The sequence below is a fragment of the Pseudomonas sp. D1HM genome (genome assembly GCF_019266105.1).
Taxonomy (GTDB): domain Bacteria; phylum Pseudomonadota; class Gammaproteobacteria; order Pseudomonadales; family Pseudomonadaceae; genus Aquipseudomonas; species Aquipseudomonas taetrolens.
Genome location: NZ_LRMN01000020.1, coordinates 56,947 through 170,381, shown reverse-complemented (window position 1 = coordinate 170,381; position 113,435 = coordinate 56,947). Strand labels below are relative to the sequence as shown.

Annotated in this window: 118 protein-coding genes and 1 pseudogene (2 of these 119 only partly in view); 36 read left to right on the top strand and 83 right to left on the bottom strand. The window is 59.9% G+C overall.

Annotation, left to right across the window (positions count from 1 at the left end):
- From AWM69_RS19645 to AWM69_RS19635, 3 genes are all read left to right on the top strand, one after another.
- On the top strand, nt 1-15 hold the 3' end of the coding sequence (locus AWM69_RS19645) for a nucleobase:cation symporter-2 family protein (RefSeq protein ID WP_131654461.1). Its footprint begins 1,350 nt before the window's first position; only the last 15 of its 1,365 coding nucleotides appear in the window; its start codon lies off the left edge, out of view; the stop codon is at nt 13-15.
- A 116-nt stretch (nt 16-131) separates the two neighbouring features.
- Entirely contained in the window at nt 132-917 is a 786-nt protein-coding gene (locus AWM69_RS19640) for an outer membrane protein OmpK (RefSeq protein ID WP_218728053.1), read from the top strand.
- Between the two features lie 362 nt (nt 918-1,279).
- Complete coding sequence (locus AWM69_RS19635; protein WP_131654463.1) at nt 1,280-2,065, top strand: outer membrane protein OmpK; 786 nt, start codon at nt 1,280-1,282, stop codon at nt 2,063-2,065.
- Between the two features lie 10 nt (nt 2,066-2,075).
- On the opposite strand, the gene AWM69_RS19630 is transcribed toward AWM69_RS19635, so the two are convergent.
- Nucleotides 2,076-2,687, bottom strand: a complete 612-nt coding sequence (locus AWM69_RS19630; RefSeq protein ID WP_218728051.1) for a TetR/AcrR family transcriptional regulator — start codon at nt 2,685-2,687, stop codon at nt 2,076-2,078.
- Nucleotides 2,688-2,893: 206 nt separating this feature from the next.
- Here AWM69_RS19630 and AWM69_RS19625 point away from each other — a divergent pair, with 206 nt between their 5' ends.
- Nucleotides 2,894-4,099 (top strand): MFS transporter, encoded by a 1,206-nt coding sequence (locus AWM69_RS19625; protein WP_131654465.1) that lies wholly within the window; start codon nt 2,894-2,896, stop codon nt 4,097-4,099.
- Here the strand turns inward: AWM69_RS19625 and AWM69_RS19620 are convergent.
- A complete protein-coding gene (locus AWM69_RS19620; RefSeq protein WP_048383069.1) occupies nt 4,096-5,037 on the bottom strand; it encodes a DUF808 domain-containing protein in 942 nt (313 codons plus the stop codon). The two genes, AWM69_RS19625 and AWM69_RS19620, sit on opposite strands and share 4 nt — an antisense overlap.
- 132 nt (nt 5,038-5,169) lie before the next feature.
- On the opposite strand from AWM69_RS19620, the gene AWM69_RS19615 reads away from it, so the two are divergent.
- The gene (locus AWM69_RS19615; protein ID WP_048383068.1) at nt 5,170-5,775 is read left to right on the top strand and encodes a TetR/AcrR family transcriptional regulator; all 606 of its coding nucleotides are present in this window, start codon (nt 5,170-5,172) and stop codon (nt 5,773-5,775) included.
- A gap of 238 nt (nt 5,776-6,013) precedes the next feature.
- On the opposite strand, the gene AWM69_RS19610 is transcribed toward AWM69_RS19615, so the two are convergent.
- Nucleotides 6,014-6,454: a heme-binding protein gene (locus AWM69_RS19610; RefSeq protein WP_218728050.1), complete on the bottom strand. Its 441-nt coding sequence runs from the start codon at nt 6,452-6,454 to the stop codon at nt 6,014-6,016.
- A 266-nt stretch (nt 6,455-6,720) separates the two neighbouring features.
- Here AWM69_RS19610 and gcl point away from each other — a divergent pair, with 266 nt between their 5' ends.
- The 7 genes from gcl to AWM69_RS19575 all read left to right on the top strand — a co-directional run bounded on the left by gcl (nt 6,721) and on the right by AWM69_RS19575 (nt 15,613).
- Nucleotides 6,721-8,496, top strand: coding sequence for a glyoxylate carboligase (gene gcl / locus AWM69_RS19605; RefSeq protein ID WP_131654468.1), 1,776 nt, complete (start codon nt 6,721-6,723; stop codon nt 8,494-8,496).
- Nucleotides 8,497-8,585: 89 nt separating this feature from the next.
- On the top strand, nt 8,586-9,368 hold the full coding sequence (hyi, locus tag AWM69_RS19600; protein ID WP_218728048.1) for a hydroxypyruvate isomerase: 783 nt from the start codon (nt 8,586-8,588) through the stop codon (nt 9,366-9,368).
- 83 nt (nt 9,369-9,451) lie between these two features.
- The gene (locus AWM69_RS19595) at nt 9,452-10,339 is read left to right on the top strand and encodes a 2-hydroxy-3-oxopropionate reductase (protein WP_218728046.1); all 888 of its coding nucleotides are present in this window, start codon (nt 9,452-9,454) and stop codon (nt 10,337-10,339) included.
- 109 nt (nt 10,340-10,448) lie between these two features.
- Nucleotides 10,449-11,360, top strand: a complete 912-nt coding sequence (locus tag AWM69_RS19590) for an urea transporter (RefSeq protein WP_218728045.1) — start codon at nt 10,449-10,451, stop codon at nt 11,358-11,360.
- A gap of 39 nt (nt 11,361-11,399) precedes the next feature.
- The gene (locus AWM69_RS19585; RefSeq protein ID WP_131654472.1) at nt 11,400-12,221 is read left to right on the top strand and encodes an ion transporter; all 822 of its coding nucleotides are present in this window, start codon (nt 11,400-11,402) and stop codon (nt 12,219-12,221) included.
- 95 nt (nt 12,222-12,316) lie between these two features.
- A complete protein-coding gene (locus AWM69_RS19580) occupies nt 12,317-13,318 on the top strand; it encodes a sulfate ABC transporter substrate-binding protein (protein WP_218728044.1) in 1,002 nt (333 codons plus the stop codon).
- 351 nt (nt 13,319-13,669) lie between these two features.
- The gene (locus AWM69_RS19575; protein WP_218728043.1) at nt 13,670-15,613 is read left to right on the top strand and encodes a DNA topoisomerase III; all 1,944 of its coding nucleotides are present in this window, start codon (nt 13,670-13,672) and stop codon (nt 15,611-15,613) included.
- Here AWM69_RS19575 and AWM69_RS19570 read toward each other — a convergent pair.
- Nucleotides 15,610-15,759: a hypothetical protein gene (locus AWM69_RS19570; RefSeq protein WP_373274341.1), complete on the bottom strand. Its 150-nt coding sequence runs from the start codon at nt 15,757-15,759 to the stop codon at nt 15,610-15,612. The two genes, AWM69_RS19575 and AWM69_RS19570, sit on opposite strands and share 4 nt — an antisense overlap.
- 39 nt (nt 15,760-15,798) lie before the next feature.
- On the opposite strand from AWM69_RS19570, the gene AWM69_RS19565 reads away from it, so the two are divergent.
- Complete coding sequence (locus AWM69_RS19565; RefSeq protein ID WP_218728042.1) at nt 15,799-16,521, top strand: SDR family oxidoreductase; 723 nt, start codon at nt 15,799-15,801, stop codon at nt 16,519-16,521.
- A gap of 43 nt (nt 16,522-16,564) precedes the next feature.
- Here AWM69_RS19565 and AWM69_RS19560 read toward each other — a convergent pair whose 3' ends face one another.
- The 12 genes from AWM69_RS19560 to ccmA form a co-directional block, all read right to left on the bottom strand.
- Complete coding sequence (locus AWM69_RS19560; protein ID WP_218017838.1) at nt 16,565-16,696, bottom strand: putative transporter small subunit; 132 nt, start codon at nt 16,694-16,696, stop codon at nt 16,565-16,567.
- Nucleotides 16,678-18,363 (bottom strand): sodium:solute symporter family protein, encoded by a 1,686-nt coding sequence (locus AWM69_RS19555; RefSeq protein ID WP_218728041.1) that lies wholly within the window; start codon nt 18,361-18,363, stop codon nt 16,678-16,680. Before AWM69_RS19555 ends, AWM69_RS19560 begins: the two co-directional genes overlap by 19 nt.
- Nucleotides 18,364-18,728: 365 nt before the next feature.
- The gene (locus AWM69_RS19550) at nt 18,729-19,136 is read right to left on the bottom strand and encodes a hypothetical protein (protein WP_218728040.1); all 408 of its coding nucleotides are present in this window, start codon (nt 19,134-19,136) and stop codon (nt 18,729-18,731) included.
- A gap of 11 nt (nt 19,137-19,147) precedes the next feature.
- Nucleotides 19,148-20,347 (bottom strand): c-type cytochrome biogenesis protein CcmI, encoded by a 1,200-nt coding sequence (ccmI, locus tag AWM69_RS19545; RefSeq protein WP_218728039.1) that lies wholly within the window; start codon nt 20,345-20,347, stop codon nt 19,148-19,150.
- Nucleotides 20,340-20,816 (bottom strand): cytochrome c-type biogenesis protein, encoded by a 477-nt coding sequence (locus tag AWM69_RS19540; RefSeq protein ID WP_048383054.1) that lies wholly within the window; start codon nt 20,814-20,816, stop codon nt 20,340-20,342. Before AWM69_RS19540 ends, ccmI begins: the two co-directional genes overlap by 8 nt.
- Nucleotides 20,813-21,349 (bottom strand): DsbE family thiol:disulfide interchange protein, encoded by a 537-nt coding sequence (locus AWM69_RS19535; protein ID WP_048383053.1) that lies wholly within the window; start codon nt 21,347-21,349, stop codon nt 20,813-20,815. The genes AWM69_RS19540 and AWM69_RS19535 overlap by 4 nt, the downstream gene beginning before the upstream one ends.
- Entirely contained in the window at nt 21,346-23,334 is a 1,989-nt protein-coding gene (locus tag AWM69_RS19530) for a heme lyase CcmF/NrfE family subunit (protein ID WP_131654479.1), read from the bottom strand. Before AWM69_RS19530 ends, AWM69_RS19535 begins: the two co-directional genes overlap by 4 nt.
- Nucleotides 23,334-23,786 (bottom strand): cytochrome c maturation protein CcmE, encoded by a 453-nt coding sequence (gene ccmE, locus AWM69_RS19525; RefSeq protein ID WP_131654480.1) that lies wholly within the window; start codon nt 23,784-23,786, stop codon nt 23,334-23,336. The genes AWM69_RS19530 and ccmE overlap by 1 nt, the downstream gene beginning before the upstream one ends.
- Entirely contained in the window at nt 23,783-23,959 is a 177-nt protein-coding gene (ccmD, locus tag AWM69_RS19520; RefSeq protein WP_048383050.1) for a heme exporter protein CcmD, read from the bottom strand. The genes ccmE and ccmD overlap by 4 nt, the downstream gene beginning before the upstream one ends.
- Nucleotides 23,956-24,714, bottom strand: a complete 759-nt coding sequence (locus AWM69_RS19515; RefSeq protein WP_218728038.1) for a heme ABC transporter permease — start codon at nt 24,712-24,714, stop codon at nt 23,956-23,958. The genes ccmD and AWM69_RS19515 overlap by 4 nt, the downstream gene beginning before the upstream one ends.
- An 86-nt stretch (nt 24,715-24,800) precedes the next feature.
- Nucleotides 24,801-25,469 (bottom strand): heme exporter protein CcmB, encoded by a 669-nt coding sequence (gene ccmB, locus AWM69_RS19510; protein WP_048383225.1) that lies wholly within the window; start codon nt 25,467-25,469, stop codon nt 24,801-24,803.
- The gene (gene ccmA / locus AWM69_RS19505; RefSeq protein ID WP_131654555.1) at nt 25,466-26,101 is read right to left on the bottom strand and encodes a cytochrome c biogenesis heme-transporting ATPase CcmA; all 636 of its coding nucleotides are present in this window, start codon (nt 26,099-26,101) and stop codon (nt 25,466-25,468) included. Before ccmA ends, ccmB begins: the two co-directional genes overlap by 4 nt.
- 191 nt (nt 26,102-26,292) lie before the next feature.
- Between ccmA and AWM69_RS19500 the strand changes: the two genes are divergently transcribed.
- Together AWM69_RS19500 and AWM69_RS19495 are read left to right on the top strand one after the other, a co-directional pair.
- Nucleotides 26,293-27,864 carry a flagellar hook-length control protein FliK gene (locus tag AWM69_RS19500; RefSeq protein ID WP_218728037.1) on the top strand — a complete coding sequence of 524 codons (1,572 nt, stop codon included), beginning with the start codon at nt 26,293-26,295 and terminating at the stop codon, nt 27,862-27,864.
- Nucleotides 27,861-28,184 carry an EscU/YscU/HrcU family type III secretion system export apparatus switch protein gene (locus AWM69_RS19495; RefSeq protein ID WP_218728036.1) on the top strand — a complete coding sequence of 108 codons (324 nt, stop codon included), beginning with the start codon at nt 27,861-27,863 and terminating at the stop codon, nt 28,182-28,184. The genes AWM69_RS19500 and AWM69_RS19495 overlap by 4 nt, the downstream gene beginning before the upstream one ends.
- A 57-nt stretch (nt 28,185-28,241) precedes the next feature.
- On the opposite strand, the gene AWM69_RS19490 is transcribed toward AWM69_RS19495, so the two are convergent.
- The 47 genes from AWM69_RS19490 to AWM69_RS19260 form a co-directional block, all read right to left on the bottom strand.
- Nucleotides 28,242-28,664 carry a DUF2802 domain-containing protein gene (locus AWM69_RS19490; RefSeq protein WP_218728035.1) on the bottom strand — a complete coding sequence of 141 codons (423 nt, stop codon included), beginning with the start codon at nt 28,662-28,664 and terminating at the stop codon, nt 28,242-28,244.
- The gene (locus tag AWM69_RS19485) at nt 28,665-29,144 is read right to left on the bottom strand and encodes a chemotaxis protein CheW (protein WP_048383045.1); all 480 of its coding nucleotides are present in this window, start codon (nt 29,142-29,144) and stop codon (nt 28,665-28,667) included. It lies immediately after the preceding gene.
- 68 nt (nt 29,145-29,212) lie between these two features.
- Nucleotides 29,213-29,962 (bottom strand): chemotaxis protein CheW, encoded by a 750-nt coding sequence (locus AWM69_RS19480; protein ID WP_218728165.1) that lies wholly within the window; start codon nt 29,960-29,962, stop codon nt 29,213-29,215.
- An 84-nt stretch (nt 29,963-30,046) separates the two neighbouring features.
- Entirely contained in the window at nt 30,047-30,835 is a 789-nt protein-coding gene (locus AWM69_RS19475) for a ParA family protein (protein WP_048383044.1), read from the bottom strand.
- A gap of 50 nt (nt 30,836-30,885) precedes the next feature.
- On the bottom strand, nt 30,886-31,776 hold the full coding sequence (gene motD / locus AWM69_RS19470; RefSeq protein ID WP_218728033.1) for a flagellar motor protein MotD: 891 nt from the start codon (nt 31,774-31,776) through the stop codon (nt 30,886-30,888).
- A gap of 2 nt (nt 31,777-31,778) precedes the next feature.
- Entirely contained in the window at nt 31,779-32,519 is a 741-nt protein-coding gene (locus AWM69_RS19465) for a flagellar motor protein (RefSeq protein WP_218728032.1), read from the bottom strand.
- Nucleotides 32,519-33,637 (bottom strand): chemotaxis response regulator protein-glutamate methylesterase, encoded by a 1,119-nt coding sequence (locus tag AWM69_RS19460; RefSeq protein WP_218728031.1) that lies wholly within the window; start codon nt 33,635-33,637, stop codon nt 32,519-32,521. Before AWM69_RS19460 ends, AWM69_RS19465 begins: the two co-directional genes overlap by 1 nt.
- Nucleotides 33,638-33,686: 49 nt before the next feature.
- Nucleotides 33,687-35,876, bottom strand: a complete 2,190-nt coding sequence (locus AWM69_RS19455) for a chemotaxis protein CheA (RefSeq protein ID WP_218728030.1) — start codon at nt 35,874-35,876, stop codon at nt 33,687-33,689.
- A gap of 65 nt (nt 35,877-35,941) precedes the next feature.
- The gene (locus AWM69_RS19450; RefSeq protein WP_131654487.1) at nt 35,942-36,730 is read right to left on the bottom strand and encodes a protein phosphatase CheZ; all 789 of its coding nucleotides are present in this window, start codon (nt 36,728-36,730) and stop codon (nt 35,942-35,944) included.
- Between the two features lie 21 nt (nt 36,731-36,751).
- A complete protein-coding gene (locus tag AWM69_RS19445; protein ID WP_162199358.1) occupies nt 36,752-37,123 on the bottom strand; it encodes a chemotaxis response regulator CheY in 372 nt (123 codons plus the stop codon).
- Nucleotides 37,124-37,293: 170 nt separating this feature from the next.
- Complete coding sequence (gene fliA / locus AWM69_RS19440; protein WP_256930455.1) at nt 37,294-38,037, bottom strand: RNA polymerase sigma factor FliA; 744 nt, start codon at nt 38,035-38,037, stop codon at nt 37,294-37,296.
- A complete protein-coding gene (gene fleN, locus AWM69_RS19435) occupies nt 38,034-38,861 on the bottom strand; it encodes a flagellar synthesis regulator FleN (protein ID WP_131654489.1) in 828 nt (275 codons plus the stop codon). Before fleN ends, fliA begins: the two co-directional genes overlap by 4 nt.
- Nucleotides 38,862-38,980: 119 nt before the next feature.
- A complete protein-coding gene (gene flhF, locus AWM69_RS19430) occupies nt 38,981-40,294 on the bottom strand; it encodes a flagellar biosynthesis protein FlhF (protein WP_218728029.1) in 1,314 nt (437 codons plus the stop codon).
- An 11-nt stretch (nt 40,295-40,305) separates the two neighbouring features.
- Nucleotides 40,306-42,435: a flagellar biosynthesis protein FlhA gene (gene flhA, locus AWM69_RS19425; protein WP_048383222.1), complete on the bottom strand. Its 2,130-nt coding sequence runs from the start codon at nt 42,433-42,435 to the stop codon at nt 40,306-40,308.
- A gap of 396 nt (nt 42,436-42,831) precedes the next feature.
- Complete coding sequence (locus AWM69_RS19420; RefSeq protein WP_131654490.1) at nt 42,832-43,401, bottom strand: hypothetical protein; 570 nt, start codon at nt 43,399-43,401, stop codon at nt 42,832-42,834.
- A gap of 103 nt (nt 43,402-43,504) precedes the next feature.
- Nucleotides 43,505-44,641: a flagellar biosynthesis protein FlhB gene (gene flhB / locus AWM69_RS19415; RefSeq protein ID WP_048383033.1), complete on the bottom strand. Its 1,137-nt coding sequence runs from the start codon at nt 44,639-44,641 to the stop codon at nt 43,505-43,507.
- 2 nt (nt 44,642-44,643) lie between these two features.
- A complete protein-coding gene (gene fliR, locus AWM69_RS19410; RefSeq protein ID WP_048383032.1) occupies nt 44,644-45,426 on the bottom strand; it encodes a flagellar biosynthetic protein FliR in 783 nt (260 codons plus the stop codon).
- Nucleotides 45,427-45,696 (bottom strand): flagellar biosynthesis protein FliQ, encoded by a 270-nt coding sequence (gene fliQ / locus AWM69_RS19405; protein WP_048383031.1) that lies wholly within the window; start codon nt 45,694-45,696, stop codon nt 45,427-45,429.
- Between the two features lie 24 nt (nt 45,697-45,720).
- On the bottom strand, nt 45,721-46,464 hold the full coding sequence (gene fliP / locus AWM69_RS19400) for a flagellar type III secretion system pore protein FliP (RefSeq protein ID WP_048383030.1): 744 nt from the start codon (nt 46,462-46,464) through the stop codon (nt 45,721-45,723).
- Complete coding sequence (gene fliO / locus AWM69_RS19395) at nt 46,464-46,913, bottom strand: flagellar biosynthetic protein FliO (RefSeq protein WP_131654491.1); 450 nt, start codon at nt 46,911-46,913, stop codon at nt 46,464-46,466. Before fliO ends, fliP begins: the two co-directional genes overlap by 1 nt.
- Complete coding sequence (fliN, locus tag AWM69_RS19390; RefSeq protein ID WP_218728028.1) at nt 46,914-47,381, bottom strand: flagellar motor switch protein FliN; 468 nt, start codon at nt 47,379-47,381, stop codon at nt 46,914-46,916.
- A gap of 59 nt (nt 47,382-47,440) precedes the next feature.
- Nucleotides 47,441-48,409, bottom strand: coding sequence for a flagellar motor switch protein FliM (gene fliM / locus AWM69_RS19385; protein WP_048383027.1), 969 nt, complete (start codon nt 48,407-48,409; stop codon nt 47,441-47,443).
- Between the two features lie 9 nt (nt 48,410-48,418).
- Nucleotides 48,419-48,910, bottom strand: coding sequence for a flagellar basal body-associated protein FliL (gene fliL, locus AWM69_RS19380; protein WP_131654493.1), 492 nt, complete (start codon nt 48,908-48,910; stop codon nt 48,419-48,421).
- A 182-nt stretch (nt 48,911-49,092) separates the two neighbouring features.
- Entirely contained in the window at nt 49,093-50,325 is a 1,233-nt protein-coding gene (locus tag AWM69_RS19375) for a flagellar hook-length control protein FliK (protein ID WP_218728027.1), read from the bottom strand.
- A 76-nt stretch (nt 50,326-50,401) separates the two neighbouring features.
- Nucleotides 50,402-50,764, bottom strand: coding sequence for an Hpt domain-containing protein (locus tag AWM69_RS19370; RefSeq protein WP_218728026.1), 363 nt, complete (start codon nt 50,762-50,764; stop codon nt 50,402-50,404).
- A 138-nt stretch (nt 50,765-50,902) separates the two neighbouring features.
- Nucleotides 50,903-51,355: a flagellar export protein FliJ gene (gene fliJ / locus AWM69_RS19365; RefSeq protein ID WP_131654496.1), complete on the bottom strand. Its 453-nt coding sequence runs from the start codon at nt 51,353-51,355 to the stop codon at nt 50,903-50,905.
- Nucleotides 51,356-51,361: 6 nt separating this feature from the next.
- Entirely contained in the window at nt 51,362-52,720 is a 1,359-nt protein-coding gene (fliI, locus tag AWM69_RS19360; protein ID WP_048383022.1) for a flagellar protein export ATPase FliI, read from the bottom strand.
- Nucleotides 52,710-53,489 (bottom strand): flagellar assembly protein FliH, encoded by a 780-nt coding sequence (fliH, locus tag AWM69_RS19355; RefSeq protein ID WP_218728025.1) that lies wholly within the window; start codon nt 53,487-53,489, stop codon nt 52,710-52,712. The genes fliI and fliH overlap by 11 nt, the downstream gene beginning before the upstream one ends.
- A complete protein-coding gene (gene fliG, locus AWM69_RS19350; RefSeq protein ID WP_048383020.1) occupies nt 53,490-54,512 on the bottom strand; it encodes a flagellar motor switch protein FliG in 1,023 nt (340 codons plus the stop codon).
- Nucleotides 54,505-56,286 carry a flagellar basal-body MS-ring/collar protein FliF gene (gene fliF / locus AWM69_RS19345; RefSeq protein ID WP_131654499.1) on the bottom strand — a complete coding sequence of 594 codons (1,782 nt, stop codon included), beginning with the start codon at nt 56,284-56,286 and terminating at the stop codon, nt 54,505-54,507. Before fliF ends, fliG begins: the two co-directional genes overlap by 8 nt.
- 15 nt (nt 56,287-56,301) lie before the next feature.
- On the bottom strand, nt 56,302-56,631 hold the full coding sequence (fliE, locus tag AWM69_RS19340; protein ID WP_048383018.1) for a flagellar hook-basal body complex protein FliE: 330 nt from the start codon (nt 56,629-56,631) through the stop codon (nt 56,302-56,304).
- Nucleotides 56,632-56,878: 247 nt separating this feature from the next.
- The gene (locus AWM69_RS19335; RefSeq protein WP_218728163.1) at nt 56,879-58,249 is read right to left on the bottom strand and encodes a sigma-54 dependent transcriptional regulator; all 1,371 of its coding nucleotides are present in this window, start codon (nt 58,247-58,249) and stop codon (nt 56,879-56,881) included.
- 5 nt (nt 58,250-58,254) lie between these two features.
- Nucleotides 58,255-59,472, bottom strand: coding sequence for a PAS domain-containing sensor histidine kinase (locus AWM69_RS19330; RefSeq protein ID WP_256930436.1), 1,218 nt, complete (start codon nt 59,470-59,472; stop codon nt 58,255-58,257).
- 256 nt (nt 59,473-59,728) lie between these two features.
- Complete coding sequence (locus AWM69_RS19325) at nt 59,729-61,201, bottom strand: sigma-54 dependent transcriptional regulator (RefSeq protein ID WP_218728024.1); 1,473 nt, start codon at nt 61,199-61,201, stop codon at nt 59,729-59,731.
- 178 nt (nt 61,202-61,379) lie between these two features.
- Nucleotides 61,380-61,673 (bottom strand): hypothetical protein, encoded by a 294-nt coding sequence (locus AWM69_RS19320; RefSeq protein ID WP_048383015.1) that lies wholly within the window; start codon nt 61,671-61,673, stop codon nt 61,380-61,382.
- A 25-nt stretch (nt 61,674-61,698) separates the two neighbouring features.
- Nucleotides 61,699-62,088, bottom strand: coding sequence for a flagellar export chaperone FliS (gene fliS / locus AWM69_RS19315; RefSeq protein ID WP_131654501.1), 390 nt, complete (start codon nt 62,086-62,088; stop codon nt 61,699-61,701).
- 96 nt (nt 62,089-62,184) lie between these two features.
- Entirely contained in the window at nt 62,185-63,546 is a 1,362-nt protein-coding gene (gene fliD, locus AWM69_RS19310) for a flagellar filament capping protein FliD (RefSeq protein ID WP_218728023.1), read from the bottom strand.
- A gap of 153 nt (nt 63,547-63,699) precedes the next feature.
- Nucleotides 63,700-65,160 (bottom strand): flagellin, encoded by a 1,461-nt coding sequence (locus AWM69_RS19305; RefSeq protein ID WP_218728022.1) that lies wholly within the window; start codon nt 65,158-65,160, stop codon nt 63,700-63,702.
- A 351-nt stretch (nt 65,161-65,511) separates the two neighbouring features.
- Entirely contained in the window at nt 65,512-66,438 is a 927-nt protein-coding gene (locus AWM69_RS19300; RefSeq protein WP_048383011.1) for a ketoacyl-ACP synthase III, read from the bottom strand.
- A gap of 794 nt (nt 66,439-67,232) precedes the next feature.
- Complete coding sequence (locus AWM69_RS19295) at nt 67,233-68,816, bottom strand: flagellar hook-associated protein 3 (protein WP_218728020.1); 1,584 nt, start codon at nt 68,814-68,816, stop codon at nt 67,233-67,235.
- Nucleotides 68,817-68,830: 14 nt separating this feature from the next.
- Complete coding sequence (gene flgK / locus AWM69_RS19290; protein ID WP_218728019.1) at nt 68,831-70,849, bottom strand: flagellar hook-associated protein FlgK; 2,019 nt, start codon at nt 70,847-70,849, stop codon at nt 68,831-68,833.
- A 10-nt stretch (nt 70,850-70,859) separates the two neighbouring features.
- The gene (gene flgJ / locus AWM69_RS19285; RefSeq protein WP_218728018.1) at nt 70,860-72,122 is read right to left on the bottom strand and encodes a flagellar assembly peptidoglycan hydrolase FlgJ; all 1,263 of its coding nucleotides are present in this window, start codon (nt 72,120-72,122) and stop codon (nt 70,860-70,862) included.
- Nucleotides 72,123-72,132: 10 nt separating this feature from the next.
- Complete coding sequence (locus AWM69_RS19280) at nt 72,133-73,242, bottom strand: flagellar basal body P-ring protein FlgI (RefSeq protein ID WP_048383220.1); 1,110 nt, start codon at nt 73,240-73,242, stop codon at nt 72,133-72,135.
- A gap of 12 nt (nt 73,243-73,254) precedes the next feature.
- Nucleotides 73,255-73,950: a flagellar basal body L-ring protein FlgH gene (gene flgH, locus AWM69_RS19275; protein ID WP_131654508.1), complete on the bottom strand. Its 696-nt coding sequence runs from the start codon at nt 73,948-73,950 to the stop codon at nt 73,255-73,257.
- A gap of 49 nt (nt 73,951-73,999) precedes the next feature.
- Nucleotides 74,000-74,785, bottom strand: coding sequence for a flagellar basal-body rod protein FlgG (gene flgG, locus AWM69_RS19270; protein ID WP_048383006.1), 786 nt, complete (start codon nt 74,783-74,785; stop codon nt 74,000-74,002).
- 45 nt (nt 74,786-74,830) lie between these two features.
- The gene (locus AWM69_RS19265) at nt 74,831-75,571 is read right to left on the bottom strand and encodes a flagellar basal body rod protein FlgF (RefSeq protein WP_048383005.1); all 741 of its coding nucleotides are present in this window, start codon (nt 75,569-75,571) and stop codon (nt 74,831-74,833) included.
- A 251-nt stretch (nt 75,572-75,822) separates the two neighbouring features.
- Nucleotides 75,823-77,388 (bottom strand): sigma-54-dependent transcriptional regulator, encoded by a 1,566-nt coding sequence (locus AWM69_RS19260; protein ID WP_218728017.1) that lies wholly within the window; start codon nt 77,386-77,388, stop codon nt 75,823-75,825.
- Between the two features lie 356 nt (nt 77,389-77,744).
- Here AWM69_RS19260 and phhA point away from each other — a divergent pair, with 356 nt between their 5' ends.
- The 6 genes from phhA to AWM69_RS19235 all read left to right on the top strand — a co-directional run bounded on the left by phhA (nt 77,745) and on the right by AWM69_RS19235 (nt 82,157).
- The gene (gene phhA / locus AWM69_RS19255) at nt 77,745-78,536 is read left to right on the top strand and encodes a phenylalanine 4-monooxygenase (RefSeq protein WP_048383003.1); all 792 of its coding nucleotides are present in this window, start codon (nt 77,745-77,747) and stop codon (nt 78,534-78,536) included.
- 59 nt (nt 78,537-78,595) lie between these two features.
- Nucleotides 78,596-78,952 (top strand): 4a-hydroxytetrahydrobiopterin dehydratase, encoded by a 357-nt coding sequence (locus tag AWM69_RS19250; protein WP_048383002.1) that lies wholly within the window; start codon nt 78,596-78,598, stop codon nt 78,950-78,952.
- The gene (locus AWM69_RS19245) at nt 78,952-80,148 is read left to right on the top strand and encodes an amino acid aminotransferase (protein WP_131654510.1); all 1,197 of its coding nucleotides are present in this window, start codon (nt 78,952-78,954) and stop codon (nt 80,146-80,148) included. The genes AWM69_RS19250 and AWM69_RS19245 overlap by 1 nt, the downstream gene beginning before the upstream one ends.
- Nucleotides 80,149-80,435: 287 nt before the next feature.
- On the top strand, nt 80,436-80,567 hold the full coding sequence (locus AWM69_RS22930) for a hypothetical protein (RefSeq protein WP_256930434.1): 132 nt from the start codon (nt 80,436-80,438) through the stop codon (nt 80,565-80,567).
- Between the two features lie 84 nt (nt 80,568-80,651).
- Nucleotides 80,652-80,828: a hypothetical protein gene (locus AWM69_RS19240; RefSeq protein ID WP_088500038.1), complete on the top strand. Its 177-nt coding sequence runs from the start codon at nt 80,652-80,654 to the stop codon at nt 80,826-80,828.
- 141 nt (nt 80,829-80,969) lie between these two features.
- Nucleotides 80,970-82,157: an MFS transporter gene (locus AWM69_RS19235; RefSeq protein WP_218728016.1), complete on the top strand. Its 1,188-nt coding sequence runs from the start codon at nt 80,970-80,972 to the stop codon at nt 82,155-82,157.
- On the opposite strand, the gene arfB is transcribed toward AWM69_RS19235, so the two are convergent.
- The 7 genes from arfB to AWM69_RS19200 form a co-directional block, all read right to left on the bottom strand.
- Nucleotides 82,154-82,567, bottom strand: coding sequence for an alternative ribosome rescue aminoacyl-tRNA hydrolase ArfB (gene arfB / locus AWM69_RS19230; RefSeq protein WP_131654512.1), 414 nt, complete (start codon nt 82,565-82,567; stop codon nt 82,154-82,156). The two genes, AWM69_RS19235 and arfB, sit on opposite strands and share 4 nt — an antisense overlap.
- A 110-nt stretch (nt 82,568-82,677) precedes the next feature.
- Entirely contained in the window at nt 82,678-84,102 is a 1,425-nt protein-coding gene (locus AWM69_RS19225) for an amino acid permease (RefSeq protein ID WP_131654513.1), read from the bottom strand.
- A 676-nt stretch (nt 84,103-84,778) separates the two neighbouring features.
- Nucleotides 84,779-85,975, bottom strand: coding sequence for a 23S rRNA pseudouridine(2605) synthase RluB (rluB, locus tag AWM69_RS19220; RefSeq protein WP_218728015.1), 1,197 nt, complete (start codon nt 85,973-85,975; stop codon nt 84,779-84,781).
- Between the two features lie 325 nt (nt 85,976-86,300).
- Complete coding sequence (gene scpB, locus AWM69_RS19215) at nt 86,301-87,275, bottom strand: SMC-Scp complex subunit ScpB (protein WP_218728014.1); 975 nt, start codon at nt 87,273-87,275, stop codon at nt 86,301-86,303.
- Between the two features lie 12 nt (nt 87,276-87,287).
- A complete protein-coding gene (locus AWM69_RS19210) occupies nt 87,288-87,986 on the bottom strand; it encodes a ScpA family protein (RefSeq protein WP_218728161.1) in 699 nt (232 codons plus the stop codon).
- Nucleotides 87,987-88,114: 128 nt separating this feature from the next.
- A complete protein-coding gene (locus AWM69_RS19205; RefSeq protein WP_218728013.1) occupies nt 88,115-88,744 on the bottom strand; it encodes an L-threonylcarbamoyladenylate synthase in 630 nt (209 codons plus the stop codon).
- A 13-nt stretch (nt 88,745-88,757) separates the two neighbouring features.
- Nucleotides 88,758-89,621, bottom strand: a complete 864-nt coding sequence (locus AWM69_RS19200; protein WP_218728012.1) for a PHP domain-containing protein — start codon at nt 89,619-89,621, stop codon at nt 88,758-88,760.
- Nucleotides 89,622-89,705: 84 nt separating this feature from the next.
- Here AWM69_RS19200 and AWM69_RS19195 point away from each other — a divergent pair, with 84 nt between their 5' ends.
- From AWM69_RS19195 to AWM69_RS19175, 5 genes are all read left to right on the top strand, one after another.
- Nucleotides 89,706-90,302 carry a septation protein A gene (locus AWM69_RS19195; protein ID WP_048382993.1) on the top strand — a complete coding sequence of 199 codons (597 nt, stop codon included), beginning with the start codon at nt 89,706-89,708 and terminating at the stop codon, nt 90,300-90,302.
- Nucleotide 90,303: 1 nt separating this feature from the next.
- Nucleotides 90,304-90,603, top strand: a complete 300-nt coding sequence (locus AWM69_RS19190; RefSeq protein ID WP_048382992.1) for a YciI family protein — start codon at nt 90,304-90,306, stop codon at nt 90,601-90,603.
- 91 nt (nt 90,604-90,694) lie between these two features.
- Nucleotides 90,695-91,372: a response regulator transcription factor gene (locus tag AWM69_RS19185; RefSeq protein WP_048382991.1), complete on the top strand. Its 678-nt coding sequence runs from the start codon at nt 90,695-90,697 to the stop codon at nt 91,370-91,372.
- A 209-nt stretch (nt 91,373-91,581) separates the two neighbouring features.
- Nucleotides 91,582-92,004: an LTXXQ domain protein gene (locus AWM69_RS19180; RefSeq protein ID WP_131654519.1), complete on the top strand. Its 423-nt coding sequence runs from the start codon at nt 91,582-91,584 to the stop codon at nt 92,002-92,004.
- Nucleotides 92,005-92,080: 76 nt separating this feature from the next.
- Complete coding sequence (locus AWM69_RS19175) at nt 92,081-93,415, top strand: HAMP domain-containing sensor histidine kinase (protein WP_218728011.1); 1,335 nt, start codon at nt 92,081-92,083, stop codon at nt 93,413-93,415.
- 54 nt (nt 93,416-93,469) lie between these two features.
- On the opposite strand, the gene AWM69_RS19170 is transcribed toward AWM69_RS19175, so the two are convergent.
- Nucleotides 93,470-94,030 (bottom strand): NAD(P)H nitroreductase, encoded by a 561-nt coding sequence (locus AWM69_RS19170; RefSeq protein WP_131654521.1) that lies wholly within the window; start codon nt 94,028-94,030, stop codon nt 93,470-93,472.
- 119 nt (nt 94,031-94,149) lie between these two features.
- Here AWM69_RS19170 and AWM69_RS19165 point away from each other — a divergent pair, with 119 nt between their 5' ends.
- The 3 genes from AWM69_RS19165 (at nt 94,150) to AWM69_RS19155 (ending at nt 97,449) form a co-directional block, all read left to right on the top strand.
- Nucleotides 94,150-95,604, top strand: coding sequence for a TrkH family potassium uptake protein (locus AWM69_RS19165; RefSeq protein WP_218728010.1), 1,455 nt, complete (start codon nt 94,150-94,152; stop codon nt 95,602-95,604).
- Nucleotides 95,605-95,722: 118 nt separating this feature from the next.
- A complete protein-coding gene (locus tag AWM69_RS19160) occupies nt 95,723-96,481 on the top strand; it encodes an AraC family transcriptional regulator (protein WP_218728008.1) in 759 nt (252 codons plus the stop codon).
- 77 nt (nt 96,482-96,558) lie between these two features.
- Nucleotides 96,559-97,449 carry a DMT family transporter gene (locus AWM69_RS19155; RefSeq protein ID WP_218728006.1) on the top strand — a complete coding sequence of 297 codons (891 nt, stop codon included), beginning with the start codon at nt 96,559-96,561 and terminating at the stop codon, nt 97,447-97,449.
- Here the strand turns inward: AWM69_RS19155 and AWM69_RS19150 are convergent.
- On the bottom strand, nt 97,443-97,730 hold the full coding sequence (locus AWM69_RS19150) for a SelT/SelW/SelH family protein (RefSeq protein ID WP_131654525.1): 288 nt from the start codon (nt 97,728-97,730) through the stop codon (nt 97,443-97,445). The genes AWM69_RS19155 and AWM69_RS19150 overlap by 7 nt on opposite strands.
- Before the next feature lie 71 nt (nt 97,731-97,801).
- Here AWM69_RS19150 and AWM69_RS19145 point away from each other — a divergent pair, with 71 nt between their 5' ends.
- On the top strand, nt 97,802-99,991 hold the full coding sequence (locus AWM69_RS19145; RefSeq protein WP_131654559.1) for a patatin-like phospholipase family protein: 2,190 nt from the start codon (nt 97,802-97,804) through the stop codon (nt 99,989-99,991).
- A gap of 48 nt (nt 99,992-100,039) precedes the next feature.
- Here the strand turns inward: AWM69_RS19145 and AWM69_RS19140 are convergent, their stop codons facing one another.
- Both AWM69_RS19140 and recQ read right to left on the bottom strand, forming a co-directional pair.
- Nucleotides 100,040-100,474, bottom strand: coding sequence for a MarR family transcriptional regulator (locus AWM69_RS19140; protein ID WP_131654526.1), 435 nt, complete (start codon nt 100,472-100,474; stop codon nt 100,040-100,042).
- Nucleotides 100,475-100,592: 118 nt separating this feature from the next.
- A complete protein-coding gene (recQ, locus tag AWM69_RS19135; protein WP_131654527.1) occupies nt 100,593-102,722 on the bottom strand; it encodes a DNA helicase RecQ in 2,130 nt (709 codons plus the stop codon).
- A 272-nt stretch (nt 102,723-102,994) separates the two neighbouring features.
- Here recQ and AWM69_RS19130 point away from each other — a divergent pair, with 272 nt between their 5' ends.
- Nucleotides 102,995-103,582, top strand: a complete 588-nt coding sequence (locus AWM69_RS19130) for a YecA family protein (RefSeq protein WP_131654528.1) — start codon at nt 102,995-102,997, stop codon at nt 103,580-103,582.
- A gap of 6 nt (nt 103,583-103,588) precedes the next feature.
- Nucleotides 103,589-103,987 carry a YbaN family protein gene (locus tag AWM69_RS19125; protein WP_218728004.1) on the top strand — a complete coding sequence of 133 codons (399 nt, stop codon included), beginning with the start codon at nt 103,589-103,591 and terminating at the stop codon, nt 103,985-103,987.
- A 114-nt stretch (nt 103,988-104,101) separates the two neighbouring features.
- Here AWM69_RS19125 and AWM69_RS19120 read toward each other — a convergent pair whose 3' ends face one another.
- A complete protein-coding gene (locus AWM69_RS19120; protein ID WP_218728002.1) occupies nt 104,102-104,704 on the bottom strand; it encodes a tRNA-uridine aminocarboxypropyltransferase in 603 nt (200 codons plus the stop codon).
- A gap of 17 nt (nt 104,705-104,721) precedes the next feature.
- A complete protein-coding gene (locus AWM69_RS19115) occupies nt 104,722-105,615 on the bottom strand; it encodes a LysR family transcriptional regulator (RefSeq protein WP_218728000.1) in 894 nt (297 codons plus the stop codon).
- Between the two features lie 200 nt (nt 105,616-105,815).
- Between AWM69_RS19115 and speB the strand changes: the two genes are divergently transcribed.
- The gene (speB, locus tag AWM69_RS19110; protein WP_048382977.1) at nt 105,816-106,766 is read left to right on the top strand and encodes an agmatinase; all 951 of its coding nucleotides are present in this window, start codon (nt 105,816-105,818) and stop codon (nt 106,764-106,766) included.
- A gap of 102 nt (nt 106,767-106,868) precedes the next feature.
- Nucleotides 106,869-108,248, top strand: coding sequence for a sodium:solute symporter (locus tag AWM69_RS19105; protein WP_218727998.1), 1,380 nt, complete (start codon nt 106,869-106,871; stop codon nt 108,246-108,248).
- A gap of 133 nt (nt 108,249-108,381) precedes the next feature.
- Here the strand turns inward: AWM69_RS19105 and AWM69_RS22925 are convergent, their stop codons facing one another.
- The 5 genes and pseudogenes from AWM69_RS22925 to AWM69_RS19085 form a co-directional block, all read right to left on the bottom strand.
- On the bottom strand, nt 108,382-108,507 hold the full coding sequence (locus AWM69_RS22925; RefSeq protein ID WP_003441703.1) for a PA1414 family protein: 126 nt from the start codon (nt 108,505-108,507) through the stop codon (nt 108,382-108,384).
- 127 nt (nt 108,508-108,634) lie between these two features.
- Nucleotides 108,635-108,823, bottom strand: a pseudogene (locus AWM69_RS19100) (LysR family transcriptional regulator); the annotation flags it as partial.
- A 122-nt stretch (nt 108,824-108,945) separates the two neighbouring features.
- Complete coding sequence (locus AWM69_RS19095; RefSeq protein ID WP_218727996.1) at nt 108,946-109,875, bottom strand: DMT family transporter; 930 nt, start codon at nt 109,873-109,875, stop codon at nt 108,946-108,948.
- Between the two features lie 59 nt (nt 109,876-109,934).
- Entirely contained in the window at nt 109,935-110,339 is a 405-nt protein-coding gene (locus tag AWM69_RS19090; protein ID WP_131654533.1) for a DUF2177 family protein, read from the bottom strand.
- Nucleotides 110,340-110,363: 24 nt separating this feature from the next.
- Nucleotides 110,364-111,200, bottom strand: coding sequence for a S1 RNA-binding domain-containing protein (locus tag AWM69_RS19085; RefSeq protein ID WP_218727994.1), 837 nt, complete (start codon nt 111,198-111,200; stop codon nt 110,364-110,366).
- A 357-nt stretch (nt 111,201-111,557) separates the two neighbouring features.
- Between AWM69_RS19085 and AWM69_RS19080 the strand changes: the two genes are divergently transcribed.
- Both AWM69_RS19080 and AWM69_RS19075 read left to right on the top strand, forming a co-directional pair.
- Nucleotides 111,558-111,737 (top strand): hypothetical protein, encoded by a 180-nt coding sequence (locus AWM69_RS19080; RefSeq protein ID WP_019410559.1) that lies wholly within the window; start codon nt 111,558-111,560, stop codon nt 111,735-111,737.
- 182 nt (nt 111,738-111,919) lie between these two features.
- Nucleotides 111,920-112,642 (top strand): TorF family putative porin, encoded by a 723-nt coding sequence (locus AWM69_RS19075; RefSeq protein ID WP_131654535.1) that lies wholly within the window; start codon nt 111,920-111,922, stop codon nt 112,640-112,642.
- Between the two features lie 39 nt (nt 112,643-112,681).
- Here AWM69_RS19075 and AWM69_RS19070 read toward each other — a convergent pair whose 3' ends face one another.
- Nucleotides 112,682-113,074, bottom strand: a complete 393-nt coding sequence (locus tag AWM69_RS19070) for a transcriptional regulator (RefSeq protein ID WP_131654536.1) — start codon at nt 113,072-113,074, stop codon at nt 112,682-112,684.
- Between the two features lie 166 nt (nt 113,075-113,240).
- Nucleotides 113,241-113,435: the 3' end of a DEAD/DEAH box helicase gene (locus AWM69_RS19065; RefSeq protein WP_048383217.1), read on the bottom strand. Its footprint extends 1,152 nt past the window's final position; 195 of the gene's 1,347 nt are visible here — the last part of the coding sequence; its start codon lies off the right edge, out of view; the stop codon is at nt 113,241-113,243.

Here is a 113,435-nt window from a genome sequence, read left to right as displayed (position 1 = left end):
GTGCATCAACTCTAAAACTGGCACAGCACCCGCCGGCTGAGATCACACGCTTGAAGGTCGCAACCGGCGGCATCTCCTGACGGAGCATGCACGCGCGTTTCAGTAAAACAATAATAAAAAGGGAATGACCCATGAACTGCAAACACTGGGGCGTTACGCTCGCGGGTGGGCTTTTGGCTGCCGGTCAAGCCATGGCCGGATATCTGTTTTTGTGGCAGACCAACAGCCTGACCTACCTCTACGGCAAAAACTTTGCGATCAACCCTTCGATCCAGCAAACGATGACCTTTGAACACGCCGACAAATGGAAGTACGGCGATAACTTCTTGTTCGTCGACCGCATTTTCTACAATGGCAAAGCGGATCCGAACAAGGGGCCGCACACCTACTACGGCGAGTTCAGCCCCCGGCTCTCGTTCGGCAAGATTCTCGATCAGAAGCTCGAGTTCGGGCCGATCAAGGACGTGTTGCTGGCCATGACCTACGAATACGGCGAAGGTGACAGCGAGGCTTATCTGATCGGCCCCGGCTTCGACCTGGCAGTGCCTGGCTTCAATTACTTCACCCTTAACTTCTATCGCCGCCACACCGAAGGGCCACGTCCGGGCACAGGCGTCTGGCAGATCACTCCGTCGTTTTCCTACAGCATCCCAATGGGGCGCTCCAACCTGCTGATCGACGGCTACATCGATTGGGTGGTCGACAACGATCAAAACTCACGCGGCACCTACCACGCCAACCTGCACATTAATCCGCAGATCAAATATGACCTGGGCAAAGCGCTGCGCCTGGGGGACAAGCAGTTGTATGTCGGTATTGAATACAGCTATTGGAAAGACAAATACGGCATCGAAAACAGCCACCGGCTGGACACCCACCAAAACACCGCCAGCGCCCTGATCAAAGTCCACTTCTGATTCAAACCCTGCGCCCGCCCTGTCATTGCCCACCCCGCACAATGACAGGGCGCTTGAGTGCAAGCGCCAGAGCCAGTATTCTCCGCGGCCGCTCAATAGCCGACACTGTTTTAAAGCTGACTTTAAAGCCAACTTTATATCTTTAACTCAACGAGTTACGGCCTTTTATCGCCCTGTTTCATGCCCCGGCCAAATAATGGCTGTGGGCCTTTGACAGGCATGGCCCGGTACTTGCTGTCAGCTATAAAACTGACCGTTTGGGCAAGTTTTAAAGCCGTCTATAAAACATCGGGAACCAAGATGCCTATCCAGAGCGTCGTGTTCTTTTAAGCGCAAAACCTTATTTTTTTTGGAGCAACCGAATGAACCGTACCTTGACCAGCCTGATGCTTGCGGGAGGCTTGCTGGGCGGGACTCCGGCCGTCGCCGGCGACCTGTTGCAATGGCAAACCAACAGCCTGACGTACTTGTGGGGCAAGAACTTCAAGGTGAATCCGGCGATTCAACAAACTGTGACCTTCGAGCATGCTGACAGCTGGAAGTACGGCGACAACTTCTTCTTTCTGGATCGTATTTTTTACAACGCCAAAGAAGACGGCAACCTGGGCCCTAATACTTATTACGGCGAATTCACCCCCCGCCTGTCGATGGGCAAAATCTTCGATCAGAAGTTTGAGTTTGGCCCGATCAAAGACGTCTTGCTGGCCATGACCTACGAGTTTGGTGAAGGCGACTCCGACGCTTACCTGATCGGCCCGGGTTTTGACCTCAACGTGCCGGGGTTCGATTACTTCCAGTTGAACTTCTACAAGCGCTTCCCTGAAGGCAACCGTGCCGGCAAAGGCGTTTGGCAGATCACACCGGTGTGGTCCTACACCCTGCCCGTGGGCAACTCAGATGTGCTGATTGACGGCTACATGGACTGGGTGGTCGACAACGACCAGAACTCGCGCGGCACTTACCACGCCAACCTGCACTTCAACCCACAGATCAAATATGACCTGGGCAAGGCCTTGAGCTGGGGCGATAAACAGCTGTATGTCGGTATCGAATACGACTACTGGAAAAACAAGTACGGCATTGAAGACAGCGGTGCTTTCACCACCAACCAGAACACGGCAAGCCTGCTGGTGAAATACCACTTCTGATGCGTCCGCCTCAGCCGGCCAAGTCCGGCTGAGGCGCCTGCAGTATGCCGTTCAACATCAACTCAAGACTGTCCAGCGCTGCCACCAGGCGCTGTGGCGGGTGATTGTCCCCGGCAATCCAGAAGGATGCATCCATCAGCCCGCCCTGGATCAAGCGCGCCAGCGCTTCAGGGTCGGTGCGTCGCACCACCCGGGTGTCCATCAAGTCCTGGAGCATCGCCGCCAGGGATGAACTGCACTCCGACTGACTGCTCTGCAAGTATTCCGAACCCAGCACCGACGGCGCATCGCGCAGCATGATCCGCTGCACCTCGACCTCCAGCGCCATCTCCAAAAACATCCGGCAGCGCCCCTTGAACCCCTCCCATGGGCTCAACGCTTGCTCGAACACCTGTGCCAGTTGAGCATCCAGCTCGACATCCAGTTGCTGCACCACGGCCAGCAGCAAGCCTTTTTTATCGCCAAAATGGTGGTACAACGCCCCACGGGTCAGCCCGACAGACGCCGTCAGCTCATCCATCGAGGTCTGGGCATAGCCCACTGAGCCAAACGCCTGACGCGCAGCCTCCAGCAACTTGGCACGGGTTTCTTCAATCATTTGCGAGCGAGCTTTGGGGGCCATGTTCGCCTCCTTTTTTTGGGATACGTGGCGTATGTTAATTGACATACGCCACGTATGCGTATATTTCTGCATACGCTGCGTATGTGACGTAGCTCCAATACCGTAGGCGCGAGCTTGCTGTGATGCATTCAGCCCGATTTCAATCGACGACGCGCTGATACACTCGCAGCCCCCGCGTCCACACCTTTTATTGTTGTGGAGCTTCAATGGCTAATCCTTATCGCGAGATTTTCAGCGCCCCGGGCAGCAAGGCCTTTTGTGCTGCAGGCCTGATCGCACGCATGCCGATTTCCATGACCGGGATCGGCATCATTACCCTGCTGGCTCAACTGCACGGTTCGTATTGGCTGGCCGGTGCTGTGGCGGCGACCTTTGCCCTGGCGATGGCGCTGATCGCGCCCCAGATCTCGCGCTGGGTCGACCGCTACGGACAAGGCCGGGTACTGCCGGGCGTTACCGCACTTGGGGTGGGCGGGCTGTTGGCGCTGCTGCTGTGCAGCCATTTGGGCACTCCGGACTGGACCCTGTTCGTGTGTGCAGCTTTGGCCGGTTTTATTCCCAGCATGCCGGCGATGGTGCGGGCGCGCTGGACAGAGCTGTACCGCGGCTCACCCAAACTGCACACGGCCTTTTCGCTGGAGTCGGTGCTCGATGAGGTCAGCTTTATCGTCGGACCGCCTATTTCGGTGGGGCTCAGCGTGGCGGTATTCCCTCAGGCCGGGCCCCTGGCAGCAGCGATTCTGCTGGCCATCGGCGTGACCGCCTTTGTCATGCAGCGCAAAACCGAACCCCCGGTACATCCGCGCAGCACTGAACATCAAGGCACGGTGCTGCGTCAGGGGGCGGTGGTTATCTTGCTGATGGTGCTGCTGGGCATGGGCACCATTGTCGGCACCGTGGATGTGGTCAGCGTGGCGTTTGCTCAACAGCAAGGCCAGCCCGCCGCGGCGAGCATTGTGCTGTCCGTGTACGCGCTGGGTTCGTGCATCGTCGGGCTGGTGTTTGGCACCTTGAAGCTCAACATGCCGTTGCCCAAGCTGTTCTTGCTGGGGGCATTGGCCACCGCCGTTGCCGTCGTGCCGCTGATGTGGGTCAACAGCATCACCACCCTGGCCGTGGCGATGTTTGTCGCCGGGCTATTTTTCGCGCCGACGTTGATCACGGCCATGGGCCTGGTGGAAAACATCGTGCCGGCGGCCAAACTGACCGAGGGCCTGACCTGGATGATTACCGGCCTGGGCATCGGTGTTGCCCTGGGCGCCGTTGTTGGCGGCTGGGTCATCGACGCCTATGGCGCACAGGCCGGTTTCGCCGTGTCACTGGCGGCGGGGGGCGGGATGCTGCTGTTCGCTATATCGGGTTACCGCTTGCTGCAAAACAGCACCCTGCCCCGCACCCTCGTAACGCACTAGCCTTTAACGGCACGCCAGAGTTTGCTCACCGCCATCACCCCGACCAACACCACTGCGCCGGCAATAATGCCGGCCACGGCGTTGAGCAAGGTCGGCACAATGACCGACACCACACTCAACCACTGGGCGCTGTGCTGAGCGACACCTTCGATCCAGTGGTGCACCACCGGCACACCGTGGGTCAGGATGCTGCCACCGACCATGAACATGGCCGCCGTACCGATCACCGACAGGCTTTTCATCATGTACGGCGCGGTGTTCAGCACACCCCGGCCAAAACTGCGCTGGGCCCGGGTCCAGAGGCCTTCACCGGTCTTCTGGCTCAAGTACAGGCCGCCATCATCGAGCTTGACGATGCCACCCACCAGGCCATAGACACCAATGGTCATTACGATCGCGATGCCGGACAACACGATCACTTGTTGCATCAAGGGCGCATCGGCCACCGTGCCCAGGGTGATGGCAATGATCTCGGCTGACAGAATGAAGTCGGTGCGCACAGCGCCTTTGATCTTGTCTTTTTCAAAGGCCACCAGGTCGATTTCGGGGTCGACAACCGCCTCGTGCAGGGCTTGTCGCTCACCTTGTTCTTCAGCGGCACTGTGAAGAAACTTGTGCGCGAGTTTTTCGAACCCTTCAAAGCACAGATAAGCACCGCCGACCATCAACAGCGGGATCACCGCCCAGGGTGCAAAAGCGCTGATGGCCAGCGCCGCCGGGACCAGAATCAGCTTATTGAGAAACGAACCTTTGGCCACCGCCCACACCACCGGCAATTCCCGCTCGGCCCTGACCCCCGACACCTGCTGCGCATTGAGCGCCAGGTCATCACCCAGCACCCCCGCGGTCTTTTTGGCGGCCATTTTGGTCATCAGCGCGACGTCGTCGAGTACGGCGGCGATATCGTCGAGCAACATCAGCAAACTGCTGCCTGCCATGGAGAAGATCCTTTCCTGAATGAATGGCGCTAAGCATAGCGCGTGCCAGCCTCGCAGCGACAATCTTGAGACGCTTGCAAGCCCGGTGCTACCATGGCCGACCGCCCAAACAGGCAAGGAAATATCGGGTTTATGAGCAGTATCCGCGAACGTAATAAACAACTGATTTTGCGTGCCGCCAGCGAAGAATTCGCCGACAAGGGTTTCGCGGCCAGCAAGACCAGCGACATTGCGGCCAAGGCAGGCGTGCCCAAGCCCAATGTTTATTACTACTTCAAATCCAAGGAAAACCTCTATCGCGAGGTGCTTGAAAGCATCATCGACCCGATTCTGCGAGCCTCGACGCCATTCAATGCCGACGGCGAGCCGAACGAAGTGCTGAGTGGCTACATCCGCTCCAAAATCCTCATTTCACGCGACCTGCCTTTTGCGTCCAAGGTATTCGCCAGCGAAATCATGCATGGCGCCCCGCACCTGAGCGAAAGTCAGGTGGAACTGCTCAACGCACAAGCCCGGCATAACATCGACTGCATCCAGATCTGGATCGACCGTGGCCAGATCGCCCCGATCGACCCGCATCACCTGATGTTCAGCATCTGGGCGGCCACCCAGACCTACGCCGACTTCGACTGGCAAATCTCCGCCATCACCGGCAAAGCCAAACTTGAAGACAGCGACTACGAAGCCGCGACCCAAACCATCATCCGCATGGTATTGAAAGGCTGCGCACCCGACTGACAGACCCCGCCCCTGTAGCAGCCAAGCGTGCTCGCGATAGCAGCACCGCGTTTTAGCAGGCGTACCGCATCGCTTGAATCGCGAGCAAGCTCGCTCCTACAGAAACGTAGAGCGATAGCAGCACCGCGTTTTAGCAGGCGTACCGCGTCGCTTGAATCGCGAGCAAGCTCGCTCCTACAGAAACGAGAAACACTGAGCGATGGCACCTCCCCATCCCTGCAGGCGTCGGGCTTGTTCGCTAAATCACCACTCCCGCATCCGCTCGCAGGCCTTGGGCTTCTATCGCGCTGATCGCGCATTGCTCGTCGATGTCCGAGGTGTCGCCGCTGATGCCAATCGCGCCGATTACATGACCCGCTTCGTCACGTATCAAGACCCCGCCCGGTGCCGGTACTACGTCGCTCTGCCCCATGCCATTGAGCGCGGCAAAAAATGCCGGCCGTTGCTGTGCATCCAGCGCCAGTAACCGCGAGCCCTTGCCCAGTGCAACCGCGCCCCAGGCCTTGCCGATTGCAATCGAGGGGCGCAACAGGCTGGCACCGTCTTCACGTTGCAACGCCAGTAAATGCCCACCGCTATCCAGCACCGCCACTGTTAACGGTGCCGCGTTTATCTGGCGCCCGGCGCCCAGGGCCTGGGCGGTCAGGTTTAAAGCGACTTTCAAGGTTAAAGCACTCATGGTTGCTGTCCTTATCTTGTTATGGAAAGCCTTTTGCCGGCCATTCAAGGCGCCGCAGATCGCAATAATAGATCACAATTCACAATAGTTATGTATACAATTTTCGTCATCAATTAAACAACATTTACCCTTAAGCGCTGCAATGCGGGGCTTAAAGCCTTCGCCTCATTCGACCGATAAAACCGATTGACCGATACACCGGAGCATGAATACACTCGACTCACAGCCACTTGTATACAATTACAAAACGTAAGAGGCACAAAGCAATGAGCAAAATGAGAGCAATCGAAGCCGCCGTTTTGGTGATGCGTCGCGAAGGTGTCAACACTGCATTCGGTATCCCGGGCGCCGCCATCAACCCGCTGTACTCGGCCCTGCAAAAGGTCGGGGGCATCGATCACGTCCTTGCTCGCCACGTCGAAGGCGCCTCGCACATGGCTGAGGGGTATACCCGCACCAAGGCCGGCAATATTGGGGTGTGCATCGGCACTTCCGGGCCGGCGGGCACCGACATGGTGACCGGCCTGTACAGCGCCAGCGCCGACTCCATCCCGATTCTGTGCATCACCGGCCAGGCACCCCGGGCCCGGATGCACAAGGAAGACTTCCAGGCCGTCGACATCACCAGCATCGTCAAGCCCGTGACCAAGTGGGCGACCACCGTACTGGAGCCGGGCCAGGTGCCCTACGCTTTCCAGAAAGCCTTTTACGAAATGCGTTCCGGCCGCCCCGGCCCGGTATTGATCGACCTGCCTTTTGACGTGCAAATGGCAGAAATCGAGTTCGATATCGACGCTTATGAGCCGCTACCCCTGGCCAAGCCCTCGGCGACGCGGACCCAGGTAGAAAAAGCTCTGGCCCTGCTCAATCAGGCCGAGCGGCCGCTGCTGGTCAGCGGCGGCGGCGTGATCAACGCCGATGCCAGCGAACTGCTGGTTGAGTTCGCCGAGCTGACCGGCATCCCGGTGATCCCGACGCTCATGGGCTGGGGCACCATTGCCGATGATCACCCGCTGATGGTGGGCATGGTCGGTCTGCAAACCTCCCACCGCTACGGCAACGCCACCCTGCTTGAATCCGACGTGGTGCTGGGCATCGGTAACCGCTGGGCGAACCGCCACACCGGCTCAGTCGAGGTCTACACCCAAGGCCGCACCTTTATTCACGTCGATATCGAGCCGACGCAAATCGGCCGGGTCTTCACGCCGGATCTGGGCATCGTTTCCGATGCGGGACTGGCACTGAAGGTGTTCCTCGAGGTTGCCCGCGAATGGAAAGCCGCCGGCAAGCTGAAAAACCGCAGCGCCTGGCTACAAGCTTGCCAGCAACGCAAAGCCACCCTGCACCGCAAGACTCACTTCGACAATGTGCCGGTCAAGCCACAACGCGTGTACGAAGAGATGAACCAGGTCTTCGGTAAAGACACCTGTTATGTGAGCACCATCGGTTTGTCGCAGATTGCCGGTGCGCAATTCCTGCACGTTTACAAGCCGCGTCACTGGATCAACTGCGGTCAGGCCGGCCCGCTGGGCTGGACCATTCCCGCCGCACTGGGCGTGGTCAAGGCCGACCCGAACCGCAATGTCGTGGCATTGTCGGGCGACTACGACTTCCAGTTCATGATTGAAGAGCTGGCGGTGGGCGCTCAATTCAACCTGCCGTATATCCACGTAGTGGTGAACAACTCCTACCTGGGGCTTATTCGCCAGGCGCAGCGTGGTTTCGAAATGGACTACTGCGTGCAGTTGTCTTTCGACAACCTGAATGCCCCTGAACTCAACGGCTATGGCGTCGATCACGTGGCGGTCGCACAAGGTCTGGGCTGCAAGGCGCTGCGCGTGTTCGAGCCCGGCCAGATCCAGCCTGCCCTGCGCCAGGCACAAGAGCTGATCAAAGAGTTCCGCGTGCCGGTGGTGGTGGAAATCATTCTGGAGCGCGTGACCAATATCTCGATGGGCACTGAAATCAACGCCGTGAATGAGTTTGAAGACTTGGCGCTGGTAGGTAACGATGCACCGACCGCCATTTCGATGCTGGATTAATCTCAGGTCAATCCGCCGCGCAAGCGTTGCCGAGATCTGAACAGACGCAAAGGCCCCTCCGGGGGCCAACACTTTCACAGGAGTTCACCATGCCGCGTTTTGCCGCCAACCTGTCCATGCTGTTCACCGAACAGGATTTTCTTGTCCGTTTTCAAGCGGCTGCCAACGCTGGTTTCCACGGCGTTGAATACCTGTTTCCCTACGATTACAGCTCCGCCGAGATCAAGGCCCAGCTCGAGGCCAACAAGCTGACCCAAGTCCTGTTCAACCTGCCGGCCGGGGATTGGGCCAACGGTGAACGCGGCATTGCCTGCCTCCCCGACCGTGCTGAAGAGTTTCGTGCCGGCGTGGACCTGGCCATTGCCTATGCCCAGGTGCTGGGCAATGACCAGATCAACTGCCTGGCCGGTATCAGCCCGCAGGGCATAGACCCCGCCGTGGTTGAAAAAACCTTTGTCGCCAACCTCAAGTACGCCGCCGACAAGCTGCAGGCGCACGGCATCAGGCTGGTCATGGAAGCCATCAATACCCGAGACATTCCGGGCTTCTACCTGAACAACACCCGCCAGGCCCTGGCCATCCAGGAGAAGGTCGGCAGCGCCAACCTGTTCCTGCAATACGACATCTACCACATGCAAATCATGGAGGGGGATCTGGCCCGCACGATGCAAGCGCACCTGCCGCAGATCAACCACATCCAGCTGGCCGATAACCCTGGCCGCCACGAACCGGGCACCGGTGAAATCAACTACCGCTTCCTGTTTGAACACCTCGACCGCATTGGCTATCAAGGCTGGGTCGGCTGTGAATACAAGCCCCTGACCAGCACCGAAGCCGGCCTTGGCTGGCTCAAGACCCATAACGCGGTTTAAGCAACACCGGCTTTCTCTTGCTGGAGCAAGCACCGCTCCGGCAGAAACGAATCAGGCCTCCCATAAAAACAAGAGGATTTGTCATGGCTAAGATTGGATTTATCGGCACCGGCATCATGGGTTCACCTATGGCCAGCAACCTGCAAAAGGCCGGGCACAGCCTGTTCCTGTCGACTCACCACGGCGCCGCACCCACCGAGCTACTGGCCGCAGGCGCCGTGGCGCTGGCCAACCCCAGGGAGGTTGCCCAGGAGGCCGAGTTCATCATTGTGATGGTGCCCGACACCCCCCAGGTCGAAGACGTGCTGTTCCGCGAGGACGGCATTGCCGCTGGCCTGAGCCCGAACAAGGTGGTGATCGACATGAGCTCGATCTCACCGACCGCGACCAAGGCTTTCGCTGAAAAAATCAACGCCAAGGGTGCGCAATACCTGGATGCCCCGGTTTCCGGCGGTGAGGTCGGCGCAAAAGCGGGCACCCTGAGCATCATGGTCGGCGGAGACGAAAAAACCTTCGAGCGGACCCTGTCCTTGCTGCAGAACATGGGTAAAAACATCACCCTGGTCGGCGGCAACGGCGACGGCCAGACTGCCAAGGTGGCGAACCAGATCATCGTGGCGCTGAACATTCAGGCGGTTGCCGAAGCGCTGGTTTTCGCGGCCAAAAACGGGGCAGATCCGGCCAAGGTTCGCGAAGCACTGATGGGCGGTTTTGCTTCGTCGAAAATCCTCGAAGTGCATGGCGAGCGCATGATCAAAGGCACGTTCGATCCGGGATTCCGTATCAGCCTGCACCAGAAAGACCTCAACCTGGCACTGGCCGGCGCCCGTGAACTGGGAATCAACCTGCCCAACACCGCCAGCGCACAGCAAGTGTTCAGCACCTGCGCGGCGCTGGGTGGCGGCAACTGGGATCACTCCGCGCTGATCAAAGGCCTGGAACACATGGCCAACTTCTCGATCCGCGACTGACCCTTCCCCGGCGCCTGCCCTGCAGGCGCCACGTTAATTTCTTCATGGGCTGCAGGCACCTGCCTTAGACGCGGGGGCCTCTGCACATCCCCAAAAAGCTGATCGAGCCATGAGTATGCCCCCGCTCACTCCCCAGTGCCCCGACTGGGCCACTGCGCTGTGCAATGGTTTCAGCCAGATTTTCCTGCAACGTCATCCCGTGTGCGGCGTGTTTTGCCTGCTGGCGATTCTGGTCAGCGCCCCCACCTTGCTCGCCGGAGCCTTGTTGGGCGCCGCATCGGGGCTGCTGACGGCCCAACGCCGGGGCTATGCCAAAGCCGAACGCCAGGCCGGACTTTACAGCTACAACGGTGCGCTACTGGGCCTGCTGCTGAGCCATCAACTGCCGTGGTCTGCGCTGCTGCCCCTGCTGATCATCGCCTGCGCCGGGCTCAGCTCGATCCTGATCCAGCAATGGCTCAAACGTACCCGCCATACCCCTGTACTGATGGCCTACACCGCACCTTTTGTGGGCCTGGGCTGGATCGTGCTGTACTTCACTGCCAACCCTGCTCCAGCCGCGCCTCTCGACTCAACGCTCAATAGCCTGACGCTGGTGCTGGCCCTGTTCAAAGGTGTCGGCCAGGTGATGCTGCTGCAACATCCGCTGGCGGGGCTATTGATCGTGATCGGTGTGTGGTTGAGCAACTGGCGCGCGGCATTGTGGGCACTGGCGGGCTCTTTGACCGGCCTGCTGTTCGGGCTCTGGCAGCAGGAACCGGGCGACGCGCTGAGCGGACTCACCGGCTATAACCCGGTGCTGGCCGCATTGGCCCTGAGCCATCAATCTCAGCGTCCCTGGCTGCCCGTACTCGGCATTCTCCTGACGTTGTTGCTGCTTCCGGTTTTTTCGGCACTTGGCCTGCCACCCCTGACCGCCCCGTTTATTCTCGGCTGCTGGCTGGTCCAGGCCACACTGAGGGCGCTCTGGCCCAAGCCTCTAGAAGCAAAAGAACAATGCAGGTTGCGCATTGAGCGTTAATCCTCGAACCTTCTGATATTTGGGCATCGAGCAACCTGCATGGATAACAACGATTGGCGCCAACGCTTGTATGTCATGGTCTTTCAAGCCGACACGGCAGCCGGACGGCGCTTCGACACCGCACTGCTGCTGATTATTCTGCTCAGCCTGGTGGTGGTGGTCCTCGACAGTATCGACAGCATCCACCGCGACTACGCGGCGTTGCTGGCGTACATCGAATGGGGATTCACCCTTGTGTTCGCGGTGGAATACGCCTTGCGTCTGTATTGCTCGCCCAAGCCCCTGCGTTACGCCTTCAGCTTTTACGGGCTGGTGGACTTGCTGGCGATCGTGCCGGGGATTCTGGCCATTTACTACAGCGATGCGCAGTACCTGCTGATTATCCGCATCATCCGCATGCTTCGGATTTTTCGCGTACTCAAGCTGCGCCCGTACCTGAGCCAGGCCAATTACCTGCTTTCGGCCCTGCGCGGCAGCAAACAGAAAATCATCGTGTTTCTGGTCAGCGTGTCGACGCTGGTTACGGTGTTCGGCACCTTGATGTACGTCGTCGAAGGTCCTGAAAACGGTTTTACCAGCATCCCGCTCAGTATCTATTGGGCCATCGTCACCCTGACCACCGTCGGCTTCGGTGATATCGTGCCCAAAACCGTGCTCGGCCAGATCATCTCGGCCATGGTGATGATCACCGGTTACTCGATCATTGCCGTGCCCACCGGGATTTTTACCGCCGAACTGGCCAATGCCATGCGCGGCGAGCAACTCAAGCACAACTGCCCCACCTGCAAGAAGAACACCCACGAACCGACGGCCTCATTTTGTTCGCGATGTGGCAATGCGCTTTTTAGCAAAAAAGCATAACAAAAGTACTTTTTAATCTTTTAAGGACTATGCAGCAGCGGCTATAGTCGCTCGCAAATTGCCCCTTTATTGCTCCCCATAACAAGGAATGCGCAGTGAAAAAACTCTTTAGCGTCTCAATTCTGGCCGCCGGCCTGGTGCTCGGCAGCATGGCTCATGCCGCTCAGCCACCGCTATTAAACGTGTCTTATGACGTGATGCGAGACTTCTACAAGGACTACAACACTGCCTTCCAGAAACATTGGCAAGCCGAAAACAAAGACAAGTTGAACGTTCAAATGTCTTTCGGCGGTTCAAGCAAACAGGCACGTTCGGTGATCGATGGCCTGCCGGCTGACGTCATTACCATGAACATGGCCACCGACATCAATGCCTTGGTCGACAACGGCAAGCTGGTGCCGGAAAACTGGGTCACGCGCCTGCCGAACAACAGCGCGCCGTTCACCTCGGCCACCGTGTTTATCGTGCGCAAAGGCAACCCGAAAGCCCTCAAAGACTGGCCCGACCTGCTCAAGGATGGCGTGGGTGTGATCGTCCCCAACCCGAAAACCTCGGGTAACGGCCGTTACACCTTCCTCTCGGCCTGGGGTTACGTGCTGAAAAATGGCGGCGATGAGACCAAGGCCAAAGACTTCGTGGCCAAGCTGTTCAAACAAGCCCCGGTGCTGGATACCGGTGGCCGTGCCGCGACCACCACGTTCATGACCAACCAGATCGGCGACGTGCTGGTGACCTTCGAAAATGAAGCCGAAATGATCGCCCGTGAGTTCGGCCGCGACCAGTTCGAAGTGGTTTACCCCAGCGTCTCCGCCGAAGCCGAGCCGCCAGTGACCGTGGTCGACAAAGTCGTCGACAAAAAAGGCACCCGTGCCGTTGCCGAACAGTATCTGAAGTACCTGTGGTCGCCTGAAGGCCAGGAAATCGCGGCCAAGAACTACCTGCGTCCACGGGACCCGGCAATATTGGCCAAGTACACCGACCGCTTCCCGAAGGTCGACTTCCTGTCGGTTGAAAAAACCTTCGGCGACTGGCGTGACGTGCAGAAAAAGTACTTCAACGACGGTGGCGTGTTCGATCAGATCTACAGCGGCCAGTAATCGCTTTGCACCCAAACCTGTAGCAGCTGCTGCGGGTTTGGGTGACTCCTCGCCCTTATCGCTGCCTGTAGCAGCGGTCGAGTAGCACGAGGCCGCGTCCAGCGGCGCAGCCGTCGCAAAGCCTGGAGTACCTGTCCGTTGAGTGCGCAGCGGCATTCTACGGTGTGCGCCCTGACCGCGGCTCACTGTTGTCAATCCGCCGCAAACGTCAGCAAAAAGGCCTTGCCCCTGCGCGCGGCCTTCGCTGCGCTCTCAACAAGCTGTACATAAACCCAGTAAAAACAGTTGCCCTGCCGCCAATCTCTGCCCATGCTGTGCACCTTCTGCGCGGCAAGTTCAATGAGTGGCGTTATGCGGCTGTTTCTGTGTGAAAAACCCTCCCAGGCCAAAGATATTGCCGCCGTGCTCGGTGCCAGCCGACGCGGTGACGGCTGCTGGGTGGGCCCCAATACCACGGTCACCTGGTGCATCGGCCACCTGCTGGAAACGGCCCCGCCCGACGCCTATGACGAACGCTACAAGCGCTGGGTGCTGGCCGACCTGCCGATCATCCCCGAAAAGTGGAAAATGCGCGTCAAGCCCAAGACGGCCAGCCAGTTCAAGGCGGTCAAGCGCCTGCTCGGCGAAGCCAGCGAGCTGGTGATTGCTACCGACGCCGACCGCGAAGGCGAGATGATCGCCCGCGAGCTGCTCGATCACTGCCGCTATCGCGGGCCCATCCAGCGCCTGTGGTTGTCAGCGCTGGACGACGCCTCCATTCGCAAGGCCCTGGCTAACCTCAAGCCTGGCGCCGAAACCTTCAACCTGTACCATTCAGCCCTGGGCCGTTCGCGGGCCGACTGGCTGATCGGGATGAACATGAGCCGCCTGTTCACCCTGCTCGGGCGCCAGTCCGGGTATCAGGGCGTGTTGCCCGTGGGCCGGGTGCAAACCCCGACCTTGCGCCTGGTGGTCGATCGCGACCGCAGCATCAGCGACTTTGTGCCCGTCGCGTATTGGGCCATCGACGTCCAGCTCAAGCACGACGGGCAACTGTTCACCGCACAATGGCGTGCCGATCCCGATACCTGCGACGAACACGACCGCTGCCTCAATCAGGCCCACGCCCAACAGGCGGCTACAGCAATCAACAACGCCAGCAGCGCCCGCGTCAGCACCTTGCGCACCGAGCGCGTACGCGAAGTCGCCCCGCTGCCATTCGATCTCGGTACGCTGCAAGAGGTGTGTTCGAAAAAACTCGGCCTCGGTGCCCAGGAAACCCTCGACATCGCCCAGGCACTGTACGAAACCTACAAGGTCATTACCTACCCGCGCAGCGACTGCGGCTACTTGCCACAAAGTCAGCACGGCGAGGCGGCGTCGATCCTGTCCGCCTTGCAGCGGGTTGATTCGACGCTGGCCCCGCTGAGCGGGCATCTGGACCCGCAACGGCGCTCACGCGCCTGGAATGACGCCAAGGTCAGCGCCCACCACGGCATCATTCCTACCGCTGCCGCAAAAAATCTTGAGCGCCTGACCGGCAAACATCGAGCGGTCTACACCCTGATTCGTGCACGCTATCTGGCGCAGTTCCTGCCCAACCACGAATACGATCGCACCCAGGCCGACTTCGACTGCGCCGGCCAGGCCCTGCGTGCCGTCGGCAAGCAGATCGTCGAGCCCGGCTGGAAGCGCGCGCTGCCTGAAGCCCTGGCGCCTGCCAAAGGCCGTGAAGCCCCTGCCCCGCAGCCTTTACCCGTATTGCGCGAAGGGCTCGACTGCGCCATTGCCGGCGTCCAGCTTAAAGACCTCTGGACCCAACCGCCCAAGCCCTTCACTGAAGGAGACTTGATCAAGGCCATGAAAAACGTGGCCAAGCTGGTGCAAGACCCGCTGCTCAAGCAAAAGCTCAAGGACACCACCGGCATCGGCACCGAGGCCACCCGCGCCGGGATCATTCAGGGCCTGCTCGATCGCGGCTACCTGAGTAAAAACGGCAAGGCCCTGGCCGCCACTGCGCCTGCGTTCAGCCTGATCGACGCCGTGCCGCGGGCCATCGCCGACCCCGGCACGACCGCCATCTGGGAACAGGCTCTGGACATGGTGCAAAGTGGTGAAATGACCCTGGAGACGTTCGTCGCCAAGCAGGTCGCCTGGATGAGCAAGCATATCGCCCGTTGCAGCGGCATGCGCATGACCATCAGCGGTCCGGCCAGCCCGGCCGGCGTCGCGCCGGCGTGGAAGAAAAAACGCAAGGCAACGCCCGGGAAGGCAAAGGCCAAACGGGCGGTAAAGCCCAAGAGTAAAAGTGGTTAAGGGGCGTCAACACGCAAGGTGCCGCCCCAAATATCCTCGCCCGCTTGCTCGCTCGATACCCGTCCGGCCCGGACCATCGCCGTGCCCTGACTGGCCACATAACGCGCCGGTACAAGGCCGTCGGCAATCGCACATCCACTGAGCAAATCAGTATCATCCCCACAGTTTTTACTCAGGAGCACACCATGACCGCACGTACTTTCCTCATCACCGGCGCCAGCAAAGGCATCGGTCGCGCGCTGGCAACGTATCTGGCCCAGGCGGGCCACACGGTGGTAGGCATTGCTCGTCAAGCGGATGACGCAAGCTTTCCCGGCACCTTGATTGCCCTGGATCTGGCGGATCGCCAGCGCAGTGCACAGGTGCTCAAGGAACTCAGTGAACGCTTTGCGTTTGACGGACTGGTAAACAACGTCGGGCTGGTGCGCCCGCAAGCGCTGGGCGAGATTGATCTGGAAGCATTCGATGACGTGATGCGGGTCAATCTGCATTCAGCGTTGCAAGCCACACAAGCACTGTTGCCGGGGATGCGCGCCCGAGGTTGGGGGCGGATTGTGAACATTTCGAGCCTCACCGTACTCGGCATCACTCAGCGCACGGCCTATGCCGCTGCCAAAGCGGCCCTGGTGAGTTTTACCCGTTCATGGGCACTGGAACTGGCGCAAACCGGGATCACGGTGAACGCGGTCGCGCCCGGCCCGACCGAAACCGAACTGTTCCGCGCCAATAATCCGCCAGGCTCGACCGGTGAGGCACGCTACCTGGCAGGTGTGCCGATGGCGCGCCTGGGTCAGCCCGAAGAAATCGCCTCGGCCATTGCCTTTTTACTGTCGCAGAACAGCGGTTACATCACCGGCCAGACGCTGTTTGTCGACGGCGGCGCATCGGTGGGTAAAGCGGCGTTTTAAGTCCGCCACGGGCAAGCCCACGGCTTGCCCGCTTTTCATCGACCTACAGCAAATCAGTGCCGTCGCGCTTGGCCTTGCGCATGTCGCGATACAGGCTGACGCATAAAGTAATCATCACGGCCGCCGCAATCGCCGGCCAGATCAGGACGTACAGGGTTAGAGCGAAACTGGACATGGGGAGGCTCCTTTTTCAGTGGCAGATTTGCCTTCTGGGGCAGATTCAGCGGTGCCGTGGAAGGCCACCACGCGTTCATTGATGCAGTCGAAGTCGAAGGATTCATTGGCCAGCAAGCTGACCAGCACACAGACCACGGTGCTGACTCCGTAAGCCGTCAAGGAGCTCAATAGAACCGGGTAATCGCGCAAGAAGCCAAAGGCGAACGGGGCCATGACCAAGAAGGCCAATGTGCCCAGTACAAATCCCGCACGCTTGCCGAAGAAGCCGAACACCATCAAGCCGATCACAACGCCGCCACCGATGGAAGCACACAGCTCGAACAACAACGCCACAGCGCCTTGCATTTCAAGCAATTCGAAACGCGCCACCAGAAACATCAAGAAACCGGCAATGGCTGCACTGGTAAAGGCCGCGTTGGTGATCCGCTCCCAATACAGGCTGGCAATCACCGGGAACACGATCGCGCCCCACAAGGCGCCGACAAAAATCAGCATGGTCAGAATGTCGAGCTTCATACTGGCGAACAGCATGGCCAGCATCGTCGCCACCACCATCGTCAAGCGCCCCACGAACAACATGGTTTTGGGATTGGGCTTACCTTTGGCGAGGTTTTTACCGTAGACATCGGTCATCACCAACGCCGACAGCGCCGACAAATCAGAGTCAGCGGTGGACGACAGCGAGCCGATCACCATGATGAAAAACAGGCCGACCGCAAAGGGCGGCAAATAGGTCGAAGCCATCTGCGGGATCAGGTTATTCAGGTCGCCATCCTGCGGCTCGATACCTGCGAGCAGCGCCAGAAAACCCAGCATGCCAAGGCCGATGACAATCGAGGCATAGCCGATGGTCGCGGTGACAAAGGTCGACTTCATCAAGTCTTCGCGCACGGCGAACAACCGCTGGGCGATCGTCTGATTACCAATCGCGTAGGCCAGCACGGCCACGAAGTAGGGAGCACCCTGCTCCAGGATTGCGGTTTTTGAGTAAAAACTGGCTTGCTCAGGCGTAATGTTCGGCATGCCCTGGGCGAAGATTTCCGGCCCGCCAAGCTGAAAGAAGATGATCGGGATGATCACCACCGCAGCAAAGATCATGGCAAACAACTGGCCAAAGTCTGTCAGTACCGAAGAGCGGAAACCGGACCAAATGGTGTACGTCAGGACCCCGACACCGGCAATCAATACCCCATGGGTAAAGCTCAGAGGCGAGAGAACTGCCACCAGGGCCCCGGCAGCCGTAAAGTTGACCATCAAGCTGATCAGGCTCCCGACAATGTTGGAGCCTGCCAGAATCATCTGACTGGATCGCCCGTGACGGGCATGCATGATTTCAGCGAGGGTGTGGGCTTTGGGTGCCAGTTGCCGAAAACGCCGGCCAAACGGGTAGATGAACAGAATCATCAGCGCCCCCCAGAAGCCGTAATGCAAGGCGCCTGAAAGGCCGAACTTATAACCCGCGCTGGCGGCGGCATAAAACGATGCGGCCCAGATCCAGGTGGCCGTCATGCTGGCGGCTGACATGCCAAAGCCGATCGAGTTATTGGACACCATGTAACCGTCGACGTTTTCCTCTTTGCGACCCACACGCAAAGACACCAAAAACGTCAGGCCATAGAAACAAAATAAAAGCATAAGCACAGTGGGGGTGGAAAGTTGGAACATTCCTTTCTCCTTTATGTGCGCCACAGCCGTTGCAGACGCAACGAAAGGCCAATATCGGCAGGCGCAACAACCCGGTTTTCCTGCGAGACAGGCGATAGCGGACAGCGGTCCGTGGGTTGTCGTCGTGAAGGCTGGCAAGTGACGGAACGCAAGGGGCGTCCCACGTCAAAAGGCAAAGCGTGCGCTAGCACGTTGAGCCGGGTGCTTGCAGCAAGGGCCGGCAGTTGCCGGAAGATGAGTCCTGTATCAGAGGCCAAGCCCTGACACGAACAGAGGCGGATTATACAGATTTGGCGCGGTTTTTGCGGATTGACCTGATACCGCAGGCCATAAGAAAACGGCGGCCCCAGGGCCGCCGCGATGCATCACTTGAACTGACGGCTCAACCCTGGCGGTACCCCGCTGATGTCGGTTTCTTCCCACGGGCCGTTGGGGCTGACCGAGCGGCTCCAACCGTTGTCCCAGCGGTAGTAGGCGCGCTGACGGTAGAAGGTGTTGCTCTGGTTATCCAGCACATAGACCCCAAGACGTGCGTCCCAATGGCTCGGGCCACCGGGCGGCGGCGCGAAGGTTGCCGACGTGCGCGGCAGCGGCTTCGGCGGCTTGGGAATCGGCATGTCCGGCAACGGCTTGCTGGACGGCTGCGGCGAGGGCTGCGGCTTCGGTACTGAAGGCACCGACGGCGCAGTGGGCTCCTCGTAAGGAGGATGAACCGCACAGGCGCTCAGGCCGAGGACAAGACTGAACAACGTGATGCGTGCAAGTGCGGCCATAGCGGTTTCTCTTATTTATCCGGGCTGTCGATGATCAACTGTTGCAGCGTATCGGTGCTGCTGGACAGTGGCTTGCTACGCCCTACCCACTCGCCGGCGGTTGGCTGACCGGCGCGGGAGATGCGTGCCATCAGTTGGACTTCAGGAAAGCTGGACAGTTTCAACTGCGGCATCATTGCGTCTGCATCACTCAGCTCGACGGTGATCGGCAAATCCGCCACCGTCACCCGCTTGACGGCCAAGGGTGCTGGCGGGCCGGACACGGCCCGGGCAAAGATGAACACACTGTCGCCGGGCAAGGCCTTGGCCTTGACTGCATCGGCCAGGTCAACGCTGACCTTGATCGAGGCCTGGGCCTTTGCAGGCGCAGCTTCAACCCGGCCGCCGCTGGCGAGCAACTGCTCGCGGGCCTTGTCGATGCCGCCTTGCAGCGCCACGCCGGACTGATCCCCGGCAGGCAACTCGTTCAGCAGACGCTGCCAATAGCTGATGGCTTCCTGGTAGCGCTTGGCTTCGAACGCCGAGATCCCCAACAGGCCCAGGCTGGTGACTTCTTTCGGGTCGGCCTTCAAGGCTTCATCGGTCAAGGCCTGAAGCGTGTCGCTCCATTGCTTGTTGTTGGCAAAGTACTGGGCCTGAGCCCATTGCCCCAACAGCTCAGGCTGACGGCCAGCCACTGCCACGGCGCGTTCGAACGCTTTGGCCGCGTCGGCGGCACGGTTTTGCGCCATGTAGGCACGCCCCAGGAAGTACCAGCCTTCGGCCGACTCCGGTTGCGCGGCCGCAGCACGCTCAAGGCGTGACACCATTTCTTCAAGGGACTGCGGCGGCTGGGAGAATTCGCGGGTCAGCTCGACTTTGTCGCTGGCACCAAAGTGCAGGTACAGGCCCAACCCCAGCACCGGCACCAGCACCGCGGCCAACAGCGGCAGCGCTTTGCCGAGGCTCGACACGCGTGCCGGAGCCACACCTTCGGTATCGGCCAGCAACTCGCGTGCTGCTTCGGCACGTCCGGTTTCCAGTTGCTCGGCGGTCAAGCCGCCTTCCTCGTACTGAACCTGCAACTCGGCCACGCGCTCCTGGTACAACGCCACGTTCAAGGCCGTGCGATCTTCTTCACGCTGGGCACGACGCCCACGCAATACCGGGATCAATATAAAGCTCAGGGCGATGAGCAGCAGCAAGCCTGCTGCAAGCCAGAAATCAATCATCTTGTTTTTTATCCAGCAAGGTGTCGAGGCGCTGACGCTCCTCGGCAGAAAGTGTGTCAGCGTGATCGCTCAGGGATGTACGGCGACGGCGGCCGACAATCACCCCGATCACCACCAGCCCGCCCACCAACAGCCCCAGCGGACCAAACCACAGCACCGCCGTTTTGCCGGTCAGGGCCGGGTTGTAGCGCACGAACTCGCCATAGCGGTCGACCATGAAATCAATGATCTGCTGATTGCTCTTGCCTTCGCCGAGCATGCGGAAAATCTCCCGGCGCAGGTCAGTGGCAATCGGTGCATTGGAATCGGCAATGTCCTGGTTCTGACACTTGGGGCAACGCAACTCCTTGGTCAGTTCACGAAAACGATCACGCTCGGCGTCGTTGGCGAACTCATAGGTGTCAATGGCGGCATGGGCCAGGCCGCTCAACGTCAACCCCAGGGCCACCGCAGCTAACCAGCGCTTCATGGCCGAGCCTCGTCAACCAGCGCCTGATACTTGCCGGCCAGTTGTTCGCGCCACACGGTCTCGTCGATCACGCCGACAAACTTGTGGCGGATGATGCCCTGGCTGTCGATCAGGAAAGTCTCAGGTGCGCCGTACACGCCCAGATTCAAGCCCAGCGAACCGGCTTCGTCGTTGATGTCCAACTGGTACGGATTATGGAATTCCTGCAGCCACTTCCTGGCATCGGCATTGACGTCCTTGTAGTTGACGCCATAGATCACCACACCCTGCTCGGCCAGCTTGGTCAGCACCGGGTGCTCGACCCGGCACGAAATGCACCAGGTGGCCCACACGTTGACCAGCGCCGGCTTGCCCTTGAGATCCGCTTCAGTGAGGGTCTTGTCACCTTCGACCGACGGCAGACTGAAGGCCGGGAACGGCTTGTCGATCATCGCCGAAGGCAATTCGGTCGGGTCCAGGTACAAGCCCTTATAAAGAAACCACGCCATGCCCAGAAAGACAGCCAGCGGGATCAGCATCAACCAGCGTCTCATGCGGTGGCTCCTGTCATGCCCAGTGCTTCACGCACACGGCTTTTAACCTTGGTCCGGTAGCGGCGATCCATGGCCGCCAGTAAACCGCCAAACCCTGTCAGCAAACCGCCGAACCAGATCCAGCGGACAAAGGGTTTGACGTGAACCCGCACAGCCCACGCGCCATCACCCAGCGGCTCACCCAGCGCCACATACAGGTCGCGGGTGAAACCGGCGTCGATACCGGCTTCGGTCATCATCGAGTTCTGCACGGTGTACAGGCGTTTTTCCGGGTGCAGCACGCTGACTTCCTTGCCGTTGCGAATAACCCGCACCGTGCCTTTGTCCGAGGTGAAGTTCGGCCCTTCAAAATGTTTGGCCCCTTCAAACAGGAAGTGATAACCGCCCAGCTCCATCGATTCGCCCGGGGCCAGGCGCAAGTCACGCTCGGCACTGTTCTGGCTCGACAGCACGACGCCCAGCGCGCAAATGGCGATGCCCAGGTGAGCGATCTGCATGCCCCAGTAGCTGCGGGTCAGGCTGCGTACACCCTTGACCAGGCCTTTGTGCCGGGTCTTGTCACCAATATCGCGCACACCGGCCAGCAGCACCCACGCCGCCAGGGCAAAGGTCGTGATCACGGCCCAGTTGAAGTCGCCATAGGCCACGCCGGCAATTGCCGACAACGCCGCGGTGCCCAGCAAGACCGGGGTCAGCATGCCCAGCAGCCATTTGACCGGGGTGTCTTTCCAGCGCACCAGCATGCCCACGGCCATGACCACCATCAGCAAGCCCATCAGCGGAATGAACAGCGCGTTGAAGTACGGCGGGCCAACCGACATCTTGGCGCCACTGATGGCATCCAGAATCAACGGGTACAGGGTGCCCAGCAGAATCATCGAAGCCGCTACCACCAGCACCAGGTTATTGCACAGCAACAACGTCTCGCGGGACCACAGTTTGAAGCTCACGTGGCTTTTCACCACCGGTGCGCGCAATGCAAACAGCGTCAGCGAACCGCCGACCACAAACAACAGGAAGATCAGGATAAACACGCCGCGCTCTGGGTCTGAAGCAAACGCATGGACCGAGGTCAGCACGCCGGAACGCACCAGGAAGGTCCCGAGCAGGCTCAAGGAAAATGCAGCAATCGCCAGCAGAACGGTCCAGCTCTTGAACACACCGCGTTTTTCAGTCACCGCCAGCGAGTGAATCAGCGCGGTGCCCACCAGCCAGGGCATGAACGAGGCGTTTTCCACCGGGTCCCAGAACCACCAGCCACCCCAGCCAAGTTCGTAGTAAGCCCACCAGGAGCCCAGGGTGATACCAATCCCGAGGAAAGCCCAGGCCACGATGGTCCACGGCCGTGACCAGCGGGCCCAGGCCGCATCCAGACGACCACCGAGCAAGGCCGCAATGGCAAACGCGAAGGCCACAGAGAAACCGACGTATCCCATGTACAGCATCGGCGGGTGAACGATCAGGCCGATGTCTTGCAGCAACGGGTTGAGGTCGTTGCCGTTAGCAGGAACCTGCGGCAACAGACGTGCGAACGGGTTTGAAGTCAGGATCAAAAACAGCAAAAAGCCAATGCTGATCATCCCCATGATCGACAACACCCGCGCCAGCATGACTTGCGGCAATTGGCGCGAGAAAATCGAGACTGCGAACGTCCAGCCGCCCAGAATCATCGCCCACAACAACAGCGACCCTTCGTGGGCACCCCACACGGCACTGAACTTGTAGTACCACGGCAGCGCACTGTTGGAGTTGCTGGCCACATAGGCCACCGAAAAATCATCGGCCATAAAGGCCCAGGTCAGGCAGCCGAAGGAGAACAGCAGGAAAGCGAATTGCCCCCAGGCGGCGGGTTGCGCCAGGCTCATCCACAACTTGTCGCCACGCCAGGCGCCGAGCAGCGGCACGATAGCCTGCACCACGGCAAAACACAGGGCCAGGATCATGGCCAGATGGCCAAGCTCGGGAATAAACAGTCCAGACGTCATCACTTAACCCCTTTCGCCGGCGCCGATTGACCACTTTCATTCAACGCTTTGGTCACTTCGGGCGGCATGTATTTTTCGTCGTGCTTGGCCAGTACTTCGTCGGCCACCACCACACCCGCGGCATTGAGTTTGCCCAATGCGACGATGCCCTGCCCTTCACGGAACAGGTCGGGCAGGATGCCACGGTACTGGATGGTCACGGACTTATTGAAGTCGGTGACCACGAACGCTACGTCCAGCGAATCCCCGGAGCGTTTCAGCGAGCCGGCTTCCACCATGCCCCCGGCACGGATCCGGGTGTCCAGCGGCGCTTCGCCATTGGCGATCTGGGTCGGGGTGTAGAACAGGTTGATGTTCTGCTGCAAGGCGCTCAAGGCCAGGGCCACGGCAATGCCCACCCCTACCAGAATCGCCAGGATGATGATCAAGCGTTTTTTGCGCAGCGGATTCACTTCGAATTCTCCCGGCGCAAGCGTCGCGCCTCTTGTTGCAAATAACGTCGGCGCGCCATGATCGGCAAGGCCACGTTCACTCCCAGCACCGCCAGGCAAATGCCATAGGCCGACCAGACATACACCGCGTGATGACCCATGGCGATAAAGTCGCCAAATGAAGCAAAACTCATCGCGCGCCCTCCAGAGCTTTTGAAACCTGCGCCTTGACCCAACTGCTGCGGGCCTCACGCTTCAGCACTTCCAGACGCATGCGCAGCAGAACCACGGCCCCAAAGAAGCAATAGAACCCCAGCACCGTGAGCAAGAGCGGCAGCCACATTTCTGCGGGCATCGCCGGTTTTTCGGTAAGGGTGAAGGTCGCGCCCTGGTGCAGGGTGTTCCACCACTCCACCGAGTATTTGATGATCGGGATGTTGATCACACCGACAATCGCCAGCACCGCACAGGCCTTGGCCGCGCTGTCGCGATTGGTGATGGCATTGCCCAGGGCAATCAGGCCGAAGTACAGAAACAGCAGAATCAGCATCGAGGTCAGGCGCGCATCCCAGACCCACCATGAGCCCCAGGTCGGCTTGCCCCAAATGGCCCCTGTGACCAGCGCCAGGGCTGTCATCCAGGCGCCGATCGGTGCGGCGGACTGCAGCGCGATATCGGCAATTTTCATCTTCCAGACCAGCCCCACCACACCGCAGACTGCCAGCATCACATAACAGGACTGGGCCAGCATCGCCGCCGGAACGTGGATATAAATGATCCGGAAGCTATTGCCCTGCTGGTAGTCCGGTGGCGCAAACGCCAGGCCCCAGACCACCCCGACGCTGATCAACAGCACGGAGGCAATGCTTAGCCAGGGCAGCAGGCGCCCACTGTTGGCATAAAACCATTTGGGCGAGCCCAGTTTGTGAAACCAAGTCCAGTTCATCACGCTGTTTCCATCACGGTGCCAGGACACGGCCTGTTCGGGCCGTTATCAAAGCCAGGGTCTTTACTGGTCCGTTGGACCAGACCTCATTATTCGCCGACGCTGATTTTCAGTCCGGCAGCTATTGCAAAAGGTGTCAGGGTTACGGCCAGGGCGGTCAGGCTGCCCAGCCAGAGCAGATAACCCGTCGCGGGCATTCCCTGGAGGGCGGCTTGCAGGGCGCCACTGCCAAGAATCAACACCGGGATATACAGGGGCAAAATCAACAATGCCAGTAACAGACCGCCACGCTTGAGGCCGACTGTCAGCGCCGCGCCCACGGCCCCGAGCAGGCTCAACACTGGAGTGCCAAGCAGCAACGACATCAGCAGTACCGGCAGGCAGGCTACCGGCAGTCCCAGCATCAACGCCAGCAGCGGTGACAGAATGACCAGCGCCAGGCCGGAAAACATCCAGTGTGCCAGCACTTTGGCCAGCACCAGTAGCGCCAGGGGGTGCGGCGAAAGGACCCACTGCTCCAGTGAACCGTCCTCGAAATCACTGCGAAACAGCCCGTCCAGCGAGAGCAGAACCGATAAAAGTGCTGCCACCCAGAGCAGCCCCGGAGACAAGGTTTGCAACAATTGAGTCTCAGGACCGACCGCCAGGGGAAACATGGCGATCACAATCGCGAAGAACACCAGCGGATTGGCCAACTCGGCAGGACGCCGGCACAACAGGCGCGCCTCACGCGCCAGTAATACGCCAAACACATTCATAAAGCCCATCGCCCCAGGTCGATATCGCGGTAACCGGCCGGCATCCGGGTCAACGTATGGTGAGTGGTGAGCACCACCATGCCGCCACGTTCGCAGTGGCCGGCCAGGTGTTCTTCAAGTTGCGCCACGCCGTGTTTGTCGAGCGCTGTAAACGGTTCGTCAAGGATCCACAAGGGCGGGCTGTCCAGATACAGGCGGGCCAGGGCCACCCGTCGCTGCTGGCCGGCCGACAGCGTGTGGCACGGCACATCCTCAAATCCGCTGAGACCGACGGCGGCCAGCGCTGCCCAGATCGCTTCGCGGCTGGCAGGACGGTGCAAGGCACATAACCAGGCGAGGTTTTCTTCGGCCGTGAGCAGGTCCTTGATCCCGGCAGCATGTCCGATCCACAGCAGGTTGCTGGTCAGTTGCGCACGCTGGTTGGCCAGGGCCTGGCCGTTGAGCCGGACTTCGCCCGCCGTCGGCTGCATCAGGCCCGCCAACAATCGCAGCAGGCTGGTTTTGCCACTGCCGTTGGGGCCGCTGATTTGCAACATGTCACCGCTGGACAGACGCAATTCGAGGTTCTCGAACAACATCCGCCAATCACGCTCACAGGCGAGTGCTACGGCTTCTAGAAGAGGGCTGGTCACGTAATTGAGGCCTTCACGGTTCAAGTCGGCTCAGGCTCGGCCGTTAAAGTGATGCAGGATAAATGCATTTGCGGCCCGTTTCAGGGAGCTGGATCAAACAATGGTGATGTTTTTAGGCTCCTTGAACAACGGGGCCGCATTATACATGCCATGTCCTACTCTAAAGATGGCAATTTCGACAGGTTGTAACGATGAAAGCCGACATGAATATTCCACCTCTTCCGTCAGCTGTGGCAAACGGCCCACGGCCCGCCCTGAGCGGTGGTGACGTGCTCACCTTGTTGCAACCCCTCGAAGGCCTGATCAGCCCCGGTCACCGCGCCACCGCTGAAGTGTTATCGCTCAAGCAGGGTGAGCTGGCGTTCCAGCTACTGCTTAAGTTGACCCTTGAAAGCGGGCGCCAGGCAAACGTGCACGTCAGCAGCAGCCAGCCCCTGCCGCTGGGTACGTTACTGAGCGTGAGTCAACCCACGGCAGGCAGCCTGGCCATCAGCGTACAGCAGGCATTGAGTCACCAGGCAAACGCCCTCACCCGCCTGGATACGCAACAGCTGCCACCGGGCACTTTGCTACAAGGCAAGGTGCTGAGTGCTCAAGTGCTGGCGCAGGCAAACGGCGAACCGACGATCTACCGCTCGCTGGTGACGCTGCTCAACAGCACCCTGAACACCCGCACCCTGACCCTGGAAAGCCCGCAACCCTTGCGGGTCGGCAGCTTGCTCAGCGCCCGGGTAGAAGACGCCCACACCCTGACATTCGTCTCGCTGGGCGGACGTCAGGATCAACTGGCCGTGACCCAGCAACTGGCCCGGCAACTCAGCCGCCAAGGCTCGCTGGAAGGTCTGCTGAGCGCCCTGCAAAAACTGCCCGCCCATCAAAACCTGCCGGCCGGTCTGCGCACCTCGATTGAAGCCCTGCTGGCGGGGCTGCCGACACCGCAGCAATTGGGCGACCCCAAGACCCTGAGCACCGCCTTGCTCAACAGCGGTGCCTTTCTGGAAGCCCGGCTGCTCAATGGCGAAGGTCGCGCACTGACGCCGGATCTCAAGGCCAGCGTGTTACGCCTGATCGCCCAGATCCTGCCCGGCGTCCCGGCCAACCCCGGTTTCAATCCGGCCGTCGCCGCCAGCGTCCAGGCCCAGGCCATGCCGACCTTTGTGCGCAATGCCCTGGGCATGCTCGGTCAGGTCAGCGCCAAAGCCCAGCCCGGTGGGTTTCCGCTGCCACAACGGGTGCTGCAAAATGCCGACAACCAAGACAGCCTGGAAAACCTGCTGAAACTGGCGGCAGCCGCGCTGTCCCGCCTGCAAAGCCATCAACTGTCCAGCCTGGAACAAAGCGGACGCACCCCCGACGGCAATCTGCTGACCACCTGGCAGCTGGAAATCCCGATGCGCAACGCCCACGACATCGTGCCGCTGCAGGTCAAGTTCCAGCGAGAAGAGCCCCCCGAAGATGAATCGGCACAAACCCCGCAAGCACGCGCGATCAAGGACCCTCTGTGGCGGGTCGAACTGGCCTTCGACCTCTCCCCCCTGGGCCCGCTGCATGTTCAGGCGCAATTGCTGCGCGGCAACCTCTCGGGCCAGCTCTGGGCACAACGGGCTTTTACCGCCGAACTGATTGCCAGCCAACTGGGCGACTTGCGTCAACGTTTGAACGATGCCGGGTTAAGCGTGACCGATCTCGATTGCCACCAGGGCACCCCGCCAGACAGTAGCCCCACCAAACTCGAACAACGCTGGGTCGACGAAACCGCATGAGCACACCGCCCGAACCGCGCCAGGCGATCGCCCTCAACTATGACGGCAAGCACGCCCCTACCCTCACCGCCAAAGGGGACGACGAACTGGCTGCCGCCATTCTTGAATGCGCCCGAGCGCACGAGATACCGATCTATGAAAACGCCGAGCTGGTCAAATTGCTGGCGCGCCTGGAACTGGGAGACAGCATCCCGCGGGAGCTGTACCTGACCCTGGCCGAGATCATCGCGTTTGCCTGGCAACTCAAAGGCAAGTTCCCGGTGGGATTTGATCCGGATGCGGGGACGCGGGAGCGGGACTGCACGGATCACGATCAGTAGCCGCTGCCGCAGGCCGGGCAAAGGCCCGAAGGGCCTTCAGGTTGCCTGCGCCAGCGGTTACAGGCTTTGCGACGTTGAGGATGCGCTTGAGCCTTTGTGCATTTTGCGCATCAGTTCGGCTTCGGCCTGGGTCAGGCCGCAGGAGTGAGTCAGCTCTTCGACACTGGCGCCCATGCTCACCAGGCGTGCTGCCTGGGTGAACGACAGGCTGGTGGGGTCGCGCTGTTCGAGTAGCGTCAGTTTCTCGGGCAGCGGCGCCAGCACCGCACGCAGCTGATGCAAGTCTTCACCCATTTGCACGGTGCCGTTCTGGTAGGTGTCCAGACGGCGCGCCAGCTCCCTGATACGCCGATCACGCAGCGCATCGCCCGCCGCCTGTTGCGCTGCGATCACGCGCTGACCGCGCACATGGGACACGAACACCCACAAGGTCACTGCCCATAGCAGGCCCAGGACGATTACCGCCGCCTCAAGCATCAATCAGAAGTTCTCCAGATCCGACCATTCTTCTTCGCTCATCATTTTATCCAGCTCAACCAGAATCAGCAGTTCGCCGTTCTTGTTGCACACGCCCTGGATAAACTTGGCCGACTCGTCGTTGCCCACATTCGGCGCAGTTTCAATTTCAGACTGACGCAGGTAAACCACTTCCGCCACGCTGTCGACCAGAATACCGACCACTTGCTTGTCGGCTTCAATGATCACAATGCGCGAGTTGTCGGTAATTTCGCTGTTCATCAGGCCAAAACGCTGACGCGTATCGATGACCGTCACCACGTTGCCACGCAGATTGATAATGCCCAGCACGTAGGATGGTGCACCCGGCACCGGAGCGATTTCGGTGTAGCGCAGTACTTCCTGCACCTGCATCACATTGATGCCGTAGGTTTCGTTGTCCAGCTTGAAGGTGACCCATTGCAGGATCGGATCTTCGGAACCCTGTGCGGCTGATTGTTGCATACCCAAACCTCTGACTAAAAAACCGCGGGTGCGGTGTGTACGGTCTGACCGCGGCCAAGGCCCGGTCGCTATTTGTCTGTGCCCGGCGCAGCGGCAATGTCTCTGTGCTTGAGCGCACCGCTGGCGATCAATTGCGCCAGCTGCGTTACATCCAGCAGCGCGCACATGTGCTCAATCACTGTGCCCGCCAGCCACGGACGCTGCCCGCGGCGGGTGCGCCATTTGATCTGGTCGGGGTCCAGGCGCAACGAACGGCTGACCTGATGCACCGCCAGCCCCCAGTCATGACCTTGAACCGAAATCACGTATTGCAGACCGTCGCGAAAATCCTCGCGGTAGCGCTCGGGCATCACCCAGCGCGCCGTATCCAGCACATTGAGGTTGCCGCTCTGGCTGGGCAGTATTCCCAGGAACCAGTCAGGCTGCCCGAACAACGGTGTCAGCTCGCGCCCGGTCAGGGAGTAGATCGAACCCAGGCACACCAGCGGCGCCGCCAGCGTCAGCCCGGCCACATCGAACAATAAACACTCGAAGGGCTCGGCGGCCCACGCGGGTCGACCGTCATCCGGCACCGATGCCAAAGGCCGGGGCGGCTCTGCCAAGGGCTGGGCCAGTGCCGGCAATTGCACCGGCATCGCCAGCGGTGCGACACGGGCATCGCGCACCTGCTCTTCAAGCACGGCGGCGGCAAACTCGTCCAGTAACGGGGCGTGCGGCTCAGGCAGCGGCAACGCTTCAGTCGCCTCTTGCAGCAACTCATCGAGATAGGACTGCAATGCCAACTGTGGACGGCTGGCAAGCGCGACTGGCGGCTTCATGAGGTGACCCATTCAACGGTCCTGCGAGACAGGCCTGTGGTGGTTATCGGCCGCGCAGCGCAGATACTTGAATGCACGGTCACGTCAAACGGCCTGCGGCGCGAGTTGACGGGTCAATAATTGCTTGAGCAAGGCACGATAGGCGACAACGCCACGGCTTTTGCCATCGAACTGCGAAGGCGTCTGCCCGGCCCGGCTGGCATCGCGCAGTCGGGTATCGACCGGAATGAAGCCCTGCCACAGCGTGTCCGGGTAATGATCGCGCAAATGCCGCAGCGTGCTCATCGACGCTTGGGTGCGACGGTCGAACAGGGTCGGTACCACGCAAAACGGCAGCGCCTGATTGCGTGAGCGGTTGATCATCGTCAGGGTGTGCACCATGCGTTCCAGGCCTTTGACAGCCAGGTGTTCGGTTTGCACCGGGATCACCAGTTGCTGGCTCGCCGCCAGTGCATTGACCATCAGCACGCCCAGCAACGGCGGGCTGTCGATAATGGCGTAGTCATAGTCCTGCCACAGCTGCGCCAGGCCACGGGCAATCACCAGCCCCAGGCCACTCTGCCCCGGCGACTGGCGCTCCAGCGTCGCCAGCGCGGTGCTGGAAGGCAGCAAGGCAATCTGTTCATGGCTGGTGGGCAACAGCAATTGCGCCGTCATGCCCTGCGGCACCTGCCCCTTGTGCAGGAACAAGTCGTAACTGCTCTGTTCCAGGGCGTCGGGGTCGTAACCGAAATAACTGGTCATGGAACCGTGGGGGTCGAGATCGACCACCACCACGCGCTTGCCCGCCTCAGCCAGCAAACCGGCCAGAGCGATGGATGTGGTGGTCTTGCCGACTCCACCTTTTTGATTGGCTACTGCCCAGACTCTCATTCAGTTGTTCCTCCCGGCTATGGCTGTGCCGGCCGAGAATTGACATGCACTTATAGGGTTGGCGACGGGGAATTGACGGCATTCCCACGAACCAGTGACTGTACGGGCGGCGGTGCAGTTTGTGTGCCAGCCCGCTTCAAGGCAGCATCCGGTGTGGCATTCGCCGTACCGGTTCCGGTCAGGCTGCGTCGCACTTCCAGGTTGCGCGACACCACCAGCACCACCCGGCGGTTGAGTGCGCGCCCCTGCGCCGTGGCGTTATTGGCCACCGGCTGAAACTCGCCATAGCCCACCGATGCCATGCGTCCGGGGTTCACACCCTGCATTGCCAACATGCGCACGATGCTCGCCGAGCGGGCCGACGACAGCTCCCAGTTCGTGGGATATTGCGCGGTGCGAATCGGCTGATTATCAGTAAAGCCTTCAACATGGATCGGGTTGTCGAGGGGTTTGAGAATCGCGGCCACCTTGTCGATGATGGAAAACGCCAGATCACTGGGCATCGCATCACCGCTGCCAAACAACAAACTGGAATTGAGCTCGATCTCGACCCACAGCTCATTGCCGCGCACCGTCAATTGTTTGGACGCGAGCAGGTCACCGAACGCGGTGGTGATGTCATTGGCAATGGTTTTGAGCGGGTCGTCGGGGTTTTGCCCAAGGCCTGCGTCGCTCAGTTCGCTGTCTTTGACCAGTGGCTGGGCGGGCTTCATGGTCCGGGCGCGCTCATCCCCGAGCGGGATCGGCCTGACGCTGCGCTCGGCATCATTGAACACCCCGAGCAAGGCCTCGGAGACCACCTTGTACTTGCCTTCGTTGATCGATGAAATCGAATACATGACCACAAAAAAAGCGAACAGCAAGGTGATGAAGTCAGCGTAGGACACCAGCCAGCGTTCGTGATTTACAGGCTCTTCATCCTGGCGACGACGGCGACTCATGATTACCCCATAAAGCCCTGAAGCTTGAGTTCAATGGAGCGCGGGTTTTCACCTTCGGCAATCGACAGGATGCCTTCGAGCAGCATCTCGCGGTACAACGCCTGGCGCCGGGCAATCGATTTGAGTTTGCTGGCCACCGGCAACAACACCAGGTTGGCACTGGCCACGCCATAGATGGTCGCGACAAAGGCCACCGCAATGCCGCTGCCCAGTTGACCGGGGTCCGCCAGGTTGCCCATCACGTGGATCAAGCCCATCACCGCCCCGATAATGCCAATGGTCGGCGCATAGCCGCCCATGCTTTCAAACACTTTCGCGGCTTCAATGTCGCGGCTTTCCTGGGTCAGGAAGTCGACCTCCAGAATGCTCCGGATAACCTCCGGTTCCATGCCATCGACCAGCAACTGCAAGCCTTTGCGCGCGTAGTTGTCCGGCTCGCTATCGGCCACACCTTCGAGACCCAGAAGGCCTTCCTTGCGGGCCGTCAGGCTCCAGTTGACGACACGGTCAATGCCGCCCGCCAGATCGATCGAGGGCGGGAACAGAATCCACACCACGGTTTGCATCGCCCGCTTGAACGCACTCATCGGCGACTGCAACAACGCCGCGCCCACCGTGCCACCCAGCACGATCAGCGCCGCCGGGCCATTGGCCAGGGCACCGAGGTGGCCGCCTTCGAGGTAGTTGCCGCCGATAATCGCGACAAAGGCCATGATGATGCCGATCAGGCTGAGCACATCCATCAGTGGCAGGCCTCGACCAGGTATTTGCCCATGTCGTCGAGGCTGTACACCGCATCCGCCAGACCGGCTTTAACGATGGCCATCGGCATGCCGTAAATCACGCAGCTGGCTTCGTCCTGGGCCCAGACATGGCTGCCACTTTGCTTGAGCAGGCGCGCCCCTTCCCGGCCGTCCGCGCCCATGCCGGTGAGGACCAGCGCCAAAACTTTGTCGCCATAGGACTTGGCTGCGGAACCAAAGGTAATGTCTACGCACGGCTTGTAGTTCAAACGCTCGTCACCCGGCAGGATACGCACCGTGCCACGGCCATCGATCATCATCTGCTTGCCGCCCGGGGCCAGCAGGGCCAGGCCCGGCCGCAGGACATCGCCGTCCTCGGCCTCTTTGACACTGATCCGGCAGAGCTTGTCGAGACGTTCGGCAAACGCCTTGGTGAACGCCGCGGGCATGTGCTGCACCAGCACGATGGGGGCCGGAAAGTGCCCGGGCAATTGGGTCAATACGCGCTGCAAAGCCACCGGGCCGCCGGTCGAGGTACCAATGGCTACCAGTTTGTAAGCCTTGCGCTTCGGCGCAGCAGACGTCGTCACCAGGGGCACTGCCGGGCGACTGGCAATCGGGGTCGTGCGAACGGGTGGCGGGCTGGCGGCGGGCACCCGTGGCGTTGCCAGCGGGGTCGAGAGCTGGGGGGCTGGCGCGCTGTAGCTGGACGAACGACGGTTGCTGCGGGAAATGCTGTGGACTTTCTCACACAGCAGTTGCTTGACCTTCTCCGGGTTACGCGAGATGTCCTCGAAGTTTTTCGGCAGGAAATCCACCGCCCCTGCATCCAGGGCATCCAGGGTTACCCGGGCCCCTTCGTGGGTCAGCGAGGAGAACATCAACACCGGGGTCGGACAGCGCTGCATGATATGACGCACCGCCGTGATGCCGTCCATCAATGGCATCTCGTAGTCCATGGTGATCACATCGGGCCTGAGCGCCAGAGCCTGGTCTATCGCTTCCTTGCCATTGGTGGCAGTGCCGATCACTTGAATCGTCGGATCGGCCGACAGAATTTCCGAGACGCGGCGGCGGAAAAAACCGGAATCATCCACCACCAGGACCTTGACTACCATAAACACTCCGTTAGACAGCGCACGGCGAAAATGCCCTGCGCCGCCAGAATCAAATACGCCGTGCGGCGTAGTGCTTGAGCATGCTCGGCACATCCAGGATCAAGGCAATACGGCCATCACCGGTGATGGTGGCGCCCGACATGCCCGGCGTACCCTGAAGCATTTTGCCCAACGGCTTGATGACCACCTCTTCCTGTCCGACCAACTGATCGACCACGAAACCGATGCGTTGGGTGCCCACCGACAGAATCACCACATGCCCTTCGCGCTGCTCTTCATGGGCGGCAGACGCCACCAGCCAGCGCTTGAGGTAGAACAGCGGCAATGCCTTGTCGCGCACGATCACCACTTCCTGACCGTCGACCACATTGGTACGTGACAGGTCGAGGTGGAAAATCTCGTTGACGTTGACCAGCGGGAAGGCAAACGCCTGGTTGCCCAGCATCACCATCAGGGTCGGCATGATCGCCAGGGTCAGCGGTACCTTGATCACGATTTTCGAACCCTGGCCCAGGGTCGAATGAATACTCAGCGAACCATTGAGCTGGGCGATTTTGGTTTTCACCACGTCCATGCCCACACCCCGTCCGGACACGTCGCTGATCTCGGTCTTGGTCGAGAACCCGGGGGCAAAGATCAGGTTGTAGCAATCGGACTCACTCAGGCGATCAGCCGCGTCCTTGTCCATCAGGCCTTTTTTCACCGCGATGGCCCGCAGGACATTGGCATCCATGCCTTTGCCGTCATCGGAGATCGACAACAGAATATGGTCGCCTTCCTGTTCGGCCGACAGAATCACCCGACCGCCACGCGGCTTGCCTGCGGCTTCACGCTCTTGCGGGGTTTCAATGCCGTGATCGACAGCGTTGCGCACCAAGTGCACCAGAGGATCGGCCAGCGCCTCGACCAGGTTCTTGTCGAGGTCGGTCTCTTCGCCAACCAGCTCCAGGCTGATTTCTTTATTCAGCTGACGCGCCAGATCCCGCACCAGTCGCGGGAAGCGACCGAATACTTTCTTGATCGGCTGCATGCGGGTTTTCATCACCGCGGTTTGCAGGTCGGCGGTCACCACGTCGAGGTTCGACACCGCCTTGGCCATCGCTTCGTCACTGCTGTTGAGGCCCAGGCGCACCAAACGGTTACGCACCAGGACCAACTCGCCGACCATGTTCATGATGTCGTCGAGTCGCGCGGTATCCACCCGAACCGTGGTTTCAGCCTCTGAGGCAACCGGTTTTTCTGCGCCAGCGGACGGACGCGCCGGCGCCGGCCTGGCGGCGGCTTTTTTCGGTTGCGGTGCGACCAGCGCTGCCACCGCAGGCGCTACAGCGACGGCAGCCGAGTCGGCCGAGAACTTGCCCTTGCCATGCAACTCATCGAGCAAGGCCTCAAACTCATGATCACTGATCAGGTCCGGATGGCTGGCAGCTTCAGGCGCTGCGGATGGCGCGGCAACCGTGGCCGAGACGGCAGCCTCGGTGACAGGTACGGCGGATGCCTGCAGCGCATCGCTGCTGAACGCACCTTTGCCATGCAGCTGATCCAGTAACGCTTCAAACTCATCGTCAGTGATTTCATTGCCGGTTTCGGCAGGCTCAACCGCGGCGGCGGGTACCGCATCGACTACCGTGTCCGCCACGACGTCCGCAGAGAAACGCCCCTTGCCGTGCAACTGATCGAGCAGCGACTCGAACTCGGCATCGCTGATGTCATCACTGGCGGCGATGGCCGGGGCATCGGCCTTGATTGCATTCAACGAGTCCAGAAGCAACTCGAACTCGTCATCGGTGATATCGCTGCTGTCGCTGGTCACAGCCGCTGCAGGTTGCGGTTCAGGCACCACCAGCGCTGCAGGTTCTGCCAGACGCGCCAATGCCGCCAGCAACTCGGGCGTTGCCGCCGTGACCGGGCTGCGCTCGCGCACTTGGGTGAACATGCCATTGACGGCGTCCAGCGCTTCCAGCACCACGTCCATCAATTCCGAGTCGACCTTGCGCTCACCCTTGCGCAGGATGTCGAAAACGTTCTCGGCAATGTGGCAGCACTCCACCAGCTCATGCAGCTGCAAAAAGCCGGCGCCCCCTTTTACAGTGTGAAAACCGCGAAAGATTGCATTGAGCAAATCCGCATCGTCCGGTCGGCTTTCCAGCTCAACCAGTTGTTCGGACAACAGCTCTAGAATCTCGCCGGCTTCAACCAGGAAATCCTGAAGGATTTCTTCATCGGCGCCGAAGCTCATGTATGTGCTCCTTGAAGTAGGTCTGTGCGACGCCGGACAACAACGCCCGCGCGCCTACTCAAGACCTAGAAACCTAAACTGGACAGCAAATCGTCTACATCATCCTGACCGGATACGACGTCATTACGCTTATCGGCATGAATCTGCGGACCTTCACCCTTCGCCTGGTTTTTTTGCGAATTATTTTCAGCGCGCAGGGCTTCACGGTCATGTTCGATCCCTGCGAAGCGATCGACCTGGCTCGCCATGAGCACCAGCTTGAGCAGATTGCTTTCGACATCCGTGACCAGTTGCGTCACCCGCTTGATCACCTGACCGGTGAGGTCCTGGTAATCCTGGGCCAGCATGATGTCGGTGAGATGAGCGGACACCACCTGATTGTCGCGATCACTGCGCGTCAGAAAACTGTCAACCCGGCGCGCCAGCTCACGAAACTCTTCAGCACCGATCTCGCGCCGCATAAAGCGACCCCAGTCAGCACTCAGGGCTTTGGCTTCCTGCCCCTGGCCGTTGACCAGTGGCGTGCAGTGCTCAACCAGGTCCATGGTTCGATTGGCAGCCGCTTCCGTCAGGCGCACAACATAAGCCAAACGCTCAGTGGCATCCGTGATCTGCGACACTTCTTCAGCCTGCGGCACCGTCGGGTCAATATGAAAGTTGACGATGGCACTGTGCAATTCACGGGTCAGCTTGCCGACTTCCCGATACAGGCCACGGTCGCGGGTCTGGTTCAGTTCATGAATCAGTTGCACCGCATCGCCGAACTGGCCGTTTTCAAGGCTTTCGACCAATTCCCGTGCATGTTTTTTCAGGGTCGATTCAAACTCGCCCAATGTAGATTCTTGCAGCTCCATAACGCCCCCGAGGCAAACCGATCAGCCGATGCGATCAAAGATTTTTTCAATCTTGTCTTTGAGTGCGATCGCCGTGAACGGCTTGACCACATAGCCATTAACCCCGGCCTGGGCGGCTTCGATGATCTGTTCACGCTTGGCTTCGGCGGTCACCATCAGCACCGGCAAATGCTTGAGCTTTTCGTCGGCCCGCACGTGGCGCAGTAACTCGATACCGGTCATGCCGGGCATGTTCCAGTCCGTCACCAAAAAGTCGATGTGACCCTGGTTAAGGAGCGGCAGCGCGGTAATACCGTCATCTGCCTCGACCGTGTTGGTGAACCCGAGGTCACGCAACAGGTTTTTGATGATCCGCCGCATCGTTGAAAAATCATCAACGATGAGGATTTTCATGTTCTTGTCCAATTCGACCTCCAAGCAGTTTTAAACGCGCCCAGCCTGTGAGCGCGCCATTCAATCAATTCGGTTATTACGTTTCAGAACCTGCAGCAGCACGCTTGCTCGCGATGAGGTCGCGTAAACCGCATCGCGAGCAAGCTCGCTCCTGCAGGGGGCCTATGCGATCAGTGCGCTCGCCACTGGCCCAGACGTGCGCGCAGTCGTGCGGCGCACTGGCTGTGCAGCTGGCTGACCCGCGATTCGCTCACCCCCAGCACTTCGCCGATTTCCTTGAGGTTCAGCTCCTCGTCGTAATACAGCGCCAGTACCAAGCGCTCGCGCTCCGGCAAATTGGCGATGGCGTCGGCCAGTGCCGTTTGAAACCGCTGGTCTTCCAGATCCCGCGAAGGCCCGAGTTGAGCGCTCGCGCCATCCTCGTGCAGCCCTTCGTGTTCGCCGTCCTGCAGCAGGTCATCAAAACTGAACAGGCGGCTGCCCAGGGTGTCATTCAAAATCGCGTAATAATCATCAAGGCTTAACTGGAGTTCGGCCGCAACTTCATGATCTTTAGCGTCACAGCCGGTTTTTGCTTCAATTACCCGAATGGCGTCACTGACCATGCGGGTATTGCGGTGCACCGAGCGCGGTGCCCAGTCGCCCTTGCGCACTTCGTCGAGCATCGCGCCACGAATGCGGATCCCCGCATAGGTCTCGAAACTCGCGCCTTTGGTTGCGTCGTATTTGGTCGACACTTCAAGCAGGCCGATCATCCCCGCCTGAATCAGGTCATCCACCTGCACGCTGGCGGGCAAGCGCGCCAGCAGGTGATACGCGATGCGCTTGACCAGCGGCGCATAGCGCTCGATCAGCTCATACTGGCTGTCGCGTGACGACTTGCTGTACATGCGATAACCGCTGGCCGTCATCAGAACTGCCCCCCACCCTGGCGCACCAGACGCTCAACAAAAAATTCCATGTGACCACGGGGGTTGGCCGGCAATGGCCAGGTATCGACTTTCTGCGCAATGGCCTTGAACGCCAGCGAGCATTTGGAGCGCGGGAATGCTTCGTAGACAGCCCGCTGTTTCTGCACCGCCTTGCGCACGCATTCGTCGTAAGGCACGGCGCCTACATATTGCAGGGCCACATCGAGAAAACGGTCGGTGACCTTGGTCAGTTTGGCGAACAGGTTGCGGCCCTCTTGCGGGCTTTGGGCCATGTTTGCCAGCACGCGAAAGCGGTTCATGCCGTAATCGCGGTTCAGCAGCTTGATCAAGGCATACGCGTCGGTGATCGACGTCGGCTCGTCGCACACCACCAGCAGCACTTCCTGAGCGGCGCGCACGAAGCTCACCACCGACTCGCCGATCCCGGCCGCCGTGTCGATCACCAGCACGTCCAGGTTGTCGCCCAGGTCGCTGAACGCCTGAATCAGGCCGGCGTGTTGCGCCGGGCTCAAATGGACCATGCTCTGGGTGCCTGAGGCCGCCGGCACGATGCGAATCCCGCCAGGGCCTTGCACCAATACGTCACGCAGCTCGCAACGCCCCTCGACCACATCGGCCAGGGTAAATTTGGGCGTCAGTCCGAGCAGGACATCAACATTCGCCAACCCAAGGTCAGCGTCCATCAACATGACGCGCCTGCCCAACTCGGCCAGCGCGATGGACAAGTTGACTGACACGTTAGTTTTACCGACGCCACCCTTGCCGCCGGTCACTGCGATAACCTGTACGGGATGCATGCTGCCCATGATCTTTCTTTACCTTGTCTTACTTAGACGCGGCTACATAGGTTGGCTGCGCGTTCCCCAGCGGAACAACACCTTGCAGACCATCAATGTAGGTACATTGCAACGTAATCGTAGCTAACTCAGCCGACCCGCTTGGGGGGGCTGTGATAGATATCAGCGAACATATCGGCCATGGCCTCTTCGCTGGGTTCTTCCTGCATTTGCACACTGACTGCACGACTCACCAACTGGTGACGCCGCGGCAGGTGAAGGTCATCGGGTATACGTGGACCGTCCGTGAGGTAAGCCACCGGCAACTCGTGACCGATGGCCAGACTCAACACCTCACCCAGGCTTGCCGTTTCATCCAGTTTGGTCAGGATGCACCCGGCCAGCCCGCAACGCTTGTAGCTCAGGTACGCGGCCGCCAGTACTTGCTTCTGACTGGTGGTGGCCAATACCAGATAATTTCTCGCCTTGATGCCGCGCCCCGCCAGGCTCTCCAGTTGCAACCGCAGCGCCGGGTCGCTGGCCTGCAGGCCGGCGGTATCCACCAGCACCACGCGCTTGCGTTCCAGCGGTTCGAGCGTCTGGCCCAACGACTGCCCAGGCGCTACATGGGTCACGGACACATTCAAGATACGCCCCAGGGTCTTGAGCTGCTCCTGGGCACCGATCCTGAAACTGTCCATGCTCACCAGCGCGATATGCTGCGCGCCGTACTTGAGTACATAACGCGCCGCCAGCTTGGCCAGCGTCGTGGTTTTGCCCATGCCAGCCGGGCCGACCATCGCAATCACCCCGCCCTCTTCCAGCGGCTCAAGCTCCGGCGTGATAATCATCCGCGCCAGGTGCGCCAACAACATGCGCCAGGCCTGGCGCGGCTCCTGGATGCCCACCACTTGCGCCAGCAGATCCCGCGACAGCGGCCCGGACAAACCGATGCGCTGCAGTCGGCGCCATAAATTGGCCTGCTCGGGCATGCTTCCCTGGAGCTGATTCCAGGCCAGCGAACCCAGCTGTACTTCCAGCAACTCCCGCAACCCGGAGAGCTCGGAGCGCATGGTGTCGAACGCATGCTGGTCCATCGACTGCATGACCACTGGCGCCGGGCGCTGCGGTTCGACCGGGACCGGTTCAATCAACGGTTCGGCGGCGGTCAGCGGCAAACCGGCAAACAGCTGACGGCTGCCCTCGGCATCGCCCTCACCGCGCAGACTCAGTTCGGCCTGGGCCGAAACAATCCGTGACTGGGTCTTGCGCAGTTCTTCTTCAAGCTCAATGTTTGGCACCCGGGGTGCCAGCGCGGACAGCTTGTAATCCAGGGCCGCGGTCAATTCCACGCCCCCGGCAATCCGGCGGTTACCAATAATGGCGGCATCTGCCCCCAACTCATCACGTATCAGCTTCATGGCCTGACGCATGTCGGCGGCGAAAAATCGCTTCACTTGCATAAATCAAACCCTCAGCCGTTAGGGCCTACTGTCGCGACGATCGTGACTTGCTTGTTGTCAGGAATTTCCTGGTACGCCAGCACATGCAGGTTCGGCACCGCCAAACGGCCAAACCGCGAAAGCATTGCGCGTACCGGACTTGCCACCAGCAAGATCACCGGGTTGCCTTGCATCTCCTGACGCTGAGCCGCATCGATCAACGAACGCTGGAGCTTTTCAGCCATGCTCGGCTCCAGCAAAACACCTTCATCCTGGCCTTGTCCGGCCTTCTGCAAACTATTGAGCAATATTTGTTCCAACCTTGGCTCCAAGGTGATCACAGGCAGCTCGGACTCAACGCCTACAATGCTTTGCACGATTGCGCGGGACAGCCCGACCCGCACCGCCGCGACCAAAGCGGCAGTATCTTGACTCTTATGGGCATTATTGGCGATCGCCTCGGCAATGCTGCGAATATCACGCACCGGCACCTGCTCGGCCAACAAGGCCTGCAACACCTTGAGCAACTGCGACAGGCTCAACACCCCGGGCACCAACTCTTCAGCCAGCTTGGGGGACGCCTTGGCCAGCAACTGCATCAACTGCTGCACTTCTTCATGACCAATCAGCTCATGGGAGTGTTTGTACAGAATCTGATTCAAGTGGGTCGCCACCACCGTACTGGCATCCACTACGGTATAGCCCAGCGATTGCGCCTGACTGCGCTGACTGACCTCAATCCACACAGCTTCCAGACCAAAGGCCGGATCTTTGGTGGTAATGCCGTTCAACGTACCGAATACCTGCCCTGGATTGATCGCCAGCTCCCGGTCCGGGTAAATCTCGGCCTCGGCCAGAATCACCCCCATCAGGGTCAGCCGATAGGCGCTGGGCGCGAGGTCGAGGTTGTCGCGGATATGCACGGTGGGCATCAAAAAGCCCAAATCCTGAGACAGCTTTTTGCGCACGCCCTTGATCCGCGCCAGCAACTGGCCGCTCTGATTGCGATCCACCAGCGGGATCAGGCGGTAGCCCACTTCCAGGCCAATCATGTCGATCGGCGTCACGTCATCCCAGCCCAGCTCCTTGGTTTCCAGGGCTCGGGCCGGAGACGGCAGCAACTCTTGCTGGCGCTGCACCTCTTGCAGGGCCTGCGACTTGACCACGGCCTGTTTTTTCCACATCAGGTACGCCACGCCGCCAGCCACGGCGGCCAGGCTCAGGAAGGAAAAATGCGGCATGCCCGGCACAATCCCCATCACCGCCATCAAACCGGCGGATACCGCCAGCGCCTTGGGCGAGGCGAACATCTGCCGATTGATTTGCTTGCCCATGTCTTCAGAGCCTGAAGCCCGGGTGACCATGATCGCGGCGGCCGTCGACAGCAGCAGCGAGGGCAGCTGCGCCACCAAACCGTCACCGATGGTCAGCAAGGCGTAGACCTTGCCGGCTTCGCTGAAGCTCATGCCGTGCTGGAAGATACCCACGGCCATACCGCCGATCAGGTTGATGAACAGAATCAGCAAGCCAGCGATGGCATCCCCGCGCACGAATTTGCTGGCACCGTCCATGGAGCCGTAGAACTCCGCCTCCTGAGCCACTTCCTGACGGCGCAGCTTGGCCTGGTTCTGATCGATAAGGCCGGCATTGAGGTCCGCGTCGATCGCCATTTGCTTGCCGGGCATGGCATCGAGGGTGAAGCGCGCACTCACCTCGGAAATGCGCCCGGCCCCTTTGGTCACCACCACAAAGTTGATGATCATCAGGATGGCGAACACCACGATGCCGACCACGTAGTTACCGCCGATCACCACCTCGCCGAAGGCCTGGATCACCTTGCCCGCCGCCGCGTGACCCTCTTGCCCGTGGAGCATCACCACCCGGGTCGACGCCACGTTCAGCGCCAGGCGCATCAGGGTCGCCACCAGCAAAATGGTCGGGAACACCGCGAAGTCCAGCGGACGCAAGGCGTACACGCACACCAGCAGCACCACAATCGACAGCGCGATGTTGAAGGTGAAAAACACATCCAGCAAAAATGCAGGGATGGGCAACATCATCATCGCCAGCATCACCAACAGCAACAACGGCACACCCAACTGCCCCTGACCCAATCCGGCCAGACCGTTGCGTGCGGTGTTGATTAACTGAGAGCGATCCAATGACATTGCGAGAAACCTTTAGCAAACTTTTGACGCCATACGCGCCACAAAGCCTGCTTGTGCAAGAAGCCTTCCAACTCTCTGTTTGCTCTAAAAATCATTCGATTAAGATGGCGAAGCAGGCGGGATGCTCACCTGCCCCTTCATTCTGTAGCCGCTGCCGAAGGCTGCGATGGGTTGCGCAGCGACCCCGTTTTGAAGGCCCTTCGGGCCTTATCGCAGCCTGCGGCAGCGGCTACACACGTCGATTCGTAGCCGCGTCCGACTGCGAAGCAAGCGTAATCCACCTGGGCGTCGCCTCGTTTCACCTGCCCATTCATCTGTAGCCGCTGCCGAAGGCTGCGATGGGTTGCACACGTCGATTCGTAGCCGCGTCCGGCGGCGACGAAAACGCGGTCAGTTCCAGTGCCACTCACCCAGGTCGATCACCAGGCACGCATTGCTGCTGGACTCAAATGCCACATCGATCCTGCGATTGGGTTCGTAATGCGGCGAGCCGCGTCCACCGATCAGGATCTCGCCGCATCGCTCGTCCCACTCGCCCGCGCCACCCTGCCATATCGGCACATTGGCCAGCCGCAACTGGCGCAGCAGCTTGTACAAGATAAAGCTGCGCACACAACGTCCATTGATGCCTTCAAAACTCAATGATTTGCGCAGGAATCCCAGGATCGAATCCCGCTCCTGATGGCAACGCGTCATGATTGCCTCGTAGTACTGCGCCCGCCCGCTGCCTTCGGGTACCGTCGGCAGTGCAATCAATGCCAGCAGGTTGGTGCATTCGTTGCCAAAGCCGATAACGTGCGAACCCTGTAACTGATCCAGCCAGAAAATCGCAAATGTGCCGTCCAGCACCGGGAAGGTGGTGAACGGGCTCTCAAGATCGACGCACGCGATATCGCGTGAGTCGCTCAGCGCATAAGTGCTGGCAGAGCCTTGAGGAATAAGGGTTAACTCGATGGACATCGCGCATCTCCATTGCAGGCACGAAGCTTCATGACTCTCGGCCTTTTCAAGTTAAGCAGATTTACGCAAAGCCACTACTGATAACAAGTGCCACAGTCGCGGCTTACTCGTCACGCCTCAGGTCTGGCGGAATCGGCAGGTCTTTCAGTGGGTCCGGGCGTTTGCCACGGCCGGCCTGGTGCTGACGAATCTGGTACACGTAGGCCAATACCTGGGCCACGGCCAGGTACAGCCCGGCGGGGATTTCCTGCTCAAGCTCAGTGGAGTAGTAGATCGAGCGCGCCAAGGCCGGGGACTCCAGCAACAGGACGTTGTGCTCCTTACCAATCTCACGGATTTTCAGCGCCAGGAAGTCGCTGCCCTTGGCCAGCAACATCGGCGCCCCGCCTTCTTGCGGGTCGTACTTGAGGGCGACGGCGTAATGCGTCGGGTTGGTGATGATCACATCGGCATCGGGGATCGCTGCCATCATCCGCCGCTGGGACATGTCGCGCTGAAGCTGACGGATCCGCTGCTTGACCTCGGGCCGGCCTTCCTGATCCTTGTGCTCGTCGCGCACTTCCTGCTTGGTCATCAGCAGCTTCTGATGGCTTTCCCACAGCTGCACCGGCACGTCGACTGCAGCGATCAGGATCAGCCCGCAGGCCATCCACAAAGCACTCCAGCCAACCACTTGCAGGCTATGGATCACCGCCAGCTCCAGCGGCTCGTGAGCAATGCGCAACAGGTCGTCGATGTCGGACTTCAAGACCAGCAGCGCGACGATCAGGATGATGAAAAACTTGGCCAGCGCCTTGAGCAGCTCTACCAGCGCTTTGGTCGAGAACATGCGCTTGATCCCGGCGGCCGGGTTCATGCGACTGAATTTCGGGGCCAGGCTGCCCGCAGCAAACAGCCAGCCGCCAAGCGAAATGGGGCCGACCAGCGCGGCGATCAACAAGGTGATCAACACCGGCTGCACAGCCAGCAGTGCGATTTTTCCGGAGTGCAGCAGGAAAATACCCATGGAGTCGGTATTGAGCAGCACCTCGCGACTCAGGCTGAAGTTGTAGCGCATCAACGCCATCAGGTCCTGAGCGAGGGCGCCACCAAAAATCAACAGCCCTGCCGATCCGGCGAGCATGATTGCCAGCGTGTTGAGTTCTTTGGAGCGCGCTATTTCACCCTTTTCTCTGGAGTCCTTTTTTCGTTTCTCCGTGGGGTCTTCTGTTTTGTCGGCACCGCTTTCACTTTCTGCCATCGCTACCGTGCCCGCGCCAGCTCACGTAAGAACTGCAAGGCCTGTGAGGCCAGCGGTTGATACTGATTGAGAATGTCAGCCAGGCCGATCCACAGGATCACCATGCCCAGCACCAGCGTCAGCGGAAAGCCGATCGCGAAGATATTCAGTTGCGGCGCCGCCCGGGTCATGACGCCGAAGGCGATGTTGACCACCAGCAACGCGGTGATGGCCGGCAATACCAGCAACAGCGCAGCCCCGAGCACCCAGCCCATTTTGTTGGCGATTTCCCAGTAGTGATTCGACAGCAACCCGCCGCCGACCGGTAACGTGGTGAAGCTTTCGGTAATCACCTCGAACACCACCAGGTGGCCATTCATCGACAAAAACAGCAAGGTCACCAGCATGGTGAAGAACTGCCCGATCACCGCCACGTTGACCCCGTTGGCCGGGTCGACCATGGACGCGAAGCCCATGCCCATCTGGATCGCGACAATTTGCCCGGCCACCACGAAAGCCTGGAAGAACAGCTGCAACGAAAAGCCCAGCAGCGCACCGATGATGATTTGCTCGGCAATCAGCAGCAGCCCGCTCAAATCCAGAGCGTTGACGGTGGGCATCGGCGGCAGGCTCGGCATGATCGCCAGGGTGATGGCCAGGGACAAAAACAACTTGATGCGCTTGGGCACCAGCGTCGTACCAATAATCGGCATGGTGGTCAGCAACGCGCCCACCCGGAACAGCGGCAGCATAAAGCTGGCGACCCAGGTGCTGATCTGTGCGTCAGTCAGGGCGAGCAGAGACATTTAACCGATCAACTGCGGAATACTGCCGTACAACTGCAGGATGTACTCCATGAAGGTTTGCACCAGCCAGGGCCCGGCCACAATCAGGGTTACCAGCATCACCAGCAAACGCGGCAAAAAGCTCAGGGTCTGTTCGTTGATCTGGGTAGCGGCCTGAAACATCGCCACCAGCAGGCCCACCAGCAAACTGGGCACCACCAGCACGGCCACCATCAGGGTGGTCAGCCACAAGGCACCGCGAAACAGGTCAACGGCCACTTCAGGGGTCATTGCGCATTACTCCCGGTCATGGCGTCACACCCCGCCGAAGCTGCTGGCCAAGGTGCCGATAATCAGCGCCCAGCCATCCACCAGCACAAACAGCATGATCTTGAACGGCAACGAGATAATCAGCGGCGACAACATCATCATGCCCATCGCCATCAGCACACTGGCAACCACCAGGTCGATGATCAGGAACGGAATGAAGATCATGAAGCCGATCTGGAAGGCGGTTTTCAGCTCCGACGTCACGAACGCCGGCACCAGAATGGTCAAGGGCGCGGCGTCCGGAGTGGCGATGTCGGTGCGCTTTGACAGCCGCATGAACAGCTCCAGGTCACTGGTGCGGGTTTGCGCCAGCATGAAATCCTTGATCGGCACTTCGGCCTTGAGGATCGCTTCCTGAGCCGAGAGTTTTTCCGCGAGATACGGCTGCAAGGCGTTTTCGTTCACCTTGTCGAACACCGGGGCCATGATGAACATCGTCAGAAACAGCGCCATGCCGGTCAGGATCTGGTTCGACGGCGTTTGTTGCAAACCCAGGGCCTGACGCAAGATCGAGAACACGATGATGATGCGGGTAAAGCTGGTCATCAGCATCACGAACGCCGGAATAAAACTCAGCGCCGTCATGATCAGCAAAATCTGCAGGCTGACCGAATACTCCTGCTGGCCGTTGGCGCCGGTGCCCAGGGTGATCGCCGGAATCGACAGCGGATCCGCCCCTAGCGCCATGGGCGCAACCAACGCCAATAACAGCGCAACCACTAAACGCATTACGGCTTGTCCTTTTGCTGACCCAACACGTCCATCAAACGCTTGGCAAACTCCGAGGTGGCCGCAGGTGCGCCCTGTGGTACCGGCACCGGTTCCTTGAGCACGTGCAACGGGGTGATCCGTCCCGGGGTGAGCCCCAGCAGAATTTGCTCGTTGCCCACCTGGACCAGCACCAGCCGATCACGGGCACCCAACGCCCGCGAACTGATCAGCTCGATCACTTGGCCGCCCTGGCGCGCGCCCGTCTGCTGCACCCGACGCAACAGCCAGGCCAGGGCGAAAATCAGCCCCAGCACCAGCAACAGCCCCAGCACCAATTGCGTCAGCTGTGCGCCCACGCCCGTACCGGCCACGACGACCGGGGCAGCCGCGGCTGCGCCGGTGGTCAGCGGCTCGGCCGCCAGCACACTGAAGGGTAACGCCAGTAAACCGCCAAGAATCCGCTTCACTTAGCGCAGCTTCTTGATGCGTTCGCTTGGACTGATCACGTCAGTCAGGCGGATGCCGAACTTCTCATTGACCACGACCACTTCGCCGTGGGCAATCAGGGTGCCGTTGACCAGCACGTCCAGTGGTTCACCGGCCAGGCGATCGAGCTCGATCACCGAACCCTGGTTGAGTTGCAGCAGGTTGCGAATGTTGATCTCGGTGCTGCCCACTTCCATGGAGATGGACACCGGGATATCCAGAATCACATCCAGGTTGGGGCCTTCCAGCGAGACGGGTTCGTTATTGCGCGGCACGCTGCCGAACTCTTCCATCGGCAAACGGCTGGAGGCCGGTTTTTTCGCCGCGTCGGCTGCCAGCAGTGCGTCGATGTCTGCCTGGTCGACATCACCGGTTTCTTCCAGAGCCGCCGCCCATTCGTCAGCCAGCGCCTGATCTTGCGCAGAAGTTGTTTCGTGTTCGGTAGCCATCGGGTGTCCTCGGCGGGCAGTCAATCATTAGCACAGCAATGTTGTAGAAAGACCGACGCTTAGCGCCGGCCGATGGGCTCAACCACTTGCAACGCGAGGTTGCCTTTGTGCGAGCCCAGTTTGACCTTGAACGAAGGCACGCCATTGGCGCGCATGACCAGTTCGTCCTGCAGCTCGACCGGAATCACATCCCCGGGCTGCATGTGCAAGATGTCACGCAGGCGCAATTGACGCCGGGCCACGGTGGCACTGAGCGGCACACTGACGTCCAGCACGTCTTCGCGCAGCGCTTTGCTCCAGCGCTCGTCCTGATCGTCGAGGTCTGACTGGAAACCGGCATCGAGCATTTCGCGCACCGGCTCGATCATCGAATACGGCATGGTCACGTGCAGGTCGCCGCCCCCGCCATCGAGTTCGATGTGGAACGTAGACACCACGATCGCCTCACTGGGGCCGACGATATTGGCCATGGCCGGGTTCACTTCCGAGTTGATGTACTCGAAATTGACTTCCATGATTGCTTGCCAGGCTTCTTTCAAATCGATGAAAGCCTGCTCCAGCACCATGCGCACCACCCGCAACTCGGTGGGGGTGAATTCACGGCCTTCGATCTTGGCGTGACGACCGTCGCCGCCAAAAAAATTGTCCACCAGCTTGAACACCAGCTTGGCGTCGAGAATAAACAGCGCCGTGCCACGCAACGGCTTGATCTTGACCAGGTTGAGGCTGGTGGGCACATACAGCGAATGCACGTACTCACCGAATTTCATCACCTGTACCCCGCCCACGGCGACGTCTGCAGAGCGTCGCAGCATGTTGAACATGCTGATGCGGGTGTAGCGGGCGAAGCGCTCGTTGATCATTTCCAGGGTCGGCATGCGGCCCCGGACAATACGGTCCTGACTGGTCAGGTCATAACTTTTGACACTGCCGGGTTCGACAGCGGTTTCGGCCTGTACCAGACCGTCGTCGACACCATGCAACAGCGCGTCGATCTCATCCTGGGACAGCAGGTCTTGCACGGCCATGTCGTGATCCTACTGCAATACAAAGTTAGTAAAGAGCACCTGGTCGATAACCACTTTGCCGAGTTCTTTTTGCGCCACGGCCTGCACGCTGGCAGTCGCTTTCTGGCGCAAGATTTCCTGGCCCACCGGCGTTGCCAGATCGTCAAAGGCCTGGCCAGAGAACAGCATCACCAAATTATTGCGAATCACCGGCATATGCACTTTAAGGGCATTGAGGTCCGCGGCATCACGCGCTTGCAAGGTCATGCTCACTTGCATGTAGCGCTGGCGGCCATTGGCGTTGTAATTGACCACAAAGGCCGGAGCCATCGCCTCATAAATGGCGGCGGGCTTGATGCCGGACTCAACCACGGGCGCCGATTCAGTTTTCGGGGTATGCATGACATACCAGGTCGCGCCCACAGAAAGACCGACCGCCAACAGCACGGCTACGGCGATCAGAATAATCAGCTTGAGCTTGCCTTTGCCTGCGGTGTCATTCACTGCGTCATTCGTCGCCATGCCAATAATCCGTCACTATTTGGTTTTCACAGGTGCGGGGCTAGGCAGAGCAAGGGTTGTGCCAGAAGTGGCAGATGACGCTGTAGAGACTCGGTTGCCCGTCAAGCATCGCAGCCTTCGTGCCTCGGCAGCGGCTACGGGCTTTCGTCGCCGTCGTCGATTCAGGCGCTGGACTGCACGGGTTACGCGTAGTAATCCACGGCGCTGGAGCCCAGCACGATGCCTGGCGCTACCGCCTGGGCCGGGGTGGTGTTCAACTCGTCTTCGTGGCTGCTTTCAGACCTGGCGCCACGGCGAGCCTGCTCCTGATGCTCCTGGCCCTGCCACTGGCGCGACTGGTCGGACACGCTGACGTCGACCTGCCCCATACCCTGCTGGGCAAACATTTCCCGCAGACGATGCATCTGGCTGTCCAGCGCCTCACGCACCCCGGCATGACCACTGACGAAGTTGACCTGCGCCGCCTGGTCGGCACTGATATTGACCCGAATATCCAGACGGCCCAGCTCCGCAGGCTCCAATTGGATATCCGCCGACTTGAGGTTGGCACTGGACAGGTACATCACCCGATTGACCACCTCTTCAGACCAGCCACTCTGATGCATGGCTAATGGCTGATTGACCGGCAGCGCATGGGTGGTTTTGGGCACCGCCGCCTGGGTCAGTGCCGCCAGGCGATTGGCAAAGTCATCGACCCGGGTATCGCTGGAGGCATTCGCCAGATCCTTCAGCCCATCGTCAACCAGCCCTTTGAATGCCTTCTCCCCACCTTCACCGCTGGTCGAGGCGTCCGCCTGCGAGTCGATCAACATGGCGATCCCGCTGGTCTGGCCCTGAGCCGCAACCGGTGCATTGTCGGGGGTGCCGGGCTTGACGGACGCCTGACTGCTGGCCGAAACATGCCCGCCCTGCTCCATTGCCAGGCGTACCGCCGGCATGTCGTCGAGGGGATCGGCTTCGGGATCGAAGGTTTCATCCGTCACGGTGGGCGGCGGCACTGCCACGGCCAGCCATTGCGGCGCCTGAAGCTCGGGTTGCGGCGACACGCTGTCGGGCGGTGTATCGGGCACAGGCACCGTCGGCGTGTGCACAATCCCCGGCGCCACAACACCCGCCTCATCCCCGGAGGCCGCGGTGTCGCCATCCTGATCAGCGCCGCTCGCGCCCTTGCCGGCAGGCAAGGGCTTGCCGCTATCGGCAACGTCAGGTGACTTGTCTGCTGGCGTGTCCTTGCTCACCTCGACCTTGTGTGCAACGCCCCCAGACTTGCCCTCTGACGCCTTGGCATACACCCGCGAAAAGTGCTCTGCCCCGGAACGGACGGGCTCGACGGCCGGTGGCGCAGGGTTTGCCGCTGCTGACCGGGAGGCAGCAGAGGCAGATGTCTGAAGCAGTGTTTGGGCAGCAAGGGGCATTGACAGGTCTCCGCTGTACGCTGGCATAGGTACAGGTCAGAGACTTAGAGCAAGGTTCGGGCCAGTTTTGGCGCAATCAGCCGGAGGCGAGGTTGGGCGGCACAAGACGCTGGCGTTCGGCACGGTAAAGGCGCCGTACCATTTGATATTCATCGTCGATTTTGATCACCAGCTCTTCGATGCCCGCCAGTTGTTTCTTCTGCGCTCGCTCTTCAAGCAAGCCGCACAGGTGCGCCAGCCGAATGGCCCCCATGTTGCTGCTGCTGCCTTTGAAGCTATGGGCAACCAGCGTCAGAGCACCGGCCTCATGGGCGTTGTGCAATTGCCCGAGACGTTCTTCCGAGTCGGAAAGAAAGGTGTCCAGCAGGTCGGCAAACCCGCCCTCCATGACATCGCGCAACGCACTGACGACGTTTGAGTCCATATGAATGTCAGACACTTGTTCACTCCTTGATCAAGAATGGGCGAAGTATGCCAGAGCCTCCCATGAAAACTCTATGGTCACACTACGACCATCGCCGGGGGCGCGGCGGCTGGCCCACGCGGGCCGACCAACGGTGTCGTTGCGCCGAAAGGATCAGTCACCGTCCTGGCGTGATGAGCGCTGGGACAACTCGTCCATCAGCTTTTGTTCACGCTTGTCGTCGAGCTGCCGTGCTTCGTCGGCATAGCGCTGAACCAGCTTGCGCAACCCTTCGACCCGGGCATAGGCCTGCTGCCAGGTTTCACGGGCCTTGTTGAGGTTGTTTTCATGCCACACCAGACTCTGGCGCTGCTGGCCGACGGCCGTTTCAAGCTGGTTGAGGAAGTACTGATAGTTGCGCAACCACTGTCCGCTCACGCCCTGGCTGCCGCGCTCGACCCATTGCGACTGGTACTCGCCGCGATACTTTTCAAGGTCGCCGAGCTTGCTGTTCGCCAGATTGACCTGGCCTTGAAAGTGCCCCAGACGCTGGGCGGCCGTGCGCTCTGCTTTCTCGGCCATATCCACCACCGGCGCCAGGCGCGCCGCTCTTCCTCCAGTTGCCATGACGGATTAGCCACCCGCCGCCGGCGCGAAAATCGAGCCCAGATGGCCGCCACTCTCGGCCAGGCTGACGTTGTCGTTCAATCCCTGGCGCAAGTACGCCACCATCGCCGGCTGCAAGGCAATCGCCGTGTCGGTTTCGCGATCACCGCCGGGGACGTAGGCACCGACGCTGATCAAGTCCCGCGCCTGCTGGAAGCGCGACCACAACTGCTTGAACTGCTGCGCCCGCCTCAGGTGCTCCTCGCTGACCACCGACGGCATCACCCGGCTGATGGACGCTTCAATATCGATGGCCGGGTAGTGCCCCTCTTCCGCCAGGCGCCGGGACAGCACGATATGACCGTCGAGCACGCCCCGTGCCGAGTCGGCAATCGGGTCCTGCTGATCGTCGCCTTCGGACAGCACGGTATAAAACGCGGTAATCGAGCCGCCACCGGCTTCGGCGTTACCGGCGCGCTCCACCAGTTTCGGCAGTTTGGCGAACACCGAAGGCGGGTAACCTTTGGTCGCCGGCGGCTCACCGATGGCCAGGGCGATTTCCCGCTGGGCCTGGGCGAATCGGGTGAGGGAATCCATCAGCAGCAGGACATTTTTACCCTTGTCCCGAAAGTATTCGGCAATCCGCGTGCAGTACATGGCGGCACGCAAACGCATCAAGGGCGCGTCATCGGCCGGTGATGCGACCACCACCGAACGCTTGAGCCCTTCTGCACCGAGGCTGTGCTCGATGAACTCCTTCACCTCGCGGCCCCGCTCGCCGATCAGGCCAACCACAATGATGTCGGCCTCGGTAAAGCGGGTCATCATGCCCAGCAACACACTCTTGCCCACGCCAGTACCGGCGAACAGGCCCAGCCGCTGACCGCGGCCGACCGTCAATAAACCGTTGATGCTGCGAATACCCACGTCCAGCGGCACACTGATGGGGTCGCGCTTGAGCGGGTTGATGGTGGGGCCATCCATCGGCACCCAGTCTTCAGCCTTCATCCCGCCCTTGCCGTCCAGCGGCCGCCCGGCACCATCCAGCACCCGGCCGAGCATGCTCATGCCCATCGGTAAACGACCGGTATCGGCCAAAGGCACCACCCGTGCTCCGGGCGCAATCCCGGCGACACTGCCCACCGGCATGAGGAAAATCTTGCTGCCGGAAAAGCCCATCACCTCAGCTTCGACTTCGACCGGGTGAAAGCTGTCATCGTTGATCACCAGGCAGCGGCTGCCCATGGCGGCGCGCAGGCCTTCGGCCTCAAGGGTCAGGCCGACCATGCGCAGCAGGCGGCCTTCGACCACCGGCTGCGCGGGCAACGACACCGCTGGCGCATAGCTGCTCAGGCGCTTGGCAAAGCTGGTGCGTCTAAGGCGCATCCGGCGCGTCCAGATCGATGTCCAGGTCCGCCGCGGCCGGGTGCAGCGACTGCTCATGCAACTGATCGAACAGCTGGCTCATGGCCTGGGTGATGCGGGTTTCGATGCTGGCATCGATCCGGCTGTGTTCGGTTTCAATACGACAGCCACCCGGTTGCAGCGTATCGTCTTCGACGATCCGCCAATGTTCGCCATGGCGTTCACGCAGGGCCTTGATCTGATCGAAGTCCTGGGGATTGATGAACAGCCGGATATTCTCGGCGCCCAACGGCAACAGCTTCAGCCCCTCGCGCAGCACCTGCTCGATTTGCCGGGAGTCGGTTTTCAATTCGCGCTGGATCACCTGCCGGGTGATGTGTTCGACCAGGCCGACCATAGCCTTTTCAAGTTGCTGGTCCTGCTCGGCCAGTGGCGCCAACAGGTTGCCCATCAAACGCTCAAGGCTTGCGACCTTGGCGCTCAAGGCCGTCTCGGCCTCCTGACGCACTTTAAGCTGAGTGCTGTGGAAGCCTTCCTTTTCACCTGTGGCAAAGCCTTCGTTCCAGGCTTCCTGGCGAATGCTCTCGAGTTCTTCGAGGGTCAGTGGCTGGACGTCCTCCAGCGGCACTTCCTCCATTTCCACCGGCGGCGCCTCAACCGGCTCGGGTTCCGGCTGCGGCTCAGGCTCGCAGGGCTCGCGCCACGGATCGAAGCTGGGCAACCCCCATACCTCGAAAGCACCCACATCCTTGGCGCGGATTACATCTGCCGGAGACTCGCCATTGCTCACTTAGATCATCTCTTCGCCGCCCTTCCCGCCGAGAACGATTTCTCCGGCTTCGGCCATACGGCGGGCAATGGTGAGGATTTCTTTCTGCGCCGTTTCGACATCGCTGACGCGTACCGGCCCCTTGGCTTCGAGGTCATCGCGCAACAGTTCGGCCGCACGCTTGGACATGTTCTTGAAGATCTTTTCCTGAACGTTTTCGTCGGAACCCTTGAGGGCCAGCACCAGCACGTCCGAAGACACTTCGCGCAACAACGCCTGAATCCCGCGGTCGTCGACATCGGCCAGGTTGTTGAAGACAAACATGAGGTCTTCGATCTGGCCGGACAGGTCTTCGTCGACATCGCGAATCGAGTCCATCAACTGACCTTCCATCGAGCTGTCGAGGAAGTTCATGATGTCGGCCGCTCGCTTGATCCCGCCCAAAGACGTGCGTGCGGCGTTGGAGTTGCCCGAGAACTGCTTTTCAAGAATCTGGTTCAGCTCTTTCAGCGCCGCCGGTTGCACCGTGTTGAGCGATGAAACCCGCAGGATGATGTCCAGCCGCGCTTTATGGTCAAAATGCCCCAGCACCTCGCCCGCCTGATCCGGGTCGAGGTAGGCCACCACAATGGCCTGGATTTGCGGGTGTTCGAAGCGAATCACATCGGCCACCGCTCGCGGCTCCATCCACTTCAGGCTGTCGAGGCCACTGGTATTGCCGCCCAGCAGAATGCGGTCGATCAGGCCATTGGCTTTGTCTTCGCCCAAGGCCTGAGTCAGCATTTTGCGGATATAACCGTCAGACCCCACGCCGAGGCTGGTCTGATCGCCGACGATTTCGACGAACTCGCTCATCACCTGTTCAACTTGTTCGCGGTGCACGTTACGCATTTGCGCCATCGCCACACCCACCCGCTGGACTTCTTTGGGCCCCATGTGCCGCAGCACCTGGGCCGCATCGGTTTCACCCAGCGACAACAGCAAGATAGCGGCCTTGTCGACCCGGCTCAGCTTGGCGTTAAGGGCAGCTCGGTTGTCACTCATCAGCGTTGATCCACTCTTTCACGACCTGAGCCACACGGCCCGGGTCTTCTGCTACCAGACTTTTGATCGCATTCAATTGAGCGTCATAGCCTTCGCTAGGGCTCGGCAACAGAATGCTTTGCGGGCCGCCGAGGCTGACGCGATCATTGGCCAGCTCGCTGTCGAAGCCGCTCATCGCGCCCAACTCGGCATCGTTGCCAATCCCGGCTGCGTGCTTGTTGCGGCCCTGCCCGCTGATGTTGTTGAGCACCGGGCGCAACACACCGAAGACCAGCACCAGGATGAACAGCACGCCCAGCACCTGCTTGACCACATCCCAGAACCAGGGCTGGGAATAAAACGGGATATCGGCCACTACTTCAGCACGTTCCGGGGAGAACGGGACGTTGATCACGCTCACGCTGTCGCCGCGGCTGGCATCAAAGCCTACGGCGTCTTGTACCAGACGGGTGAAGCGCGCCAATTGATCGGTGCTCCAGGGTGCCCGAGTGACGTCGCCACTGGCCGGATCGACATTGAACTGATCGTCGATCACCACCGCCACCGACAGGCGATTGACGCGGCCCTGCTGCTGCTTGGTGTGGCTGATGGAGCGGTCCAGCTCGAAGTTGCGGGTCGACTGCGAACGTTTGTCCGCCGGGTACGGCGCCAGCATCGGCTGCCCCGTCGCCGGGTCCATGATTTGCTGACCGTTGGCATCGAGCAACGGCTGACCGGGCTGGATCATGCCGGCCGCGGCAGCGCCCTGACCGGCTTGCTGGGGTGCCGTGGTCGGGCCGGGCGGCTGATTGCTCAACGCCCCGGGCACACCTTGCGGACCATTGCTGGCCGTACGCTGCTCGGAGGTCGATTGCTCGCTGCGCAGGGCCGGTTGATCCGGGTTGAACTGTTCGGAGGTGGACTCCACCGCACTGAAGTCGACGTCGGCCGAGACTTCAGCCTTGTAGCGGTCATTGCCCAGCACCGGCTGCAAAATGTTGTGCACGCGCTGGGTCAGCATGCTTTCCATGCGGCGACTGTAGTCGAACTGCTTGCCGGCCATGGTCAGCCCGGAATTTTCCGCCTGATCCGAGAGCAGGTTGCCTTTTTGGTCGACCACGGTGATCTGTGACTTGTTCAGCTCGGGCACGCTGGTCGCCACCAGATTGACGATGGCCAGCACCTGTCCCGGCTCCAGGGATCGACCGGCGTACAACTCAACCAGCACCGAAGCGCTTGGCCGACGTTCATCGCGCACGAACACCGAGCTTTTAGGGATCGCCAGGTGAACCCGCGCACCCTTGACGTTATTCAGGCTGGAAATGGTCCGCGCCAGCTCGCCTTCCAGACCACGGCGATAGCGCGTGGCTTCCATGAACTGGCTGGTGCCCAGGCCCTGTTCTTTATCGAGGATTTCAAAGCCGATGTTGCTGTCGGTAGGCGTCACCCCCGCTGCCGCCAGCTTGAGACGGGCACGCGCCACGTCATCGGCCTTGACCAGCAAGGCGCCGGAGTTTGGCTCAACGGTATAGGCGATATCGGACGCTGCCAGGGTCTCCATGACCTGTTTGGCATCCAGTCCGGCCAGGCTGCCGTACAGCGGCCGGTAATCGGGCTGTTGCGACCACAGCACCACGGCAAAGCCAATCGCCACGCTCGCGGCCAGGCCGACCATCAGACCGACCTGACGCAGCATGGTCATGTCGGCCAGATTATCGAGGAAGGTCAGGCCGAACAGCGGTTTGCCGCCGGGGCCCGGAGTGGCCGGAACGTTATCCGGAAGTGCATCTGCCATGACTTGATATCGTCCTTAAACCGGCATCTGCATGATGTCCTGATACGCCTGAACCAGTTTGTTACGCACTTGGGTCAATGCCTGGAAGGACACGCTGGCTTTTTGCGACGCAATCATCACATCCGTCAGATCAACGCCGGTTTTGCCGACCTCAAAGGCCGTCGACAGCTGGGACGATGCCTGCTGCGTTTCGCTGACCTTGTTGATCGCGTTGCCGAGCATGTCGGAGAAACTGCCGGCCCCCGTTTGCGGGACTTGCACAGCCGACTTCGGCTGGGCCATCGCGTCCATTTGCATGGCCCGCATGTCCAACATCAATCGATTAAATTCAATACCTTGGCTCATGGACAACCGCCTCCGACAACACGCATTTTTTTGACACTTTCACGACATTGGAAGTGGTGTAGCAACAAGGGTGCCAGCTCTTTGTCACAGTATCCGAATAAACGTTACCAATCGTCGCAGGCTGTAAAATCAAAAGCCTCCCTGTAGCCGCTGCCGAGGCACGAAGGCTGCGACCGGCGCGGCAAGACATCCTGACGAAGCCCTCACACATTCAGGCCTTTCGGTATGTCAGCGATGGCACGCGCACTCAGGTCGCCGCAAACAAATACGCCTCGACATCCATCCCCGCATCGCGCATTTGCGCCAGCTTGTAACGCAAGGTGCGCGGGCTGATGCCCAGGCGTTCGGAGGCTTCCTTGCGCCGCCCGCGTTCGGCACGCAAGGTGTCGATAATCATCTGGAATTCCCGGCGGCGCAGGTCATCGCCCAAGCCCCCCGTCGGTTCTTCCACGGGCGCCATTGCCATCTCCGGCAAAGGCGCGCAGGTCACCGGCCCGGCGAGGCAAAAGTCTGCCGCTTCGATCAACCCGCCCTGTTGCAGGATCAGCGCCCGCTGGATCGCGTTATCCAGTTCACGCACGTTGCCCGGCCACGGATACCCCATCAGGCACGCCTTGGCCCGGGGTGAAAAACGCACCGCGGTGTGCTTCATTTTGCTGATGTACTTGGCCAGCAAACGCTCGGCCAGCGGCACGATGTCGGCGGTACGCTCGCGCAAAGGACGCCAGGCCAGCGGAAACACCGAAAGCCGGTAGTAGAGGTCTTCCCGGAAGCGCCCCGCCGCCACCTCGCCCGCCAGATCGCGGTTGGTGGTGGCAACCACGCGGATATCCAGCACGATCGGTTTACGCCCGCCCACACGCTCGACTTCACGCTCTTGCAACACCCGCAACAGCTTGGCCTGCAACCCCAGGGGCATCTCGGAAATTTCGTCGAGCAACAGGGTGCCGCCATCCGCCTGCTCAAACTTGCCGGCCTGGGCTGCAATGGCCCCGGTAAACGAGCCTTTTTCATGGCCGAACAAAGTGGCTTCCAGCATGTTGTCCGGGATCGCCGCACAGTTGATCGCTACAAATGGCCGATCAACCCGATGGGAATGCTGATGAATGTAACGTGCCAGCACCTCCTTGCCGGTCCCGGACTCACCGGAAATCAGCACCGTCGAGTCGCTGCGGGCCACCCGCGCTGCCAGCTCCAGCAGTTGCGTACTGGCCGGCTCAACGGCCACCGGACCTTCGCTGTCGGCAACGCCGAGGCTGCCCAGCGCATGGCGGGCCACCAGGTCCAGCAAGGCCTTGGGCTCAAACGGCTTGACCAGATAGTCCACCGCGCCCTGGCGCATGGCGTCCACGGCACGCTCGACAGCGCCGTGGGCGGTCATCAGCAACACCGGTAATTGCGGCTGGCTTGCGCGTAACCGGGCAAGCAATTGATGGCCGTCCATGCCCGGCATATTGACGTCGCTGACCACCAGGCTGAACGACTCGGTCGCAACCGCCGCCAGCGCCTCTTCAGCCGACGCCACAGCACGAAAACCATGCCCCGCCAATAACAGGGTGTCAGCCAGGGCTTCGCGCAAGGCGCGATCGTCCTCCACCAGCAACACGTTGATGTTCATCACCATCAGTTTGTCTCCAGCGTGTGCGGTATCAGCGGCAAGCTGAGCAAGGCACACGTACCGCGCCCCAGGCGCGACTGCAGTTTCAGCTCGCCCTGGTGCGCCCGCACCACCGCGTTGACCACCGCCAGGCCCAGGCCGGTGCCCGTGGCCTTGGTGGTGAAGAAAGGCTCGCCCACGCGCGCCAGTACCTTGGGCTCAATCCCGCCGGCACTGTCGCTCACACACAACCGCAGGCTGTGATCGCGGGCATACAGATGCACCTTGAGCCGCACGTTCGCCGTGCCTGCCTGCAGCGCGTTTTCAATCAGGTTGAGCAGCGCCCCCACCAGCGTGTCCCGATTGCACAGCACCTGCCCGCCGTGTACATCGCACTGCCAGCGCAGCGAGACGCCCTCAACATGGGGCTGGGCAGCGGCCTGCAGGGCCTGCATCAATGCCTTGGGGCTGACTCGATCCGTCAGCGGCAACTCGCCGCGGGCGAACACCAGCATGTCGCGCACCTGATGTTCCAGTTCGTGCAGGCGCTCCTTGAGGCGCCCGGCAAATCGCTGCTGGGTTTCCACCGGCAGCGCTTGCTCGGTCAAATGGCTGGCATAAATCAAGGCCGCCGACAGCGGCGTGCGAATCTGATGCGCCAGCGAGGCGACCATGCGCCCCAAAGAAGACAGCCGCTCATGCCGGGCCAACTGGTCTTGCAAGCGCCGGGTTTCTGTCAGGTCATTAAGCACCACCAATTGCCCGGGCTCAGCGTCCAGCGAGCGGGTGGTGATCGACAACCGCCGACCATCCTTGAGGGACACTTCGTGGCCATCGTCTTCGCGGGGTGCAAAACAGCGGGCAATCACATGCCGCCACAGCTCACCTTCCAGGGGCAGCCCCAGCAACTCACCGGCCGCCGGATTGGCTTCACGGACACGGCCACGGTCATCGATCACCACCACGCCGCCCGGCAACAGATCCAGCAGATGCTGCAGCCGATTGGCGAGTCGCTCCTTCTCGGCCAGCTCGGCCATGCGCTGGGCACTGACCAGCGCCAGCTCGCCTTTGAGCTCAGTGACCCGGGCTTCAAGCAGGCTGTAGGAGTCACTCAATTGAGTGGACATTTGATTGAACAGCGAGAACGCCTGCTCAAGCCCTTCGCGGCTGGTCGGCTGCGCTGCGAGTGCAGTGGCTTGCCCTGCTAGATCAGGAATCGAGGACCGGTGGGCGGCATGAGGCATGAGGTGTTCTCGCGTGGCTGACCGTCATAAAACGGTTCGTTAGCCCTGACGAAGCAATACCCGTGCCCACATCGGATGAATCAGCAGGACGGGCGCTGTGCACGCTTCAACAGGCAGCCGCAACGAAGCTGCGATCGGCCGCAAAGCCGGACAATACGGTAGGGTCAGGTCGTCCTCGTGGACAGGTTGGCGACTGCTGCGCCATCGCTCGCAGCCTCGCTGCACTCGGCAGCGGCTACCGGGAAAGAGCCAGGCGTCAATCTTCTGCCTGGTCGTCCCCTTCACGACGGCTCATGCCGTACTTGCGCATTTTTTCAACCAGCGTGGTACGCCGGATGCGCAGACGCTCAGCGGCACGCGCCACGATGCCATTGGCATCGTCCAGCGCCTGCTGAATCAGCACTTGCTCCAGACCGCCAAGGTAATCCTTGAGGTCCAGACCTTCGGGCGGCAGCATCGCCGTGGCCGTGAAATCGGGGGCATTGTTGATCGCTGCACGCTCTTCCAGGTCGCAGCGCAGGCTCTCGACCATCTGCTCGTCTTCGTCGTCGACGTAGCGGAATTTCTTCGGCAGCTCGGCAATACCAATCACTCCATATGGATGCATGATTGCCATGCGCTCGACCAGATTGGCCAGCTCCCGGACATTGCCCGGCCAGGCATGACTGCACAGCGACATGATGGCGCCGGAGTTGAAGCGGATCGAACCGCGTTTTTCGTGCTCCATGCGCGAGATCAGCTCGTTCATCAGCAACGGGATGTCTTCGACCCGCTCGCGCAAGGGGGCCATTTCGATCGGGAACACGTTGAGGCGGTAGTACAAGTCTTCGCGGAAGGCGCCGACCTCAATCATGCTTTCGAGGTTTTTGTGAGTCGCGGCAATGATCCGCACGTCCGCGCTCTGGGTCTTGTTGCTGCCCACCCGCTCAAACGTCCGCTCCTGCAACACCCGCAGCAGCTTGACCTGCATCGGCAACGGCATGTCGCCGATTTCATCGAGGAACAGCGTACCGCCGTTGGCCAGCTCAAAACGCCCGGCACGGCTGGTGATGGCCCCGGTGAAAGCGCCCTTCTCATGGCCGAACAGCTCACTCTCAAGCAGTTCGGCAGGAATCGCCCCGCAGTTAACCGGTACAAAGGGCGCATCGCGACGCTTGGAATGGTAATGCAGGTTACGGGCAACCACTTCCTTGCCAGTCCCGGACTCACCAAGGATCAACACGCTGGCCTCGGTGTCGGCCACTTGCTGCATCATTTGACGCACGTGCTGAATGGCACGGCTGGTGCCTACCAGGCTGCGGAACAAATTGGGCTCACGGTGCCGGCCACGCACACGGGCATGATCGTACATCTCGCGATATACCTGCGCACGGTGCAGGGAATCCAGCAGTTTGCTGTAGCTGGGAGGCATTTCCAGGGTGGACAGCACCCGGCGGCGCTGGTCTTCAGGCAGGTCGACCGAAGAAATTTCACCTAAAAGCATGATGGGCAGGAACTCATCCCACGCAGCGAGTGTCTTAAGCAGTCCTGATACGCCGCCAGCGATGCTGACGTCGCCGACCAGGACACAAAGCACTTCACGACTCGACGACAGAGCGCTCACCGCCTGTTCCCAATCGAGACTAGGGCTGGCTAAATTTTCTTCACCCAGAAAATTTAAAATCACCGCCAAATCGTGGCGGCGAGCGCTATCGTCATCGATTAGCAGAATTTTGGTTTCACGCCACATGCAATAGCAACTTCCCTAGTCAACTCAATGCCCTGGCCAAGCAGGACATATTCGTCGCCCTGACCCGATGGATATCCAAGACGACTAAAAACAGAATAACGCGCTAGTTAAGTCAAAAAACCGTGCATAGTCAAATTTATGGCGCTTTAAACGCGATTAACCACATCTTTCTTAGGCCTTAACCAAAGAGATGGTAAACCTTTGAAGCATTTTTTGCTTGATTGATCTGCCCCATTTGCTCAACGAGCAATTGCCGCTCATCCGTCGCCGCCTCCAGCAGCATGCGATACACCACCAACAACCCTTCCAGATTCTCGCGCAACACCGCCTCATCCAGCGGTGCTTCATCCAGTACGCTCTCAACACATACCCGACACGCCGAGTCCAGCTCACCGATCGCATCCCAATTACGCTCGGCCAGAGCGTCAATCAGCGCTACGCGGGTTTCTTGAATTCGTTGCAATTGGCTCATGGCGCACTCCTCAAACCTGCGGGGTTTATTCAGCTGCGATCGCATCCCAACCACTTTTCACAGTGATCAGCAGACGAGCCACTTCGTCGATGATTTCAGGGTCGTTTTGCGCGTTGGCCAGGGTCAAGCGTACGGCCATGTATTCGTACAGGCTGTCGAGCTGCTGCAAGGCAGCCTTGTCGTCGGTCTTCTCTTCATCCAGGCCCTGACGCAGACCGGTGATGATGTCGATAGCCTTGGTCAGCAACAGTGCCTTCTGCGCGACATCTCCACGGCTCATTGCACCCTTGGCCTGCGCCATGCGATCCAGACCGCCTTCCATCAGCATCTGAATCAAGCGATGGGGGCTGGCTTCGGAGATTTGGGCGTGGGAATTGACCTTCTGATACTGACGAAGGGCGCGCATCGGGTTCATGTTTCTACCTCATTACAGGTGACAGGCAAAATGACTGGGACATGCTTTATATGTCGACGCAGGGGCGAAAAACTTTAGCCACCCGAGCGCCTCACATCAGTCTTTTTTAGGGTTATTCAACGAGTTGAGCGTGGTCATGATGCTGGAGCTGCTGGCGTTCATCTTCGCGATCAAGGTGTCCATCGCCGTGTATTTGGCGCTGAGGGTGTCTTTCAGGGCGTCCATGCGCCGATCCAGGTCTGCCTGTTGCGTCGTCAGGTTCGTCAGTTTGGTGTTCAAGTCAGTGGCGCGGGACGCCAGCAGCCCAGAACTTCCGACATAGCTTTCGGTGGCCTTGGTCATTCGTGCCACCAGGCCTGTGTCGCCGGTGAACACCTTGGCAATCTCGGTGGGGCCATTGGCGGTCTCTACCGCCGCCTTCCACTTGGTGTCATCCAGCGTCAGCAGCCCGGTTTTCTGGTCAGTACTGATGCCCATCTGCGACAGGTTGCCGACACTCGACGAGCCGGTGTTCTGCAGCAACTCGTTGCGGATACCGTTGACCAGCTGACGCATCGACGCATCGCCCGTCAGCGCGCCCGAGGTGGTGGTCGACGCATCGCCGGTGGCCGTGACTTTGGTCTGGGTGTTGATACTGGTCAACAGCGCGTTGTACGCCGTGACGAACGACTGAACCGAGGTTTTCAGGGTGGTGGTGTTGGACGCCACGGTAATGGTGGATGCCTTGGTGTCAATCAACTCCAGGCTCACGCCGCTGATGGCCGCCGTCACTTTATTGCTCTTCGACTCCATGGCAATGCCATCAATCGTGTATTCGGCGTTCACCGGCGGCTTGCCGGCGTCATAACCGATCGCCAGTTCCGAATCGCCACTGATGGTAATGTCGGTGCCTTTGCCTGTGGTCTGCGAGCTGATCACCAGCCGCGAGCCATTGGCGTCGCTCAGGACGTTGGCGCTGATACCCTTGGATTGCAGCTGCGTGTTGATTGCGTCGCGGGTCTGCTGCATGGTCGCCCCCGCCGGGATCGTGACATCGTAATTGTCACCGGACTGCGAGAGGGTCAGGGTTGCAGCCGCTTCGCTGGTGTTCACAACCGCCGAAGGGCCACCCGCGAACATCTTGCTGGTGATTTTCGACGCAGTCGCCAACTGAGTGACGTCCAGCGCATAGGTGCCGCTGGACGCTTTGTCATCGATGGTGACTTTGGAAATTTTTTCGTCAGACGACGATGCGGCCAGGCCATTGAAGCTGGACGCGTTATTGAGCTTGGCAATTGCTGTACGGTAGGCCTCAAGCGCAACCTTGACCGTACCCACCGCCGACAACTGAGTCGTGGTGACGGTTTGCTGCTTGGTAATCTGGCTTTGCTTGGGCGCTTTTTCCGCATCAACCAGGGCTTTTACAATGCCGACCGTGTCGAAACCCGAGCCGACCCCCGTAATGGTTGAACTTGCCATCTGTATTCTCCTTATCCGGTGGCTGGCGCTTTATTGGCGAAGCGTGCCGAAGCCACAGAGTGCTTCACATTTCATGCCACCTTCAAACGCCAAAACCTGAAAAAACAAAAGGGCACGTAAACGCGCCCTTCTGTTTTCAACCAAGCGCTGAAATTACTGAAGCAGTTTCATCACAGCGGATGGCAGCTGGTTAGCCTGTGACAGGATCGCAGTGGACGCCTGCTGCAGGGTTTGTTGCTTGGTCAGCTCAGCAGCTTCGGAAGCGAAGTCAGTGTCCTGAACCCGACCCAGTGCCGCGGTGGAGTTCTCGGAAATGCTCTGCAGGTTGGCCACGGTGCTGGTGAAACGGTTTTGAACAGCACCCAGAGCCGAACGCTGGGTGTCGATCTGCGAGATCGCATCAGCCAGCGCCTGGACAGTACGCTGCGAATCTTCTGCACTCAGAATGCTCAGGTCGGAAACGGTGGTTTCCATTTTTACCGCTTTTGTGGTCCCAACCCCATCACCCGTATCAACAGCGGCAGCAGTAGTCAGACCCAATGCGGCCAGACCAGTCCCGGCACTGCCATTGGCAATAGTGATGTTGCCGGTTGAGAACAGATTCAAACTTCCGTCATCTTTAAGGCTGGCGGTTACCCCAGTGCTGGCGCTGTTGATCGACGAAACCACATCGGCCATTGTCGAACCGGCATTAAACTTGACCTCAGTACCGTTGAGGTTGATTGAGGTTGCATCCTCCAGCTTGGACGCCGTAGTCCCTGCCGACAGCCCCAACTTGGCCAGCGCTCCAGCACCCTCAGCCGTTGTGCTGTTTTCCAGTTTGACAGCTTTACCATCAGCAGACGTCAACACTAGACGGTCACCAGACACCGAAGCGGTCACGCCAGTCCCGGGTACAATCGCTGGGGCCGTACCGGTGTCAGCAGTCAGGGCGTTGATTGCCGTCATGACTTTAGTCAAATCATCATCAGCAGCCGCTATATTCACAGTGACGCCGTTAATTTTGATCTCCGCGTCTGTCCCCAGATCAGTGGTCGCCTTGCCCGTTACCGTCGCCGACAACGTTGTCTTTTCCCCCGACACCTTCGCCTCGCTGAAAGAGCCTTTCAAACCGGTAGCGCTGATGTCGTTCATGCCGAACGAGATGGTCTGGTTGGCGTCGGAACCGATCTGGAAGGATTGGTTCTGGAACGAGCCGTCCAGCAGGTTACGACCACCGAAAGTGGTGGTTTGGGCGATACGGGTCAGTTCACCGGTTTTCGCCGTGAATTCTTGTTGCAGGGACGCACGGTCTTCAGCGCTTTTATCACCGTTCGCGGACTGCAGGGCCAGTTCACGCAAACGTTGCAGAATGTTGGTCGACTCTTGCATCGCGCCTTCGGCGGTCTGGGCAATCGAGGTGCCGTTGTTGGCGTTGGCGATGGCCACTGTCATGCCTTTAACCTGAGAGGTCAGACGGTTGGCGATTTGCATGCCCGCGGCATCGTCTTTGGCGCTGTTGATTTTCAGGCCGGAAGACAGACGGGTCATCGAGGTGCTCAGAGCATCGCCGGCTTTGTTCAGGTTCTTCTGAACGGTCTGGGACGTGACGTTAGTGTTTACTGATAAAGCCATGACGAAATCCTCATTGGATGAATACTGCGGCTTCCGGCCCTGGCAACCGCCGGGTGTGGCCTAGAGAACCTTCGTAATAGTTATCGTCGTGAATGCAGGTTGCTTGAGGGATTTTTTGATTTTTTTTACTGGCGGCGTGCCATCCCTTTTATTTCAGGGGGTTAGCGACACCTGAAGCGACAAAAATCCCCGTAGGAGCGAGCTTGCTCGCGATGGAATCACCGCGCTACGTCAGGCATACCGCGTCGACCGGATCGCGAGCACGCTCGGCGCCTGCAAAGAACAGAGGGGATAAACGCAAAACGCCCATGGCTTTTAAGGCCACGGGCGTTGGGTGTTTCGACGTAAAGCTTAAGGGCGATAGATAATCGCCGAGCCCCACGACAGACCTACGCCGAAGCCGCTGAGGGCTACGCGCGTCCAGGTGGCGTCCATCACGTGCTTTTCCAGCAGCAGCGGAATGCTCGAAGACACGGTGTTACCGGTCTCGACCATGTCCTTGATGAACTTCTCCGGCTCGCCTTCAAAGCGACGGGCCACGGCATCGACAATCGCTGCACTGCCCTGATGGATGCAGAAAGCATCGATGTCGGCAGACGTCAGGTCGGACTCTTGCAGCAGCTCATTCAAGTGCGCCGGCACTTTGAGCAGCGCGAAGTTGAACACCTGACGGCCGTTCATGAAGAACACGCCATCGCTGACTTTCAAGTGCGGAGCACCCGAACCGTCTGTGCCGAACTTGGCCTTGCCCAACTGCCAAGGCGCATCTTCGCCCATCCAGGTGGCGGTGGCGGCATCACCAAAGAGCATGGTGGTGTTGCGGTCTTCGGGATCGACGATTTTCGAATACGGGTCAGCGGTCACCAGCAGGCCGTTTTTCAGACCGGCCGCTTCCATGAAGCCCTTCATCGCGTAGATGCCGTAGACATAACCCGAGCACCCCAGGGAAATATCGAACGCAGCGACGTGGGTCGGCAGGCCGAGCTTGTCCTGAACGATGGCGGCCGTGTGCGGCAGGCCTTCGGCGTCGCCGTTTTGCGTCACAACGATCAGCGCATCGATGGATTCGCGATTGAGCTGCGGATTGTTGGCGAACAGGGCGTTAACCGCTTCGACACACAGGTCCGAGGTTTCCTGGTCAGCATCTTTACGCGGCAGGAATGCCGAGCCAATCTTGCCCAGAATGAATTCTTCGTCCTTGGAGAACTTCGCGCCTTGCGCGTAGTTGTCTACACCGCTTGCTGGCACGTAACTGGCGATGCTTTTAATGCCAATCATTGTGGCTTCCCAATACTGAATAGCTGGAGATCACCCGCTCTCACAATCGAGGGGCGTTGACAATAAAAGGGCTTCGTCGCGCAAAAATGCGGCGAAGTGGGCACCCGAATAGACACAAAACAGCCTGAAAAAGGCCCGGCGCCCGCCCATAGGTTTCACACGATACAGTGAAGATGCGCGTTATGACTCGCAAGTCACTCAATTTTGTGCGCTTTTATACAAAAGATTTCAAGGATTACCGCGGATAAACACTGTCGAAACGCTGCTGCCCGCCAAGCCTCGCAGCCTTCGTGCCTCGGCAGCGGCTACAGGATCACCCCAACCTGTAGCCGCTGCCGCAAGCTGCGAAAAGGCGCGAAGGGGCTTCAAGATTTCAGGATCACCCGAGCCCCGTAGCAGCGGTCGAGCGAAGCGAGGCCGCAGGGATAGGTCCGCCGGGCTTTACGACGGCTACGCCGCCGGACGCGGCCTCGTTCTACTCGTCCGCTGCTACAGGATCACCCAACCTGTAGCCGCTGCCGCAAGCTGCGAAAAGGCGCGAAGGGGCATCAGGATTTCAGGATCACCCGAGCTCCGTAGCAGCGGTCGAGCGAAGCGAGGCCGCGTCCGGTCTTCCGGTCTTGCCCTTGATCCACCCGCCCCCCTTTCGGGAGGCCGCACGCTAGGATAGGTCCGCCAGGCTTTACGACGGCTGCGCCGCCGGACGCGGTCTCGTTCTACTCGTCCGCTGCTACAGATTACGCGCTGGATCATCTCTGTAGCCGCTGGCGAGAGTGCCGGCCAGGCCTGCGCAGTTACAACTGGTTGAACAGGCTCAACTGGGAGATTTTCACGAAGGCCAGCTGCGAGGCTTCGAGCATGGCTTTCTGGAAAGCCAGATCAATGGATGCGCCGGCCAGGTCGGTATTGCCAATGGCTGCTGTGGTGGAGTTATTGGCCAGGCCCATGCTGATGTTTTCTTCGTTCTGAATGTCCACCGCGCTTAAGCGCGCACCGATCGACCCCCGCGCGCTGTCGACGCCTGCGCTGGCGTTTTTCAGGTTGCCGATCGCCGAGTTGATCGCATCCCTTTGGGCTTGCCGGGCCTGCGGGTCCTTGTCGGTGGGAACGTCCAGCGCCTGACGCAACTGGCTCAAGGTATCCAGCGCATTCTGGCTCTGGTGATTGTTGCGGTTGACCACGAACTGGTCGCCCGCTGCCCGCGCCCCGGAGAAGCTGAACGTAACGCCCATGGCGCTGAGCGAGTCACCGTTCATGCTGCCAGCGGCAATCGACTTGCTGCTGGCCGTCAGTGGCTGGGCGTAGATCTCGTACTCGGTCTCGCTGGTGAACTTGATCACCGCGCCGTTGCTCGGAAAGCTGTCGCGGTACGCATCGGCAGCGCCCGCGTCCACCTTGTCAATCGTGGTCCCGGTAATCTGCGCAGTCGAGTCGTTGCTCGGGGTCCGCGAAGCACTGAACGAATCAGGCCTGGCCTCAAGGCTGAACACGCGCCCGGCCACTGCCGCATCCCGCTCCGCCGCCGGCACATCCTTGAGATCAAGGTTTATGTCGAACGAGACCCCGTTCAGACTGATGCTCTGACCGCCTGCTTTATCCGGATCCAGCACGCCATTGCCCGGCACCTGCGAGGTCACATCCTTGCCCGTGGCATCGGTCAACGTGTATTGGGTGCTACTGGTGAATTCAAGTGTGTAAGGCTGGCCTTGGGCAAAGCTCTGGTTGAACACCGGGCTTGAGGTAATCAGGCCCGCCGACACCGAGACCTTGCCATCGTTGACCGATGGCGGCTGCAGTGTGGCCTGGGTGCGCCCGGTATTGACCGAGCCTTCCATGATGCTTTTGGCCGTGTCGGTGCCGGCCATGGACAAGGTGTCCGAAATCTTGAGGTTGAGCTGGGTATCATCGCCCTGATAGCTGTAAGTGCCATCGTTGTTGCGGGTATAGGGCGGGGTGTCGGTTTTGGAACCGGAGAACATGTAGTTGCCCGCGGCGTCCTTGCTGTTGAGCAGGCCGAATACCTGGTCTTCGATACTGCCCAGCTCGTTGGCGATCGCGCCGCGGTCGGCGTCGCTGATCGTGCCCCCGGCCCGCAGCGCCAGCTCACTGGCCTTTTGCAGCGCAATGTTGATGCTGTCGAGTACGATTTCCTGGCTGCCCAGCGACGACTTGATGCTGTTCATGTTGGCCGTGTACTGGCCCAGCATGTCTTTTTGCTGCTGCAATTGCAGCAAGCGGGCCGCGCCGACCGGATCATCTGCCGCGGTCTGGATCCGCACGCCGGAGTCGATCTGTTGCTGGGTCTTGATCACCGACGAGAAATTGTTCTGGTAAGTGGCGCTGGTCGACTCAAAAAACTGGGACGTGGAAATGCGCATCGTCGAGGGCTCCCTTAAAGGCTGTTGATCAGCGTGCTGAAGGTTTCTTGCGCCGCTTTGATAATTTGCGACGATGCCGTGTAGTACTGCTGGAACTTGACCAGGTTGGATGCCTCTTCGTCCAGGTTGACCTGGGATACCGAGCCGCGCACTTCCTTGGCGTACGCCAGTGCCGCGCTGTTGGCCGTGCCGTCGACCACCGCCTGACTGGCCTTGCCACCGACTTTGGAGACCAGTTGACTGTACGAGGCGGCCAGGCTGGAGCCGCCTCCCCCGTCACTCACACCAACAGTTTTCTTCGTTTGCAGCTCCAGCAATTGGTTGGCATTGCTGTTGTCCGCCTTGCCGTCCTTGTTGAACTTGATGTCGAAACTATCGCCTTTGGCGGGCGAACCGCTGATCGTGGCCCCGAAAGCGACATCCGTGGTGGTGCCGTCCGCGTTAGTGACGGGCACCTTGACCTTGATTTCGTTGTCCTGGCCCGGCACATAGGTGCCGCTGCTGATGTTTTCGCCTTTTTCGTTCAGCACCCGGTAGCCATGGGTGCCATCTGCGTTAGCGCCATCAAAGACCACACGCACCGGCATCGCGGCCTCGACCTGCGCCTGGCCCAGATTGCTGCCACTGTAAATATCCAGTGCCGATGACAGATTCAGGCCGCTGATGGCGCCGGTGCCGGTGTTGGAGCCGCCTTTACCTGCCACCAGTGGTCCAGCAAATGCCAGCTTGTTGGCATCGGTCATCTGCACGCCGATAGTGCTCGCGCCATTGCGGGTGGGGCTGACCTTGAAGGTATCGCCCGATGTAACCGGGCCACCCTTGAGGTCGAGGCTGAACCCGTCGATGACGGCGGCCGGTTTGCGGGTGAGATCGAATGGACCCAGCGTGGTGCCATCAGAGCGCTTGACCGTGTAGTCCTTGTCGCTGCTGAACGTCACCTGATAATCATAAGTCGTGAGTTTGCCGCTGTCGGTAATGCTCACGTTCAGGTTGCCCGAGCCCTTGCTGTTGCTCGTGGCTGCCAAACTGCGCTGGCTGATGGCCTGTTCGCTGTTGATGCTGTTAAACAGCGACGAACCGAACTCGCCATTGGCGTCCAGGCCCTGGCCCAACTGCTGGTTGATCGCATCAGCGACCACAATCGCAGTGCGCCCCAGATCGTTCATCGCCGGTGCCAGCACCTCATCGCGGTAACGCAACAGGCCGCCAATCTTGCCGCCACTGATTACCGAGGTCACGTCCATGCTGGACTGCGCGTAGTTGACCTGAATGCTGTATTGGCTTTTGTCGACCTTGCCCGGCACCGCCGACAGCGTGCTGGCGGTGCCGCCCAGCACCAGCGACTGGCCGGTGCCCAGCGAAATATCGAATACGTTGTCATGTTCCTGGACGGTCACCCCCACCAGCTCATTGAGCGTGCGTACCGCTTCGTTGCGCGCATCCAGCAAGTTGTTCGGTGTATTGCCGGCGGTGGTCGCCTGGGCAATCTGCTGGTTCAGCGAGGCGATGGTGGCCGTGTGCTGATTAACCATCGAGGTCAGGGTGTCCAGCTGGCTGTTGATGCCTTCGTTTTGCTGGTTGAGCTGGGTCGAGATCGAGTTGAAGCGGTTGCTCAGGGTTTGCGCATGGGTGAGCAGCAACTGGCGGGCCGATATGTCACCGGGCGCCCCGGCAGCGGTTTGCAATGACGCGAAGAAGCTGCCGAGCGCGGCCGAGACACCGGTGCTTTTATCCGACAGCAACTTGTCGATGGAGCCAATCTGGTCGAGATAGGCCTGGGCGTCACCATTGAGCGAAGTGGTGGTTTGCAACTGGGCGTCGAGGTAAGCGTTATAGACCCGGCGCACGTCAGCCAGCGTGGTGCCGGTGCCAATGAACACGCCGCTCACTTGTTGCGAGGCGGCACTGCCCTGCACGATTTGCTGACGTGAATAGCCCGAGGTATTGGCGTTGGCGATGTTATTGCCGACAGTCGCCAATGCGCCTTGACTGGCGTTCAGCCCCGACATCCCGATATTGATCAAACTCGCCATGGTTCAAACCTTATAAATTCGTGAGAGAACCCGTCGAGGCGTAGCTCTGGTAGGTCTTCATTTGCTTGGCAATCTGCGAAATCTTGCTGGCGTATTCAGGGTCGGTAGCATATCCGGCCTTCTGCAATTCGCGTATGAACTGCTCCGGTTTATCGGCCGAATTCAACACTTCTTTATAACGATTGTTGCTCTGCAACAGCGTGACCAGATCATGGAAGCTGTCTTGGTAGGAATCGTAGGAACGGAAGTTCGCCGTCTCCTTGACCATCTGCCCGCCCTTGAACTCACTGGTGATGGCCCGCGCCTGCGCGCCCTGCCAACTGCCGGTAGCCTTGATGCCAAACAGGTTGTGACTGCTGCTGCCATCTTGTTGGCGCATGACTGACTTGCCCCAGCCGGTTTCCAGTGCCGCCTGGGCCACCAGGTACAGCGGGTCGACGCCAATGCGGGCGGCGGCCTGTTGCGCCATCGGCAGCATGCTGGCGACAAATGTATCCGGTGAGTTGAAGGCTTGCCTGGCCGGAGCCAAGGGCGGCTGCGCCACGGCGCGGCCATACACCTGCATCCGCCCTGAAGCGCCGGCTGCGCTGAGCATCGGCTGGCCGCCGCCCTTGAGCACCGCTTCCATCCCGGGCGAAGTACGGCCCGGCACAGCGCCGGCATTGAGGGTGGCGATCGCCGGGTCGGCCGACGGCACGATCCCGGCCAGCAACCGGTCGGTCAGCTTGTTGGGCAACGCCAGACGCCGCTGGTTGAGCAGTGCCCGGTCATTGGCATGCCCCCCCTCGCCCGCTCCCGGCGCGACCGCGACCCGGGAGGCCCACAACGGTCGCTGACCATTGGAGCGCACAAACGGGCTGTCGCTCGGGCTGACGACAGGTGCCGCTGTCGCGGGTTGCGTGACCAGCCCGGTGCTGGCCACGGCGTCTTGCGGGGCTGTCGGTTTGTGCTTGGCCATCTGGCGCATCAGTACATCCGCCAGGCCTATGCCGCCGCCCTGACGGGACAAGGTCACCGACAGCTGCTGATCGTACATTTCCTGATACTGCTTGGCAGCCGGCGTGTTGAGCGGGTTGTCCTTGCCCAGCACTTCGTTCGCCGAGCGCATGGACTTGAGCATTTCGTTCAGGAACAGCGACTCGAACTCCTGCGCCACCTTGCGCATGTTGCCGTCGCTTTCGCGATCACCGACCTTCAGATTGTTCAGCCGGTTCAGGTCGCTGAACGCACCCGAATCGCTGCCGCTGACCACACCGCTCTTACGCATATCCATGATGCCGGCCTCAGATCACGATCAGGTCGGCTTGCAAGGCGCCGGCCTGTTTGAGCGCTTCCAGAATCGCCATCAGATCCCCCGGCGCCGCGCCAACCTGATTCACCGCACGGACGATTTCGTCGAGAGTGGTGCCCGGGCCGAACTTGAACATGGGCTTGGCTTCCTGCTGGGCATTGACCCGCGAACGCGGAACCACAGCGGTCTCGCCGTTGGACAGCGGGCCCGGCTGACTGACAATCGGGTCTTCGGTGATGGTCACGGTCAGGCTGCCGTGGGTCACGGCCGCCGGAGAAACCTTGACGTTTTGCCCGATCACGATAGTGCCGGTGCGCGAATTGATAATGACCTTGGCCACCGCCTGCCCGGGATCGACTTCCAGGTTTTCCAGGATCGACAGGTAATCGACGCGCTGGCTTGGGTCCAACGGCGCCGTGACCCGGACCGAGCCGCCATCAATGGCCTGGGCCACGCCTGGGCCGAGCAAATCGTTGATCTTGTCCACCACCCGCTTGGCGGTGGTGAAGTCCGAACGGTTGAGGTTCAGGGTCAGGCTGTTGCCCTGGTTGAAACCACTGGGTACCGCGCGCTCAACCGAAGCACCGCCCGGAATCCGCCCGGCCGACGGTACGTTGACCGTAATTTTCGAGCCGTCCCGACCTTCGGCGTCAAAACCGCCCACCACCAGGTTGCCCTGGGCAATGGCATAGACGTTGCCATCAATGCCTTTGAGCGGTGTCAGCAACAGGGTGCCGCCGCGCAGGCTTTTGGAGTTGCCGATGGAGGACACGGTGATATCGACCACCTGACCCGGCTTGGCAAAGGCCGGTAAGTCGGCACTGATCGAAACCGCGGCGACGTTCTTCAATTGCACATTGCCCGAGCCCGGCGGCACCTTGATCCCGAACTGCGACAGCATGTTATTGAATGTCTGCAAGGTGAACGGGGTTTGCGTGGTCTGGTCGCCCGTGCCGTTAAGCCCGACCACCAAGCCATAACCAATCAATTGGTTGGAGCGGACGCCCGAAATGCTGGCGATGTCTTTCAACCGCTCGGCGTGGGCGCCCAGGGTGGTCGACAGCAGCACTACGGCTGCCAGCAGATGCTTGAGGTTGAACATGGCGGCCATCACCTAGAAAGGAAAGAGGGGGCTGAGGAAGAACCGGTCAAACCAGCCCGGCTGACTCGCATCGGCAAACGAACCGGTGCCCGAATAGGTGATTCGCGCATCGGCCACGCGGGTCGAAGACACGGTGTTGTCGGTGCTGATGTCATCGGCGCGGACCAACCCGGCAATACGCACCAGCTCATCACCGGTGTTGAGGGTCATCCACTTCTCGCCACGCACCGCGATGATTCCGTTGGGCAACACATCGGCCACCGTCACGGTGATCGAACCCGTAAGGCTGTTGCCCTGCCCGGCCTTGCTGTCGCCCTTGCTGGCCCGGCTGCCGCTGTAACCGGCATTCAGGCTCAAATCACCGCCGCCCAGCGGGTTATTGGTGCTCAGGCCGGCACCGAACAGCGACGTCAAACCAAGGCTGGTGTTGCTGTTTTTACCGATCTGCGAGTTGGCGTTTTTACTCGCCTGGGTCTTCTCGTTCAGGGTAATGGTGATGATGTCGCCAATGCGAAAGGCCTTGCGGTCGCTGTACAGGTTCTGCTCAAAGCCGGCCTGGTAAATCGAACCGTTATTGGCCGCAGCCGGCAGCGGCGTGCGCGGCAGAACCGGGGCGTAATACGGATCGTTCGGGCGTGGCGGCGGGCTGACACAGCCCGCCAGGAACGTAATACCGCCCAGTGCCAGAACAGAAAACAAGCGCTTCATGACCTCTCCCGCCATTGCCGGCGCCCTGCGGGCCGCCGTATTTACGTGATTACAGATTTTGCGTAACGAACGACAACATTTGGTCCGCGGTGGAGATCACTTTGGAGTTCATCTCGTAGGCACGTTGGGTGGTGATCATGTTGACCATCTCCTCCACGGTGCTGACGTTCGACGTCTCCAGCATGCTTTGCATGGTCAGGCCGAAACCGTTCAAGCCGGGCGTACCGATTTGCGGTGCGCCGCTGGACGCGGTTTCGAGGAACAGGTTGCCGCCCTGGGACTGCAAGCCGGCCGGGTTGATGAAGTCAGCCGTCTGCAGGTTGCCGATGACTTGCGCCGCCGGGTTGCCGGCAATGGTGACCGACACCGTGCCGTCCTGGCCGACGGTGAAGGTCTGGGCATCGGCCGGTACCACGATCGCCGGTTCCAGGGCAAAGCCGCTGGCGGTGACGATCTGACCGTTGGAGTCGAGGTGAAAGGTGCCGTCGCGGCTGTAGGCCGTGGTCCCGTCAGGCTGCATGATCTGGAAGAAGCCACGGCCATTGATCGCCAGGTCCAGCGGCTGCTCGGTGGTTTGCAGGCTGCCGGCGGCAAAGTTCTTTTGCGTGCCGACGATCCGCACCCCGGTCCCTACTTGCAGACCCGACGGCAGTTCACTGTCCTGGGTCGACTGGGCGCCAGGCTGACGCTTGATCTGGTACAGCAAGTCCTGGAATTCAGCGCGATCGCGCTTGAAGCCGGTGGTCGAGACGTTGGCCAGGTTGTTGGAAATAGTGGTCAGGTTGGTGTCTTGTGCAGCCAAGCCCGTTTTTGCAACCCACAGTGCCGGAAGCATGGTGTTCTCCTCGCGCGCCGGTTTTTCGGCGCTGCGTTCAAGTCATTAGCTGATGGACAGGACCCGAGTCATGGCCTGGTCGTCTTCTTTGGCGGTGTTCATCATTTTGATGTGCAGCTCGAACTGCTTGGCCAGCGCCAGCACCGAGGTCATCTCATCGACGGCATTGACGTTGCTCGCCTCCAGGAACCCCGAGACCACGCGCACATTGGCATCGGCCTGGGCCGGCTGACCGTCATTGGTGTGGATCAAGCCGTCCAGCCCCTTGCTCATGGCCCGCAGGTCAGGCTGAACTAGCTTGATGCGATCCACTTCGGCCATGACCTGTGGACCTTCGCCCATGGCGCGGATGCTCACGGTGCCGTCCTCGCCAATTTCGATTTTTTGCTCGGGCGGCACGGCAATCGGCCCGCCATTGCCCATGACCGGCATCCCGTTGCCCGTACGCAGCATGCCCAGGGCATCCACATTCAGGCTGGCGGTGCGCACATAGGCTTCGCTGCCATCGGGGGCCTGCACGGCAATCCAGCCATTACCACCCACGGCCACATCCAGCTCGCGGCCGGTTTCAATCATGGCGCCGGGGGTGAAATCCGTCGCTGGGCGTTCGGACAGGGCAAAGGCACGCGCCGGGAAGCTGTCGCCAAACACCGGCATCGAACGCGCCTGCTCCAGGTCACGCTGAAAACCATTGGTCGAGATGTTCGCCAGATTGTTGGCATGCGCCTTCTGCGCCAGCGCGTTCTGGCTGGCGCCCGTCATTGCCACATAAAGGTACTTGTCCACAGTCTTTCCTCTGTCTGACGGACGCTTGCCGCCCACCCGTGCATAGCAGAGCTTCAAGCAATTAACGCACCAACTATTTTTTGACGGTCGAAAAGGCTGTACTGGCGGGGGTTTAGAGGGGAAATGCCCGGAGGTCGAGAACAGATGTAAGCGGTTTAAACGGCGCGGTTATGCCGGTTGCGGCAAGCAATCACCTTCCAGCAGGAAAGTGATTGCATCGCGAGCACGCGGGTTCCTGTACAGAGGATGCCTCAGGACTCTTTACCCGGCTTGATGATGTCGTACTCGCGCAGTTTGTTGGCGATGGTGGTGTGGGAAACCCCAAGCCGCTTGCCCAGCAGACGGCTGCTCGGGTGCTCGGAATACAAGCGCTCCAGCACTGCCTTCTCGAAACGCCCGACAATCTGATCGAGGCCGCCGTCCAGGGAAAACTCGCCCACCGGTTGCCGTACGCCGTAATCCGGCAGGCGAATATGTTCGGCCTTGACAACCCCGCCGTCACACAACGAAACCGCCTGGAACAACACGTTCTCCAACTGACGCACGTTACCCGGCCAATGGTAGTGGCTCAGGCGGTCCATTGCTGCCGGGGCCAGGCGGGGCAGCGGGCAGCCGATTTGCCGACTGGCCTGATCCAGAAAGTGCTCGACCAGCGGCTCAAGGCCATCCAGGCAATCGCGCAGCGGCGGGATATGCAGCGACAATACGTTGAGTCGATGGTAAAGGTCCTGGCGAAACTCGCCGCGGGCACACAATTCGGACAAGTCGACCTGAGTGGCGCACATCACCCGGACATCGAGGTACACCTCTTCATCGCTGCCGACGCGCCGGAAGCAGCCATCCTGCAGAAAACGCAGCAACTTGACCTGCAAGCGCGGGCTCATTTCACCGACGCCATCGAGAAACAACGTGCCGCCTGCCGTCAGCTCCAGCAGGCCCAGCTTGCCTTCGGCCCGCGCCCCTTCAAAAGCCCCCGGCCCATAACCGAAGAGTTCGGTTTCAGCCATCGACTCGGGCAAGCCAGCGCAGTTAAGTGCCATCAACGGCGACTGTCCGCGCGGGCTGGCCAAATGGCAGGCCCGGGCCAGCAGTTCCTTGCCGGTGCCGGTTTCACCTTCTATCAGTAACGGCGCGTCCAGCGGTGCCATACGCCGGGCCTCACGCACCACGCCAGCCATGACTTTAGAGCTTTGGAAAATGCTGTCGAAGCCCCGCAGCTCTTGTTTGCGCACGTTGTAGATTTGCTCACCGACGCGGTCGGCGCGGTGCAGCGTCAATACGGCGCCTGCCATCGCCTCGCTTTCGTCGTGCTCGAGCTGCAAGGGCGCAATGTCAGCCAGGTACACATGACCTTTGACCTTGACCCGCAAGCCATTGATCCGGGATTTATTGGCCCGGACCAGCTCCGGCAAGTCGAAATCCTCGGCATAGCGCGACAGGGCAATGCCCGGCACTTCATCCACCCGCACCCCGAGCAACTGCGCTGCCGCACGGTTGGCCGCAACAATGCAGCCACCCATATCGATGGACAACACCGGAAACTCTAACGCCCCGAGCAAGGCATTGAGCTCCATGTGCCTGCGCTCGCTCGGCATCAAGCCGACGCGCTTGACCCCGAATACACCCGCAATGGTTTCAAACTTCGGGCGCAGGGCCTGAAACTGCAGGTTGATCAAGTTCGGGCAGTACAAATAAATCGCATTGCCCTGATCCCCGCCCACCTCACCCCGCTTCACGTTGATCCCGTAGGCAACCAACAGATTAAGAATGTCGCGGAGAATACCAATCCGGTTTTGGCAGTGGACTTTTATACGCATGAAGAAAACTCGGGGATAAGTGCAAGGCATAACCTGCAGGCATGGACGCGCTCACAACGCCATCACGGGGCAATGACTGACGAACCGCGTGGCGGGAATCGCGAACAAGCGCGTGCCTGCAGCGCTCTTTTTTGTTGATGGGTACATTTCATCGTCACGTTTTTGTGACAGTTGCACTGTCACGAACAACACGAATGACAGCTCAACCCACACATCGTAACGAAATATTTACGGATATCACGCATCATCCCAGCATTACGGGATTAAGGCTAGCTGCATACGCTCATCACTTGGGGTATCACTAAGGCATCGCCACACCGCCCAATAATAAAAACGATTTCCTTGCGGAGAGCACCATGAAGCAAACGAAATACGTCGCCCGCGAGCCGGATGCCACTGGCTTTATCGACTACACACCTGCCGAACACGCGGTGTGGAATACGCTGATCACCCGCCAGCTGAAGCTGCTCGACGGTCGTGCCTGTCCGGAATATATGGAAGGCATCGAAAAACTGGGCCTGCCCCACGATCGCATCCCGCAGCTGGACGAAATCAACCAGGTACTGGCTGCCACCACCGGCTGGCAAGTCGCCCGCGTACCGGCCCTGATCCCGTTCCAGACTTTTTTTGAATTGCTGGCCAATAAGCAATTCCCGGTAGCGACCTTTATTCGCACTCCGGAAGAGCTGGACTACCTGCAAGAACCCGATATTTTCCACGAGATTTTCGGCCATTGCCCGCTGCTGACCAACCCGTGGTTTGCCGAGTTCACCCACACCTACGGCAAGCTGGGCCTGCAGGCGAGCAAAGAACAGCGCGTGTACCTCGCCCGCCTGTACTGGATGACCATCGAGTTCGGCCTGGTCGACACTCCGCAGGGCAAGCGCATTTATGGCGGCGGAATTCTTTCTTCGCCTAAAGAAACGGTTTACAGCCTGTCCTCAGAACCTGAACATCAGGTTTTCGATCCGCTGGAAGCCATGCGCACCCCGTATCGCATCGATATTTTGCAACCGCTGTATTTTGTCCTCCCGGACTTGAAGCGGCTGTTCGACCTGGCCCATGAAGACATTATGGGCATGGTCGAGAAAGGCATGACGATGGGCCTGCACGCGCCAAAATTTGCCCCGAAACCCAAAGCTGCGTAACCCGTTTTTTTGAACACTACTTTTTAAACAAGAAGAAAAACCGATCTCAGGAGCCCCCGATGAACGCACTGAACCAAGCCCACTGCGAAGCCTGCCGCGCCGATGCTCCCCAGGTCAGCGACGAAGAACTGCCGATCCTGATCAAACAGATCCCGGACTGGAACATTGAAGTTCGCGACGGCGTCATGCAGCTGGAAAAGGTCTTTCTGTTCAAGAATTTCAAATTTGCCCTGGCGTTTACCAATGCCGTGGGTGAAATCGCTGAAGCTGAAGGCCATCACCCTGGCCTGCTGACTGAGTGGGGCAAAGTCACCGTGACCTGGTGGAGCCACTCGATCAAGGGCCTGCACCGCAACGACTTCATCATGGCTGCACGCACTGACGAAGTGGCCAAAACTGCCGAAGGTCGCAAGTAATGCACTTTGCCGATATTGGTCGGGTACCGGGCGACCCGATTCTCGGTTTGATGGACGCCTATCAACAGGACACTAACCCGGACAAGTTCGACCTGGGCGTGGGCGTCTATAAAGACGCCAATGGCCTGACGCCGATCCTGCAGTCGGTCAAACAGGCCGAGCAGCGCCTGGTGGACCAGCAACAGACCAAAACCTATATCGGCGGGCATGGCGACAGCCGCTTTGGGCAATTGATCAGCGAGCTGGTACTGGGCGCTGACTCCCCTTTGCTCGGCGCCCGACGTGCGGGAGCCACCCAGACCCCGGGCGGCACGGGTGCGCTGCGCCTGAGCGCGGATTTCATTGCGCAGTGCCTGCCGGGACGCGGCATCTGGCTGAGCGACCCGACCTGGCCGATCCACGAAACCATCTTTGCCGCGGCCGGCCTGAAAATCAGCCACTACCCGTATGTGGGCAGCGACAATCGACTCAATGTAGCGGCGATGCTGGCCACCCTGGAGCAAGCGCCCAAAGGTGACGTGGTACTGCTGCATGCCTGCTGCCACAACCCGACCGGGTTCGATCTGTCCAAGTCCGACTGGTTGCAGGTGCTCGACGTGGTGCGCCGCCGCGAGCTGCTGCCGCTGATCGACTTCGCGTACCAGGGCTTCGGCGACGGCCTGCAAGCTGACGCCTGGTCTACTCGCCTGTTCGCCAGCGAACTGCCGGAAGTGCTGATCACCAGCTCCTGCTCAAAGAACTTCGGCCTGTATCGCGAACGTGTCGGGGCATTGCTGGTGTGCGCCCAGGATGCCGAGAAACTGACGGATATCCGCAGCCAGCTGGCCTATCTGGCCCGCAATCTGTGGTCCAACCCGCCAGACCATGGCGCCGCTGTCGTGGCGACCATCCTCGGTGACGAGCAACTGAAAACCCTGTGGGCCGAAGAAGTCGAAGCCATGCGCAGCCGCATTGCGCAACTGCGCGGCGGCCTGGTTGAAGCCCTGACGCCGTTCGGCCTGGCCGAGCACTTTGCCCATATCAATGAGCAACGCGGGATGTTTTCTTACACGGGACTGACAGCCGACCAGGTCAAACAGTTGCGGGAAAAACACAGCGTGTACATGGTCGGTTCCGGCCGTGCCAACATCGCCGGTGTGGACGGCACCCGCCTGAACCTGCTGGCCAAGGCCATTGCTCAGGTCTGCGAGCGCTAACGCTGGCCCAAACGTGTAACCGCTGTTGTGGGCTGTGATCATCCACAGGGCCGCTCTTCTCCAGGAGGGCGGCGCCTGAGGCCCTTGTCACCGCCGGCGGCAGCGGCTATGCCACGAATTTGCGGCGCGTCCTTCCGGGACAACAGCAAAATGAAAAGTTCGACATAAACCCCGCCAGACGCAAAAAAAAGACAATTTGTCACACTCCCTCCTGTATCCTGCACAAGCTTTTTAAAAGCGCGGATGTACCCAGCGATTTAAAAACACGTTTTGCGAGGAGCGCGACGATGCACGAAATCCCAAACCTCCCCTTCCCAAGCCTGCAAGAAACACAGCAGCCAATCCCACAACACACCAGCGCTGAAAAACCCGCACTGGATGAGGCTCAAGAAAGCCTCAAGGCCAACAGCGAAGACTGACGGTCTGATCATCAGGCGGTGCGAAAAGCACTGGTTTTTCATACCGCCTGACACAACCGCTTCACCCCTACCCCGGATTCCAGCGTGACTGACACCTTCAGCGAAACCCAAGCCAGCGTACTGATCGGCACCGCCGAAAAAATGATCGAGCTGTGGCAGCGCCTTAGCCCCGAGAAGCAAGCCACTTTGCTCAAGCGCTTTGGCACCCAAGAGAACGCCCTCGCCGCCCTGATCGCAACCCGGCTGGTGACACCGCTGTAACAGGCTCCAGCCCGGAGCCGCGTCAACACTGCGAAAACCCTCGCAGCTCTTTCAACAGCGGGCTCCTACGCCGCCCATCGCCGCCCTGTGCAGCGACTACACTTACGGCGCCTTTTCAAATCCCCGCAGGACCTTTACTCCATGTCTGAAACACAACGTCCTCTGGCAGTTACCCTGCAAGTGGTCTCCATCGTCCTGTTCACCTTTATCGGTTATCTCAATATCGGCATCCCGCTGGCCGTCTTGCCCGGCTACGTCCATAACCAGCTGGGTTATGGCACCGTAATCGCCGGGCTGGTGATCAGCTTGCAATACCTGGCCACGCTGCTGAGCCGACCCTACGCCAGCCGCATTATCGATAACCTGGGCAGCAAGCGTGCCGTGATGTACGGCCTGGCAGGCTGCGGCCTGAGCGGCGTGTTCATGCTGGCGTCCAGCTGGCTGTCGGCGGCACCGGCCTTGAGCCTGGCCAGCCTGCTGATCGGCCGCCTGGTGCTGGGCAGCGCAGAAAGCCTGGTCGGCTCGGGCGCCATCGGTTGGGGGATCGGCCGCGTTGGCTCGCAGAACACCGCCAAGGTGATTTCCTGGAACGGCATTGCCAGCTACGGCGCCATTGCCATCGGCGCCCCGCTGGGGGTCATGATGGTCAACCAATGGGGCATCTGGAGCATGGGCGCCAGCATCATCGCCCTCGGCATCGTGGGCCTGCTGCTGGCATGGCCAAAACGCGCCGCACCCATCGTCAGCGGTGTGCGCCTGCCGTTTCTGCATGTCCTGGGACGCGTTCTGCCCCACGGTACCGGGCTGGCGCTGGGCTCCATCGGCTTTGGCACCATCGCGACGTTCATCACCCTGTACTACGCGACGAATCACTGGGAAAACGCCGTGTTGTGCCTGAGCCTGTTTGGCGCCAGCTTCATCGGTGCGCGCCTGTTGTTCGGCAACCTGATCAACCGTATCGGCGGATTCAAAGTAGCCATTGTCTGCCTCAGCGTCGAAACCCTGGGTTTGCTGTTGCTGTGGCTGGCACCGAACCCTGAACTGGCCCTGGCGGGTGCTGCCTTGAGCGGTTTCGGCTTCTCGCTGGTGTTTCCGGCCTTGGGCGTCGAAGCGGTCAACCTGGTCCCGGCGTCCAGCCGGGGCGCCGCCGTGGGCGCTTACTCGCTGTTTATCGACCTGTCACTGGGCATTACCGGCCCACTGGTAGGCGCCGTGGCCGCAGGCTTTGGCTTTGCCTCGATCTTTTTGTTCGCCGCACTGGCAGCGTTTAGCGGGCTATTGCTGAGCGTTTATCTGTATCGGCAGGCCAGGGCGGCGCGAGCCCCTTAAAAGTCCACCTTGCCCCGCCCGGCCTTGATGTTGCCGCGTTTGGTCTTGGATTCGAGACGACGCTTTTTTGAGCCCAGGGTGGGTTTGGTCGGTCGACGTTTTTTCTCGACCTTGGTCGCGCTCAGAATCAACTCGACCAGCCGCTCCAGCGCATCCGCGCGATTCTGTTCCTGGGTACGGTATTGCTGGGCCTTGATGATCAGCACGCCGTCGCTGGTGATCCGGCTGTCGCGCAACGCCAGCAGACGTTCCTTGTAAAACGGCGGCAGCGAAGAATTGGGGATGTCAAAGCGCAAGTGCATTGCACTTGAGACTTTATTGACGTTCTGCCCGCCCGCGCCCTGGGCACGAATTGCCGTCAGTTCGATCTCGGCATCGGGGATATGAACGTTGTTGGAAATGACCAGCATAAAAAGGGTCCGTCTTCAGGGCCTGCAGAATACCTCAGACGCCCCTCTCCCGGTCTTTCACAAGCAACAAACCCGGCACAAAGGCCGGGTTTGTTGTTGAACAGCTCAGCTTATTTGGCAGCTGAACCGTAAGACGCCGCTGCCGAAGCCTGCAGTGCGCGCTTGTTCTTGAGCAGGTAGCAGCCCCACATAAAGACGACCCACACCGGAATCGCATACACCGACACGCGGATGCCCGGAATCATCAACATGATGACCAGGATGAACGCCACGAATGCCAGGCAAACGTAGTTGCCGTAGGGATACCACAGCGCCTTGAACAGCGGAACCTGAGCGGTCTTGTTCATGTGCTGGCGGAACTTGAGGTGCGAGAAGCTGATCATCGCCCAGTTGATCACCAGGGTGGCTACCACCAGCGACATCAGCAATTCCAGCGCATCGTGCGGCATCAGGTAGTTGAGCAACACCGCAATCACGGTGACCGCCGCCGACGCCAGGATCGAGTTGACCGGTACACCGCGCTTGTCGATTTTGGCCAGCGCCTTGGGCGCATCGCCCTGCTGCGCCATGCCCAACAGCATGCGGCTGTTGCAGTAGGTGCCGCTGTTGTACACCGACAACGCTGCCGTCAGAACCACAAAGTTGAGGATGTGCGCAGCGGTATTGCTGCCCAGCATCGAGAACACTTGCACGAACGGGCTGCTGCTGTAGCTGTCGCCACCGGCATTCAGGGTTTCCAGCAACGAGTCCCACGGGGTCAGCGACAGCAGAACCACCAGTGCACCGATGTAGAAAATCAGGATGCGGTAGATCACCTGGTTGATCGCCTTGGGGATCACGGTGCGCGGCTTGTCGGCTTCAGCTGCGGTGAAACCGAGCATTTCCAGACCACCGAAGGAGAACATGATAAAGGCCATGGCCATGATCAGGCCGGTCGTCCCGTTCGGGAAGAAGCCACCGTGTTCCCACAGGTTGCTGACCGAAGCCTGAGGACCGCCGCTGCCGCTGACCAGCAAATAGCTGCCCAGGGCAATCATGCCGACGATCGCCACCACCTTGATGATTGCGAACCAGAACTCGGCTTCACCAAACACTTTGACGTTGGTCAGGTTGATCAGGTTGATCAGAATGAAGAAGGCGGCTGCCGAGGCCCAGGTCGGGATCTCCGGCCACCAGTAGTGCACGTATTTGCCGACCGCAGTCAGCTCTGACATGCCAACCAGGATGTACAGCACCCAACAGTTCCAGCCCGACATAAACCCGGCAAAACCGCCCCAGTATTTATGCGCAAAGTGGCTGAAAGAGCCGGCTACGGGTTCTTCGACGATCATTTCGCCGAGCTGGCGCATGATCATAAAGGCAATAAAGCCGCAAATCGCATAGCCCAGGATCATCGACGGGCCGGCAGACTTCAGTACCCCGGCCGAGCCGAGGAACAGGCCAGTACCAATCGCCCCACCAAGGGCAATCAGCTGGATATGACGATTTTTCAGGCCGCGTTTAAGCTCGCCCGAATGCGAGGTTTGTCCACTCATTGAAAGGGTCCCACACAAGGTTTGATGTCATTCAGTGCGTTGTCGCTTCAGCACCAGGCAGTGATCGAAGGTTCTACAACACAAATCAAACCCCAGCGCAGGCGCCAGGAATCCAAGGTTGTTTCACGAGTCATGCGTCACCTGTTTGTTTTTATCTGTGACGGAATCGAACCCGCAACGCTTGTGGCATTGCGGAGTTAACAAGGCGGGTTGGCCTCGATGTTTTGGCTCATCGGCACATCGCCGACAAGACACAAAATGCGCGGGTACGCAATTGAGTCACAGTTAAAACGCGGCGCATTGTACACCCGCACGTAGGCAAGATCCCATCACACCGCTGCCGGCAACACTAAACAAGCCGGTTTATGGGCGAAAACGCTGCAAAAAGGGCTTTTCATGGAAACTTTATCTTACAGAAGCAGCAAATTGAGTATTTAACACCGTCAAATCACCTATTCCGTATCGTTTGCCTGACACAACGTAAAGAAAAATTTCCACTTTATTCATCCGCCCTTGCACCTGTATCTGCCGAGCGTGCTCGCGATTCGGACGACGAAGCCTGCCTGACACTGCATCGATGCCATCGCGAGCACGCTCGCGCCTGCAGGCAAGCATTTGACGGGCATAAAAAAACGCCAGCCCCGAGGGGCTGGCGTTTTTTGTACTGCGCGAACCGTTACTGCGGCTTGCGGCGACCGAAGCCTGGACGCTGGCCGGAACCGGCCGGTGCGCCACGGCGCTTGCCGGACGGAGCATCGTCAACCAGCTTTGGACCGGTACGGCTTGGCTTGGTCGGACGCTTGTTGACCTCGCTCGGACGCTCAGCCACTGGCGCACCGCGGCCTGCCGGCACACGATCGGTACGACCCGACGGCTTGCGGGCCGGACGTGGCGCTTCATCACGGACCGGACGCGACGGGCGCTCGCCTTCGATGTGCGGCTGACGCGCCGGACGTGGTGCCAACGGAGCACCTTCAGCCGGGCGCAAAGTACGTGCAACGCGGTCAGCACGGGCCACAGGACGCGACGACTTGCGCTGCAAACGCTCAAGCTTGTCTTTGCTCTTGGCGTTCAGTACCGGCATGGCCACAGGCGTCAGACCGACTTCAGCACTGAGGATATCCACCTCGTACTGGCTCATTTCGCGCCAGCGACCCATCGGCAGGTCGGAGTTGAGGAATACCGGACCAAAACGCACGCGCTTCAGGCGGCTGACCACCAGACCCTGGGATTCCCACAGGCGACGTACTTCACGGTTACGGCCTTCCATCACCACGCAGTGATACCAGTGGTTGAAACCTTCACCACCCGGAGCCTGCTTGATGTCGGTGAAACGCGCCGGGCCGTCTTCCAGCACAACGCCGGCCTTGAGGCGCTCGATCATGTCGTCATCCACTTCACCACGTACACGTACCGCGTATTCACGGTCCATTTCGTAGGAAGGGTGCATCAAGCGGTTCGCCAGCTCACCATCAGTGGTGAACATCAGCAAGCCGGTGGTATTGATGTCGAGACGACCGATGTTGATCCAGCGGCCTTCTTTTGGACGCGGCAACTTGTCGAATACGGTCGGACGGCCTTCCGGGTCGTCACGGGTGCAGATTTCGCCATCGGGCTTGTTGTACATGATCACGCGGCGTACCGATTCGGCAGCCTCTTCACGCTTGATCACCTTGCCATCGATGGAAATGGCGTCATGCAGGTCTACGCGCAGACCCAGGGTTGCATCCTTGCCATTGACCTTGATCCGGCCCTGGCTGATCCAACTCTCTACGTCGCGACGCGAACCCACGCCAATACGGGCGAGAACTTTTTGCAGTTTTTCGCCTGCTGGGCCAATTTCCTGGCTGTCTTTAGGGTCTAGATCACTCATCTGGGCACCTCCCGGTGTGTCGATTCAGGCAAGCGCCTGAGGTGTTAAAAAGGGTCCTGGGGCTCGAACGAGCGCCGAAGGGCCGCGAATCATACGCTGATGTTGACCATTACGCACCAAAGCCTGGACACAAAGTGGCAAATGCACCTGCTTTTCCGCCAACCGGTGGTGATCGCCAATCTGCATCCTCGCCCCGCTCTAACATCCTGTAGCCGCTGCCGCAGGCTGCGACGGGTTGCGCAGCGACCCCGCTCTGGAAGGTCCTTCGGACCTTATCGCAGCCTGCGGCAGCGGCTACAAAGCCCGCGGGGAACACCGCGTCGGGTCAATCCTCGCGTTCGCGACGTTCCTGCTCGATGGCGTCGGCCAGGGCCTGGGCTTCCAGCTCTTCGTCGCTCAGCGCCGCGCGCTGCTCAAGTGCCGCCACGACAGCCCGCAATCGTTCACGGGCCAAGGCCGCGGCATCTGGCCTGGGTTCCGGCACAGGGGTCGGCTCTGGCTCTGGCTCCGGCTCTGATTCAGATTCTGGCTCTGATTCCGGTTCTGGTTCTGGTTCCGCTGGCTCCGGCTCTGCGCTGGGTGCGCCGTCGCGCAACAGGTCATCGAAATCCGTTTTAAGTCCGTCTTCCATGGTGTCGAGTTCCACCAGCAAGGTGCGGAAGCTGGTTTCATCCCTGGGTTCTTCCGGTTCTGCACTTTCATCGGCCAGGGCCTGAAGGTGTGCGGGCACCGGCGCATCGTCGAAGTCGAGGATCGGATCGGGTTCCAGCTCGCGCAATTCGGCCAGCGGCGGCAAATCGTCGAGGTTTTTCAGGTTGAAGTGATCAAGAAAGCCTTTGGTCGTCGCAAACATCGCGGGCTTGCCCGGTACGTCGCGATAGCCCACCACGCGAATCCACTCACGCTCCAGCAAGGTTTTGACGATATGGCTGTTGACGGCCACACCGCGCACGTCCTCGATTTCACCACGGGTAATCGGTTGACGATAGGCAATCAACGCCATGGTTTCCAGCATGGCCCGCGAATAACGCTGAGGACGCTCTTCCCATAACCGGCCGACCCACGGCGAAAACTTCTCGCGTATCTGCAGGCGATAGCCCGACGCGACTTCCTTGAGCTCAAACGCCCGCCCCTCACAGGACTTGCGCAGCAGCTCAAGGGCTTTTTTGAACACCGCCGGCTCGGGACGCTCGTTCTCTTCAAACAACTCATACAGCCGCTCAAGGCCTTGCGGCTTTCCCGAGGCCAGCAAAAAGGCCTCAAGCAAGGGGGCCAGCTCGCGGGGTTCAGTCAAATTCATGGTTTCAGCTCTTTATTCGGCTCTCGCCCGTACGTGGATGGCCGCGTAGGGTTCATTCTGGACCAGCTCAACCAGCGACTCTTTGACCAGTTCAAGCACAGCCATGAACGTCACGACCACGCCAAGCCGGCCTTCCTCTGCGGTGAACAACTCGACAAACGGCACAAAACCGCCGCCTTTGAGCCGTTCCAGCACTTCGCTCATGCGCTCGCGGGTCGACAGGGCTTCGCGACTGACCTGGTGATTCTCAAACATGTCGCTGCGACGCAACACTTCAGCCATCGACATCAGCAGCTCCTCGAGCGCGACATCCGGCACCAGCTTGCGTGCACGGGCTTCAGGGGCGTCGAGCTTGGGCACCACCACATCGCGCCCTACCCGGCTCAGGCCATCAAGGCCTTCGGCAGCCGCCTTGAATCGCTCGTACTGCTGCAAACGACGGATCAGTTCGGCCCGGGGGTCGCCCTCGTCCTCTTCGATTTCAGCCGAGCGCGGCAACAACATGCGCGACTTGATCTCGGCCAGCATGGCCGCCATTACCAGGTACTCCGCGGCCAATTCCAGGCGCACGGTTTTCATCAGCTCGACATAGCCCATGTACTGGCGGGTGATTTCCGCCACCGGGATGTCGAGAATATCGATGTTCTGCTTGCGGATCAGGTACAGCAACAAGTCGAGCGGGCCTTCGAAGGCATCGAGAAACACCTCCAGTGCATCCGGCGGGATATACAGGTCTTGCGGCATCTCGATGACGGCCTGGCCGTACACCATGGCAAACGACAACTCTTGCTGTGCACCGGCCTGAGCGTCAACGGCTTCTGCGGTTTCTACGCCGGACATCAGGCCTCGACCATAAAGGGCTGAGGATCGCCACAACCGACACGCACCACTTCCGGATCACCATCAATCAGGCTGATCACGGTGGATGCCTTGTGCCCGCCAAAGCCGCCGTCAATGATCAGGTCGACATGTTTTTCGAGGGCGTCGCGGATCTCGTACGGATCTTCCATCGGCTCGGTTTCACCCGGCAGGATCAGGGTCACGCTCATCAGCGGCTCATTCAGTTCAGCCAGCAACGCCAGGGCAATCGGGTGGCTCGGCACCCGCATGCCGATGGTGCGACGCTTGGGGTGCAGCAACAGTCTTGGCACTTCACGGGTGGCATTGAGGATAAAGGTGTACGGCCCCGGCGTATGGGCCTTGAGCAGGCGGAACGTACCGGTATCGACCTTGGCAAACAGCCCCAGCTGCGACAGATCACAGCACATCAGGGTGAAATTGTGTTTGTCGTCCAGGTTTCGCAGGCGCTTGATCCGTTCAATCGCGCTTTTGTCGCCCATCTGGCAACCCACAGCGTAGGACGAGTCGGTGGGATAAATCACCACCCCACCTTTCTTGATAATGTCGACGGCCTGTTTAATCAGACGCGCTTGTGGGTTTTCCGGATGAATCTGGAAAAATTGACTCACAGTGTTTACCTGTTCAGACGGTGGCAGTGGGCTGGTCATATTTGAATCGACACCACAGTGGCGGCAGATCTTCCGGGATGGCGCGGTATTCGCCGATCTCGGACCAACCTCCCGGGCCATGAAAGTCACTGCCGGCACTGACCAGCAGACCGAACTCACGCGCCAGGATCGCCAGGCTGCCGACTTGCTCAGCCGGCTGATACCCGTTGACCACTTCAATCGCGTGACCCCCTGCTTGAATATAGTCGCCAATCAGACGTCGGCGCTTGCTGCGGGTGAAATCGTAGTGGGAAGGATGCGCAAGGCTGACCCAGGCCCCCGCCGCACGCAGGGTGGCAACGGTCTCTTCCAGGGTCGGCCAATGCTGCTTGACGTCGCCCAGCTTGCCGGCGCCCAGCCATTTGCGAAACGCTTCGGCGCGGTCCTTGACGTATCCGGCCTCGACCAGAAAGTCGGCAAAGTGCGGACGCGCCGGGGCATTGCCACTGTCCCCCAGGGCCTGCTGAATGGCCCGGGCGCCTTCAAGGGCACCCGGCATGCCCTTGAGCGCCAGCTTGCGGCTGATCTCTTCGGCCCGCAGCCAGCGCCCGTCATGCAGCCTGGCAATGGCCTCGAGCAATGCCGGGGCCTTGACATCAAAACCGTAGCCGAGCACATGAATCGTTGCCCCGCCCCAGGTGCAAGACAGTTCAATGCCGTTGACCAACTGCATGTTCAACGCCTGCGCCGCCGCACGGGCTTCATCCAGACCTTCAAGTGTGTCGTGATCGGTCAGGGCCAGGACTCGCACACCTTTCTCGAACGCACGGGCGACCAGTACCGCAGGCGCCAGGGCGCCATCAGAAGCTGTGCTATGGCAATGCAAGTCAATTTCCACGGGAATTTAATAACCTCTAGCTGACACTTTCGCTGTCATTGATGTTTGTTATTATGCCGCCACATCCTGCTTCTGGCTGCCACTGTGAAACAATTCATCGACTTCATCCCGCTGTTACTGTTTTTCATCGTCTACAAAATCGAACCACGCATCGTCGAAATCGCCGGGCACAGCCTGTCGGTCGGGGGTATCTACAGTGCTACGGCGATGCTGATCGTCAGCTCGCTGGTGGTTTACGGCTTCCTGTTTTTCAAGCAACGCAAACTCGAAAAAAGCCAATGGCTGACCCTGATTGCCTGCCTGGTCTTCGGCAGCCTGACCCTCGCCTTCCACAGCGAAACCTTCCTCAAGTGGAAAGCCCCGGTGGTGAACTGGCTGTTTGCTCTGGCGTTTGCCGGTAGCCACTTCATTGGCGACAAGCTGCTGATCAAACGCATCATGGGCCATGCACTGACCCTTCCCGATGCCGTATGGACACGCCTGAACCTGGCCTGGATCGCCTTCTTCATTTTCTGCGGCGCAGCCAACCTGTTCGTTGCGTTTACCTATCAAAGCATCTGGGTCGACTTTAAAGTCTTCGGCAGCCTGGGCATGACCGTCCTGTTCCTGGTCGCCCAAGGCATTTACCTGTCGCGCCATCTGCATGACGCAGACCCATCCACCCCAAAGACCAAGGATTGACATGCTCTACGCAATCATTGCCACAGACGTTGCCAACTCGCTCGACGCTCGCCTGGCCGCCCGCCCGGCGCACCTTGAGCGCTTGAACCTGCTGAAAGAGCAAGGCCGCCTGGTCCTGGCCGGCCCGCATCCGGCCATCGAGAGCAACGACCCGGGCCCGGCCGGTTTCACCGGCAGCCTGGTGGTCGCCGAGTTTGATTCCCTGAGCGCCGCACAGGCCTGGGCTGACGCCGACCCGTATGTCGGTGCCGGTGTTTACGCCAACGTGGTCGTCAAGCCGTTCAAGAAAGTCCTGCCGTAACCCCAACGGCGCAGGGTCTTCGGCCCTGCTCTGCGGTATCTTTGACAGTCGCCGGCGTCGACACGCCGGCACTGGCTGAATCGAGTGAGTCATGAGCGACCTGTTACTGATAGATGATGACCAGGAGCTGTGTGAGCTCCTGGGTAGCTGGCTGAGCCAGGAAGGCTTCCAGGTTCGCGCCTGTCATGACGGTTCAAGCGCCCGCAAGGCGTTGGCCGACACCAGTCCCGACGCGGTGGTACTGGACGTCATGCTGCCTGACGGCAGCGGGCTCGAACTGCTCAAGCAACTGCGCAACGATCACCCTGATTTACCGGTACTGATGCTGTCTGCCCGCGGCGAACCGCTTGACCGTATCCTGGGGCTCGAACTGGGCGCCGATGATTATCTGGCCAAGCCCTGCGACCCGCGCGAGTTGACGGCCCGCTTGCGGGCGGTATTGCGCCGCAGTCATCCACCAGCAGTCTCCAGCCAGATGGAACTCGGCGATCTGTGCTTCAGTCCGGTGCGCGGTGTTGTCACGATCGACCAGCACGACATTGTCCTGACCGTTTCTGAAAGCCGCCTGCTGGAAGCGCTGCTGCGCCAGCCCGGCGAACCGCTGGACAAACAGGAACTGGCGCAAATTGCCCTGGGCCGCAAGCTGACCCTGTACGACCGCAGCCTCGACATGCACGTCAGCAACCTGCGTAAAAAAATCGGTCCACACCCTGACGGTCGCCCACGGATCGTGGCACTGCGCAGCCGGGGTTATTTCTACAGCGCCTGAGCTGTTTGTGTGGCCACTGCGGCGGGTACGTGGCGCCCCTGAAAAACTGAAGGGCCTTCGAGCTTTATCGCAGCCTTCGTCAGCGGCCACAGGATTTTCCAGCGAAACCTTCTTTACCCAAGCTTTACGCTTGGCTGACAGCGATTGACCTTGATCTCCCTAAACTGGGCGCATCCGGATTTACCGGAACCGTAATCAGGAGACACACCATGCGTAAGACTCTAATTGCTTTGATGTTTGCTGCAGCTTTGCCAACCGTCGCAATGGCCATGCCTGGTGGTGACGGCCCACGTCACGGCGGCGGGCACCACGGTCGCGGCGATGCCTCTTACAGCCAGCTGGACCTGAGCCGCGAACAGCGCCAGCAGATCGGCAAGCTGATGGGTGAGCAAATGCAAGAGCGCAAACAGCTGGTCAACAAGTACCTGGAAAAACTGCCCGCCGCCGATCAAAAAGCGTTGAAAGACGAGATCAAGGCCAAGCATGACAAAACCCAGAGCGATATCCGGGCACTGCTCAAGCCTGAACAGCAAAAAAGCTTCGACGAAATGCAAAAAAAACGCGCAGAACGTCAGGCTGAAATGAAACAGTTCAAAGAGTGGAAAGCCCAGCAAGCGACAAAAGCGCAGTAACACGCGCACTGACCAGGCCCAGCGGCTCACCCGCCGGGCTTTGGTCGTTTTAATCCATGACCTGTGAGGATGAATCGTGCGATCACTGTTTTGGCGCATTTTGGCCAGCTTCTGGCTGGCAATTGCCCTGGTCGCAGGGTTATCGATTCTGCTTGGGCATATGCTCAATCAGGACACCTGGATCCTAAGCCGTCATCCCGGCATCGCCAATCTGGCAGAGGAATGGACCCAACGTTACGAAGCTCAAGGCGCTGATGCAGCGCAAGATTTCCTTCAGCAACGCAAACGCCGCTATCACATTGACGTTCAGGTCCTGAATGAAAGTGGCGACCCGGTGGTACGCGGCACCTTCCCGCGCCGGGCAGCCGCCTGGGAGGCCCGCCAGCACCCGGGCGAGCACCCTTTGCCGTGGCGCCGCCTGACCGTCGAGTACACCAGCCCGAAAACCGCCGAAACCTACCTGCTGATCTACCGCATCCCCAACCCCGAGCTGGACGCCTGGCACCGCCAGAGCCTGATCTGGCCCTTGAGTGCGCTGGGGATTGCTCTGGTGGTGCTGACGCTCTTCAGCTTGCTGGTCACGCTGTCGATCACTCGCCCGCTGAGTCGCCTGCGGGTGGCCGTGCACGATCTGGGGCAAACCACCTATCAACAAAACAGCCTCGCCCAATTGGCGTCGCGACGTGACGAGTTTGGCGTGCTGGCCACCGACTTCAACCGCATGGGCGCACGTCTGCAAAGCCTGATCGGCAGTCAGCGCCAATTGCTGCGCGATGTCTCCCACGAATTGCGCTCACCGTTGGCCCGACTGCGCATCGCATTGGCGCTGGCCGAACGTGCCGGGCCGGATGAGCGGGAAAAACTCTGGCCACGCCTGACCCGCGAATGTGATCGGCTGGAATCGTTGATCAGCGAGATTCTGGCCCTGGCCCGCGTCGATGCCGACCTGGCCAGCGCCGAGCCTATCGAGCTCAATGCCCTGCTCGCATCCGTGCAAAAAGATGCCTCGCTGGCAGCCCCCGAGCAAACCGTTCAGCTCAATGCCCTGCCGGAGTTGCGCCTGACGGGTTGGCCAACCATGATCGAGCGCGCAGTCGACAACCTGTTGCGTAATGCACAACGCTTTAATCCGCCGGGAGAACGGATTGAACTGAGCGCGGTGCGCGAGGGAGAGCATATCGCCATCAGCGTGCGCGATCACGGGCCCGGTGTGGCCGAGGAATATCTGGCGCAATTGGGCGAGCCGTTCTTCCGCGCTCCCGGCCAGACCGCTGCCGGACATGGCCTGGGGTTGGCCATTGCACGCCGCGCGGCTGAACGCCATGGCGGACGGTTAATTCTGGATAACCATCCAGAGGGCGGGTTTATCGCCACACTGGAATTGCCGCTAGCGCCAAACGGCAATCTTTAAAAGTGTGCAAAGTCTGCAGGAGCGAGCGAGCTCGCCCCCTGCAGAGGGCCGGATCTACATCGACCACACCTGCACAAACTCAGCGGTGTCGACTTTAGACGGGGTGCGCAGTTCGTTCTGCGGGGTACCCAGGTACAGGAACGCCACCACTTCTTCGCCGTCTGCCAACCCCAGACCTTTGGCCACATGCGCAGCATATGACAGCTCGCCCGTGCGCCATACCGCGCCGATGCCCTGTGCAAAAGCCGCCAGCTCAATGGCATGGGCCGCACAGCCGGCAGTAATCAATTGTTCAGACTTGGGCACTTTGACGTGATCCTGCAAGCGAGCGATCACGACCACCACCAGCGGTGCACGCAACGGCATGGCGCGGGCCTTGTCCAGGGCTGCCTGAGTCACCTCACCGCCCTGCTCCTGCACCGCCTCGGCAAGTATTTCGCCCAGTTGCTGGCGCGCCTCGCCTTCCACCGTCAAAAATCGGTAAGGACGCAGCTGACCGTGGTCCGGCGCACGCAATGCGGCCGCAAACAGTACTTCACGCTGCTCAGCCGTTGGCGCCGGATCCAGCAGTCGCGGGGCAGAAACACGGTTGAGCAAAACGTCGAGAGCCTCCATTGGCCACCTCCTGAAGAAAATGTGCGGCTATTCTAACGGTATCTCCTCGAAGGCAGGCGGTTTACATACCTCGCCCCACAGGTAGAATGGCGCCCCTCTTCCAAGCCCGAGCTGACTTCATGGCGTTGCCGACTTTACGCATCATCGGTTTCATTATCGGCATCTTCCTGATTACGCTGGCAATCAGCATGGCCGTGCCCATGTTGACGCTGGTGATTTATAACCACACGGGCGACCTGCCGTCCTTCTTGTGGGCGAGCCTGATCACTTTTCTTGCCGGTCTGGCGCTGGTGCTCCCCGGCCGCCCCGAGCAAGTCCACCTGCGCCCCCGCGACATGTACCTGTTGACCGTCTCAAGCTGGGTGGTGGTGTGTATCTTCGCCGCGCTGCCGTTTCTGCTGACGCAACACATCAGTTACACCGACTCGTTCTTCGAGAGCATGTCCGGGATTACCGCCACCGGTTCTACAGTGCTGAGCGGCCTGGACAACATGTCACCGGGGATTCTGATGTGGCGCTCCATGCTGCACTGGCTGGGCGGCATCGGCTTTATCGGGATGGCGGTGGCCATTCTGCCCTTGCTGCGAATCGGTGGCATGCGCCTGTTCCAGACCGAATCGTCTGACCGGTCCGAAAAAGTCATGCCGCGCTCGCATATGGTGGCACGCCTGATCGTGGCCACGTATGTCGGCATCACCATCATCGGCAGTCTGGCGTTCTGGTGGGCCGGCATGAGCGTGTTCGACGCGATCAACCACGCCATGTCCGCCATTTCCACCGGCGGCTTTTCGACGTCCGACCAGTCGCTGGCCAAGTGGTCGCAACCGGCCGTGCATTGGGTCGCCATCGCGGTCATGATCATGGGCAGCCTGCCGTTTACCCTGTATGTCGCGACCCTGCGCGGCCACCGCAAGGCGCTGATCAAGGATCAGCAAGTGCAGGGCTTGCTCGGGCTGCTGCTGGTGACCTGGCTGGTGCTCAGCACCTGGTATTGGTGGACGACCAACATGCCGTGGTGGGATGCCTTCCGTCACGTGGCGCTGAACGTCACCTCGGTGGTCACCACCACAGGCTTCGCCCTGGGCGACTACAGCCTGTGGGGCAACTTCTCGCTCATGCTGTTTTTCTATCTCGGTTTTATCGGTGGCTGCTCGGGTTCGACCGCTGGCGGGATCAAGATTTTCCGCTTCCAGGTTGCCTATATCCTGCTCAAGGCCAACCTTAACCAGTTGATCCACCCCCGTGCAGTCATCAAGCAAATGTACAACGGGCACCGCCTCGATGAAGAGATTGTCCGTTCGATCCTGACTTTTTCGTTTTTCTTCGCAATTACTATTTGCGTGATTGCCCTGGCCTTGTCGCTGCTGGGTCTGGACTGGATGACCGCACTGACCGGTGCGGCCAGTACGGTGTCCGGTGTCGGTCCCGGGCTTGGGGAAGTCATCGGCCCGTCCGGCAATTTCTCGAGCTTGCCCGACGCCGCCAAGTGGATCCTGTCGCTGGGCATGCTGCTCGGTCGCCTGGAGATCATTACTGTATTTGTACTGTGTATTCCGGCGTTCTGGCGACATTAAAAAACCGCTGCCGCAGGCGGGTGGCGTAGCCGCTCCGGCGGTTAAAGCAAAGGCCTGCGGCCCTTATTGCAGCCTTCGGCAGCGGCTACCGTTTTCGACTCGTCAACCAGAGATCAGCATGGGTTCAATCCTGTCACTGCGTCATTATCGCCAAGAGGTGATCGCTCATAGCCATGGGCATGCGCAGGTAGTGATCAGCTTGTCCGGCAAGCTCGATTTCGAGGTGGAGGGTCGTGCCAGCCTGCTGCGCCAACAACAGCTGATGGTGATCCCAGCAGGGGCCCACCATACCTGTGACAGCCTGCAGGGCAGCCATTGCCTGGTGCTCGATGTACCTGGCGACAACTGGCTCGGCCAATCACTGGGTGCCCATGCCGAGGCCAGCCGTCGACTGCTCGACTCCCCCGGACATCTACCACTCGCCCCCCACCAGCATCAACTGGTCAACTGGCTGTCCACCAGCCCCGTCACGGACCCGCTGATCTCACGACAAGGCGCAATTCTGTTGCTGGCCAGCCTGAGCAGCCAGACAAGCGAACCTGTTCGCGCCAAAGGCCTGCCTCTCGCCGCGCTGGACGCCTATATCGATCAAAACGCTGCCTACCCGCTTCAGGTCGCTGACCTGGCTCGCCTGTGCGGCTTGTCCTGCGCCCGCTTGCACCGTCGCTTTCTCAGTGAGTGCGGACAAACGCCGATGGACTATCTGCGCCAGCGCCGTTTACGCAGCGCCTTGACCCTGCTGCGCCAAAGCACCCTGGCCGTAGGCGAGATTGCCAGTCGCACCGGTTATGCTTCGCAAAGCGCTTTCGCAGCCGCCATGCTGCGCGAGTTCGGCGCCTCCCCCAGCACCCTGCGCCGAGAGTCTGGCGACAATTGACGCCAGTCTTGCGACAGACATCCGACCCGACCACGCTTTAGACTGCATCCCTTGCCTGCCTCCACTTAAGGATTGCAATGACTCCGCGTACCGCTCTGGGTGCCCTGCATATCGGCGCCCTGCTGTTCGGCCTGACCGGCGTGCTCGGCAAACTGGCCGCTGCTTCAGCGTCAATCATCGTCTTCGGCCGGGCTGCATTTGCAGTGCTGGCCCTTGCGGGGTTTGTCGCTCTGGCCAAGCGCCCGGACGCTTACCGACTGTCTCTGCGCGACGCCCGTAACCTGCTGCTCAGCGGATTGCTGCTGGCCGCGCACTGGGTCAGTTTTTTTATCTCGGTCAAAGTCGCCGGCGTGGCCATTGCGACCCTGGGGTTTGCCAGCTTCCCGGCCTTTACGGTGATCCTCGAAGGCCTGCTGTTTCGCGAACGTATCCGGCTCAACGAAATCATGCTGGTGACGCTGGTCAGCGTCGGTCTGATCCTGGTGACCCCGGCCTTTGATCTGGCCAGCCAGGCCACGGAAGGCTTGCTGTGGGCGATTGCCTCCGGCCTGACATTCTCGCTGCTATCGCTGAATAACCGTGCCAACTCGGGTCGAGTGCCAGCCGTGCAGGCCGCCCTGTGGCAAAACGCGGTGGTCGCGCTGTGCCTGCTGCCCTTTGCAGCGCCAGGGCTGGGTGCGGTTCGAGCGCTCGACTGGCTGTGGATCGGCCTGCTCGGCGTCCTGTGCACCGGGGTCGCTCACAGCCTGTTCGTCGCCAGCCTTGCCGTGATCAAGGCTCGCACCGCGGCAGTGGTCTTCGCCCTGGAGCCGGTGTATGGCATCACCCTGGCCTGGGTGTTGTTCCACGAAACACCGACCTTGCGCATGCTGCTGGGCGGCGCGCTGATCATCCTCGCGATCGTGGTGTCGAGCCGCATGGCCGGCGCACCGGCTGCGGGCAAATCGTCAATCGACGCGGCTCACTGAACCCGGTCGTTGTGCCCCAGGTCCCGCTGCGGGTCGATGTGATCACGCACCCGCTGCTTCAGCACCTTGGCTTCCGGAAAGCCGCCATCGGCCTTGCGCTCCCAAATCTGTTCGCCCTCACAGGTAATGCGGAACACCCCCCCGGTGCCCGGTTCCAGTACCACCCGCCCCAGATCGTCGGCAAACGTACTGAGCAGCTCCTGGGCCAACCAGGCGGCACGTAACAGCCACTGACACTGGGTGCAGTAGGTGATGACAATTTCGGGCTTGCTGACTGACATGATTTCAAAGGCTCTTGAAGAGAAAGGCGCCGCTATAATAGCCGCCTTTCTTGCTTGCCCAGAGATTCATGATGCGTCGCCTCCTGAGTTGCCTGCTGTTGTGTTTATGCCCGCTGATGGTGCTTGCCGCCGAAACCGCAGCGCCAAAGATTGGCCTGGTGCTCTCCGGCGGCGCCGCCCGCGGCCTGGCTCACGTCGGTGTACTCAAGGCGCTCGAAGAGCAAGGCATCCATATTGATGCCATCGCTGGCACCAGCATGGGGGCCGTGATCGGCGGCCTGTACGCTTCCGGCTACAAGATCGACGAGCTGGAGAAGCTGGCGCTGGGCATTGACTGGCAGCAAGCGTTGTCCGATAACCCGGCCCGCGAAGACATCCCGTTCCGGCGCAAACAGGATGACCGCGATTTTCTGGTCAAGCAAAAGCTCAGCTTCCGCGACGACGGCAGCCTCGGTCTGCCGCTGGGTGTCATTCAAGGACAAAACCTGTCGCTGTTACTCGAAAGCCTGCTGGCCCACAGCAGCGATATCCGGGACTTTGACAAGCTGCCCATTCCGTTCCGGGCCGTGGCCACCGACATTGTGAACGGCGAAAAAGTGGTGTTCCGAAAAGGCCATCTGCCTCAGGTCATTCGCGCCAGCATGTCTATCCCTGCGGTGTTCGCACCTGTCGAAATCAATGGGCAGTTGCTGGTAGACGGCGGCATGGTCGATAACATCCCGGTGGACGTGGCGCGCGAAATGGGGGTGGACCGCGTCATCGTGGTGGACATCGGTACACCGCTGCGGGGCCGTAAAGAACTGAGTACCGTGTTCGACATTCTCAACCAGTCCATCACCCTGATGACCCGCAGCAACTCTGAAGTACAACTGGCGTCGCTGCGCCCGGACGACATTCTGATTCAACCCGCGCTCACCAGTTTTGGCGCCACTGATTTCGGGCGCTCGCAAGACATCATCACCGCCGGCTACCGCGCAACGCAGATTCTCGAACCTCGCCTGGCCGTCCTGCGCCATAACGATGACAGTGATGTGCAACTCAATACCGCGCGCTCATCCGATGAGCGCAAGCCGGTCATTACCGCGATCCGGATTGAAAACGACTCAAAAATCGGCGACTCGGTGATTCGCTATTACATTCGCCAACCCGTCGGCGAGCCGCTGGATCTGGCCCGCCTGCAACGGGACATGGGAACGCTGTACGGCCTGGATTATTTTGAGCAGGTGCAATACCGCGTGGTGCACAAAGGCAAGGAGCGCACGCTGGTGATCAGCGCCCGGGGCAAGCGCAGCGGTACCGATTACCTGCGACTGGGGCTGAACCTGTCTGACGATATGCGTGGCGACAGCGCGTTCAACCTGGGCGCCAGCTACCGGGTCAATGGCATCAATACCCTGGGGGCCGAATGGCTGACACGGGTGCAGATTGGCGATCAGCAAGAACTTTACAGTGAGTTCTACCAACCCCTGGATGCCGGCTCGCGCTACTTTGTCGCGCCGTACATCAACGCTCAGTCGCAGAACGTCGAGTCCATTCTCGACAACGACCCCATTGCCGAGTACCGACTGGAACGTTATGGATTCGGTTTGAATTTTGGACGGCAAATCGGCAACAGCGGCGAGATCCGTCTGGGTATTGGCGAAGCATGGGGCAAGGCCGATGTACGAATCGGTGAACGTGACTTGCCGGGCATCAGTTTCAACGAGGGTTTCTACGACCTGAAATACTCGTTCGACTCGCTGGATAACGTGTACTTCCCGCATACCGGCGAAGACATCAGCCTGAGCGTACGCCAGTACGAACCGGGCCTGGGCTCGGATGAACGCTATCTCCAGTGGGAGTTCAACCTGGATAAAGCCATGAGTTCAGGACCCAACACCTGGATTCTCGGTGGGCGTTATGGCCGCACGCACAACGAAGCCGAAGTCGTGACTTCAAGCTTTTTGCTCGGTGGTGCCCGGCAGCTGTCAGGCTTCAGACAAGATGCGATTTCCGGACAAAACATCAGCCTGATGCGCGCCGTTTACTACCGGCGCCTGACGCCTCGTTCGTATTTGCCACTTGATTTCCCGTTGTACGCCGGGATGTCGCTGGAGCGCGGGCGCGCCTGGAACAACGACAATGAGTTCGACAGCGGCTATATCAATGCCGCAAGCATTTTCATCGGATTCGACACACCGCTGGGCCCGCTCAACTTCAGCTATGGCTTCAACGATGACGATCAGAAGGCGGTGTACTTGAACCTGGGGCAGACGTTCTGAGGGCTGCCCTCATCAAGATGAAGGGGCAGCGCCTGTACGGGTCGTGGTTCAGCTTTTTTCGAGGTTAGCCAGGATCCGGCTGTGAACACGCATGCAAATGCGCTGTTCTTCTTCATCCACACCGACAAACAGCTCTTGGCGCAGCGCACTGGCAATGGCTTCAATCTGTTCGATCAACGGGCGTGCGGAATCACTCAGGACAATTTTTTTGGCGCGGCGGTCTTCCAGCACGGCATGACGCTTGACCAGCCCCTGGGCCTCAAGGCTGTCAAGCAAACGAGCGAGCGTCGGCCCTTCAACGCCAACGCTTTGCGCCAGTTCACGCTGGGTCGGCACGCCTTCAAAACGGGCCAGGTGCAATAGCACCAACCAGCGCGCTTGCGACAAACCGAGACCTGCGAGACGACGATCCAGTTCGGCACGCCAGCCACGCGACATTTGGGCTAGCTGCATACCAAAACGGTGTTGATCGGATAACGACATAAAAAACTCAATGATTAGACTGAAATAGAGTGAAGCTAATTGTTAGCCAGCTAAGCATGGAGCCTCCGTCTAGGCAAGGCCTGCACGTCAATCAATCGTCACCTTTCGCGACTCGCAGTTACATTTCGAACTCGGATTGCAGCGCTGCACGCACGCAATAGAGCACGCCTTCCGGGACGCGCCCCTTGAACTGCTCTGCAATGCTGGCCACGCTCGGCAACTCGCCTTCGCCGTCCAGAAAGGCGTCCTGGACTTCTTCCATCAACTCTTCAGGCAAGTCCAGCGCCTGTTCCAGTGACAGCTCCTGACGGCCGATGGCCTCTGCCAGCATTGTGTAAACATTCTTCTCAGAGCACTGCAATTGCCCGGAGATCTGCAGCGGCGTCATCCCGGCACGGGCCAGGCTGATGAGCTCATGGCGAATGTCCGCAACCACTTTCGGTGTTTCGGCCTGCCCGCCCAGCACCTCGAGGAACGCCTCGCCGTAGCGTTCCAGTTTGCGCGCACCAATGCCGCTGACCGTGGCCATTTCAGACAATGAGGTGGGCTGGCTACGCAGCATTTCGAGCAAGGTCGAGTCGGGGAAAATGACGTAAGGCGGTACACCGTGCTCTTCGGCCAGCTTGCGCCGCAACGCGCGCAGGGCCTCCCATTGTTCGCGCTCTTCACCACGTACCAGTTGACTGGCCGGGCTGGCAGAACTGCTTTTGACCGACGTTTGCGGCTTGAGCTCACGACGCAGTTCGAGTGTGACCTCACCCCGCAGCAATGGCCGGCAGCTGTCACTCAAGCGCAGTCCGCCGTAGCCTTCGATATCAATGTCGGCCAGGCCACGGGCCACCAACTGGCGGAACAGCGTGCGCCATTCGCCCTCAGCGCGAGCCTTGCCGACACCGAACACTGACAAGTGCTGATGCCCGAAGCTGCGGACTTTTTCGTTCTCACGTCCCAGCAGTACGTCGATCAGATGCCCGGTGCCATAACGCTGGCCCGTGCGGTAAATGGCCGAAAGGGCCTGGCGCGCAGGCTCGGTGGCATCCCAGGTCTGCACACCGTCCACACAATTGTCGCAATGCCCGCATGGCTGCGGCATGTCTTCGTCGAAATAGGCCAGCAATGTCTGGCGACGGCAGCGGGTTTCTTCACACAACGACAGCATGGCGTCGAGCTTGTGGTGCTCAAGGCGCTTGTGCCGCTCATCTCCCTCGGAGTTTTGCAGCATTTGCTTGAGCATCACCACGTCTTGCAGCCCATAGGCCATCCACGCGTCTGCGGGCAAACCGTCACGACCCGCACGACCGGTTTCCTGGTAATAGGCCTCAAGGGACTTGGGCAAATCCAGGTGCGCCACAAAGCGCACGTTGGATTTGTCGATGCCCATGCCGAAGGCAATGGTCGCCACCATGATCAGCCCTTCCTCGTTGAGAAAGCGCTTCTGGTTGGCGGCCCGGGTCTCGCTGGGCAGGCCGGCGTGATACGGCAAGGCCGGGAAGCCCTGGGCACACAGAAACTGCGCCACTTCGTCGACTTTTTTGCGCGACAGGCAATAGACGATGCCCGCGTCACTGCGCCGCTCGGAAAGAAACGCCAGCAACTGCTTGCGCGGCTGCTCTTTCGGCACGATGCGGTAAAAAATGTTGGGGCGGTCAAAGCTCGACAGGAAGCGCTCGGCATTTTGCAGATGCAGGCGCGTGACGATCTCTTCGCGGGTGCGCTTGTCGGCCGTGGCGGTCAGGGCAATGCGCGGCACATTCGGGAACACCTCGGCCAGTTGGCCCAGTTGCAGGTATTCAGGCCGGAAGTCATGGCCCCACTGGGATACGCAGTGCGCTTCGTCGATTGCAAACAGGGCAATATCAAGGCTCTGCAAAAACGCCATCATTCGCGGCTGGACCAGACGCTCGGGGGCCAGATAGAGCATCTTGACTTCGCCCCGCTTGATCCGGTTCGCCAGATCGCGCTGCTGCTCGGCCGTCAGGGTCGAATTCAAGGCCGCCGCTGCCACCCCGAGCTCTTCCAGGGTTGCGACCTGATCGTCCATCAAGGCAATCAGCGGCGACACCACCACCGCCAGGCCCTCACGCAGCAACGCCGGCACCTGGAAGCACAGGGATTTGCCGCCGCCGGTGGGCATCAGCACCAAAGCGTCTCCGCCACTGGCCACGCGCTCAATAATGTCACCCTGGCGGCCACGGAAACTGTCGTAGCCGAAGATGTCTTTGAGTACGCGTTGAGCCTGTTCGAGCATAAAAACTCCAGAAATCGCCGAAACACCCCTGCGCGGGCGTGATCCGGCGTGGCCACAGGCCCGTCTGAAGGCATGGGCGCAGAGCGCGGGATCCGCCGCATTGGCTGCAGGGCATCACAAAACGCGGCAGTATACCCGAGCACTCTCCTGCACAGGGCGCTGTAATTGCCCTGCCGATCACCGGGAAGTAACAGCAAATGTGCCCTGCGACTGGCTTGGGCGCTCAAGAAAGCCTAGAATTCGCTATCGTTTATTTACTAGGTAGCACATTAATGTCCTTCGCTGAGCAACTAACCCGCCTGCAAGCCTTCCTCGACGCCGACGAGCTGCATGACGAGGCGCTGGACTACGTGGCCACCCACGGCTACCTGACCGCACTGTCCATCTGCGCCGAAGTCGTACCTGAGCGTGAGTGGATCGATGCGATCTTCTCCGAAGCACCGCACTACAAGGACGACGCCCAGCGCGCCGAAATCGAAGGCACCCTGATCCAGCTCAAGGCCCACATCGCACGCCAACTGGCGTCCGACGAAGAGTTCGAGCTGCCATGCGACCTGGACCTGGGCGACGAGCCGGATGATTCCGACTTGCGCGGCTGGTGTGTCGGTTTCATGGAAGGCGTATTCATGCGCGAAGCGGCCTGGTTCGAAACCGCCGAAGAAGAAGTCAGCGAAATGCTGTTGCCGATCATGGTCGGTTCGGGCCTGTTCGATGACCAGCCTGAGTTCTCCGACATCGCCCAGGACGCCAACCTGATGGACGACATGATCGTTCAGATCCCGGAAGCGCTGACCGCCCTGTACCTGCTGTGCAATGCACCTGACGAAAAACCGGCGATCCTCAAGCCACGTCACCACTGATTTTCAGTGACCCGACCCTCACCCGGCAACCGTTCGCGGTTGCTGCGCTACGCGCTGTTTGCCATTGGCTGGCTGAGCGTAGTGCTGGGGGTTATCGGGATCTTCCTGCCGGTACTGCCCACTACCCCCTTTCTATTATTGGCGGCCGCGTGCTTCGCCCGCAGTTCTCCGCGCTTTTATCAATGGCTGGTCGAGCACCCGCGGCTCGGGCCCTGGATCCGTGATTACCTTGATGGCAACGGCATCCCGCTCAAGGGCAAGGTCTACGCCATTGGCCTGATGTGGTTGAGCATTGGACTGTCCTGCTACCTGGTGCCTTTACTCTGGGCTCGGGGCTTTATGCTGACCAGCGCTGTCCTGGTCACCCTCTACATCCTCCGGCAAAAAACCCTCGAAAAGCCCTGACCGGCGAATCACGCGCCTTGTGTAGCCGCTGCCGCAGGTTGCGATAAGGGCCGAAGAACCTTCAACACGCACCTGTCGCAGCCTCCGAGAGCGGCTGCAGGGGATCAAGCAAAGCTATGGGTTGCCATGATTACGCTGATAAGTTTCGGCACCCATGGCTTCGATCTGCCCTTCGATCAAGGCTTCGAACGGGCGTAGCAGCGCGGCGAATGAGTTCGGTGCTTCGAGGATTTCAAGCGCTTGCGTAATGGCTTCCAGGGTCGACAAGGCGCCCGGCCCCGGCGCCTTGCGCAATCGGTAACGCGAGACAGCGCCTTCGGGCAATGTGACCCGCGGCAACTGCGCCAGCAACGGATTGATGTGCAACAGCTTGCGTGCCTTGCGCCATGTACCGTCCGGCACCACCAGCAGCAGCGGCAGATCTGGCCCGGTCTCGGTCACGGTCTCGATCAGTTGTGCGCCCTCTCCCGGAAACAATAACCGCGCCCGGTACCCCGGCGGGTTGAGCAACGTGGCCAGATCCTCAAATACCTCACCCACCCGCAGCTCGGCATTGCTCAGCCCCAAGGCTGCCAAACGCGCCGTGTTCAATGCGTGGCCGACTTCACTCGGATGCTGCAACAGCAATACCCGGGTGCGGCTGGCCAGACACGGGATCAACTCGCACAAACAGTGGGTATGTGGACGCATGCAGCGCGGACACTGAATTCTGGACATGGAATGAAAACGCTCGTTCAAGGTTTATTAAGCTGCGCTTTGAGCAGGTCGCGGAAGGTCTGAATCAACGGCTCGCGACTGCGCCCCCGGCGCACGATCATCGAAAACGGCGCCTGATAGCCGAAGGTTGCAGGCAGCAGCACACGCAAATCGCCCTTCTCCACCCAGGGCTCGGCATAGTGTTCGGGCAAATAGCCAATGTAAGCGCCGGAGAGCACCAGAATCAGCTGGGCCTCCATGCTATCGACCGTCGCCGCGCTGTGCTTGAAGCCATGCCGGGCCAATTCGGCCTGGCTCCAGTAGCCACGCCCGACCATGCGCTGTTGTGTAATCAATGGCTCGGGGATGCGCCGTTCACTGAACAACGGATGGCGGTTGCTGCAATACAACCAGTGCTGTTCGCGGTACAGCGGCTGATAGACAAGGCCGCTCATGCGCGAGGAAAAAGCGCCAATGGCCAGATCCAGGCGGTTGTCTTGCACCCCCAGCTGCAACTCATAAGGGCTCATGACCGACAAATGCAGGTGCACGGCCGGATGCTCCTGACTGTACCCACCAATGGCTTCGGCAAAGGGCAACGCCTTGTCACTCACGGTCGAGTCGATCACGCCCAGATTCAAGGTACCGCGCAGTTCGCCCTTGAGCGCTGCCGCGTACTGCTCGAAGCCCTCCAGTTCGCCCAGCAGCCGCAGGGTTTCCTGATGGAACAGCTCGCCTTTGCTGGTCAGGCTGAACCCGCCTCGCCCGCGATGACACAACACCAGCCCCAGATTGGCTTCGAGCTGACTCATGTAGGTGCTGATCGCCGACGTCGAGAGGTTGAGTGCCTGCTGCGCATTGGCAAAACCCTGATGCCTGACCACGCTGGCGAAAATGCGCAATAGTTTGAGATCGGGTAAAGCACTGGCCATAGAGAGCTCACTGATCCTGTCGGCGCCAGCAAGTATGCGCCCGCAGGGTATTGGCATGAATTCGATAACCGGAGTCTAACGTCTGCCACCGCATTAGTTTAGAAAAACCTGAACTAAGTATTTGCCCACAGGGATTCTTCCCGCCTTACGCCTTTCGCAGAATCGGTCGCCATAACCACAACAAACGACGAGGCTATCCCGTGGAAAAAATCCTTCACCAACCACTGGGCGGCAATGAAATGCCGCGCTTCGCCGGCATCGCCACCATGATGCGGCTCCCTCACTTGCAATCGGCCAAAGGCCTGGACGCTGCGTTTATCGGCGTGCCACTGGATATCGGCACCTCACTGCGGCCCGGGACCCGTTTTGGCCCCCGGGAAATCCGCGCCGAGTCGGTCATGATTCGCCCTTACAACATGGCAACCGGCGCCGCACCGTTCGACTCCCTGTCGGTGGCGGACATCGGCGATGTGGCAATCAACACCTTCAATCTGCTGGATGCGGTCCGCATCATCGAAGAGTCGTACCACGAAATTCTTGAGCATGATGTGATCCCCCTGACCCTGGGCGGCGACCACACCATCACCCTGCCGATCCTGCGAGCGATCCACAAGAAACACGGCAAGGTTGGCCTGGTGCATATCGATGCCCACGCAGATGTGAACGACCACATGTTTGGCGAGAAAATCGCCCACGGCACCACCTTCCGCCGCGCCGTGGAAGAGGGCCTGCTGGATTGTGACCGCGTGGTGCAAATCGGCCTGCGGGCCCAGGGTTATACCGCTGAAGATTTCAACTGGTGCCGCAAACAGGGTTTTCGCGTGGTCCAGGCCGAAGAGTGCTGGCATAAATCCCTGGCACCGCTCATGGCCGAAGTGCGCGAAAAAGTCGGTAATGGCCCGGTGTATCTGAGCTTCGATATCGACGGCATTGACCCGGCCTGGGCACCCGGCACCGGAACCCCGGAAATCGGCGGCCTGACCACGATTCAGGCGATGGAAATCATCCGCGGTTGTCAGGGCCTCGACCTGGTCGGGTGCGATCTGGTAGAAGTCTCGCCGCCGTTCGACACCACCGGCAACACCTCATTACTGGGCGCCAATCTGCTCTACGAAATGCTCTGCGTGCTGCCCGGCGTCGTGCATCGATAAGGACGTTCCATCGGTGCTATCAAGTCCTGGACTTGAAAGCACCGCGCCACACCCGCGTGACTAGCAGCATTCATAAAAACAAAAAATCGGAGACTCGCCATCATGGCTTTAGATCTACTGGTCGTCCTTATTTACGCCGCGGCAATGCTAGTGCTCGGTTACTACGGCATGCGCAAGGCAAAAACCCACGAAGACTATCTGGTTGCCGGGCGCAACCTGGGGCCCACGCTCTACATGGGCACCATGGCCGCCACCGTACTCGGCGGCGCATCGACGGTCGGCACCGTGCGCCTGGGGTATGTACACGGTATTTCGGGCTTCTGGCTGTGTGCGGCGCTGGGCTGCGGGATCATCGCGCTCAACCTGTTCCTGGCCAAGCCGTTGCTCAAACTGAAAATCTTCACTGTCACCCAGGTCCTGGAGAAGCGTTACAACCCCATGGCGCGTCAGGCCAGCGCCGTCATCATGCTGGCCTATGCGCTGATGATTGGCGTGACCTCGATCCTGGCCATCGGCACGGTGCTGGAGGTGCTGTTCGATCTGCCTTTCTGGATCTCGGTGGTGCTCGGCGGCGGTGTAGTGGTGGTGTATTCGACCATCGGCGGCATGTGGTCACTGACCTTGACCGACATTGTCCAATTCGTGATCAAGACCGTGGGCCTGATGTTTGTCCTGCTACCGATCTGCCTGTATCGCGTCGGTGGCTGGGACGAACTGGTGAGCAAGTTGCCCGCGTCCAGCTTCAACTTCACCCAGATCGGCTGGGACACGATCATCACCTACTTCCTGATTTACTTCTTCGGCATCCTGATCGGCCAGGATATCTGGCAGCGAGTGTTTACCGCCAAGACCGCCAGGGTCGCCAAGTACGCCGGCACATTCGCCGGGTTCTATTGCATCCTCTACGGCCTGACCTGTGCATTGATCGGCATGGCGGCGCATGTGCTGCTGCCTGACCTGGACAACGTCAACAACGCCTTCGCCGCCATCGTCAAAGCATCGCTGCCTGACGGTATTCGCGGACTGGTGATCGCGGCTGCCCTGGCCGCCATGATGTCGACCGCCAGCGCCGGCTTGCTGGCCGCGTCCACGGTACTGACTGAAGACCTGCTGCCAAAGCTGCGCGGTGGCAAACAGTCGAGTCTCAAGGTTAACCGGCTGTTTACTCTGCTGACGGGGCTTGTGGTGCTGGCAATCGCCCTGGTGGTCAATGATGTGATCAGCGCCCTCACCCTGGCCTATAACCTGCTGGTCGGCGGCATGCTGGTGCCATTGATCGGGGCCATTTACTGGAAACGCGCCACCACCGCAGGCGCCATTACCAGCATGAGCCTGGGGTTTATCACTGCACTGGTCTTTATGTTCAAGGATGGGCTGGACGCCAATACGCCGATTTACTACAGCCTGGCGGTGGCGTTGATCAGTTTTGTCGTGGTCAGCCTGATGGATCGGCGCCCTGCCCCGGCGGTCAGCATCGCCTGATCAATACGTGAGGAATGTTTGTTTCAGCGGGTACGACGTCGGAGGTCGTACCCGTTTTTTTACACACCAACCTCCCTTCGGACAAAGGATCAAAAGAAGGCGTAGCGACCTGTGTGCAGCGCTATCCCCCGCCTTACCGGCGACGTTGCGGACGACGACGCGGATCCTCGACAGGAATCGGCACAGGTTGCAGTGGCGGCTCGATCAAGCCAAGCGCAACGCCAACGTCATGGAGCCAGGTTTGCAGTTTGTCTTTCATATTTCCCCCTTGGGGTAACACCGGCGACGGGAATTCTGTGGTCGCTTCGTACAGATAATAGCCCTAACTCCTACGCAATGCTTGCCTGCCGTCAACCAACTTTAGGCTAACGTCTTACAAATCAGACTCAGGCCAATGCGTGAAGTTGCGTGCCCGGGCCGCTGTTTTGCAGCGGCTGCGCCTGCTGTAGCTCGATCCAGGCATTCAGGTTGGCGTCCATCATGCCTTTTCGCCACATCAGCCATGTCGTGGCTTGTGAAAAAGGTTGTTGCAAAGCATGTACGCCGACATTTTCACGCCCCGGCAAACTGGACAGGCCGCCCCGGCACCAAACGCCTGTGGTTGATGGGTGGATTGTGGATACAGGTACTCGGCAACCGGCGTTGATTGCCGACGCCGGGGGACTGCTGCTTGCCGCAGGACTGGTCTTGCAGCCGGTCAGCTCCCCAGCAGCGCACGCACCTTACGACGCAACCACGGCTCGGCGCTGACAAACGTTATGCCGAATAACACCAGCACGGCGCCCACCACAAAGTTGAGGCTCAAGGGCTCATTGAGCAACAGCACACCGAACGTCACACCGAACAGCGGGGTCATGAACGAAAATACCGCCAGGTTGGAGGCCAGGTAACGCTTGAGCAGCCAGAACCACACCAGATAACTGAAAAACGACACCACCAGCCCTTGAAACAGCACGCTGGCCACGGCGACTGGCGTCAGGCTGACATGGCTGATCTGCCCACTGACAGCGGCGATCAACAACAGCCCGACAAAACCGACCATCAACTGGTAGAACAAGGTCAGCGTGACAGGGGCTTCAGACAGCCGAGAAGCTCGTACCACCACGGTGGTCGCACCCCAGGCCATGCCGGCCAGGATCCCGCAGGCATCGCCCAGCAACATGGTGCGGTCCATCCCGGAAAATGAAACACCCCCGGCAAAGGCGAAGGCGATGCCTGCGAAAGCGAGAAAAATCCCCAGCCACTGCAATGGCCGCAAACGTTCGCTGGGCAGAAACCAGTGAACCCCGAGGGCGGTAAAGATGGGGGCGGTATAGAGAAAAACCGACATATGGGCGGCGCTGGTCATTTGCAGACCTTCGGCGATGAAGAAAAACTCCAGGCCGAACAGGCTGCCTGCCAGCAAGCCGGCCCGCCAGGTGCACGGAACCTGGCTCCATCCGCCTTTCCAGCAGATCAACAACCCCACCAGCAACGCTGCAATCGCGGAACGGGAGGCGGCCTGCATGACGGGCGCGATGTCCACGGCCGCCGCTTTGATGACGACTTGCTGCACGCCCCAGATCAGGCACAGACCCAGCATCACTTGCAGTGCGAAAGCATCCGTTGCTCGCCGCGAAACAGTCATAGCTACACCTGGAAGAAGGTCAAGGGACGCACAATATTCAGCGTGTCATTAAGAAAGAATCAGGCCGCCAGCTTGTGTGACGTCCAGTAACCCGACAATGCCGCCAGGCAGGTCAACAGACCGCCCCAGGCCATGTCCATCAAGGCCAGCTGGGCCGACCAGCCTTGCAGGGTGGCCCAGTTGGTCATGTCGTAGGTGCCATACGCCACCAACCCGAAAAACGCACCGCTCAATGCTGCCCGGCGCGCACTGCTGCGGGCCAGAGCCGGCAGTACCACAAAAAACACCACGCCCAGCACGTACACCAGGTAGAACGCGATGGCCGGGCCCCACTTGGGTTGCTCAAGCATCAGCGGACCCAGTAACTCTTTATAGGTAGAGTCCATGAGCACGCCCAGCCACAGGCCGTCGAGCACCAGAAAAGCCAGCAATGCACCGGTATATGCCCACGCAACTTTTCTCATGCCAACAGCCCTCGGTCTACAGGATCAGATCAATTCGATACGGTCCGGATGAATCGTAATCTTGCCTTCCTTGTACAGCGCACCGATAGCCTTTTTAAAATTGCCCTTGCTCACACCGAACAGGCTGCTGATGGCTTCGGGGGCACTTTTGTCGCTGACTGCCAGCACACCGTCATTGTCGCGCAACTTGGCGAGGATCTTCGAGTTCAGGCTGCTGGCGGCTTCCTGGCCGACCGGCTGCAGGCTCAGGCTGATTTTGCCGTCTGCGCGAATCTCTTTGATGAAGCCTTTCTCTTGCTTGCCCGCGCGCATGAACTTGAACACTTCGTTCTTGTGGATCAAGCCCCAGTGCTTGTTGTTGATCACGGCTTTAAAGCCCATGTCCGTGGCTTCGGCCACCAACAGGTCAACTTCCTGGCCCACTTGATAGGTCGGCGGGGTCTTGTCCAGATAACGGTCCAGTCGCGCTGTCGCTGTAATTCGACGAGTGTGCTTGTCGAGGTAGACATGCACCACGACGTATTCGCCAGCGGTCATCTGGCGTTTTTCTTCGGAATACGGCAGCAGCAAGTCTTTCGGCAATCCCCAATCCAGGAAGACACCGATGCTATTAACTTCAACCACTTTGAGACTGGCAAACTCACCGACCTGAACTTTTGGTTTTTCAGTGGTGGCAATTAATTTGTCATCACTGTCCAAATAAACAAATACGTTCAGCCAGTCTTCATCTTCACTGGGAATATCTTTGGGAATATAACGATTGGGCAGAAGGATTTCGCCGTCTGCCCCGCCATCCAGATACAAACCGAAGTTCGTGTGTTTCACCACTTGCAAACTGTTGTAGCGACCGATTAAAGCCATGTTCAATACCCTCATTACGTGGGCGGCATTCTACCCGAGTTTAGGGGGGCGAATTGAGGTGCCGCCGCCTGCCAATCAAAAAATCTGTGAAAGGCCTGATTTCTCAGGATTTTCTGGCCGCTTGCAGCACCATTCGTCAGCCTTGCGCACACCGTAAGTCAGCTTGGCGACCTCCCTGGCGGATTAAAACATCCCCACCGTTGTTAATTAAAACAGCGAGTTAGAGAACGTTTTGATGAACGATCATGTTCATGATCAGGCCGCGAGGTTTATTTTAAGAAGATATTTAACAAGCCATTGTCAAGTATTTCTGGTATTATCGCTGGCCAAGTTATTTTCTACAGGTCAATAGCCGTCATGCGCGTTAAAGCATCTGCCAGCAAAGCAAAGCCAGCTCCCGCTGTTGAAACCAGCGATTCAATCAATGCGCAAATTGCCGCATTCTTGAAGTCCGGCGGTGAGATCCAGCAAATTGACAAAGGTGTCAGCGGCCAGACATTCGGCCCGTCCAAGCAAATCACGCTGGGCAAAAAGTAACACCCCTCGCATCACTGTGTCCTCATGCGCTTTGCCTTCCAAAGCGCTAGGACTAACGATTTATCCCCCTCGCACTAATCCGGTACTCGATAAATCGACGAACGGCACTCATCCGTCCCTATTCATCCGTATGCTCTAAAGCCTCTGGATCAAGCCTCTTGGCCCATACAAGGAGGGAATACATGCCCACGCGGGTGTTACTGCTGACCATCGGCATGCTGGCCAGCTCGCTGGTCAATGCCCAGGTGTTTTCCCGTGAACTGGGAGATTTCGACCTTAAACTGGCCACCCAGCCAAGCCGCAGCATGGCGCAGGGCCTGGTCAAACCCACCAGCCCCGGCTCAAGTTTCCATGGCGGCCTCGACCTCAGCCACGACAGCGGCTGGTATGTCGGTCAATGGGCACCGACCATGGGTATCAAGCCGGGCAGCAACCTCGAGGTGGACTCCTACCTGGGTTACAAGCACCCTTTCGACGAAAGCCTGAGCTATGAACTGGGGATGATCCATTACAGCTACCCCAAACTGAGCCCGCTCGACAGCCAGCAATTTTATGCCGGTCTCACGTTGCTGGGCACACGCTTTGGCGCAGCCTTCAGTAATGACCCGGGCCGCCGTGACAGCACGCTGTTTGCCGACCTCGGCCTCAATCAGCCCTTTGGCATCGGGATGAGCATGAAGTACACCGCCCACCAATTGGACTCGCCTGTGTCCATTGTCGAGGGTGGCAGCGTACATGCCTTCAATGACTGGTCGGTTAAATTGTCGCGCCCCTGGAGGGGGATCGACCTGAACCTGATCTACAGCGACTCCAGCCTCAGCGGCAATGACTGCTCGGCCTATTCAGGGCAAAACTCGCAGTGCGATGGTTTGCTGACTTTTAAAGCCGAGCGCACGTTTTACTGAGTCGAAAGCCCGTCGCTGAGGCCCGCCCCGCGACTGGATTCAGGCAATTTGAGCCTTCGCGGCCAGCGTATCGAAGATCACAGGGTCCAGCGCATCCGATTGCTGGTTGAGCACCTGCAACGGGTGGTCATTGCCCGGAATGCTGCTGTCGATCAGGCTCAACAGGCTGGCCCCGCGCGCGGTCAGGACAAAGTTCTCGCCGTTGCCGCCCTCTTCCTCAGGCCGGCTTTCAATAAAACCGTTCTTGAACAGTAGCGCTTCATAATCAGCCGCCAGCTTTTTCAGTTCATCCAGATTACCAATCGGTTGGCCGGCGGCGGCCTGGGCTGCCGCGTGCTCTTCAGCATAAGCCCGCGGCGCAAACGCAACGCCGTCGTTATTCTGGACTTCATGGAGTAGCCGTTCGATCAGTGCCCAGTTGTAAGTGCTCATCAGCGTCACGCTCCGTACTGTGTGATGAAAAAAGCCTTCATCAGTAGTGACCGGCAGACCGCCAGGACGTTCAGCCGGTGTTTGCAGCCTGCGACGGGATCAGCAGCCGTGAACGGGCCACAAAAAACCCGGCCTGGGCCGGGTTTTGGTGAATCACATGCGCGCTTTATTCGGCGGCAGGTGCTTCTGGCTTGCGACGCTTGAGCGGAGCCATGCCGTCTTTGCTGACCAACGACAACGCGTCGGTTTTCGGACGGTTGGCGATTTTACGCTTGGTCGGAGCCTTGGCGCCGGACTTCTTCTTGTCGCCTTTGGCGTCGGTCTTTTTCTTTTTCACGCCAACGGCCTTGCCTGAAGCCTT

Excerpts from the sequence above, each read along its gene's own strand:
- AWM69_RS19615 (WP_048383068.1), top strand. The coding sequence starts at position 5,170 with ATGAGCAGTATCCGCGAACGTAATAAACAACTGATTTTGCGTGCCGCC.
- gcl (WP_131654468.1), top strand. The coding sequence starts at position 6,721 with ATGAGCAAAATGAGAGCAATCGAAGCCGCCGTTTTGGTGATGCGTCGC.
- AWM69_RS19300 (WP_048383011.1), bottom strand. The coding sequence starts at position 66,438 with ATGATTGGCATTAAAAGCATCGCCAGTTACGTGCCAGCAAGCGGTGTA.
- fleN (WP_131654489.1), bottom strand. The coding sequence starts at position 38,861 with ATGGGCAGCATGCATCCCGTACAGGTTATCGCAGTGACCGGCGGCAAG.
- AWM69_RS19610 (WP_218728050.1), bottom strand. The coding sequence starts at position 6,454 with ATGAGTGCTTTAACCTTGAAAGTCGCTTTAAACCTGACCGCCCAGGCC.
- hyi (WP_218728048.1), top strand. The coding sequence starts at position 8,586 with ATGCCGCGTTTTGCCGCCAACCTGTCCATGCTGTTCACCGAACAGGAT.
- AWM69_RS19160 (WP_218728008.1), top strand. The coding sequence starts at position 95,723 with ATGGGTTCAATCCTGTCACTGCGTCATTATCGCCAAGAGGTGATCGCT.
- flhB (WP_048383033.1), bottom strand. The coding sequence starts at position 44,641 with ATGGCAGAAAGTGAAAGCGGTGCCGACAAAACAGAAGACCCCACGGAG.
- AWM69_RS19330 (WP_256930436.1), bottom strand. The coding sequence starts at position 59,472 with ATGCCTCATGCCGCCCACCGGTCCTCGATTCCTGATCTAGCAGGGCAA.
- AWM69_RS19420 (WP_131654490.1), bottom strand. The coding sequence starts at position 43,401 with ATGTCCATCGAGTTAACCCTTATTCCTCAAGGCTCTGCCAGCACTTAT.
- AWM69_RS19225 (WP_131654513.1), bottom strand. The coding sequence starts at position 84,102 with ATGAGTGGACAAACCTCGCATTCGGGCGAGCTTAAACGCGGCCTGAAA.
- AWM69_RS19130 (WP_131654528.1), top strand. The coding sequence starts at position 102,995 with ATGTCCTTCGCTGAGCAACTAACCCGCCTGCAAGCCTTCCTCGACGCC.
- AWM69_RS19595 (WP_218728046.1), top strand. The coding sequence starts at position 9,452 with ATGGCTAAGATTGGATTTATCGGCACCGGCATCATGGGTTCACCTATG.
- flgJ (WP_218728018.1), bottom strand. The coding sequence starts at position 72,122 with ATGGATATGCGTAAGAGCGGTGTGGTCAGCGGCAGCGATTCGGGTGCG.
- AWM69_RS19105 (WP_218727998.1), top strand. The coding sequence starts at position 106,869 with ATGGCTTTAGATCTACTGGTCGTCCTTATTTACGCCGCGGCAATGCTA.
- AWM69_RS19070 (WP_131654536.1), bottom strand. The coding sequence starts at position 113,074 with ATGAGCACTTACAACTGGGCACTGATCGAACGGCTACTCCATGAAGTC.
- AWM69_RS19590 (WP_218728045.1), top strand. The coding sequence starts at position 10,449 with ATGAGTATGCCCCCGCTCACTCCCCAGTGCCCCGACTGGGCCACTGCG.
- fliL (WP_131654493.1), bottom strand. The coding sequence starts at position 48,910 with ATGGCGACGAATGACGCAGTGAATGACACCGCAGGCAAAGGCAAGCTC.
- fliS (WP_131654501.1), bottom strand. The coding sequence starts at position 62,088 with ATGAACCCGATGCGCGCCCTTCGTCAGTATCAGAAGGTCAATTCCCAC.
- AWM69_RS19090 (WP_131654533.1), bottom strand. The coding sequence starts at position 110,339 with ATGAGAAAAGTTGCGTGGGCATATACCGGTGCATTGCTGGCTTTTCTG.
- AWM69_RS19080 (WP_019410559.1), top strand. The coding sequence starts at position 111,558 with ATGCGCGTTAAAGCATCTGCCAGCAAAGCAAAGCCAGCTCCCGCTGTT.
- AWM69_RS19140 (WP_131654526.1), bottom strand. The coding sequence starts at position 100,474 with ATGTCGTTATCCGATCAACACCGTTTTGGTATGCAGCTAGCCCAAATG.
- fliM (WP_048383027.1), bottom strand. The coding sequence starts at position 48,409 with ATGGCCGTGCAAGACCTGCTGTCCCAGGATGAGATCGACGCGCTGTTG.
- flgK (WP_218728019.1), bottom strand. The coding sequence starts at position 70,849 with ATGGCGAGTTTGATCAATATCGGGATGTCGGGGCTGAACGCCAGTCAA.
- fliP (WP_048383030.1), bottom strand. The coding sequence starts at position 46,464 with ATGCGTTTAGTGGTTGCGCTGTTATTGGCGTTGGTTGCGCCCATGGCG.
- AWM69_RS19150 (WP_131654525.1), bottom strand. The coding sequence starts at position 97,730 with ATGTCAGTCAGCAAGCCCGAAATTGTCATCACCTACTGCACCCAGTGT.
- AWM69_RS19335 (WP_218728163.1), bottom strand. The coding sequence starts at position 58,249 with ATGAACATCAACGTGTTGCTGGTGGAGGACGATCGCGCCTTGCGCGAA.
- AWM69_RS19540 (WP_048383054.1), bottom strand. The coding sequence starts at position 20,816 with ATGAAGCGCTGGTTAGCTGCGGTGGCCCTGGGGTTGACGTTGAGCGGC.
- AWM69_RS19235 (WP_218728016.1), top strand. The coding sequence starts at position 80,970 with ATGTCTGAAACACAACGTCCTCTGGCAGTTACCCTGCAAGTGGTCTCC.
- AWM69_RS19095 (WP_218727996.1), bottom strand. The coding sequence starts at position 109,875 with ATGACTGTTTCGCGGCGAGCAACGGATGCTTTCGCACTGCAAGTGATG.
- AWM69_RS19445 (WP_162199358.1), bottom strand. The coding sequence starts at position 37,123 with ATGAAAATCCTCATCGTTGATGATTTTTCAACGATGCGGCGGATCATC.
- ccmB (WP_048383225.1), bottom strand. The coding sequence starts at position 25,469 with ATGAATGTGTTTGGCGTATTACTGGCGCGTGAGGCGCGCCTGTTGTGC.
- fliG (WP_048383020.1), bottom strand. The coding sequence starts at position 54,512 with ATGAGTGACAACCGAGCTGCCCTTAACGCCAAGCTGAGCCGGGTCGAC.
- AWM69_RS19305 (WP_218728022.1), bottom strand. The coding sequence starts at position 65,160 with ATGGCTTTATCAGTAAACACTAACGTCACGTCCCAGACCGTTCAGAAG.
- AWM69_RS19245 (WP_131654510.1), top strand. The coding sequence starts at position 78,952 with ATGCACTTTGCCGATATTGGTCGGGTACCGGGCGACCCGATTCTCGGT.
- AWM69_RS19075 (WP_131654535.1), top strand. The coding sequence starts at position 111,920 with ATGCCCACGCGGGTGTTACTGCTGACCATCGGCATGCTGGCCAGCTCG.
- recQ (WP_131654527.1), bottom strand. The coding sequence starts at position 102,722 with ATGCTCGAACAGGCTCAACGCGTACTCAAAGACATCTTCGGCTACGAC.
- flgH (WP_131654508.1), bottom strand. The coding sequence starts at position 73,950 with ATGAAGCGCTTGTTTTCTGTTCTGGCACTGGGCGGTATTACGTTCCTG.
- AWM69_RS19530 (WP_131654479.1), bottom strand. The coding sequence starts at position 23,334 with ATGACGTCTGGACTGTTTATTCCCGAGCTTGGCCATCTGGCCATGATC.
- ccmD (WP_048383050.1), bottom strand. The coding sequence starts at position 23,959 with ATGAGTTTTGCTTCATTTGGCGACTTTATCGCCATGGGTCATCACGCG.
- AWM69_RS19620 (WP_048383069.1), bottom strand. The coding sequence starts at position 5,037 with ATGGCAGGCAGCAGTTTGCTGATGTTGCTCGACGATATCGCCGCCGTA.
- AWM69_RS19375 (WP_218728027.1), bottom strand. The coding sequence starts at position 50,325 with ATGCCCCTTGCTGCCCAAACACTGCTTCAGACATCTGCCTCTGCTGCC.
- AWM69_RS19085 (WP_218727994.1), bottom strand. The coding sequence starts at position 111,200 with ATGGCTTTAATCGGTCGCTACAACAGTTTGCAAGTGGTGAAACACACG.
- AWM69_RS19485 (WP_048383045.1), bottom strand. The coding sequence starts at position 29,144 with ATGCAACAATCAGCCGCACAGGGTTCCGAAGATCCGATCCTGCAATGG.
- AWM69_RS19325 (WP_218728024.1), bottom strand. The coding sequence starts at position 61,201 with ATGTGGCGTGAAACCAAAATTCTGCTAATCGATGACGATAGCGCTCGC.
- AWM69_RS19170 (WP_131654521.1), bottom strand. The coding sequence starts at position 94,030 with ATGGAGGCTCTCGACGTTTTGCTCAACCGTGTTTCTGCCCCGCGACTG.
- AWM69_RS19500 (WP_218728037.1), top strand. The coding sequence starts at position 26,293 with ATGAAAGCCGACATGAATATTCCACCTCTTCCGTCAGCTGTGGCAAAC.
- AWM69_RS19560 (WP_218017838.1), bottom strand. The coding sequence starts at position 16,696 with ATGTCCAGTTTCGCTCTAACCCTGTACGTCCTGATCTGGCCGGCGATT.
- AWM69_RS22925 (WP_003441703.1), bottom strand. The coding sequence starts at position 108,507 with ATGAAAGACAAACTGCAAACCTGGCTCCATGACGTTGGCGTTGCGCTT.
- AWM69_RS19495 (WP_218728036.1), top strand. The coding sequence starts at position 27,861 with ATGAGCACACCGCCCGAACCGCGCCAGGCGATCGCCCTCAACTATGAC.
- AWM69_RS19165 (WP_218728010.1), top strand. The coding sequence starts at position 94,150 with ATGGCGTTGCCGACTTTACGCATCATCGGTTTCATTATCGGCATCTTC.
- fliQ (WP_048383031.1), bottom strand. The coding sequence starts at position 45,696 with ATGACCCCTGAAGTGGCCGTTGACCTGTTTCGCGGTGCCTTGTGGCTG.
- motD (WP_218728033.1), bottom strand. The coding sequence starts at position 31,776 with ATGAGTCGCCGTCGTCGCCAGGATGAAGAGCCTGTAAATCACGAACGC.
- fliE (WP_048383018.1), bottom strand. The coding sequence starts at position 56,631 with ATGAGCCAAGGTATTGAATTTAATCGATTGATGTTGGACATGCGGGCC.
- AWM69_RS19120 (WP_218728002.1), bottom strand. The coding sequence starts at position 104,704 with ATGTCCAGAATTCAGTGTCCGCGCTGCATGCGTCCACATACCCACTGT.
- AWM69_RS19575 (WP_218728043.1), top strand. The coding sequence starts at position 13,670 with ATGCGGCTGTTTCTGTGTGAAAAACCCTCCCAGGCCAAAGATATTGCC.
- fliR (WP_048383032.1), bottom strand. The coding sequence starts at position 45,426 with ATGTCTCTGCTCGCCCTGACTGACGCACAGATCAGCACCTGGGTCGCC.
- AWM69_RS19145 (WP_131654559.1), top strand. The coding sequence starts at position 97,802 with ATGCGTCGCCTCCTGAGTTGCCTGCTGTTGTGTTTATGCCCGCTGATG.
- AWM69_RS19320 (WP_048383015.1), bottom strand. The coding sequence starts at position 61,673 with ATGAGCCAATTGCAACGAATTCAAGAAACCCGCGTAGCGCTGATTGAC.
- AWM69_RS19565 (WP_218728042.1), top strand. The coding sequence starts at position 15,799 with ATGACCGCACGTACTTTCCTCATCACCGGCGCCAGCAAAGGCATCGGT.
- AWM69_RS19260 (WP_218728017.1), bottom strand. The coding sequence starts at position 77,388 with ATGCGTATAAAAGTCCACTGCCAAAACCGGATTGGTATTCTCCGCGAC.
- fliD (WP_218728023.1), bottom strand. The coding sequence starts at position 63,546 with ATGGCAAGTTCAACCATTACGGGGGTCGGCTCGGGTTTCGACACGGTC.
- AWM69_RS19475 (WP_048383044.1), bottom strand. The coding sequence starts at position 30,835 with ATGAGAGTCTGGGCAGTAGCCAATCAAAAAGGTGGAGTCGGCAAGACC.
- scpB (WP_218728014.1), bottom strand. The coding sequence starts at position 87,275 with ATGAATTTGACTGAACCCCGCGAGCTGGCCCCCTTGCTTGAGGCCTTT.
- fliF (WP_131654499.1), bottom strand. The coding sequence starts at position 56,286 with ATGGCAGATGCACTTCCGGATAACGTTCCGGCCACTCCGGGCCCCGGC.
- AWM69_RS19455 (WP_218728030.1), bottom strand. The coding sequence starts at position 35,876 with ATGAGCTTCGGCGCCGATGAAGAAATCCTTCAGGATTTCCTGGTTGAA.
- AWM69_RS19625 (WP_131654465.1), top strand. The coding sequence starts at position 2,894 with ATGGCTAATCCTTATCGCGAGATTTTCAGCGCCCCGGGCAGCAAGGCC.
- AWM69_RS19550 (WP_218728040.1), bottom strand. The coding sequence starts at position 19,136 with ATGGCCGCACTTGCACGCATCACGTTGTTCAGTCTTGTCCTCGGCCTG.
- arfB (WP_131654512.1), bottom strand. The coding sequence starts at position 82,567 with ATGCTGGTCATTTCCAACAACGTTCATATCCCCGATGCCGAGATCGAA.
- AWM69_RS19450 (WP_131654487.1), bottom strand. The coding sequence starts at position 36,730 with ATGGAGCTGCAAGAATCTACATTGGGCGAGTTTGAATCGACCCTGAAA.
- ccmI (WP_218728039.1), bottom strand. The coding sequence starts at position 20,347 with ATGATTGATTTCTGGCTTGCAGCAGGCTTGCTGCTGCTCATCGCCCTG.
- AWM69_RS19115 (WP_218728000.1), bottom strand. The coding sequence starts at position 105,615 with ATGGCCAGTGCTTTACCCGATCTCAAACTATTGCGCATTTTCGCCAGC.
- phhA (WP_048383003.1), top strand. The coding sequence starts at position 77,745 with ATGAAGCAAACGAAATACGTCGCCCGCGAGCCGGATGCCACTGGCTTT.
- fliI (WP_048383022.1), bottom strand. The coding sequence starts at position 52,720 with ATGCGCCTTAGACGCACCAGCTTTGCCAAGCGCCTGAGCAGCTATGCG.
- AWM69_RS19250 (WP_048383002.1), top strand. The coding sequence starts at position 78,596 with ATGAACGCACTGAACCAAGCCCACTGCGAAGCCTGCCGCGCCGATGCT.
- AWM69_RS19630 (WP_218728051.1), bottom strand. The coding sequence starts at position 2,687 with ATGGCCCCCAAAGCTCGCTCGCAAATGATTGAAGAAACCCGTGCCAAG.
- AWM69_RS19155 (WP_218728006.1), top strand. The coding sequence starts at position 96,559 with ATGACTCCGCGTACCGCTCTGGGTGCCCTGCATATCGGCGCCCTGCTG.
- fliJ (WP_131654496.1), bottom strand. The coding sequence starts at position 51,355 with ATGGCAACTGGAGGAAGAGCGGCGCGCCTGGCGCCGGTGGTGGATATG.
- AWM69_RS19460 (WP_218728031.1), bottom strand. The coding sequence starts at position 33,637 with ATGGTAGTCAAGGTCCTGGTGGTGGATGATTCCGGTTTTTTCCGCCGC.
- rluB (WP_218728015.1), bottom strand. The coding sequence starts at position 85,975 with ATGAGTGATCTAGACCCTAAAGACAGCCAGGAAATTGGCCCAGCAGGC.
- AWM69_RS19635 (WP_131654463.1), top strand. The coding sequence starts at position 1,280 with ATGAACCGTACCTTGACCAGCCTGATGCTTGCGGGAGGCTTGCTGGGC.
- AWM69_RS22930 (WP_256930434.1), top strand. The coding sequence starts at position 80,436 with ATGCACGAAATCCCAAACCTCCCCTTCCCAAGCCTGCAAGAAACACAG.
- AWM69_RS19295 (WP_218728020.1), bottom strand. The coding sequence starts at position 68,816 with ATGCGCATTTCCACGTCCCAGTTTTTTGAGTCGACCAGCGCCACTTAC.
- fliN (WP_218728028.1), bottom strand. The coding sequence starts at position 47,381 with ATGGCTACCGAACACGAAACAACTTCTGCGCAAGATCAGGCGCTGGCT.
- flhF (WP_218728029.1), bottom strand. The coding sequence starts at position 40,294 with ATGCAAGTGAAGCGATTTTTCGCCGCCGACATGCGTCAGGCCATGAAG.
- AWM69_RS19480 (WP_218728165.1), bottom strand. The coding sequence starts at position 29,962 with ATGAAGCCGCCAGTCGCGCTTGCCAGCCGTCCACAGTTGGCATTGCAG.
- AWM69_RS19465 (WP_218728032.1), bottom strand. The coding sequence starts at position 32,519 with ATGGATGTGCTCAGCCTGATCGGCATCATCATGGCCTTTGTCGCGATT.
- AWM69_RS19190 (WP_048382992.1), top strand. The coding sequence starts at position 90,304 with ATGCTCTACGCAATCATTGCCACAGACGTTGCCAACTCGCTCGACGCT.
- AWM69_RS19535 (WP_048383053.1), bottom strand. The coding sequence starts at position 21,349 with ATGAGACGCTGGTTGATGCTGATCCCGCTGGCTGTCTTTCTGGGCATG.
- AWM69_RS19185 (WP_048382991.1), top strand. The coding sequence starts at position 90,695 with ATGAGCGACCTGTTACTGATAGATGATGACCAGGAGCTGTGTGAGCTC.
- AWM69_RS19555 (WP_218728041.1), bottom strand. The coding sequence starts at position 18,363 with ATGTTCCAACTTTCCACCCCCACTGTGCTTATGCTTTTATTTTGTTTC.
- AWM69_RS19280 (WP_048383220.1), bottom strand. The coding sequence starts at position 73,242 with ATGTTCAACCTCAAGCATCTGCTGGCAGCCGTAGTGCTGCTGTCGACC.
- AWM69_RS19585 (WP_131654472.1), top strand. The coding sequence starts at position 11,400 with ATGGATAACAACGATTGGCGCCAACGCTTGTATGTCATGGTCTTTCAA.
- AWM69_RS19640 (WP_218728053.1), top strand. The coding sequence starts at position 132 with ATGAACTGCAAACACTGGGGCGTTACGCTCGCGGGTGGGCTTTTGGCT.
- AWM69_RS19180 (WP_131654519.1), top strand. The coding sequence starts at position 91,582 with ATGCGTAAGACTCTAATTGCTTTGATGTTTGCTGCAGCTTTGCCAACC.
- flgG (WP_048383006.1), bottom strand. The coding sequence starts at position 74,785 with ATGCTTCCGGCACTGTGGGTTGCAAAAACGGGCTTGGCTGCACAAGAC.